Source organism: Chryseobacterium tagetis (assembly GCF_016735585.2).
Lineage (GTDB): Bacteria > Bacteroidota > Bacteroidia > Flavobacteriales > Weeksellaceae > Chryseobacterium > Chryseobacterium tagetis.
The window spans coordinates 461,372-576,714 of sequence record NZ_JAERSE020000004.1; the positions used below are offsets into that span (position 1 = coordinate 461,372).

At 33.8% G+C, this 115,343-nt stretch carries 104 protein-coding genes and 2 tRNA genes (2 of these 106 running past the window's edge); 63 read left to right on the plus strand and 43 right to left on the minus strand.

Going from position 1 to position 115,343, the window contains the following annotated elements; genetic code table 11:
• The 16 genes from JI747_RS16095 to JI747_RS16170 all read left to right on the plus strand — a co-directional run.
• Positions 1 to 1,786, plus strand: partial view of a SusC/RagA family TonB-linked outer membrane protein gene (locus JI747_RS16095; protein WP_225689894.1) — the 3' portion only. The gene continues 1,229 nt to the left of window position 1, outside the view; only the last 1,786 of its 3,015 coding nucleotides appear in the window; the start codon falls outside the window, past its left edge; the stop codon is at positions 1,784 to 1,786.
• Between the two features lie 10 nt (positions 1,787 to 1,796).
• A complete protein-coding gene (locus JI747_RS16100) occupies positions 1,797 to 3,620 on the plus strand; it encodes a RagB/SusD family nutrient uptake outer membrane protein (protein WP_225689895.1) in 1,824 nt (607 codons plus the stop codon).
• 80 nt (positions 3,621 to 3,700) lie between these two features.
• On the plus strand, positions 3,701 to 4,723 hold the full coding sequence (locus JI747_RS16105) for a pectinesterase family protein (protein ID WP_225689896.1): 1,023 nt from the start codon (positions 3,701 to 3,703) through the stop codon (positions 4,721 to 4,723).
• A 34-nt stretch (positions 4,724 to 4,757) separates the two neighbouring features.
• Complete coding sequence (locus tag JI747_RS16110; protein WP_225689897.1) at positions 4,758 to 6,170, plus strand: pectate lyase; 1,413 nt, start codon at positions 4,758 to 4,760, stop codon at positions 6,168 to 6,170.
• Between the two features lie 33 nt (positions 6,171 to 6,203).
• Positions 6,204 to 7,211 carry a DUF4861 family protein gene (locus JI747_RS16115; protein WP_225689898.1) on the plus strand — a complete coding sequence of 336 codons (1,008 nt, stop codon included), beginning with the start codon at positions 6,204 to 6,206 and terminating at the stop codon, positions 7,209 to 7,211.
• Positions 7,212 to 7,222: 11 nt separating this feature from the next.
• Positions 7,223 to 8,482, plus strand: coding sequence for a glycoside hydrolase family 88/105 protein (locus JI747_RS16120; protein WP_225689899.1), 1,260 nt, complete (start codon positions 7,223 to 7,225; stop codon positions 8,480 to 8,482).
• 264 nt (positions 8,483 to 8,746) lie between these two features.
• Positions 8,747 to 10,390: a glycoside hydrolase family 43 protein gene (locus JI747_RS16125; protein ID WP_225689900.1), complete on the plus strand. Its 1,644-nt coding sequence runs from the start codon at positions 8,747 to 8,749 to the stop codon at positions 10,388 to 10,390.
• Between the two features lie 127 nt (positions 10,391 to 10,517).
• The gene (locus JI747_RS16130) at positions 10,518 to 11,363 is read left to right on the plus strand and encodes a rhamnogalacturonan acetylesterase (RefSeq protein WP_225689901.1); all 846 of its coding nucleotides are present in this window, start codon (positions 10,518 to 10,520) and stop codon (positions 11,361 to 11,363) included.
• A 1-nt stretch (position 11,364) separates the two neighbouring features.
• The gene (locus JI747_RS16135) at positions 11,365 to 13,032 is read left to right on the plus strand and encodes a glycoside hydrolase family 28 protein (RefSeq protein WP_225689902.1); all 1,668 of its coding nucleotides are present in this window, start codon (positions 11,365 to 11,367) and stop codon (positions 13,030 to 13,032) included.
• Positions 13,033 to 13,047: 15 nt separating this feature from the next.
• Positions 13,048 to 13,959, plus strand: a complete 912-nt coding sequence (locus JI747_RS16140) for an alpha/beta hydrolase (protein ID WP_225689903.1) — start codon at positions 13,048 to 13,050, stop codon at positions 13,957 to 13,959.
• Between the two features lie 188 nt (positions 13,960 to 14,147).
• On the plus strand, positions 14,148 to 15,122 hold the full coding sequence (locus JI747_RS16145; RefSeq protein WP_225689904.1) for a pectinesterase family protein: 975 nt from the start codon (positions 14,148 to 14,150) through the stop codon (positions 15,120 to 15,122).
• A gap of 259 nt (positions 15,123 to 15,381) precedes the next feature.
• A complete protein-coding gene (locus tag JI747_RS16150) occupies positions 15,382 to 16,119 on the plus strand; it encodes a rhamnogalacturonan acetylesterase (RefSeq protein WP_039370728.1) in 738 nt (245 codons plus the stop codon).
• A 223-nt stretch (positions 16,120 to 16,342) separates the two neighbouring features.
• The gene (locus tag JI747_RS16155) at positions 16,343 to 16,684 is read left to right on the plus strand and encodes a cupin domain-containing protein (RefSeq protein WP_225689905.1); all 342 of its coding nucleotides are present in this window, start codon (positions 16,343 to 16,345) and stop codon (positions 16,682 to 16,684) included.
• 71 nt (positions 16,685 to 16,755) lie between these two features.
• Positions 16,756 to 17,658, plus strand: coding sequence for an alpha/beta hydrolase (locus tag JI747_RS16160; RefSeq protein ID WP_225689906.1), 903 nt, complete (start codon positions 16,756 to 16,758; stop codon positions 17,656 to 17,658).
• 33 nt (positions 17,659 to 17,691) lie between these two features.
• Entirely contained in the window at positions 17,692 to 20,166 is a 2,475-nt protein-coding gene (locus tag JI747_RS16165; protein WP_225689907.1) for a glycoside hydrolase family 95 protein, read from the plus strand.
• Positions 20,167 to 21,551: 1,385 nt separating this feature from the next.
• Positions 21,552 to 22,670, plus strand: coding sequence for a pectate lyase family protein (locus JI747_RS16170; protein ID WP_225689908.1), 1,119 nt, complete (start codon positions 21,552 to 21,554; stop codon positions 22,668 to 22,670).
• 108 nt (positions 22,671 to 22,778) lie between these two features.
• Here the strand turns inward: JI747_RS16170 and pelA are convergent, their stop codons facing one another.
• From pelA to JI747_RS16240, 14 genes are all read right to left on the minus strand, one after another.
• Positions 22,779 to 23,801, minus strand: a complete 1,023-nt coding sequence (gene pelA, locus JI747_RS16175; RefSeq protein WP_225689909.1) for a pectate lyase — start codon at positions 23,799 to 23,801, stop codon at positions 22,779 to 22,781.
• Between the two features lie 10 nt (positions 23,802 to 23,811).
• Complete coding sequence (locus JI747_RS16180; protein WP_225689910.1) at positions 23,812 to 24,990, minus strand: DUF4861 family protein; 1,179 nt, start codon at positions 24,988 to 24,990, stop codon at positions 23,812 to 23,814.
• Positions 24,991 to 25,420: 430 nt separating this feature from the next.
• On the minus strand, positions 25,421 to 25,750 hold the full coding sequence (locus JI747_RS16185) for a DUF4280 domain-containing protein (RefSeq protein WP_225689911.1): 330 nt from the start codon (positions 25,748 to 25,750) through the stop codon (positions 25,421 to 25,423).
• Between the two features lie 5 nt (positions 25,751 to 25,755).
• Complete coding sequence (locus tag JI747_RS16190) at positions 25,756 to 26,148, minus strand: hypothetical protein (RefSeq protein WP_225689912.1); 393 nt, start codon at positions 26,146 to 26,148, stop codon at positions 25,756 to 25,758.
• Entirely contained in the window at positions 26,133 to 26,894 is a 762-nt protein-coding gene (locus JI747_RS16195; RefSeq protein ID WP_225689913.1) for a T6SS effector amidase Tae4 family protein, read from the minus strand. The genes JI747_RS16190 and JI747_RS16195 overlap by 16 nt, the downstream gene beginning before the upstream one ends.
• Positions 26,895 to 26,904: 10 nt before the next feature.
• Positions 26,905 to 29,151 carry a type VI secretion system Vgr family protein gene (locus JI747_RS16200; protein WP_225689914.1) on the minus strand — a complete coding sequence of 749 codons (2,247 nt, stop codon included), beginning with the start codon at positions 29,149 to 29,151 and terminating at the stop codon, positions 26,905 to 26,907.
• 818 nt (positions 29,152 to 29,969) lie between these two features.
• The gene (locus JI747_RS16205; protein WP_225689915.1) at positions 29,970 to 30,221 is read right to left on the minus strand and encodes a hypothetical protein; all 252 of its coding nucleotides are present in this window, start codon (positions 30,219 to 30,221) and stop codon (positions 29,970 to 29,972) included.
• Positions 30,222 to 30,225: 4 nt separating this feature from the next.
• A complete protein-coding gene (locus JI747_RS16210) occupies positions 30,226 to 30,393 on the minus strand; it encodes a hypothetical protein (protein ID WP_225689916.1) in 168 nt (55 codons plus the stop codon).
• A 24-nt stretch (positions 30,394 to 30,417) separates the two neighbouring features.
• Positions 30,418 to 31,317 carry a hypothetical protein gene (locus tag JI747_RS16215; RefSeq protein ID WP_225689917.1) on the minus strand — a complete coding sequence of 300 codons (900 nt, stop codon included), beginning with the start codon at positions 31,315 to 31,317 and terminating at the stop codon, positions 30,418 to 30,420.
• Between the two features lie 110 nt (positions 31,318 to 31,427).
• Positions 31,428 to 32,327 carry a hypothetical protein gene (locus JI747_RS16220; RefSeq protein WP_225689918.1) on the minus strand — a complete coding sequence of 300 codons (900 nt, stop codon included), beginning with the start codon at positions 32,325 to 32,327 and terminating at the stop codon, positions 31,428 to 31,430.
• Positions 32,328 to 32,502: 175 nt separating this feature from the next.
• Complete coding sequence (locus JI747_RS16225) at positions 32,503 to 33,177, minus strand: hypothetical protein (RefSeq protein WP_225689919.1); 675 nt, start codon at positions 33,175 to 33,177, stop codon at positions 32,503 to 32,505.
• A 19-nt stretch (positions 33,178 to 33,196) separates the two neighbouring features.
• Positions 33,197 to 33,877 carry a hypothetical protein gene (locus JI747_RS16230; protein WP_225689920.1) on the minus strand — a complete coding sequence of 227 codons (681 nt, stop codon included), beginning with the start codon at positions 33,875 to 33,877 and terminating at the stop codon, positions 33,197 to 33,199.
• Between the two features lie 10 nt (positions 33,878 to 33,887).
• Positions 33,888 to 34,493, minus strand: coding sequence for a recombinase family protein (locus JI747_RS16235; RefSeq protein WP_225689921.1), 606 nt, complete (start codon positions 34,491 to 34,493; stop codon positions 33,888 to 33,890).
• An 896-nt stretch (positions 34,494 to 35,389) separates the two neighbouring features.
• Positions 35,390 to 35,458: transfer RNA gene (locus JI747_RS16240), tRNA-OTHER, on the minus strand.
• Positions 35,459 to 35,608: 150 nt separating this feature from the next.
• Between JI747_RS16240 and JI747_RS16245 the strand changes: the two genes are divergently transcribed.
• The gene (locus JI747_RS16245) at positions 35,609 to 36,658 is read left to right on the plus strand and encodes an AAA family ATPase (RefSeq protein ID WP_225689922.1); all 1,050 of its coding nucleotides are present in this window, start codon (positions 35,609 to 35,611) and stop codon (positions 36,656 to 36,658) included.
• A 91-nt stretch (positions 36,659 to 36,749) separates the two neighbouring features.
• Here JI747_RS16245 and JI747_RS16250 read toward each other — a convergent pair whose 3' ends face one another.
• Positions 36,750 to 37,121, minus strand: a complete 372-nt coding sequence (locus tag JI747_RS16250; RefSeq protein ID WP_225689923.1) for a hypothetical protein — start codon at positions 37,119 to 37,121, stop codon at positions 36,750 to 36,752.
• A 69-nt stretch (positions 37,122 to 37,190) separates the two neighbouring features.
• The gene (locus JI747_RS16255; RefSeq protein ID WP_225689924.1) at positions 37,191 to 37,934 is read right to left on the minus strand and encodes a hypothetical protein; all 744 of its coding nucleotides are present in this window, start codon (positions 37,932 to 37,934) and stop codon (positions 37,191 to 37,193) included.
• A gap of 95 nt (positions 37,935 to 38,029) precedes the next feature.
• On the opposite strand from JI747_RS16255, the gene JI747_RS16260 reads away from it, so the two are divergent.
• Positions 38,030 to 38,263 (plus strand): helix-turn-helix domain-containing protein, encoded by a 234-nt coding sequence (locus JI747_RS16260; protein ID WP_225689925.1) that lies wholly within the window; start codon positions 38,030 to 38,032, stop codon positions 38,261 to 38,263.
• A 295-nt stretch (positions 38,264 to 38,558) separates the two neighbouring features.
• Here the strand turns inward: JI747_RS16260 and JI747_RS16265 are convergent, their stop codons facing one another.
• Positions 38,559 to 38,918 carry a hypothetical protein gene (locus tag JI747_RS16265; RefSeq protein ID WP_225689926.1) on the minus strand — a complete coding sequence of 120 codons (360 nt, stop codon included), beginning with the start codon at positions 38,916 to 38,918 and terminating at the stop codon, positions 38,559 to 38,561.
• Between the two features lie 280 nt (positions 38,919 to 39,198).
• Here JI747_RS16265 and JI747_RS16270 point away from each other — a divergent pair, with 280 nt between their 5' ends.
• From JI747_RS16270 to JI747_RS16285, 4 genes are read left to right on the plus strand one after another with little or no spacing between them, the layout of a single operon-like run.
• Complete coding sequence (locus tag JI747_RS16270; RefSeq protein WP_225689927.1) at positions 39,199 to 40,719, plus strand: LA2681 family HEPN domain-containing protein; 1,521 nt, start codon at positions 39,199 to 39,201, stop codon at positions 40,717 to 40,719.
• Positions 40,716 to 42,446 (plus strand): DUF4209 domain-containing protein, encoded by a 1,731-nt coding sequence (locus tag JI747_RS16275; protein ID WP_225689928.1) that lies wholly within the window; start codon positions 40,716 to 40,718, stop codon positions 42,444 to 42,446. Before JI747_RS16270 ends, JI747_RS16275 begins: the two co-directional genes overlap by 4 nt.
• A gap of 46 nt (positions 42,447 to 42,492) precedes the next feature.
• Complete coding sequence (locus tag JI747_RS16280) at positions 42,493 to 44,250, plus strand: ATP-dependent nuclease (protein ID WP_225689929.1); 1,758 nt, start codon at positions 42,493 to 42,495, stop codon at positions 44,248 to 44,250.
• Positions 44,237 to 45,919: a UvrD-helicase domain-containing protein gene (locus JI747_RS16285; RefSeq protein WP_225689930.1), complete on the plus strand. Its 1,683-nt coding sequence runs from the start codon at positions 44,237 to 44,239 to the stop codon at positions 45,917 to 45,919. The genes JI747_RS16280 and JI747_RS16285 overlap by 14 nt, the downstream gene beginning before the upstream one ends.
• Positions 45,920 to 45,946: 27 nt before the next feature.
• Here JI747_RS16285 and JI747_RS16290 read toward each other — a convergent pair whose 3' ends face one another.
• The 4 genes from JI747_RS16290 to JI747_RS16305 all read right to left on the minus strand — a co-directional run bounded on the left by JI747_RS16290 (position 45,947) and on the right by JI747_RS16305 (position 49,775).
• Entirely contained in the window at positions 45,947 to 46,525 is a 579-nt protein-coding gene (locus JI747_RS16290; RefSeq protein WP_225689931.1) for a hypothetical protein, read from the minus strand.
• Positions 46,515 to 47,732, minus strand: a complete 1,218-nt coding sequence (locus JI747_RS16295) for an AAA family ATPase (protein WP_225689932.1) — start codon at positions 47,730 to 47,732, stop codon at positions 46,515 to 46,517. Before JI747_RS16295 ends, JI747_RS16290 begins: the two co-directional genes overlap by 11 nt.
• A 113-nt stretch (positions 47,733 to 47,845) precedes the next feature.
• Entirely contained in the window at positions 47,846 to 48,880 is a 1,035-nt protein-coding gene (locus JI747_RS16300) for a DUF3871 family protein (RefSeq protein ID WP_225689933.1), read from the minus strand.
• Entirely contained in the window at positions 48,864 to 49,775 is a 912-nt protein-coding gene (locus tag JI747_RS16305) for an AAA family ATPase (RefSeq protein WP_225689934.1), read from the minus strand. The genes JI747_RS16300 and JI747_RS16305 overlap by 17 nt, the downstream gene beginning before the upstream one ends.
• A 384-nt stretch (positions 49,776 to 50,159) precedes the next feature.
• On the opposite strand from JI747_RS16305, the gene JI747_RS16310 reads away from it, so the two are divergent.
• Positions 50,160 to 51,608, plus strand: a complete 1,449-nt coding sequence (locus JI747_RS16310; RefSeq protein ID WP_225689935.1) for a hypothetical protein — start codon at positions 50,160 to 50,162, stop codon at positions 51,606 to 51,608.
• Positions 51,609 to 51,611: 3 nt separating this feature from the next.
• Here JI747_RS16310 and JI747_RS16315 read toward each other — a convergent pair whose 3' ends face one another.
• The 3 genes from JI747_RS16315 to mce all read right to left on the minus strand — a co-directional run bounded on the left by JI747_RS16315 (position 51,612) and on the right by mce (position 53,558).
• Complete coding sequence (locus JI747_RS16315; RefSeq protein ID WP_225689936.1) at positions 51,612 to 52,826, minus strand: site-specific integrase; 1,215 nt, start codon at positions 52,824 to 52,826, stop codon at positions 51,612 to 51,614.
• Between the two features lie 197 nt (positions 52,827 to 53,023).
• Positions 53,024 to 53,097 (minus strand) — tRNA-Ile (locus JI747_RS16320).
• A gap of 62 nt (positions 53,098 to 53,159) precedes the next feature.
• Positions 53,160 to 53,558 carry a methylmalonyl-CoA epimerase gene (gene mce / locus JI747_RS16325; RefSeq protein ID WP_225689937.1) on the minus strand — a complete coding sequence of 133 codons (399 nt, stop codon included), beginning with the start codon at positions 53,556 to 53,558 and terminating at the stop codon, positions 53,160 to 53,162.
• A 92-nt stretch (positions 53,559 to 53,650) separates the two neighbouring features.
• Here mce and rbfA point away from each other — a divergent pair, with 92 nt between their 5' ends.
• From rbfA to JI747_RS16360, 7 genes are all read left to right on the plus strand, one after another.
• Positions 53,651 to 54,010, plus strand: a complete 360-nt coding sequence (gene rbfA, locus JI747_RS16330; RefSeq protein WP_225689938.1) for a 30S ribosome-binding factor RbfA — start codon at positions 53,651 to 53,653, stop codon at positions 54,008 to 54,010.
• Between the two features lie 6 nt (positions 54,011 to 54,016).
• Positions 54,017 to 55,222: an ABC transporter permease gene (locus JI747_RS16335; RefSeq protein WP_225689939.1), complete on the plus strand. Its 1,206-nt coding sequence runs from the start codon at positions 54,017 to 54,019 to the stop codon at positions 55,220 to 55,222.
• Positions 55,223 to 55,270: 48 nt separating this feature from the next.
• A complete protein-coding gene (locus JI747_RS16340; RefSeq protein ID WP_225689940.1) occupies positions 55,271 to 57,052 on the plus strand; it encodes an endonuclease in 1,782 nt (593 codons plus the stop codon).
• Positions 57,053 to 57,111: 59 nt separating this feature from the next.
• Positions 57,112 to 57,849: a shikimate dehydrogenase family protein gene (locus JI747_RS16345; protein ID WP_225689941.1), complete on the plus strand. Its 738-nt coding sequence runs from the start codon at positions 57,112 to 57,114 to the stop codon at positions 57,847 to 57,849.
• A gap of 73 nt (positions 57,850 to 57,922) precedes the next feature.
• Positions 57,923 to 59,731, plus strand: a complete 1,809-nt coding sequence (locus tag JI747_RS16350) for a DUF349 domain-containing protein (protein ID WP_225689942.1) — start codon at positions 57,923 to 57,925, stop codon at positions 59,729 to 59,731.
• Between the two features lie 59 nt (positions 59,732 to 59,790).
• Positions 59,791 to 60,816 (plus strand): bifunctional diaminohydroxyphosphoribosylaminopyrimidine deaminase/5-amino-6-(5-phosphoribosylamino)uracil reductase RibD, encoded by a 1,026-nt coding sequence (gene ribD, locus JI747_RS16355; protein ID WP_225689943.1) that lies wholly within the window; start codon positions 59,791 to 59,793, stop codon positions 60,814 to 60,816.
• 3 nt (positions 60,817 to 60,819) lie between these two features.
• A complete protein-coding gene (locus JI747_RS16360; protein WP_225689944.1) occupies positions 60,820 to 61,419 on the plus strand; it encodes an IMPACT family protein in 600 nt (199 codons plus the stop codon).
• 97 nt (positions 61,420 to 61,516) lie between these two features.
• On the opposite strand, the gene JI747_RS16365 is transcribed toward JI747_RS16360, so the two are convergent.
• Complete coding sequence (locus JI747_RS16365) at positions 61,517 to 62,227, minus strand: zinc metallopeptidase (protein ID WP_225689945.1); 711 nt, start codon at positions 62,225 to 62,227, stop codon at positions 61,517 to 61,519.
• Between the two features lie 105 nt (positions 62,228 to 62,332).
• Between JI747_RS16365 and JI747_RS16370 the strand changes: the two genes are divergently transcribed.
• The 20 genes from JI747_RS16370 (at position 62,333) to JI747_RS16465 (ending at position 83,255) form a co-directional block, all read left to right on the plus strand.
• Positions 62,333 to 63,466: a GNAT family N-acetyltransferase gene (locus JI747_RS16370; RefSeq protein ID WP_225689946.1), complete on the plus strand. Its 1,134-nt coding sequence runs from the start codon at positions 62,333 to 62,335 to the stop codon at positions 63,464 to 63,466.
• Between the two features lie 334 nt (positions 63,467 to 63,800).
• Positions 63,801 to 64,172, plus strand: coding sequence for an NADH-quinone oxidoreductase subunit A (locus JI747_RS16375; protein ID WP_225689947.1), 372 nt, complete (start codon positions 63,801 to 63,803; stop codon positions 64,170 to 64,172).
• 106 nt (positions 64,173 to 64,278) lie between these two features.
• Complete coding sequence (locus JI747_RS16380) at positions 64,279 to 64,839, plus strand: NADH-quinone oxidoreductase subunit B (RefSeq protein WP_039370412.1); 561 nt, start codon at positions 64,279 to 64,281, stop codon at positions 64,837 to 64,839.
• Positions 64,840 to 64,844: 5 nt separating this feature from the next.
• Entirely contained in the window at positions 64,845 to 65,339 is a 495-nt protein-coding gene (locus tag JI747_RS16385; protein WP_225689948.1) for an NADH-quinone oxidoreductase subunit C, read from the plus strand.
• 68 nt (positions 65,340 to 65,407) lie between these two features.
• Positions 65,408 to 66,631 carry an NADH-quinone oxidoreductase subunit D gene (locus JI747_RS16390; RefSeq protein WP_039370407.1) on the plus strand — a complete coding sequence of 408 codons (1,224 nt, stop codon included), beginning with the start codon at positions 65,408 to 65,410 and terminating at the stop codon, positions 66,629 to 66,631.
• Positions 66,632 to 66,751: 120 nt separating this feature from the next.
• Positions 66,752 to 67,261 (plus strand): NADH-quinone oxidoreductase subunit NuoE family protein, encoded by a 510-nt coding sequence (locus JI747_RS16395; RefSeq protein ID WP_225689949.1) that lies wholly within the window; start codon positions 66,752 to 66,754, stop codon positions 67,259 to 67,261.
• 90 nt (positions 67,262 to 67,351) lie between these two features.
• The gene (gene nuoF / locus JI747_RS16400; RefSeq protein WP_225689950.1) at positions 67,352 to 68,710 is read left to right on the plus strand and encodes an NADH-quinone oxidoreductase subunit NuoF; all 1,359 of its coding nucleotides are present in this window, start codon (positions 67,352 to 67,354) and stop codon (positions 68,708 to 68,710) included.
• 1 nt (position 68,711) lies between these two features.
• The gene (locus JI747_RS16405; protein WP_225689951.1) at positions 68,712 to 69,593 is read left to right on the plus strand and encodes a hypothetical protein; all 882 of its coding nucleotides are present in this window, start codon (positions 68,712 to 68,714) and stop codon (positions 69,591 to 69,593) included.
• A gap of 45 nt (positions 69,594 to 69,638) precedes the next feature.
• Positions 69,639 to 70,637, plus strand: coding sequence for a 2Fe-2S iron-sulfur cluster-binding protein (locus tag JI747_RS16410; RefSeq protein ID WP_225689952.1), 999 nt, complete (start codon positions 69,639 to 69,641; stop codon positions 70,635 to 70,637).
• Between the two features lie 90 nt (positions 70,638 to 70,727).
• Positions 70,728 to 71,792 carry an NADH-quinone oxidoreductase subunit NuoH gene (nuoH, locus tag JI747_RS16415; protein WP_225689953.1) on the plus strand — a complete coding sequence of 355 codons (1,065 nt, stop codon included), beginning with the start codon at positions 70,728 to 70,730 and terminating at the stop codon, positions 71,790 to 71,792.
• A gap of 129 nt (positions 71,793 to 71,921) precedes the next feature.
• The gene (locus JI747_RS16420; RefSeq protein ID WP_039370392.1) at positions 71,922 to 72,479 is read left to right on the plus strand and encodes a NuoI/complex I 23 kDa subunit family protein; all 558 of its coding nucleotides are present in this window, start codon (positions 71,922 to 71,924) and stop codon (positions 72,477 to 72,479) included.
• Entirely contained in the window at positions 72,479 to 72,976 is a 498-nt protein-coding gene (locus JI747_RS16425) for an NADH-quinone oxidoreductase subunit J family protein (RefSeq protein ID WP_225689954.1), read from the plus strand. The genes JI747_RS16420 and JI747_RS16425 overlap by 1 nt, the downstream gene beginning before the upstream one ends.
• A gap of 4 nt (positions 72,977 to 72,980) precedes the next feature.
• The gene (gene nuoK / locus JI747_RS16430; RefSeq protein ID WP_027380123.1) at positions 72,981 to 73,310 is read left to right on the plus strand and encodes an NADH-quinone oxidoreductase subunit NuoK; all 330 of its coding nucleotides are present in this window, start codon (positions 72,981 to 72,983) and stop codon (positions 73,308 to 73,310) included.
• A gap of 2 nt (positions 73,311 to 73,312) precedes the next feature.
• Complete coding sequence (gene nuoL, locus JI747_RS16435) at positions 73,313 to 75,226, plus strand: NADH-quinone oxidoreductase subunit L (RefSeq protein WP_225689955.1); 1,914 nt, start codon at positions 73,313 to 73,315, stop codon at positions 75,224 to 75,226.
• 2 nt (positions 75,227 to 75,228) lie between these two features.
• Positions 75,229 to 76,722, plus strand: a complete 1,494-nt coding sequence (locus tag JI747_RS16440) for a complex I subunit 4 family protein (protein WP_039370382.1) — start codon at positions 75,229 to 75,231, stop codon at positions 76,720 to 76,722.
• Between the two features lie 16 nt (positions 76,723 to 76,738).
• On the plus strand, positions 76,739 to 78,124 hold the full coding sequence (locus JI747_RS16445) for an NADH-quinone oxidoreductase subunit N (protein WP_225689956.1): 1,386 nt from the start codon (positions 76,739 to 76,741) through the stop codon (positions 78,122 to 78,124).
• 145 nt (positions 78,125 to 78,269) lie between these two features.
• On the plus strand, positions 78,270 to 79,334 hold the full coding sequence (locus tag JI747_RS16450; protein WP_225689957.1) for a hypothetical protein: 1,065 nt from the start codon (positions 78,270 to 78,272) through the stop codon (positions 79,332 to 79,334).
• A gap of 135 nt (positions 79,335 to 79,469) precedes the next feature.
• Positions 79,470 to 79,970 (plus strand): DUF4280 domain-containing protein, encoded by a 501-nt coding sequence (locus tag JI747_RS16455; protein ID WP_225689958.1) that lies wholly within the window; start codon positions 79,470 to 79,472, stop codon positions 79,968 to 79,970.
• Between the two features lie 17 nt (positions 79,971 to 79,987).
• Positions 79,988 to 82,213, plus strand: a complete 2,226-nt coding sequence (locus JI747_RS16460; RefSeq protein WP_225689959.1) for a L,D-transpeptidase — start codon at positions 79,988 to 79,990, stop codon at positions 82,211 to 82,213.
• A gap of 1 nt (position 82,214) precedes the next feature.
• Entirely contained in the window at positions 82,215 to 83,255 is a 1,041-nt protein-coding gene (locus JI747_RS16465; RefSeq protein ID WP_225689960.1) for an SH3 domain-containing protein, read from the plus strand.
• 66 nt (positions 83,256 to 83,321) lie between these two features.
• On the opposite strand, the gene JI747_RS16470 is transcribed toward JI747_RS16465, so the two are convergent.
• Positions 83,322 to 84,992: an LVIVD repeat-containing protein gene (locus JI747_RS16470; protein ID WP_225689961.1), complete on the minus strand. Its 1,671-nt coding sequence runs from the start codon at positions 84,990 to 84,992 to the stop codon at positions 83,322 to 83,324.
• 588 nt (positions 84,993 to 85,580) lie between these two features.
• Here JI747_RS16470 and JI747_RS16475 point away from each other — a divergent pair.
• Positions 85,581 to 87,821 (plus strand): GAF domain-containing protein, encoded by a 2,241-nt coding sequence (locus JI747_RS16475; RefSeq protein ID WP_225689962.1) that lies wholly within the window; start codon positions 85,581 to 85,583, stop codon positions 87,819 to 87,821.
• Between the two features lie 3 nt (positions 87,822 to 87,824).
• On the opposite strand, the gene JI747_RS16480 is transcribed toward JI747_RS16475, so the two are convergent.
• Positions 87,825 to 88,739: a bestrophin family protein gene (locus JI747_RS16480; protein WP_225689963.1), complete on the minus strand. Its 915-nt coding sequence runs from the start codon at positions 88,737 to 88,739 to the stop codon at positions 87,825 to 87,827.
• A 23-nt stretch (positions 88,740 to 88,762) separates the two neighbouring features.
• Positions 88,763 to 89,938 carry a Pycsar system effector family protein gene (locus JI747_RS16485; RefSeq protein ID WP_225689964.1) on the minus strand — a complete coding sequence of 392 codons (1,176 nt, stop codon included), beginning with the start codon at positions 89,936 to 89,938 and terminating at the stop codon, positions 88,763 to 88,765.
• A gap of 26 nt (positions 89,939 to 89,964) precedes the next feature.
• Here JI747_RS16485 and JI747_RS16490 point away from each other — a divergent pair, with 26 nt between their 5' ends.
• The gene (locus JI747_RS16490) at positions 89,965 to 93,678 is read left to right on the plus strand and encodes a BamA/TamA family outer membrane protein (RefSeq protein WP_225689965.1); all 3,714 of its coding nucleotides are present in this window, start codon (positions 89,965 to 89,967) and stop codon (positions 93,676 to 93,678) included.
• A gap of 41 nt (positions 93,679 to 93,719) precedes the next feature.
• Here the strand turns inward: JI747_RS16490 and JI747_RS16495 are convergent, their stop codons facing one another.
• The 6 genes from JI747_RS16495 to ruvX form a co-directional block, all read right to left on the minus strand.
• Positions 93,720 to 94,592, minus strand: coding sequence for a hypothetical protein (locus tag JI747_RS16495; protein WP_225689966.1), 873 nt, complete (start codon positions 94,590 to 94,592; stop codon positions 93,720 to 93,722).
• 2 nt (positions 94,593 to 94,594) lie between these two features.
• Entirely contained in the window at positions 94,595 to 95,674 is a 1,080-nt protein-coding gene (locus JI747_RS16500) for an FUSC family protein (protein WP_225689967.1), read from the minus strand.
• Positions 95,675 to 96,442 (minus strand): nucleoside triphosphate pyrophosphohydrolase, encoded by a 768-nt coding sequence (gene mazG / locus JI747_RS16505; RefSeq protein ID WP_225689968.1) that lies wholly within the window; start codon positions 96,440 to 96,442, stop codon positions 95,675 to 95,677.
• A 319-nt stretch (positions 96,443 to 96,761) separates the two neighbouring features.
• On the minus strand, positions 96,762 to 97,322 hold the full coding sequence (locus tag JI747_RS16510) for a DUF5606 family protein (protein ID WP_225689969.1): 561 nt from the start codon (positions 97,320 to 97,322) through the stop codon (positions 96,762 to 96,764).
• 76 nt (positions 97,323 to 97,398) lie between these two features.
• On the minus strand, positions 97,399 to 97,971 hold the full coding sequence (def, locus tag JI747_RS16515) for a peptide deformylase (protein ID WP_039372141.1): 573 nt from the start codon (positions 97,969 to 97,971) through the stop codon (positions 97,399 to 97,401).
• Positions 97,968 to 98,384, minus strand: coding sequence for a Holliday junction resolvase RuvX (gene ruvX / locus JI747_RS16520; RefSeq protein WP_225689970.1), 417 nt, complete (start codon positions 98,382 to 98,384; stop codon positions 97,968 to 97,970). Before ruvX ends, def begins: the two co-directional genes overlap by 4 nt.
• Before the next feature lie 116 nt (positions 98,385 to 98,500).
• Between ruvX and JI747_RS16525 the strand changes: the two genes are divergently transcribed.
• The gene (locus JI747_RS16525) at positions 98,501 to 98,977 is read left to right on the plus strand and encodes a SixA phosphatase family protein (RefSeq protein WP_225689971.1); all 477 of its coding nucleotides are present in this window, start codon (positions 98,501 to 98,503) and stop codon (positions 98,975 to 98,977) included.
• Between the two features lie 247 nt (positions 98,978 to 99,224).
• Here JI747_RS16525 and JI747_RS16530 read toward each other — a convergent pair whose 3' ends face one another.
• Positions 99,225 to 100,769, minus strand: a complete 1,545-nt coding sequence (locus JI747_RS16530) for a serine hydrolase (RefSeq protein ID WP_225689972.1) — start codon at positions 100,767 to 100,769, stop codon at positions 99,225 to 99,227.
• An 82-nt stretch (positions 100,770 to 100,851) separates the two neighbouring features.
• Between JI747_RS16530 and JI747_RS16535 the strand changes: the two genes are divergently transcribed.
• The 5 genes from JI747_RS16535 to JI747_RS16555 all read left to right on the plus strand — a co-directional run bounded on the left by JI747_RS16535 (position 100,852) and on the right by JI747_RS16555 (position 103,688).
• Positions 100,852 to 101,301 carry a hypothetical protein gene (locus tag JI747_RS16535; RefSeq protein ID WP_225689973.1) on the plus strand — a complete coding sequence of 150 codons (450 nt, stop codon included), beginning with the start codon at positions 100,852 to 100,854 and terminating at the stop codon, positions 101,299 to 101,301.
• Complete coding sequence (locus tag JI747_RS16540) at positions 101,301 to 101,795, plus strand: metallophosphoesterase family protein (RefSeq protein ID WP_225689974.1); 495 nt, start codon at positions 101,301 to 101,303, stop codon at positions 101,793 to 101,795. Before JI747_RS16535 ends, JI747_RS16540 begins: the two co-directional genes overlap by 1 nt.
• Before the next feature lie 11 nt (positions 101,796 to 101,806).
• Positions 101,807 to 102,301, plus strand: a complete 495-nt coding sequence (locus JI747_RS16545; protein WP_225689975.1) for a Smr/MutS family protein — start codon at positions 101,807 to 101,809, stop codon at positions 102,299 to 102,301.
• 18 nt (positions 102,302 to 102,319) lie between these two features.
• Complete coding sequence (locus JI747_RS16550) at positions 102,320 to 103,036, plus strand: DUF3822 family protein (RefSeq protein WP_225689976.1); 717 nt, start codon at positions 102,320 to 102,322, stop codon at positions 103,034 to 103,036.
• A 73-nt stretch (positions 103,037 to 103,109) separates the two neighbouring features.
• Positions 103,110 to 103,688 (plus strand): RsmD family RNA methyltransferase, encoded by a 579-nt coding sequence (locus JI747_RS16555; protein WP_225689977.1) that lies wholly within the window; start codon positions 103,110 to 103,112, stop codon positions 103,686 to 103,688.
• 17 nt (positions 103,689 to 103,705) lie between these two features.
• On the opposite strand, the gene JI747_RS16560 is transcribed toward JI747_RS16555, so the two are convergent.
• Positions 103,706 to 104,044, minus strand: a complete 339-nt coding sequence (locus JI747_RS16560) for a winged helix-turn-helix transcriptional regulator (RefSeq protein ID WP_225689978.1) — start codon at positions 104,042 to 104,044, stop codon at positions 103,706 to 103,708.
• An 83-nt stretch (positions 104,045 to 104,127) separates the two neighbouring features.
• Between JI747_RS16560 and JI747_RS16565 the strand changes: the two genes are divergently transcribed.
• A complete protein-coding gene (locus JI747_RS16565; RefSeq protein ID WP_225689979.1) occupies positions 104,128 to 104,730 on the plus strand; it encodes a nitroreductase family protein in 603 nt (200 codons plus the stop codon).
• A gap of 40 nt (positions 104,731 to 104,770) precedes the next feature.
• Here JI747_RS16565 and murI read toward each other — a convergent pair whose 3' ends face one another.
• From murI to JI747_RS16595, 6 genes are all read right to left on the minus strand, one after another.
• Positions 104,771 to 105,601 carry a glutamate racemase gene (gene murI, locus JI747_RS16570; protein ID WP_225689980.1) on the minus strand — a complete coding sequence of 277 codons (831 nt, stop codon included), beginning with the start codon at positions 105,599 to 105,601 and terminating at the stop codon, positions 104,771 to 104,773.
• A gap of 43 nt (positions 105,602 to 105,644) precedes the next feature.
• Positions 105,645 to 107,237 (minus strand): DUF4139 domain-containing protein, encoded by a 1,593-nt coding sequence (locus tag JI747_RS16575; protein WP_225689981.1) that lies wholly within the window; start codon positions 107,235 to 107,237, stop codon positions 105,645 to 105,647.
• 36 nt (positions 107,238 to 107,273) lie between these two features.
• The gene (gene hemW, locus JI747_RS16580) at positions 107,274 to 108,398 is read right to left on the minus strand and encodes a radical SAM family heme chaperone HemW (RefSeq protein ID WP_225689982.1); all 1,125 of its coding nucleotides are present in this window, start codon (positions 108,396 to 108,398) and stop codon (positions 107,274 to 107,276) included.
• A gap of 51 nt (positions 108,399 to 108,449) precedes the next feature.
• On the minus strand, positions 108,450 to 109,400 hold the full coding sequence (locus JI747_RS16585) for a PorP/SprF family type IX secretion system membrane protein (RefSeq protein ID WP_225689983.1): 951 nt from the start codon (positions 109,398 to 109,400) through the stop codon (positions 108,450 to 108,452).
• A 51-nt stretch (positions 109,401 to 109,451) separates the two neighbouring features.
• Positions 109,452 to 110,525 carry an RluA family pseudouridine synthase gene (locus JI747_RS16590; protein ID WP_225689984.1) on the minus strand — a complete coding sequence of 358 codons (1,074 nt, stop codon included), beginning with the start codon at positions 110,523 to 110,525 and terminating at the stop codon, positions 109,452 to 109,454.
• 73 nt (positions 110,526 to 110,598) lie between these two features.
• Positions 110,599 to 111,654 carry a PASTA domain-containing protein gene (locus JI747_RS16595; protein WP_225689985.1) on the minus strand — a complete coding sequence of 352 codons (1,056 nt, stop codon included), beginning with the start codon at positions 111,652 to 111,654 and terminating at the stop codon, positions 110,599 to 110,601.
• A gap of 153 nt (positions 111,655 to 111,807) precedes the next feature.
• On the opposite strand from JI747_RS16595, the gene JI747_RS16600 reads away from it, so the two are divergent.
• From JI747_RS16600 to JI747_RS16615, 4 genes are all read left to right on the plus strand, one after another.
• Complete coding sequence (locus tag JI747_RS16600) at positions 111,808 to 112,791, plus strand: D-alanine--D-alanine ligase (RefSeq protein ID WP_225689986.1); 984 nt, start codon at positions 111,808 to 111,810, stop codon at positions 112,789 to 112,791.
• Positions 112,792 to 112,796: 5 nt separating this feature from the next.
• A complete protein-coding gene (locus tag JI747_RS16605; RefSeq protein WP_225689987.1) occupies positions 112,797 to 113,249 on the plus strand; it encodes a hypothetical protein in 453 nt (150 codons plus the stop codon).
• A gap of 4 nt (positions 113,250 to 113,253) precedes the next feature.
• A complete protein-coding gene (gene coaD / locus JI747_RS16610; protein WP_225689988.1) occupies positions 113,254 to 113,724 on the plus strand; it encodes a pantetheine-phosphate adenylyltransferase in 471 nt (156 codons plus the stop codon).
• Positions 113,725 to 113,819: 95 nt separating this feature from the next.
• Positions 113,820 to 114,455: a trimeric intracellular cation channel family protein gene (locus tag JI747_RS16615; protein WP_225689989.1), complete on the plus strand. Its 636-nt coding sequence runs from the start codon at positions 113,820 to 113,822 to the stop codon at positions 114,453 to 114,455.
• Positions 114,456 to 114,991: 536 nt separating this feature from the next.
• Here the strand turns inward: JI747_RS16615 and JI747_RS16620 are convergent.
• Positions 114,992 to 115,343 carry the 3' portion of a DUF2892 domain-containing protein gene (locus JI747_RS16620; protein WP_225689990.1) on the minus strand. 215 nt of this gene lie beyond the right edge of the window, so the window shows 352 of its 567 coding nt (coding positions 216-567); its start codon lies off the right edge, out of view — the gene reads right to left on this strand; the stop codon is at positions 114,992 to 114,994.

Consider the following 115,343-nt stretch of genomic DNA (forward strand, 5'->3'; position numbering starts at 1 on the left):
AGGTCCTATTACCAGTCTTGCAAGACAAAACAATGACCAACCTGTTGTTTTCTTAAGCAAAACACAATCCCGAAGAATTACCAATACTAATACATTAAATTTCAGAAAAACACTGGGAAATCATAAATTAGATTTACTAGTGGGGCAAGAAATCGTTAAGACTGATGCTGAATCATTAACAATGAATGTCAAATGGCTTCCTAAATCGATAAGTGCTCAGGAAGCATTTGCTAATATCCAATCTGTTGCAGCTCCTTCAGGAATGGTACAAGATGCTCCAAAAACAAATGTTTTGCCTGATCGAATAGCTTCATTTTTTGGAAGAGCCAATTATATTTTTAAGAATAAATACATCTTAACAGCATCTATGAGAGCCGATGGTTCTAGTGTATTTGGCCCAGGAAATAGATGGGGATATTTCCCGGCAGCATCTTTAGCATGGAAAGTTGCTGAAGAAGAATTTTTAAAGGATAGCAAAGTAATTAGTGAATTAAAACTTCGTGCAGGCTACGGTTTATCGGGAAATAACAGAATCGCAGCTTTCTTATATGATACTTTCTTTATTACATCATCCGATTATGGATATGCATTCGGAACCAATGTAACTCCAGGAGCTACCACTGGAAACATCATGGCAAACCCTGGTGTTAAGTGGGAATCATCATCTTCTAAAAATATAGGTTTAGATTTTGGTTTATTTAAAGGAAAAGTATATGGTACTCTTGATTTCTATCAAACAGATACTAAGGATTTATTACTTATGGCAAGAATTCCTCAGACATCGGGTTATGAATACCAATATCAGAACTCAGGAAGCACGACTAATAAAGGTGTAGAATTCTCAGTAGGAAGTACTATCATCAACAACAAAAATTTCACCTGGAAAATTGATGCCAATATATCTTCAAACAAAAACACGATTAAAAGTTTAGGAAATAGTGCTTCGGCTACTGCTAATTCTTATTTATACCCTTCAGGATGGCAAAACAGTTTAAATGATTTCTTAGTACAAGTTGGTAAACCGGTAGGAACTTATTGGGGATATGTAACAGCCGGAAGGTATGAAATAAGTGACTTTAATTACGACCCAGCTACACAAGTATATACTTTGAAAGCAGGTATAGCAAGCTCCGCGGCAGTGGCTAACGGTGCAAAAGCAGTACAGCCAGGAGATTTAAAACTTCAGGATCTGAACGGAGATGGCGTTATTGATACCAAAGATATGACTGATTTAGGAAATGCTCAGCCTAAATTCTATGGTGGCTTCAACCAGACTTTCCGTTACAAGAACTGGGACATGAGCTTGATGTTCAACTTCTCAGTAGGTAATAAAGTATATAATGCCAACAAGATTGAATATTCTACGCAATATTTGTATAAAGATAACAATATGCTAGCAGAAGTTGCTAACAGATGGAGATGGTTTGATGATGCAGGAAATAAAGTAAATGATCCAACAGCATTAGCAGCTTTAAATGCTAATACAACAGGATGGACCCCACCAGCAGGAGCTTATTTCCTTCATTCATACGCTATCGAAGATGGGTCTTTCTTAAGATTAAACAACGTAACTATAGGGTATTCTCTTAGTAAAGAATTTACTAAACAGTTAGGTCTTTCAAATTTTAGATTGTATTTTACAATGAATAATGTATTCACACTCACAGGATATTCTGGATATGATCCAGAAGCCAACACAAGAAGAAACCCTTTAACACCTGGAGTAGATTATGCAGCTTATCCACGTAGCAGATTTATTTTATCAGGAGTTGATATTACTTTTTAAACCTAAAATTATGAAGAAAAATAAATTTTTAGCAATTATATTTTCCATTACAGGATTAATTTCATTAAATTCATGTGACCAATACTTGGATGTAGAAAGCTTATCGAATACAGCTGAAGCACAGCAATTTGATTCTGCTCCAGATACATTTTCTGCATTAGTAGGAGTTTACAATTCTACTATGGGTGACAATACCTATGGACAGAGAATGAATCTTATCCTGTCACAATCGGGAGACGATTTAAGAACGTCAGGTGACTATAATGCTAATGATAGAAGAGGAATTAGCTGCTTTGGAGCTATTCCTACCAATACAGAGCTTTTAAAACCTTTCCTTGATACTTATGCCGGGATTGAAAGAGCAAATCTTGTCATTAAAAACATTCCAATCTCTCCTGTATATCAGACTGGTTCTGCTGATGACAAAAAACTAATGGACAGATACCTGGGAGAAGCTTTAACATTGAGAGCTTTATTTTATTACGATCTTATCAAGAACTGGGGTGATGTTCCTTTTCAGGATGTTCCTTCAGCAGATCTTCCGAGTGTATATTTAGCGAAAACAGACAGAGACGTTATCTATGAAAAACTTCTGGATGATTTATTAAAAGCTGAAAACCTTGTTCCTTGGAGATCTGAAGGAAATACAACTGCACAGAGAATTTCAAAAGGAGCCGTTAAAGGATTAAGAGCAAGACTTGCTTTGGCAAGAGCGGGCTATTCATTAAGAAGAGCTCCTCAACAGATGTTACAGGGATCTAATCCTCAGAAGTACTATCAGATTGCTTACGATGAGTGTAAAGATATCATCAACTCCGGGCAGCACCAACTGAATCCTAGCTACGAAGGGATGTTCAGAGCATTACATACCAATTCTCAGGATGCGACCAATGAGGTGATCTATGCAATCGGAGCATTTGGAGGAAACTCAAAAACAGATAGTAAAATCGGATATTACAATGGATTGAGACATGATGATACAGACTGGAAATCTTCAGGAGGGATCAGTGCCATTCCGGTATATTTCTATGAATTTTCAAAATATGACCTAAGAAGAGATGTCAATGTTGCTATTTTCAGAGTAAATACTTCAAAACAGGAAGAGCTTCAGACTTCTATCAACTGGAATGACGGAAAATTCAGAAAATCTTGGACGTCTATCACAGGAACTTCTCAGAACCTTGGGATCGATTGGCCAATGCTTAGATATGCAGATATCCTTCTTATGTTTGCAGAAGCTGATAACGAACTTCACAGTGCGCCTTCTCAGGATGCCATCAATGCAGTTTTAGCAGTAAGACAAAGAGCTTATACAGGAAACTTAGGTCAGGTAGGAACTATTCCTACAGATAAAACAGGATTCTTTAATTATATCGTAAAAGAAAGACAATTGGAATTCGGAGGAGAAGGACTTAGAAAGTATGACCTGATCCGTTGGAATTTATTGGAAACTAAAATTAACGAAACAAGAACTAAGCTTACCCAGTTCATGAATGGTACAGGAGCTTACGCGAATGTTCCGGAATATATTTTCTATAAAAAAGTAACCTATACACCTACGAAAACAGCTCAGCAAAACATTACAGACATCGATTTCTATACTGCGACAGGAGTTGCAAAAGCAGACGTTTTCTACAGTTCGAACCAAAGTGTGGCAACACCTTCCGGCTACACAAAAGTAAACTGGAGATTAGCGATGACTCAGCCCTACATCAGTGGTGACCCAATCAAAAGTTATGCATACTATTTTGAGCCTAACAAAAAAGAATTGCTTCCAATAGCTCTAGATGTTATTAACTCTAACTACAATCTTACACAAGATTACGGATACTAGATAAAAATTTTACATTCATATCAAAAAATACAGGCTTCATCCCACAAAGAGAAGTCTGTATTTTAACTAAAAATTTTTCAATGAAAACTTCCACTTTTATTAAAAATTTAACGTCACTTTCAATTTTTTCGATCATCCTGCTAAGTCTTCTTTCTTTTAAAACTGCTGATAAAACAATCGTGGTTTCAAAAGACGGAAAAGGCAACTTTACCACAGTACAGCAAGCCATCGATGCCGTTGAAAATGGTTCTTCCACGAGAACAAAAATTTTAATTAAAGCAGGAACTTACAAAGAAAAAATCACCATTCCTGAAACAAAAGGAGCAATATTACTGGAAGGTGAAAATCCTCAAACTACCATCATCACCTACGATGATTTTGCTTCAAAAAAGAATTCGGAAGGAAAAGACATAGGAACTACAGGCTCTTCGACCATTTTCATCCATTCTAATAATTTCACAGCAAAAAATATTTCATTTGAAAACAGTGCGGGAAGAGTCGGACAAGCGGTTGCTGTATTAACTTCAGGAGACAAAATTGTATTTGAAAACTGCAGACTTCTGGGAAATCAGGACACTTTATACCTAAAAGGAGTTCAGGATTCACCAGACAAAACAAAACCGTCAAGAAATTATTTTAAAAACTGCTATATCGAAGGTACGACTGACTATATTTTCGGAGCGGGAACCGCTGTTTTTGAAAAATGTACAATTTACTCAAAAGAAACTGCAAGCTACGTTACAGCTGCTTCTACTCCACAGGAAAACGAGTTTGGATTTGTTTTTATCAATTCAAAAATCATTGGAAATGCAAAAGAAAATTCAGTGTATTTAGGAAGACCTTGGAGGCCATTTGCTAAAACGGTTTACATCAATTGCGAGATCAGTTCAACTATAAAACCTGAAGGATGGCACAACTGGAGCAAACCCGATGCGGAAAAAACCACTTTTTATGCAGAATTCAATTCTAAAGGAAGCGGATCAGACATTTCAAAAAGAGTACCTTGGTCACATCAGATAACCAAAGAAGAAAGTAAAAAATACACAACACAGAATATTCTGGAAGGAAAAGACAACTGGAACCCTTCAAAAAGTTTAAAATAAATTAAACCTAAAAAACACCAAAGAATTTTCAGTCATGAAAAAACACCTCACAAAGCTCTTCACGATAGGAATTGTATGTGGTATTTCCACATTCATTAACGCTCAGAATGTGTTAAGCTTTCCCGGTGCAGAAGGTTTTGGAAGATATACAACCGGAGGTCGTGGCGGAAAGGTGTATGCAGTGACCAAACTTTCAGATGACGGTTCAGAAGGAACTTTAAGATATGCCTTAGAACAGAAAGGTCCGAGATATATTATATTTAAAACAGGAGGAACCATTTACCTTGAATCTCCTTTAAAAATAAAAGAAGGCAACGTTACCATTGCCGGACAAACCGCTCCCGGAGACGGAATCACGGTTGCCAATTACGAAACTTTTGTCGGCGCAGACAATGTGATTATCCGCTATATGCGTTTCAGAATGGGCGATCAGAAAAATTATGAAGGCGATGCGTTAGGAGCAAGATTCATCAAAGGTTTGATTGTCGATCATTGTTCGATGAGCTGGTCTACAGACGAAACCGTTTCCATTTATGTGAATGAAAATACCACCCTTCAATGGTGTCTGATTGCAGAAAGTCTCAGAAATTCAGCCCATCAGAAAGGCGCTCATGGATATGGCGGAATTGCAGGCGGAAAATTCGCATCCTTTCATCATAATATGTATGCGCATCACGACAGCAGAAACCCCAGATTGGGAGAATACGCAGGAAGCAAATTTGCATTGACCGATCTTACCGATTTCAGAAATAATGTTATTTACAACTGGGGACACAACAACGTATACGGCGGAGAAGGAATGAATGTAAACATTGTGAACAATTACTACAAACCTGGCCCTGCAACAATGACCAGACAACGAATTGTTGCCATCGATAAAAATGAAAAACCTGAAACAGAAGTTTACAATATCTGGGGAAAATATTATATCAGCGGAAATGTAATTGAAGGAAATCCTGAAGTAACAAAAGACAACTGGACGGAAGCCGTTTTTTCACAGATGAAAGCTTCTTATCATTTGACAGACAAAGATAAAAACGAAATAAAGATTAATACCCCTCACGATATTCAGAATAATATAAAAACACACTCACCAAAAGAAGCTTATGATAAGATTTTACAGATTGGAGGAGCAAGTTTGGTAAGAGATGCTGTTGATCTTCATGTATTGAAAGATGTAAAAGACGGAAGCTTCACCTATAAAGGTTCAAAAGGGAGTTCCAACGGGATCATCGATTCTCAGAAAGATGTCGGTGGATTTCCCAACCTGAAGCAGGGAACACCACTTCCCGATTCGGACAACGACGGAATGCCCGATGAATGGGAAATTAAACACCAATTAAATCCCAAAGTTGCCAATGCCAACGGAAGAGATTTACATAAGGACTACGACAATATTGAAGTATATCTCAATGATGTCGTGAAGAAAATAACCGAAAAACAATAATCATGAAAACTCTTTTTTAAAATCGGTTACCCAATGAAAAATAGTATGAAATTGAACGGACTTAGAATATTAGCTGTAGGAGTATTAATATCTTCAAATTTTTCGGCACAGACCTCGGTGATTGAAAACATTAAAAAGAACCCGAAAATGCCTTTTTCTTACGCAGAACTTTCTGTAAAAGAAGGCAGAAAATGGGACGGTAACAAGTACGTTGGCGGAACTTTCAAAAACATTCAGGAACTTACACTTCCCGAATCTCATACCGACCATTCTACCTACATCAGATATGAAGGGATTGGTTTGGAAAATAACCAAATCGCGTACAGATTATATCTGGACTGGAGAAATGCAACAGATATTTTCGGTAAAAAAGTAAATACTCTGGTTCTGCCTGAGGTAGGACAAGACGGATTTGAATCTTATCATCACGATGCAGCTTGGGGACAAGACGTTTTGAAATCCGGTCGCACTATCGGTGTTGGCTCTTACGGAAGATATGACGAGCAAAATGATTTTGTTGAAACCTTCAAGATCGTAAAAAATACAACTGCAAAAGTCGTTAATGAAAAAGATCAATCTTATGCGACCATCAATTACAAAGGATGGAAAACCTGGGGCGATGCGATCGATTTGCAATCTAAACTCACAATCTTCAACAAAGACCGTTTTGTAAAAGTAGATTTAAGTTTAAGCAATACCATTTCTGGTTTATGCACCGGAATTGTTGCCATTAAAAATATTCCGTTAAAACAGGGAATCAGTCAAAATAAAAAATGGGCTTATATTGCTACATACGGTAACCAAACCGAAACCAAAAAAGACGACAATCTGGGAATGGCAGTCTTCTACCCTCTCGAAAACTTTGATAAATATGTGAAAACAAAATCTACCCATACCATCGTTTTCAAGAAAACAAAAAACGTTTCCTATTACTTTTTAGGAGCCTGGTCTTTAGAACCTAATGGATTAACAACCGAAGAATCTTTTTATCAGGATTTAGATAAAAAACTGGAATTTTTAGATAAAAACAACCAACTTTAAAATTAGAACGCATGAATTTCATTAATCATAAAATAAAAGCATACGCTGTTGCAATCTTAGGTTCAGGAATGTTCTTAGCTTGCGCTCAAACAAAATCTGTAGCTACGGCAAAACCAACCACAGAAAATGCAAAATCAGGAAAAGTAGTCCCTACCAATTTGAAATGGTCAGAAAGAATGATGCTTTCCGAAATGCACCGTTTTCCGGAAGCTTGGATGCTTGATTTCAGTAAAAGTCCGAAATGGACCTATCCATCAGCAATTGTTTTGGATGGTGCTGAAAAAATATATGCAAAAACCGGTAAAAAAGAATACTATGATTACATCAGTAATTTTGGGAAAGACCTGATCAAAGAAGACGGTACAATCCTTACCTACGATCTTGATAAGTATAATATCGATATGCTCAACAGTGGAAATGTTCTGCTTTACCTTTACGAAAAAGAGAAAAAAGATAAATACCTGAAAGCGCTTCAAACGCTTCGTTTACAAATTGACGGACAGCCAAGAACCCACGAAGGATCTTTCTGGCACAAAAAAATCTATCCGTATCAGGTTTGGTTAGATGGTCTGTATATGGGAATGCCTTTCTACACGCACTATACTCATGATTTTGTAAAAGGAGCAGACGCTACAAAAGCATACGATGATATTATGTTGCAGTTTGATTCTGTTCACAAAAATCTTTTAGACAAAAAAACAGGATTATTATATCACGCTTGGGACGAAAGTAAGCAGGAAGCTTGGGCCAATAAAGAAACTGGACTTTCGCCAAACTTTTGGGGAAGAGCAATGGGTTGGTACGGAATGGCAATGGTAGATGTATTAGATTATTTACCTAAAGACCATCCGGGAAGAGCAAGATTAATTTCTTACATAAAATCTTACGCAGATGCAGTGATCAAGGTTCAGGATCAAAAATCTGGCCTTTGGTATCAGGTATTGGACAAACCTTTAGAAAAAGGGAATTATGAAGAAGCAACAGCATCATCAATGTTCGTGTATACCATCATCAAATCGGTGAACGAAGGCTACCTTCCAAAATCATATAAAGCCGCAGCAAAAAAAGGCTACGCCGGGATTATCAAGAATTTAATTACTGTTGATGAAAACGGTGTGGTTAACTTAAACAAATGTTGTGCAGTAGCAGGTTTAGGAGGAAAACCTTACAGAGATGGTTCTTTCAAATATTATGTAAATGAAGAAATCCGTTCCAACGACGGAAAAGGAACAGGACCATTCATTTTGGCAAGTTTAGAATTTGAAAAGTAATACTTTAAACCATTAAGAATGGTAAGATTCATTAAGGTTAAAATCTAAGATTTTATTAAGTCAGTTGCTTAAAGCGAAGCTCAACTTAACTATACTAAACTCCTTCATAAAACCTTAATGGTAAAAAATTATTTGCATTTTTTAAACAATTAACCTTTGCTGAGTAGAACGCCTTTGCGAACTTAAAAATATATACATCAAGTTAAAAAAAGAAAATCTTTGCGCACTTAGCGTTAAAAACAAACCAGATTAAAAATCTGATTTATGAAAACGAAAAACATTTTAAATATATTTTCAGTAACCATTTTTTCTATCGCATCAAATTATTTGAACGCACAGGAAAAAAACTACGTTTCCGAAGTCTGGACTGCAGATCAGGGAAACAATTACAAAAACCCTATCCTTTATGCAGACTATTCCGATCCGGACGCTATTCGTGTGGGTGAAGATTATTATATGACCGCTTCCAGTTTTAATGAAACTCCGGGATTACCGATTCTTCATTCAAAAGATATGGTAAACTGGAAATTGGTGAATTATGCCATTCAGGATGTTTTACCTAAAGAACATTTTTCAGTTCCAAGACGTGGAGATGCAGTTTGGGCACCAAGTATCCGTTTTCATAAAGGAGAATTCTACATTTATTGGGGCGATCCTGATTATGGAATTTATATGGTAAAAACCAAAGATCCTTTAGGAAAATGGGAAGAACCCGTTTTGGTCATGGAAGGAAAAGGATTAATCGATTCTTGTCCGTTTTGGGACGAAGACGGAAATGCTTATTTAGTTCATGGTTGGGCAGGAAGCCGCGCCGGAGTGAAAAGTATTCTGACTCTTAATAAAATGAATCCTGAAGGAACAAAAGTTTTGGATAAAGGCATTCATGTTTTTGACGGTCACGAGTCTCATCCAACAGTTGAAGGTCCGAAAATGTATAAAAGAAACGGGTATTACTACATTTTTGCTCCTGCAGGTGGCGTTGCTACAGGTTGGCAATTGGTATTAAGATCAAAAAATATTTATGGTCCTTACGAAGAAAAAGTAGTGCTTGAACAAGGCACAACAAAGATCAACGGGCCTCATCAGGGAGCTTGGGTAGACACCCCTTCAGGGGAAGATTGGTTCTATCATTTTCAGGATGTAGATGCAGGAGGAAGAATTATCCACTTACAGCCGATGAAGTGGGAGAAAGACTGGCCTGTAATGGGAATTGACAATAATAAAAACGGAATCGGAGAACCGGTTTTAACTTATAAAAAACCAAACGTAGGACAAACTTATCCTGTTGTTACTCCGCCGGAAACAGATGAATTTGATGGTGAAAAATTAGGCCTGCAATGGCAGTGGAGCGCGAACGAAAATATCGTTTGGTCTTCCAAACTTCCCGGACAGAAATTTTTAAGGTTATTCTCGATAAAAGTTCCCGAAGGTGAAAAAAACCTGTGGAATGTACCGAATCTATTAACTCAAAAGTTCTCGGCTCCGAATTTTGCAGCTTCAACGAAGGTTAAATTAACTCCGGAAGAAGCTAAAGAAGGAAAAACTGCCGGACTGTTGGTAATGGGATTAGATCATGAATCGATTGTAATTACCAATAAATCCGATGGATTTTATCTTCAGCTAAGAAGAGCCGAAAAAGCAGATAAAGGAGGAGAAGAAAAGATTTTATTTGAAACTAAATTAAAAGGAAACGAAGCCTATCTAAAAGTTAATGTAAACGAACCAAATGGTTTATGCCAGTTCAGCTACAGCGAAAACGGAAAAAGCTTCACAAAAGTAGGTGATGTTTTTCAGGCAAAACCCGGAAAATGGATTGGCGCTAAAGTCGGTTTATACAGTATAAGCACTGCAAAAGTACCTCGTGGAGGATATGCTGATTTCGATTGGTTTAGAATCACTAAAAATTAAATTTTAAAGCTCTCGCAGATTTAGCAGATAACGCATATGATTATGCCTAAATTTTTCATCTGAATTAAAAAAATCTGCTAAATCTGCCAAATCTGCGAGAATATAAAAAGGATTTTGAAATAAACCAATGAACAAAAAAATTTACAATATAGTTTCATTTTTATTCGTCGTTTTGCTGCTGTCTGCATGCCAATCACAAACGAATGCCCAAAAGACGGCGGCAAAGCGCAATAAAAAAATTACCCATATATACCTCATCGGAGACTCAACGATGGCGGATTACACCGGAAATTACGAACCCGGAAAAGACTATATGAAAGTCCGTTATCCGATTACAGGATGGGGACAGGTTTTTCAGCCGTTTTTTGTAAAAGACAGTTTAGCATTTTTACGACCAGCCATTACAACTGATTCTGTTGAGATTATCGACAGAGCACATGGCGGAAGAAGCACAAGAACATTTTTTCAGGAAGGCAGATGGAGATATGTTTACGAACATTTACAGCCAAACGATTATGTCATTATGCAGTTCGGACATAATGACGGTTCAGAAAAAAATCCGGAGCGCTATGTAAATATTGAAGGGTATAAAGAATTTTTAAGATTGTTTGTAACCCAAACCAGACAAAAAGGAGGAAATCCGATTATTCTGACTCCGGTTGCCAGAAATTACCCTTGGAAAGACGGAAAACTGGAAAATGTACACGGAGAATATGGGCAGGCTCCGATAGATATTGCCAAAGAAATGAATGTTCCATATATCGATTTAAACAAACTTTCGATGGAATATTTTACAAAAAAAGGACAGGATTTCACGACCAACCACTACTTCATGAATCTTCCGGAGAATGTGTACGAAGCCTATCCGAAAGGACAAAAAGACAACACGCATTTTCAGCCGGATGGTGCAAAAGCAGTGGCATCAATAGTATATCAGGAATTTAAAAAAGTAATTAAAACTCAAAAAAAATAAAATGAAGAAGTCTCTTAAAGTGATCGGTTTAGTAGCAGCAATGACGTTTTCAGGGCAAATCTATGCTCAGAATCTGGATATTTATAAAAACATTGAGTTTAAAATGCCTCAGGTTACAGAAACGTCATTTGCAGCCAACACGGTTTCCATCACACAATATGGTGGTGTTGCAGGCGGAAATGTAAAAAATACCGAAGCTTTCAAAAAAGCAATTGAAGACCTTAGCAAAAAAGGTGGTGGAAAATTAGTTGTTCCGAGAGGAATGTGGTTAACAGGTCCTATCGAATTAAAAAGCAACATCAATCTTCATGTAGAAGAAGGAGCATTTATCGTTTTCAGTAAAGATAAAAACGATTATCCTTTGGTAGACGTAAGCTTTGAAGGATTAAATACCATCCGTTGCCAATCTCCTATTTCCGCAAAAAATGCAACCAATATTGCCATCACGGGAAAAGGTGTAATCGACGGAAGCGGTGATGCATGGAGAGCCATCAAAAAAAGTAAAGTTTCAGAATCTGAATGGAAAAATATCGTAAAATCTGGCGGAATTCTATCCGCAGACGGTAAAAACTGGTACCCTTCAGAAAGCTATAAAAAAGGATTTGAAAGCAGCTCCAGCTTCAATGTTCCAGATAAAATTTCTAAAGATGAATTAACAACGGTAAAAGATTTCCTTCGTCCGGTAATGGTAAGCTTGGTAGGTTGTGACAAAGTCTTGTTAGACGGACCTACTTTCCAGAACTCTCCCGCTTGGAACCTTCACCCATTGATGTGTTCAAATGTTATTTTAAGAAACCTTACCGTTAGAAACCCTTGGTTCTCTCAAAACGGTGATGGAGTTGATTTAGAATCTTGTAAAAATGTTTTGATCTACGACAATACGTTTGATGTTGGTGACGATGCGATCTGTATTAAATCAGGAAAAGATCAGGACGGAAGAAAAAGAGGAATGCCGACTGAAAATGTAATCATTAAAAACAATGTCGTATACCACGGTCACGGAGGTTTTGTGATCGGAAGCGAAATGTCGGGAGGAGCGAGAAATATTCACGTTTCCGACTGTACTTTTATTGGAACTGATATCGGGCTTCGTTTCAAAACGACTCGTGGAAGAGGGGGAATTGTTGAAAACATTTACATCAAGAATATTGATATGATTAATATTCCGACTCAGGTAATCGGATTTAATATGTTCTATGAAGGCGCTTCACCAGTGTTGGAAGACGGACAAAAACAGGAAGGAAACAAAGCTCCGGAAAAAGTGTATCCTGTAACGGAAGAAACTCCGATTTTCAGAAATATTTACTTTAAAAACATCAGTGCGGTGAATTCTGATGAAGCGATTACTCTATTTGGTTTGGCTGAAATGAACCTTAAAAATATTGTGATTGAAGACTCTCAGTTTGATACAAGAAAAGCTTTAACGATCGTAGATGCAGACGGAATTCAGTTAAAAAATGTAAAACTGCAATATGCTGAAGGAACAGGGGCAACCATTTACAACAGTAAGAATATTAACCTTTCTACTGTAAAATTTGAATCAGCCAATAAACCGGTTGTAAAAGTATTAGGAAACAAAACGGGAGCAGTATTGCTACCGAAAGAAGTAACATCCGATAAAAATTTACTTTCTATCGGAACAGATGTAGCGAAAAATGCAGTTAAATAAAAATTCCATAAGCGAATGATTTTTAACAGAAAACATACTTATATTTCTATTTTTTTTGTGGGGACAATGGCATTCGGACAGGTAAATCGACCGAATGCCACTCCTTACACCAACGAAGGTACGTTTGAAAAATTCAAGAAAAAATATCCTTTCATCACCCCTATTGACCGACCTGTTCCACAAAACATCGGAATCGATAAAGATGTAGAATATGCCAATATCAACGGACTTTCTTTAAAAGCAGATGTTTATTATCCTTCAGACAGATCAAAAAAATATCCCGGAATTGCAATGGTTCACGGTGGTGGCTGGGTTTCAGGAAGTAAGGATAATGAAAAATTCATGGCAATGGAACTCGCTTCAAAAGGGTATGTGGTGATTGCGATCGGTTATCGCTTGGCTGATGTTGCCAAATATCCTGCCGGAGTTGAAGATATTGAAACGGGAATTCAATGGTTAAAGAAAAATCACTCCAAATACTCTTTGAATAAAAAGAAAATGGTGGTTTTGGGAGAATCTGCGGGAGCGCAAATTGCCACCTTAGTCGGTGTTAAGAAAAAGAACAAACTTCAGGCTATTGTAAATGTTGACGGTGTTGTTTCTTTTGTTCATGAAGAATCAGGAAAAGAAGGAACTTACGATGCCTATTGGCTGGGTTATCAGCAAAAAGACAATCCGAAAATCTGGAAAGAAGCTTCTCCACTGGAATATGTGGATAAAAATACACCTCCTACCCTTTTCATCAACAGTTCGCAACCTCGTTTTCATGCAGGGCGTGATGATATGATGAAAAAACTGAAGAGCTATAATATTCCGACAGAGTTTCATGAGATCAAAGATACTCCGCATTCATTCTGGTCAGCAGAGCCTTGGTTTACGAAAACTTTGAATATAACGGTTGACTTTTTAAATAAAGTTTTGAAATAATATTAATTATGATTTTAAACGCAAAGTTTATTAGTAAATATGTTAAACTTTAAGGAGCAAAGATGAATCAACAAATTGATTTGATGAAGTTATCGTCATAGCTTCGCGAAGCAAATTTTATTTGCCTTTGCTTCCTAAAAATTATAAGGTTTTATAAAAATCTTTGCGTCAAAAAAATAATTCAGCCTATGAAAAAATTATTTTTAATTCTCCTCCTTTCAGCAGCAAATTTTCTCTTTGCAGGAAGTGAACCCTACATAAAAATTACCGTTGCCAAAGACGGAAGCGGAGATTTCACCTCGATTCAGAAAGCAATAAACTCCATCAGAGATTTAGGACCGGGAGAAGCACTGGTTTTTATTAAATCCGGAACATATAATGAAAAAGTGATTATTGGTTCTTCAAAACATAAAATCACATTAGAAGGCGAGAATAAAGACAATACCATCATTACCAACAATGATTTTTCAGGAAAAAAAGATTCGTTTAATGAAAAAATGACGACGTTCAATTCCTATACTTTACTGGTAATGGGTGATGATATTAAAATTAATAATTTAACGATTCAAAACTCTTCCTGCAATGAAGGACAGGCGGTTTCTCTCCATGTGGAAGGTGACCGTTTTGCGATTAAAGACTCTAATATTTTAGGTTGTCAGGACACGATTTATTCAGCAACCAATCACAGCAGACAATATTTTGAAAACTGTTATATTGAAGGAACGACAGACTTTATTTTCGGACAAGCCACCGTTGTTTTTAAAAACTGTACCATTAAAAGTTTAGCTGATTCTTATATCACCGCAGCAGCGACAGAAGCGGACAGACAATATGGTTTTGTCTTTTTTGACTGTACATTGATTGCTAAAGAAGGCATCACCAAAGTGTATTTGGGAAGACCGTGGCGACCTTACGCGAAAACAGTTTTCATCAACACCGAAATGGGAAAGCACATTCTTCCCGAAGGCTGGAACCCATGGAAAGGCGACAAAATGTTCCCGGATAAAGAAAAGACCGCTTATTACGCAGAATTTGGAAGTAAAGGAGAAGGTGGAAACGCTTCAAAACGTGTGAGCTGGTCGCATCAATTGACCAAAAAAGATTTGAAAAATTATACTGTTGAAAAAATATTCAACGGCTGGAACCCAAACATGAGTAATTAGTAATAGGCAATAAGTAATTATAACCTCAAGTAAATCGACATAGGAAAATGGAACGTTAAGAAAATTAATTCTGTGAACATTAAGAAAATTCTACTGTTTGAGCACGACCTGCATATTGAACCTGAAAACGGATTAGGAATTCGTGTGAGTTTTAGAATTTTTAGAGAACAGAACTAATTTTTAGTGGAAGTTTCCAAGTCTTGAACTTTTGATTCTTTTGTTTCAAGACAAAAGAATATTAATTAAAAATTTATTTAAAATGAAAAAAATACTTTTAACATTCTGCATTTGTTTAGCAACATTCTTATTCGCACAACAAAAACCAACCCTTTTCCTAATCGGTGATTCCACCATGGCCAACAAAGAAAATCCGGATAAAAATCCCGAACATGGATGGGGACAAGTGTTGCCCCAATTTTTCACTACAGGAATTGAAATTCAGAATCACGCGATGAACGGAAGAAGTTCAAAAAGCTTCAGAACGGAAGGAAGATGGGATAAAGTGGAAAAACAATTGAAGAAAGGAGATTTTGTAATCATTCAGTTTGGACATAACGACCAAAAATTAAAAGATTCAACAAAATTCACCAATCCTTATACACAATACAGAGCCAATCTGGAAAGATATGTAAACGAAGCCAGAGCAAAGGGAGCTATTCCAATTCTAATGACTTCTATTGTAAGAAGAAACTTCAATGAAAACGGGGTTTTAATCGATACGCACAAAGAATATCCTTTGGTGGTAAGAATGGTGGCCAATGATTTGAAAGTTCCGTTTGTCGATATGCAGTTATTAACTGAACAACTGGAAGTTTCTTACGGTCCTGAAAATTCAAAAAAACTGCACCTGCATTACAAAGAAGGAGAAGACCCTTATTATCCGAAAGGAAAAGATGATGATACCCATTTATCAACATTGGGAGCAGAATCTATTGCCAAATTGGCCGTGAAAAATCTGAAGACTTTAAAAATCGGACTGGAGAAGTATATTAAATAGTCGCCCACAAATTGCACAGATTTGCACAGATGACAACTTTAAGAATCAGCGTAATCTGCAAAATCAGCGAGAGAAAAATATTCAGTTTGTCATTCAGAGCGGAACAAAGTGAAGCGTAGAATCTAGGCTAATTAATTCAACAGAGAATTTTCAGAGTCTAGATTCCTACGGAATGACAAACTAAATAAATAATTTAGATTTAAAATTCAAAAACATACAAAAAATGAATTTCAAAAAAGAACCCTTCTTTGACGGCAATTCCGAATGGGAAGATTTAGGAGACGGAGTTTCGAGACAATTTGTCGGGTACAATTCTCAGGTGATGATGGTGATTGTAAAATTTGAAAAAGATGCTGTTGGTGCTTTACATCAGCATTTTCATTCTCAGATTACCTATGTTGCAGAAGGAAAATTTGAAGTAACTGTGGATGGTGAGACGAAAATATTACAAAAGGGTGACGGATTTTTTGCCCAACCTAATATTTTCCATGGTGTAAAATGTCTGGAAGAAGGACAATTGATTGATGCTTTTACGCCATTCAGAGAAGATTTTCTTAAAGACTAATCTAAAAATTAAACCTCATAGATTTTGAAAATCTATGAGGTTTATCTATACTTCACCAAAATTAAAAAGTTATGAAAAAAATTAATTTTCTACTATTAATTTTCCTTTTCATTCAATTATCCGCACAGGAAAAAATGATGGTTTGGCCAAAAGGTCAGATGCCAAATTCTAAAGGATTATCATTAAAGACGGAAGAAAAAGACAACAGAATCACTCAAATAAAAGAAACTGAACTTTTCGCTTTTTTTCCACCCAAAGAAGACAGAAAACCAATGGCAGTTATTATCATTCCCGGAGGCGGATATTATAAACTCACCTATGATCTGAATGGTTTTCAAATCGCAAAATGGTTTAATACATTAGGAATCTCTGCCTTTGTTCTGAATTACAGATTACCAACTTCTCCTGATCTTAAGCAAAGAGAAATTGCGCCATTACAGGATATTCAGGCAGCCATAAAATTGGTCAGAAAAAATGCCGCACAATATGGTATTTCACCAGATCAGGTAGGTGTTATTGGAACTTCCGCAGGTGGACATTTGGCAGCATCTGTAAGTAATATATCCAAAGATTATACAGAATTAAAAGGTGATTGGGAAACCATTTCTACCATTCCGAATTTTGCAATTTTAGTTTCTCCGGTGATTGATTTAGGTGAGTTTGCACACGTTGGAAGCCGCAACAGTTTGCTTGGTGAAAATGCTTCCCCTGAAAAAATCAAAGAATATTCTATGCAAAATCGCGTGACAGAAAAAACGCCACCGACGATTTTGATTCATGCTCAAAATGATAAGACCGTTCCAGTGATGAACAGTATTTTGTACTATCAGGAAATGGTAAAAAATAAAGTAAAAGGGGCTTTATTTATTTTCCCTGAAGGAGAACATAAGATCGGAATTGCCAACAAATCTGAACTGACAGATAACTGGAAAAAACTATGCTCAGACTGGCTTAAAACCATTGGTAATAAGTAATGAGTAATTTTTAAATTTTCATATTATCTAAAAATGCTGAAGATTATTCAACATAAAATATTCTTACTGGCTTGCGGAACCATCATTTCGGTTTCAGTTCACGCACAACAGAATTTAAAACTCACTTACAACAAATCCGCAGAAAACTGGAACGAAGCACTACCGATCGGAAACGGAAAGTTGGGAGCCATGATTTTCGGCGGTGCTTCACAGGAACATCTTCAGCTGAATGAAGAAACGATCTGGGCAGGAGAACCGGGGAATAATGTTCCGAAAAACACCTTCGACAGCATCCAGAAAATCAGAAAACTGTTGAATGAAAGCAAATTTCAGGAAGCTCAGAATGTTTCCAACAGAACGTACCCAAGACAGGCTCCGAAAGATTTAAATTACGGAATGCTTTATCAGACGATGGGTGATTTGTTTTTAGATTTTAAAGGACATGAAAATGTTAAGAATTACAGCAGGACTTTAGATATTGAAAAAGCACTCAGCGCCGTTTCTTATGAAGTAAATGGGGTAACTTTCAAGCGTGAGATCTTCTCCTCTTTTGTGGATAACGTGATTGTCATCAAGCTTTCTTCCAGCAAAAAAGGCAGTTTAAATTTCTCCATCAATGCTTCTACTCCACACTTACAGAAATCTATTTTCACAGAGAAAAACCAGTTAGTTATCAATGGAACCTGCGGTTCTGTGGATAATAAAACCGGAAAAGTTAATTTTAAAACGGTCGCTTTTCCTGTGTTGAAAGGTGGAAAACTAACCTCAACAAAAGATCAATTAGAAATTTCCGGAGCAGATGAAGTGGTCATTTATGTTTCTATTGCAACGAATTTCAAAAAGTATAATGATCTTTCCGGAAATCCTGATGCAAGAGTTTCAGAATATTTACAATCCGCTTTAAATAAAAAATACGATGCAGAGTTAAAAGCTCACATTGAAAAATACCAGAAATACTTCAAACGGGTAAGCTTAGATCTGGGAACTTCTGAACAGGCGAAAAAGACAACCGATATCAGGATCAAAGAATTCGGAACTTCGAGCGATCCGGATTTAGTGGCTTTATATTTCCAGTTCGGACGTTATCTTTTGATTTCTTCTTCACAACAGGGAACTCAGCCCGCCAATCTTCAGGGAATCTGGAATTACCAGTTGAATCCGGCTTGGGACAGTAAATACACCGTAAACATCAACACGGAAATGAATTACTGGCCTGCAGAAAATACAAACCTCAGTGAAATGCATGAACCTTTATTTGATATGATTCAGGATCTTTCGATAACAGGACAGGAATCTGCGAAAGAAATGTATCACGCAAGAGGCTGGAATATGCATCACAATACAGATTTGTGGAGAATTACAGGAATTGTTGACGGTGGTTTCTACGGAATGTGGCCAATGGGCGGAGCCTGGTTAACGCAGCATATCTGGAATCATTATTTATATTCCGGAGACAAAGAATTTTTAAAGAAAAACTACGCCGCTTTAAAGGGTTGCGCTTTGTTTTATCTGGATGTTCTTCAGCAGGATCCTTCCAAACAATACCTTGTTGTTTCCCCATCTATGTCTCCTGAAAACACGTATATGAAAAGCGTTGGAATTACAGCCGGAACAACCATGGATAATCAGTTGGTTTTTGATGTGTTTAACAATTTCATTAATGCTTCTAAAGTTTTAAATGTAGATAAAAATCTTTCGGAGGAAATGAAATCAGCTTTAAGCAAACTTCCGCCTATGCAGATCGGACAGCACGCTCAATTGCAGGAATGGCTGAAAGATATGGACAGAACCGACGATAAACACAGACATATTTCTCATTTGTACGGCCTCTTCCCTTCCGGCCAGATTTCCCCATTCAGAAATCCCGATCTTACGGAAGCTGCAAAAAATTCAATGACCTACAGAGGAGACAAATCTACAGGTTGGTCAATGGGATGGAAAGTGAATTGGTGGGCAAGATTACTGGATGGAAACCGTGCTTTTAAATTAATTTCGGATCAATTGACTCCTGCACCTATGGAAACCAAAGGTCAGTCCGGAGGAACGTATCCGAATCTTCTGGACGCACATCCACCTTTCCAGATCGATGGAAATTTTGGCTGTACTTCAGGTATTGCAGAGATGTTATTGCAAAGCTATGACGGTTATCTTTACATTTTACCGGCACTTCCGGATGCTTTACCCAATGGTTCTGTAAAAGGATTGAAAGCAAGAGGCGGTTTTGAAATTGATATCGACTGGAAAAATTCTAAATTAACAAAATTGGTTGTAAGATCTACTCTGGGAGGAAATGCAAGAATCAGAGTGGCGAAGAATTTAAACTTAAAATCTAAAACAAATTTAATCTCAGCAAAAGGGGAAAATTCAAACGAATACTATCAGGTAAATTCCATTAAAAAACCTTTAGTTTCTGAGAAAGCTCAGTTAAAAGGATATCCCGTTCCAAATACTCAGGTTTTTGATTTTAATACCGAGAAACGAGGAACGTATACTTTTGAAGGTAGATAAAGTTTGGTTTTCCCTAGATGTATATCAACGGAAATAACTTATTCATTTTTAACGCAAAGATTAATATTTAACTCACCTATTATTTTAGAAGGCAAAGGCAAATAAAATTTGCGTCGCGAAGCCTGAAAACAGAGCTTAATCAAATCAACTTGTTGATTATTCTTTGCTCACTTCAGTATATAGTATGAAAAATGAAACTTTGCGTTAAAAAATTAACTCCAATTTAATACAGAGAGAAGAAGAATGTATACTTTTGAGCGGAAATAAAGTTTTTTTCCTAGACGTATATCAACGGAAATAACTTATTTATTTTTAACGCAAAGATTAATATTTAACTCACCTATTATTTTAGAAGGCAAAGGCAAATAAAATTTGCGTCGCGAAGCCTGAAAACAGAGCTTCATCAAATCAACTTGTTGATTATTCTTTGCTCACTTCAGTATATAGTATGAAAAATAAAACTTTGCGTTAAAAAATTAACTCCAATTTTAATACAGAGAGAAGAAGAATGTATACTTTTGAGCGGAAATAAAGTTTTTTTCCTAGACGTATATCAACGGAAATAACTTATTTATTTTTAACGCAAAGATTAATATTTAACTCACCTATTATTTTAGAAGGCAAAGGCAAATAAAATCTGCGTCGCGAAGCCTGAAAACAGAGCTTCATCAAATCAACTTGTTGATTATTCTTTGCTCACTTCAGTATATAGTATGAAAAATAAAACTTTGCGTTAAAAAATTAACTCCAATTTTAATACAGAGAGAAGAGGAATGTATACTTTTGAGCGGAAATAAAGTTTTTTCTCTAGATGTATAGCAACGGAAATACCTTATTTATTTTTGACGTAAAGATTATATTGAATCTGCATTAATTAGAAGGCAAAGGCAAATAAAATCTGCGTCGCGAAGCTTGAAAATAAAGCTTCATCAAATCAACCTGTTGATTATTCTTGGCTCACTTCAATATTTAGTATTAAAAATAAAACTTTGCGTTAAAAAAATTATCCGAGCTTTTTAAAGTACTTAAATCTAAATTCAAAAGTTATTTAATTCCAGCTTATTACTCTACTAAAGTTCTAAATTGACTGAATAAAACATCAAGAGCGTCTTAAATAAATACTATTTAACAAATAATAAAACGTAAATCTCCCACAGATTTCAAAATTACACAAATTATTTTCTGTTAATTCTGAGATTTGTGGGAATTTTATTTACAAAACCTATATTAATTAAATGTTTTAAATAAATAATAAAATGCAACCGATTGAATTAATTAAATAGTTAATATTATAATTATATAAATATTAATATGCTAAAATATAAAACATTTACATATTAAATATATAATTTTACACCTGTATCAAATACAAAAAAATTATTACTATGAAAAAAACAATGAAAGCTGCCTTTCTGACGGTAGCTCTGAGCTCAGTTTTTGCCTTAACCGGATGCGGACAGGAAGACATCAAAAGCGATTTAACAGAAAATCCGAACAGCCTTACGATGAATGACATTCTTGAGGCCAATGCAGTCGTTCCTCTGGCTAATTGTGTCGCTCCGGGATGGGCTTCTCAGAACGGAGGAACAACAGGAGGCGGAACTGCTGCAGAAACAACAGTTACCACGTATGCTCAACTAAAAGCAGCTATTGAAAACACAGCGGTAAAAGTCATCAAAGTAACCGGAACCATTACCATCACGACACGTTTATCATTTCAGGATCAGAGTGGAAAAACAATCTACGGAACAAGTGGTGCAAAATTGGTTTCTACAGATCAGACAAAAGATGGTTCAGGAATTATCAATATTAAAAGATGTGACAACATCGTCATCAGAAATCTGATTTTTGAAGGACCGGGAGCCTATGATACAGATGGCTGGGATAACGCTATTCTGGATGACTGCCGAAATGTTTGGATTGATCACTGTGAATTCAGAGACGGTGTTGACGGAAACTTCGACATCAAAAACAAATCAGATTATATCACGGTTTCCTATACTAAATTCCATTATTTAAAAGCCCCCAAAGCAGGAGGTTCAGGCGGAACAGACGACCACAGATTCTCTAATCTTATCGGTTCCAGCGATTCATCTACAACAGATGCAGGAAAGCTAAATGTAACGTTCGTTCGTTGCTGGTGGGCTCCAGGTTGCAGAGAACGTATGCCAAGAGTAAGATTTGGAAAAATCCATATTGTGAACAGCTACTTCAACAGTTCTGTAAGTAACAAATGTATTGCAGCAGGTGTACAGGCAAACATTCGCGTAGACGGAAACGTTTTTGAAAATGTAAAAGAACCTATCAATTTAATGAGCGGATATACCGCAGTAACCGTGACTTCAAACAACACCTTTACAAATGTTACAGGAAATACAGCAGGAAGCGGAACAGCATTCACTCCGCCTTATTCTATCCCGACTTTATCTTTATCTTCTGTAAAGTCTGATGTAACAGCCAATGCAGGAGCTACTCTTACAGGAAACATCTGTAATTCATTATAATTAAAAATTATAAATAAAAAAGACTGAGAAAATTCTCAGTCTTTTTTTCTTTTAAATACGTTCTTTTTTAAGTAAATATTATCTGAACTTTCTGCGAACCTGAATGACCTAGTTATCAGAAATTTTATTTTTCTCCAGCCATTTCGGATACTCTTTGCCCAGAAGCTTCTCTGCAAAATCGCCATACCAGCTGTATCCGTTTCTTCGTTCTTCCGAAACCTCATTATAGTTATACTTTACACTTCCGTCGCGGTCACCGAAAAGAGGTCTGTTGTTCTCAATATCGTAAAATCTTGCCCAGATCACAGAGTTTTTATCTTCTGTCAACGTTCGCACAGCTTTCCCGTTTACCTTTGAAACATTGTAGCTATAACCTTCAATTTTATTTTGTGTAAACCATTTTACCGCAGATTTTATTGATTTTTCAATTTCAGGAGTAACCGGCTGCACCATCAAAAAACGAACAATCCCCACCGATTCTCCCGTTGCCAACGAAATCGGCTCAAAAGCTCTGGCCTTATCCGGCTGTAAAGTCACTTCATTGTACTGATCTCCCCAAATGGTCGGAATTCCTTTTTGTAAAACCTGAGTTTTTAAAATACAGTCAATTCCTCTTTTAACCGCATCTTTTGATTTTTCTTTTAATTTTGTATTGACAACATCAAAATCATTTTTCCCTTCCGCTACATTATACAACACTGTTAAAGCATTGATCATCGCATTGTCATTGTACGTCACCTGCTTTCTGTACAGTCCTGTATTCGGATAATATTGAGGGAAACCTCCGTTCTTATACTGCATCAGAAGCAGATAACTTATCCCTTTCTCTGCAGCTTTTAAGTATTCAGGATTTTTTGTCGTTGAATACGCCTTAATCAAAGCATTGATTTCCTTCGAAGTGGCATTATTGTCAATCGTTGCATGATCATCACCTGTAGATTTTATCTTTCTTAAAAGATCCTTATCCAGCGGTAAACTGTAATTGACTACAGATTTATCTTCCAGCTGTTTTCCCCAACCTCCGTTCGGAAGCTGATAGATCAACATTTTTTCTGCTAAAGTATCTTTTACCTGAGCGGAAAGGTTAACGGCAGTTAACCCAAAAGCGAATACGTATATTTTTAAATTCATCCTTAAAATATTATTTAACCTTTACCTGTAACGGGCTTGCTATACTCTGAGCCTGTTTTTGCAAGATATTTTCCCAATCTTTTTGCGTTTGAACCTGTCCGCTTTTCTGCCATGCAAATCCCGCATAATAAGTCAGTTTCTTCTGAGGTTTTGTAATGACCAGCAAATTACTCTGATCCGGAATTTCAGATTGAAAAGCCATTGATCTTTCTACGATGTTGGGATCAACAACTATTCCTTCCCCCACGAAAGCATCATCAATTTTTTCCCAATGCAGGTAATACCCGTTTTTATCATTCAGTTTTGCTTCTCCTTCGTTTTTATGAAGGGTAATTCCTATCGTATAATTCGGAACCTGTTTTTCTGACTCAAAAGTCGATTCAAACTTTGAAAAATTAGAACCCAGATCCAGAGAAATTCTCTTTGTTTCCTTCACTCCAAACTCACTCCACGGATTATAAGTTAATTCAAAAACTGTTCTCAACGGACCTTCTGCAATGGTTTTGGAGGTGACGAAGTTTTGCGAAACCTGAAGCTTTCCGTCTTTCCAGATTCCAATTCCCCCTGTTCCACGGCTGTCTCCTACCTGATAAGGGTCATAGCCTTCTCCCCTTGTATCTCTGTGATAGTACATCGGATCCGTCAGATATCCTTTATACCATTCGTTAATGATTGATTTATCAGTTCTTTTCAGCCAGATATCCACTCCACTTGAAAGAGTGCTTCCTTTCACACCTGCCAAAGCCTCCTGCTGTCCTTTCGGGCCATACACACGAAACGCGATCTTATCATTTTCCCAGGTATAATCATCCGCACGCTCAGGAACCAACCTTGAATATGTCGTCACATTACTTACCGGAACCGGAGTTTTCGCATCTGCAACGATAGTATAAAAAACAGTCTTTTTCCCTCCTACTTTTGCCTGAAAAAGCAGTTCATCATTCTTCCCGTCTCCATTATTATCGATCCACTGAATCGTAAGATAATTATTTTGAGCATCCTTAATTCTAAGATCCGACTCTTTATTCTTCCCTAAAAACGACTTCAACTGACTTACCGAAATCGCAACCACCTCATTTCGTGTAAAATCCCGAGTATTTTTCACCTGAATAGAAGTTTGTGCATCTATAAAATTCGCAGCAATGCAAACGATTGCACAGCTTAATCCAAGACTTGATTTTTTATTCATAACTCTAAAACGTTATTTTCTCAAAAATAGAAATAATTCGGATAATGGATCTATTATTTTTCTTAAAAATTTCTTAATTAAATCTGTCTGTTACCGGCATGCTTCCCATTGAGTAATAAGAAGCCTGTCATTTTTTTTTAGAAGCCTACCATTCTTTGATGGGATGCTTCTCATAAACAAAGCGAAACCAATAGAAATATCAGACGGATAACTATATAAATCATCACTTGAAAATAGTTTCGCTAACAGATCCAACAGATGACAAGAATACACTTTTAATGTGTTTGCTTTAAAAACCGGAAACAACTTCCTCCTTACCAGATATGCGTTGTAAACAGTGAAATATCATGCAAAAAATAAGAAGAAATGAAGAAAAACACTCTTCTTTCAAAAGTTTTATTTTTACAATATGGCTGTTTTGATTGGTGCTTTATTCTTCCACAAAATTCTGCGCTGGCTTTACAACTGATATTTTCCCTCCAATGAAGCATGGGCAAGCGGAACTATCTAACAGTTCTTTTTTACCATCAATTTCAAATGGAGAAGTATGCTGCCATTTTACTGGAGCAGGATTACAGGATGATCTTAGAATACGACAAGTACCAAAAGGTTTTATATTAGTGTTGGGCTGTTTATCATCCTCTGTAGCCTGTAGCTTTCCATCAATACACATGAAGGATTGACTGGTTACTGTGATTGGAGTTGGTGAAGTACCTTTATCACATTTTAGCTGGGTTGTATTAGTAATGTACTGAGGCATAAATATCATTTTTTTAAAGATTTTTTACCTGTAGCTCCAGCTATCTTTTTAATAAAGCTATCCAACTCTTTTGACTGATAGAAATCCATACAGTACCAAAAGATATAATTAGCATTGGCATCTTCAAGATTTTCCATAACTCCCCTTTTATAATAATCTCCTGTCGTTTTATCTACGAAAGTATCTATAGAGTTGAGATTATTATAATCAGCTTTTTTAAGCTGAAATATATAAGATGCCGAATAATCATGACTAACAAATGATGGGTCAGCTTTTTTATAATTGCTTGATAAGCATTTATGCAAACTATACTTTTTAAGATTACCTACTTCGGTTTGTGCAGATAGTATAGCGTTAAAAAAAAATAGTAACACTATATTAATTATTTTAGTTCCCATATCCTTATTCTATTTGTTTGTACTAATGTTAATTCTTTTTTTCGATCATTCCATCCATAAGAAAGCATACTAAAATAGTATTTGTCATTACCCAAAGTATCATGTTCAATGCCTCCTGGGTATATAAGATGATTTGTATCCCATAATGTAAAATGCCCTGTTGCATCTCCCCATCCAGAAACATCAAACACAACAATCCCTTTAACACTTTTTATTTTCTTCCATTGGTCTGCTGCCAGCTTTTGCTTTTTAGCTTTTACTTGTTTCCATTCTGTTGGTGTTAAAAATGTTTTCTTCCTATACTGGTCTGGCATTACCAAGTTGGTTAAATTATAATCTATCTCGGGTTTTCCTAAATGAGCAGCAAGATAGGGGCTTAATTCTTTAACTCTAAGCCAATAAGACAAATTTTTATCTCCACTCATTACTCCTCCTTTTGACCCATAGCCCCTATTGCTTTTAGGTAATTTAAAACCACTTAAATTTAATCCCCTACTCATTCTTATAGCACACGAATTTGCTAAATAGGAACTTAGCAACTCTTCATCTGTTTTAAACTTTGGGAATGCACCTCCAATATCACTATATAAATCTTTAGATTTTATAGATGTGTTTGGATAATTCTTAATCATATCTCTCCAACTAGGTCTTAAAATCTGCACAGGTTTTGTTTGTTGGTTTCCACTTGTTGCAATAATACCCCTTTGTTGCTCTAATAGAATTGGTATAAAATTATTAATATTCATGATAGTGTATTTATGTATTTTCTTCTTCTATTTCCTCTTCTTTCATAAGTTCAAGAGTATAGGATTTTAAAGATTCTTTAAAGACGACTATTCCATCCCTGTCTACTGTTCCCGATAAAGTTAACTCATTAAGTTCGTCAGTTAATGGTTCACCATCAACTGACTTTATAGTAACATCAATACTTTCTCCCTCTTCATAATTTCGTGTTTGTACCACTAAACTCATATCAACATAGAACTTTGAGTCATCTATTAATGATGTATTGTCTTCTCCATATGCCCAATACATATTTACAATCTGCTTTCCTTTGCTGTATTCAAACTCGCCATTCTGAGGAACTTTATTCATTTGCGGAGCTTTATACTCAATCTTGTCTTTCGCAGTCAATAAGGAATGGGCTCCATACACATGCATTCTCTCTTTTGCTCCGAACTCTGTCTGTCCATCGGTATAACCTATAAATTTTTCTTTACCATATAAGTCTAAATGAGCTTTTGCCGATATTTCAATATGGGATCCAGCATTGATAATGGTCTTCTTACCACTGTCCTGACTGATTTCTTGTCTTGCAATAATTTTAATATTCTCTCCAACATGGGTATCCATATTATTTCCTGCTTTGGTCTCAATATTTTCCTCAATATCAAACTTCAGATTCTTAGATTTTATAGTAATGGTTTCAGGAGCAGTAATGTTAATATTGCTACCTTTTGTATCAAACCTCAATTCATTACCACTTTTATCAGTCAGTACAATACTTTCATCTTCTGTAAACACCAATCTATGCCCACTTCTGGTGTGTAATGATTTCACTCGGTTGTCCATGCCACCTCCCAAGCCTACACCTCCATGAAACATTCCACCCATAGCAAACGGAAAATCTGGATTATGATATTCAAAACCAACCATGACCTGATCTCCAATCTCAGGAATTGCTACAAAACCTCTGTTTTGAGTAATTGCTCCTGTTCCCCCTGCATCAGGACTCATCATTCTGATAAAATGGGTGGTGTCATTTAACTGCCAGTCAAATTGTACCTGGATTCTTCCCTGATTCAGTGGATCTGCATTAGAAATTACAGTTGCAACCTGTGGCTCGGCTTTAGGTAAGATAAAATCAGGCTTCGGCATGAAGCCCGTTCCCTCAGCGATAGCTTCAAAGCTTCCTTTATAAAAACCTCTTGCATCAACTTCATGGCTTACTTCTGTCATCATCAAGGTCGTAAAGTGAGCGGTCTGGTTACTGTCCTGATTTCTCATATCTAAATCTGCAACACAACCAATGTAGAGGAACGGGACTGTTGTGTTTCCTGAAACAGTAAAAACCTCTACCGCCTTGCTTCCTCTTGCACTTTTCTGGGAATCATCCACATCCAGAAACATATTAGCATTCACAGGGCTTGGATTCAGTGAACGGGTTTTGAAAATATTGTCATTCAGTTCATAGGCTTTTGCGGATAGATTTCCCAAGTGTTTTATATTATCATTTGAACCCAGTATTTTTGTATGATTACTGCTGTTATAACCAAAGTATTCGGGTTTGGTGTGTACTGCTTTTAATTGTACCTGAATATCTGTAACATTGCTTCCGTAAATAAGCTGTATTGGTTTTTCTGACGAGGGGAGTTTTCCGAAGTGCAGTATTTCACCATCATAATAAAACTGCTCTCCGTAAGCTTCTGCAATTCTTGCAAGATAGTTGTAATGGGTTTCGCAGTATTGCGAACTGTAATTGATGTAGCTTTTGTTTTGGGTATCGATTCTAAAATCAAAATCATCTGCTTTTAGTGCTTCTTTGATAATATTGTATGCGATAATAGAAGTATTTACAGGTTGCTTGCCTCCAAAGCTTTGGGTATGGGGAGCTGAATCCATCAAGATAGTAGGACTATATCCTTTGAGGAGGATATTTCCCAGACTCATTTTTTCCTGACTGAATGTCACCTGGGTTACCACTCCTGCAAAAGTTCTTTCGGGACTTTCATTTTCAGCATCTTTATAGTTGAAAACAATGGTCATGCGTTTGCCTAAAAATTGCTGTGCCTGTTCTAAATGATGATTTTGTTCTTCACCCAGAGAATCATGAGCTAGAGTGAGCTCAAAAGAATGGTGTCTTCTGGCACTCTGTTGTAAGCGGAAGTGCTTAAAATGGCTGATCGATTTTCCTTTGACCGTAATGTCAAGCCTAACTAAGCGGTTAATGCCAACAATATGGTTCGCCGAAATCTTCTCAGAATTTGAGATATTTTTTTTCATACTGTTTTGTTTGTGTTTTTGTATTGTTCTATAAAATTAAATGAATTTTTATATAATCTTCATTAAATATTCATTTTTTTTGAAAATTGTAGTAGAACTACGATTGTATTTTTTTAGTCTGAAAAGATTTTGAAGGACTGAAAGTAGTAGGCAATAACCAAGTAAATTATTTGGTTTTGATTGGTTGTCAATTTTAAAAATATTATATAGAGCAGATGTTTATTTTGCATGAATACATTAATGAATTAATAATAAAGCAAAATAAAATACAGCATTTACTCTGTTTATATTTTTTACGGTTTACAGGTAAAAACTCTCATTTAAATCCTTTATAAAAGCAAGTGACCGGTTCTGACTAATTCTGACCGGTTTTGACCGTATTTTACCCCATTTCTTCGGAAGCTCTTCGGGTCTCGTTCGGAAATTCCCCGGAAAATAGGGATTTTTGGAAAGCCGACCCGAACGAGTCTCGAACGAGAGTCGAAGGAAACCCTACCGAAATTGCTAAACCTGCTTCTTATTTTCTACTTTTTCCGTTTACACTTGCTATCGTTTTTTGAGATAAATAATCTATAAGTATTTGCTTTTCTTGCATTTGATCATTTTTTGAGATTTATCATTTAGCTTTAGTATTAGAATAAAAAACAAAGCTACATTTGTAACCATAGTTGATAAGATAACCGCTGAGTAAATAATATCAATATATGTATTTCTCACTTCTATCTGTATTAAAATAAAAAACATAAGAAACACTATTAAGAATAGAAAAGATGTTATATAGAGTAGCTCTTTATTTTTCATCGAATCGTTTTTTGAGATTATTTTTTGTAGTCTATAACATCGACATATTTAAAATTATCAATATCATGTGTGGAATTAAATTTTTTAAATTCATCTACTGCCTTTTTCGCAGAATCTATATTGGGAAAAAGAGTACCTTTTACATTCAGTAGAATTTCAAATCTAAAAGTTTCGTTGTAGTAATCAACAATTTGAACCAATGCAAATTCTTTTCCTTGCTTTTCTGCATATACTCTAATAGGATTACTTTGTTCTAAATTATTACTCATTATATTATTTTTTGCTTTGCATTTTTTTAATTTCATCGTTCATATGATTGTCAAGAATTTTTGCGTAACGATAAAATGTTCCTCTTGTTAGCCCTAGTGGTTTATAAATTTCTTCCGGTGTTTTTGAACTATTGTTTTTTGAGACTGAATTTATGGAATTAGTTTCTTTCATATTTTCTAACCTTTTTAGTAAATCTCAATTTTCCGTTAGCACAAATTCCTTATCAATATAAAAATTATCATTCCAATATTTATTAGAAAACTTTAATCCTTGTTGGTGCTCATTTATTAGTGTTTTGTGACCGGTTTTATATTCACGCTGATATAAACGCGTTGCACAATAAAAATAATTATCAACCTTTTTAACAAAAAAATAATATATATATGCTTTGTTTGTTGTTCTAAATTGCATTTGATAGCGATGTAAATTTTCATCTACAATAAATTTTTGGCTATATACAGTCCATTGCTTTCCCGATAATGTTCCTATATTCCAAAATTTAAGTAAACCATCATAACAAACGGCGGACATAGTAATTTTTTTATCTATTTTAGGTTTACAAAGACTCAACATCTCATCAAAATCTAATAAAATTGCTTGAGCATCATAGATAGGATTATTAGACGGATTTTGAATATCAATTGTAAAAAAGGTTGGTCTAATAGAGCGCAATTTAATATGTGGGAGATCTGCACCTATATTATAATTGATAAATTTTTTTTGCTCATTACTATATTTTTCTGTTACAGATAATAAACTTTCGGTTTTACCGCTAACTTTTTCGTTTAAGTGAATAATAATGTAATTTAGAGAATCAGATTCTTTTTTATTTTGTTTTTGAGCAGAAATAAGCTCAGCATTAAGCTTCAAAATCTGATTTGTTTTATTATCTGCTTTGATCCTTTCTGCTTCCGCTTTTTCCTTTTCATCCTTAGAATCTATGTATTGAAATACTGCTACTATTATGGTAAGAAGAGAAAATATTACAACAGCCAATCTTCTTATTTTAAATTTCCAAGCATTGGACTCGATATCACTGAAAGCTAAAAATCCAGAGATAATTGTTAATACAATTATGGATATAAGTAAGCTCATATTTTCTTTGTTGTTATTAGTTTTTTATTATTTCTGAGTATTGGATTTTCATTATAGTTTTTCTTCCATTACATCGTTTTTTGAGATTTTCCTAAAATATTAATAATATTTTATTTGAAGGCTAGTTGGTAATTGAAGTTGATCTCAAATTTTACTTTTTCATCTAAATCATCATATCGCTTTTTTACTTCTGGAAATTTATTGATAATATTTTTTGTCATAACATTAGTCATTAAATAAGAATAGAAAAGCATTAAATATAAATTTTCTTTCATAAAAGGATGATCCATCAAATGCTTTGACTGTTTTAGCTGGATAGCCATAATTCCTTCAGAATGGGCATATACCGAAGCTATAAAATATATTTTTGAGAACATACCTTTAGAATTGAATTTTGATTCTGACATAATAGTATCCCATGTTTTAAATAGTTTTCCAGATCCATTTTCTAACAAACTTTTCTGCTGTTTCTCACTAAGTGTCTTAAAGGTGGGATTATTTGAAATACTCTTCCTAAAATTATCAATTGCTACTTTTTCATCAGTTAATCTCTCATGATCAGCTTTTTCTGGATCAGAGAAAACTTTGGATCTTAGCATCATTGAAGACATCATCCATGAATCAAAGCGTAATTGGTTCTCTTCCGAAATAGATGAATTTACATATAAATGTTGATACATCAACAACGATTCATATTGTGATCTTACGATAGTGATTACAGAGGAAATATCAAGAAATTTAATGTGCGGTGCCCTATTTTTATAATACTTTGATTTTATTGAATGTCCTTCAGATAAATCGAGCAAGCTTAAATTCTGTAGATGAAACTTTAAGATTAATTGCTCAGAATAAATATCATTTGATTCAAGTTGCACATTTTCTTCAGTTAAAATCTCATGTAAATAAACTAAAAGATCCGTGCTGTTAAATAATTTATTTTTAATATTATCAATATTTTTTGTTACATATAATTTATAAAGCTCTGTAGCCCATAATCTTTCATTGTCCATTAACTTTTTCCTTTTGTTTTTGAATTTATAAAATAAGCTGTTCCTTATTTTAAATAGTTCTATGAAATTAACTTTTATTCTAGTAATAATTTAATTATTTTATAAAATGTAGTTTTACTTCCAGTATTAAAAGTTTTCATAATTTCTTCTACGGAGTTCTTTTGCATCAATTATTCTAAGAGTTTTTTTTATCTTTCAAGTCTTTAATTTTCCACAAACTATAATTAAGCTTGTACATTATTTTAAAAGCTCCTGATAATTTTTGTATCGATGAAGGTATGGAATCAGAAAATTTTGTAGATATTTTGAATTCACCTACGCTACCAGGTAAATATTGTGAATGGCTTTCCGTATGATCAAAAATATATTTACGCAAAATCCTAAATATCATGCTTTTATTTGTTTTAAAAAGTTCAGGAAATTCTTTTCTCCTTTCGTCACGAGTAAATTCATATTCTTCATAAATAAAACCATCAAAATCAGATAGATGTAATAGATTTTTCCAAAATAGATCATCCATGTAACGTAAATTTTCAGAATTGCTTAAATGCATAGAAAGAAACAAGCCTTCGTTATTAATTCCTAAACCGTATGTACAATTAGTCTTTAAAGATTTTATAATTAGCTCTGGACCATTCAAGAAGTCATTAAAATAATTGTAATCCCACTCATCTTTAAATTTTCCAAATGATAAAAATTCTTCAAAAGTCTCTGACAAAGAATCAACACAATTCATCAATTTTCCATGATAAATTTCCGGCTCCAACAATCTCTCTTCGCTATTCAGAGATACTAAATATGTATTAAATGATTTAATCAGTAAATCGACATCAGTTTTTCGTTTTTTCATTAAATTAGTTTTTTCTATTTTATCTTAATTCATAATCATGAATATAAAACGTTGAAACACTATTTGATAAGCAAAATCCCTCAATTGGTTTTCCAATGAATTCATCTATAAGAAAGTTTTCTTTTACTTTTGTTACATCATCAAAACAGAAAAACGTTATATACTTATAAAAGGGAGCACCAGAATAATTCTGTATTGCAAAGCCTAAATCTCTAATAGTATGAACAGGAGTATATTTGTTGATATATTTAATTATTTCATTACAAATTTTAGCTTCACCCAAAGTTAAACTAGTATTCTCACAAGGATAATACATACCAGGAATTTCTAGCTTTTTTGTGTAACTAAAAACGGTGATTGAATGAATACTTTTGTTATCAACAGTAGTTATTTTTAAATTAGCATTTTTTAAAAAATATAAATCTGACATAAACTTTTCAGATTCACCTAACTCATCTTCAAATATCGAAAAATCTTCATAACTTTTATCCGGAGAACCTAGGATTTCCTTAACTTTTAGATAATTTCTTTCCGGATGGAATGTTTCAATAAGTTCATTTGTTAGTATAATATTTGAATTTAAATTCCTTGGAGAATTTCCATTTTTCAGTTCCTTAACTTTATAATACCAATTAATAAGTCGCTCAATTATAATTACAATTACTCCTCCGATTATTCCACTTACAATATTTTCAAACATGTTTTTAAATTTATTTTTTATTTGACATTTCTTTTATTTCTGCATCTGTATGGTTATCTAAAATTTTAGCATATCGATAAAATGTTGCCCTAGTTAATCCAAGTGGTTCATAAATTTCTTTCGGAGCTAAAGTCGGGTTTTTATATATAGATCTCATAACTAAAAGTTTAGATATTGTTTCTTTTGTATACCCTTTTGGTCTGCCTCCCAATCTACCTCTTGCTCTGGCAGATTGCAATCCTGCATTGGTTCTCTCTCTTATCAGTTCCCTCTCATATTCTGACAACGAAGCCATAAGATTTAAAAAAAGACGACCATTGATAGTGGAAGTATCTACACCATCTACAAGACCTTTTATTATTACACCCTTGTCACTAAAACTTAGCACAAGATCAATTATATTTTTCAAGCTTCTACCCAATCGATCTAATCTCCAAACGTAAAGTTCATCACCTTCTCTAAACTGTTCAATCATCTTATCAAGTTCAGGACGATTTTTTGTTGCACCTGAAATTTTCTCCTGAAAAATCTTCTCACAACCTGCTTTTTCTAAGGCTTCAATTTGCAGATCTAAATTTTGATCTTTGGTCGAAACCCGGGCATAACCTATTTTCATATTTTGTTACATTAAACTCATACCGGTTAAATTTATGAAACTTTGTTTAATGATATGAGATTATGAGAAAGTTAATTGAAAAAATAAGATTTTACAACTAAAAAATTCTAAAATCTCAAAATACTACGGAAATTTCCAAACATAAATTTTTAAAGAAGAATCAAATGTCAACTCTAGAAATTTATGAAATTCTTTCCTAATCTTTACACTAATGTTTCGATTTTTCTTTCTTTATGGGTTTAAGACAATATTAGCTAAACAATGACTTTCTAAGACAATGCTGATTTTATAAATTTTTTGGATCAAATTGCATTAGGTAAAAATTAAAAAAAATTATTTGACAAAAATGAACTTTGTAATTCCTGTTTAATTTGGTTCAAACGAATTAAATCATCTATAAAAGTGGTTGAAGATACACTCAGCTTGGTTCTATGACAGGATTATTTAATTCTATAAACCTTTCTAAATCTTCCATTAAATATTTCGAGAACTCTTCTGTTATGGCTAGGATGCCAAATGACACCAACTATCTTTAGTTAATACCATTTATTTTCAAAATCTTTCATAGCCAAATTGTTACACATATTTAAAGTCAAGAGAAGAAAACAATTAAATAAAAAACTGAATGTTAACACATTAAAAAATATATTTTAATAGCTTGACTTTACAAGTCTTGTCAACGTAACAGTAATTTAACCTCGCAAATTTTAATATGGTGAGGTTATATCTATTCTTTGAATATTGAGGCAAAAACTTAAAATTCTTCCTTATTACCAAAATATTAAGACTACCTGATTATTTCATATTTAAAAATTTAAAAACTTTCTGGGACAAAATGAAAGCAAATGAAAAACAAAAAAAACACTTACAAATATGTAAGTGCTTAATTTTAAAAGTGGTCCCACCTGGGCTCGAACCAGGGACATCTGGGTTATCACCCAGTCTCTCTAACCAACTGATTAAATTAATTTTATATATTAATTGCTTACTTATTAATAACTAAAGTAAGCCTATAAGTATGCCTTTTTCTTATATTTGTCCAACCTTATAATAAAATGGACATTGGACATATATTTCCTAATGTGATTATTGTTTACTAATTCTATATGCAAATCATGACTGATAATAATAGTTACTCTGCTTTAAATCTATTCAATTTTGAACATGAAGAACTACCTAAACTTATAGATCCTTTGTTTCCCAAAATAGGACTTGCTTCTTTAGTTGGTTCTTCTGATACTGGCAAAAGTACTTTATTAAGACAATTGGCAATATATGTTTCATTAGGTTTAGATGAATTCATTGGATATAAGCTCTTTCCTCAGCATCAAAATGTAATTTTCATCAGTACAGAAGATGACCCAACTTCTACCAGCATTTCAATTAAGAAACCTATTTCAAAGATTATTCAAGATACCAGTAAGGATATTAATCTATTAAATCATTTAAAGTTTATTTTTGAAGTAGATACCAACCTAACAAATCCTAACAATATTTTCAATATATTAGAAAGGGATTTGAAAAGCAATCCAACAGATTTAATCATAGTTGATGCTTTTACTGATATTTTTAGTGGTGATATAAATTCAAGTACAAAGGTAAGGGAGTTTTTAAACCAGTTTAGTAAAATAGCTAAAACTTACAATTGTCTGATTCTTTTTCTTCATCATACAGGAAAAAAAGCAAATAAATTTTCTGCTTCCAAAGACAATGTTTTGGGTTCACAAGCATTTGAAGCTAAGATGAGAGTAGTACTTGAGTTAAAACCATTTCCAAATGATGAAAACCTAAGAACTTTAACTATTACCAAAGGTAATTATATCTCTTCTAAGCTTAAAAAGTACTCTAAAATTCTTTCTTTTGATGAAAGTACTCTACTATTTTCTGATACAGGTAAAGAAGTTCTAAGTGACTCTCTATCTTCTTTGGCATACGTTAATCCTAAAAAGAATTCTATTCTGCCTATTATCCAAAAATTACATACAGAAGGTAAATCTATAAGGCAGATTGAAACAGAATTAAAAAGTCAAGGATATAGAATAAGTAAATCCTCTGTCTCCAATTATCTGAAAGAGCAAAAAAATGCTAACATAATAGAGAAAGATTTTGAGGATATTGATTATAGTCAAAATGTTGATAATATTGAGTCAGAAGTTTTGTTATAATTATTGTCATTTTCGCTTATTAATTTAGTTGTAGCTCTAACTACTAGCCATGTTTAGATTGGTTTGGTAATAGATTGTTATATCATATATTTTAATTATTTTGTTCATTTAGTATTTTATTTTGATACATTAGAATAGTGTATTTTTTATTCTTCTTTAACACCAACATCAAATAATCTGGTAATAATACATTGATACTGTCTAATTGCTGCTTTATATAGTTAATCAAATCTCCTTTAAACATGAGTTCCACCCTCACTAAAACATCAGCATTAAAGTATAATAATATGTGCTTTGTTTTTTGATGTAGAATCTCAGCTATAGAACCAAAATACTCATAAGGCTCTAATGATAATCCATGTTCAATAATTTCATAAGGTGGTATAGCTATTAGATCAAATTCATAATCTGAATGTTCACTGTTGAGTTTAAAAATTAAGTAGTCATATATGTCTTTTTTCATTTAGTTTATAGTTATAAAAAAGACCACACTAGGTGGTCAATAATCTTATTAAGTTATTTAATGTAATAGTTATTGCTTCTTTTGGTAAATTCTTGAAATAAGTAGATAGCATACACCACTAGTGATAGCAAAGCCACAAAAAAACAGCAAATAATTAAACTTGAAAATTTTTACTGAATCAATATCTGCGTTATTCAAATTGATTCTTCTACCTGTTGGAGTGTAATATTGATTTTCTCCCGTAATATATCCTAAAAGTAAGCCAGCTACTATACCTATTATAGTTATAAGTATTAATTGTTCTTGTTTTGTCATATTCTTTAAATTAAGCCTAAATTTACTTTTATGAGATAGAAACCTATCTATAGTACTTACATCTTGGAAATTAGATAGATTAGTTTGTTGAATAAGATTTCTATTTGCATGATGTAATAATAGAAACTGAGGTATCATAACAACTATTGATAAACCATAGGTTGGAATAATAGGCAAAAGGCAAATAATAATTGAACAAATCAAACACATCAACCATTTTGTTTTAAACTGTTGAAAATTTAACTTACCTTCTTTTCTTAGTTGTATATTTCTGTTCAGGTTATATATTGGTCTAAATAGTAGTCTTAAAACTATATACAAAACTCCAATACTAACTATTGCTCCAATTACTACTGCTATCTTCTCAGAAAAATCTTTATTCTGATATTTTGTTAACTGCATTGCAAAAGCAAGTACAATAAGTATAGCTACCAGTAAGCCAAATAATAACTTACCAATAACCTCTGTCATTTTTCCTAATTTGTTAATATCATTCATATTTATAGTTTTAAAGTTCAAATATAATCAATGTATCATTTATGATAACCATTTAATTATCATAAATGACCACTTTTGGTCACTAATCTAAAAGTGTGGATAAAAAGGAGTTTCAAATTGCTGTTGGTAAAAGAATCAAACAACTTCGTGAGAATAAGAAAATATCACAAGTTGAATTGGCTGCACTATGTAACTTTGAAAAATCCAATATGAGTAGACTTGAGGCTGGCAATACTAATCCTACAGCTTACACATTATATATTATTGCTCAAAAGTTAGAGGTTGAAGTCTATGAAATACTAAACTTTAATAGTAACAGCCTAACTTAGAATTTGGCTATTAATACTAATCTATTCTTATTTTAAAGCTCAGAAAAACTTTAAATATCTGTTAATTAAAGCATAGTTAAACTTACACACTTACTGGTGATTCTCAATTTTTTGCAAATATTCTTCTGACCACCAGTAATGAGCATTTCTATTGTTTGAAAAGCTTAACCAAAAATTCACGGATTTTCCTTTTTTGTATATAAGTAAAAGGGAAAATTCTGCAAAAAAAATCCAAATCATACTCTAATCAATATAAGACTTTACAGTAAAATTTGGATATTTTGCTTTAGTTTTATCAGTTACCAGTAACAAGATTATTCTTTACTGGTTGTTGTTGATGTACATTAGTTTCTTCTTGCTCTTGAGGTACATAAATAAACCCATGTTGAAGAATTACAATTTCTCCAGTATCTTTAATAGTATATTCATAAGGCTCACATTCCTGCTTAATGATACTACCTTGTATTTGAGTACCTATTAATGCTTGACAGGTTAGCTCATCAAATGTTGATGTGATTGAAGCCTTTTTAGATGTGGCATAGAACTGATTGGTGGTTTGGCTCATAACCATTTCAATTCCTCCTTGAACTTCCAAAACAAAGAAGTTTGTTCCATCTTCTTTTTCTCTTTTTTTGTAGTTGATAATTGTTACCATTGTTTTTGATTTTTAAGTTAGAAAAACACTACAAGAATTAAAACTATACAGCACAAATAAACCCAGCTTTCAACTTGAATTTATAATTGTTCCTGCTAGATTTTATTTTAATTCTTTGTGGTGGGGGGGATGTTTCCTTTCCCAAAGATGGGTGGGGGGTTTTATGAGGGGAAAGCACAAATAAACTAAAGTTTAATTTTTTTTAAAAAAAATTTTTTCATAAAAAAGAGCGTAAATACTTTGCGCAGATCTATAATAATTTTGACTAAATTTAATCATTATGCAAAATCAATTAAAGGCTTTTTTAGAGTTAGATAATATAGATGAAAAAACACCTAACGAAATTAATTTAATTCTGGGTACCATATATGAATACTCAAGAGAATTAAATACACTTAAAGATTTAGAAAAAGGGATTAAAATTTCATCAATGGTTAATCTAGATAACTTTACAGATGATGATAAAATGACATTTTATTATAATTTGTCTAATGCTTGGTCTTATAAAAAAATGATGATTCAAAATTTAAATAGTCCAGAGTTTTGGGAATTTGAAAATGAAGAATTAATTCAAGAAATTCTAAATTGCAGAAAAGCTCTACTCCATTCTAAAGATACAAAGAATATCTCTAGAAAATGTGAAGTATTGACAAATTTAGGTAATGATTTAAGTCATTTAGGAAGATTTTCAGAAGCAATAGATGCTTGGCAAAGAGTATTAAGTATTAAAAAAGATTTTCCAATGGCAATAGGAAATCTTGGGTTTGGATTATTTCATTATGCTCAAGTTCTTTATGATGATTCTCACAAAGCTTACTTCTTAAAAGAATCATATAATTACTTAAAGAAAGCAATAATCTCAAATGATATTTATCCTGAAGCTAAAATATCGTTTTCACAAATTGTTTCTTGGATAGAAGAAAAAGTAGATAATACATTTTTAAATTCTGAAAATATTTTTGACAATTATTCTTTAGGAGAAAGTTTAGAAGAAAAAAACTATAGGAAATGGTGTATCAATAATAGCTTATTCCTAAATCCACTAAATGATATTATAAAAGATAACATTGTTGCACAAGACATATTGTGTCTCCCAACAATTATTGTAAAAAAAGCAGATTTAGAGATTTACAATTATCATTCGTTTTTTAATCAAATTAAGCAAGAGTTTTGCTCTGCAAGATATTTATTTTATGATTCTATTACTAATCAAGAACCTCATTTCTCTGATAGAGAAAATACTATTATAGACATTCTTGATTATTCAACATATTCCTATAATCTTGAAAAAAGTAAAATAGCATTTAGAACATTTTATTCTATTTTGGACAAAATTGCCTATTTAATAAATACCTATTTAAAATTAGGTTTTGAATCTAGAGAAGTAAATTATAGAAAAATATGGTATGTGAAAGGAAAACCAAATCCAATAATCATGGAAAGCCAAAATTGGGCATTAAGAGGATTGTTTTGGCTTTACAAAGATTTTTTTGAAAAAGAAGATTTACATTCATTTTTAGAACCAGAAGCTAAAGAGCTATCTACAATTAGAAATTTTATAGAACATAAATCATTTAAGATTGTAGAATTTGAAAACTCAAGAACCCCAAAAGATAATTTTACATATGTTATAGACAGAAATGATTTCATAGATAAAACATTTAAACTAATGAAAACAATTAGAGCTGCAATAATATATACTTCTCTATTCATTAATATCGAAGAAGGTAAAAAGGAATATGACTCTAATGAACTTGGAAGCATGCAATTATTTACTTTAGATGATCAATTTAAAAAATGATGGAAAAAGCTAACCTAAAAGAACTGTACCAAAAACTTGAACTTACTAAGGATATTAATACAAAAGACACTGATTATGTTCTTGAAATTAAGTTTGATGAGATATTAAATGATGAAGAGATAGAACTTATTAAAATTGAAAGAAAAATTCTTTCACTAATGTTCAATAAAGGCAAACTTATAAGTAGATTTTTTAGTCCAGAAATTGTCTTTGATGAATTATTCTCTGATTACGAAACAGATTATATAAAAGAAAGGATTGAAAATACTCAAAACCCTTACATTACAATAAGATACCTTATTATCATTTGGAATAAAACTAAAAATCAAGAATATTCAAAATTGGCATTTGACAAAACTTTTGATATTCTAAAAAAAAGTATTGACTCTAAAAGCATCACATTTATTGATGCCAATGAATTATTGCTTATATGTAGAAACATTGTTGAAAAATCTAAATATAGAAAAGAAGATTTTTTAAATTTTCTTCAAGCTTTTAAACTGTACATTAAAACTCCTTATGATTTTTATTTCTATTTAGAGCAATTAGTTGATAATAAATTGATTTCGTCAGGATTACTAAATATAATAATTTCGGATTATATAGACTATGTAAAATTAGAAATACAATACTATTTTCACAACAAAAATGGATTTGAAACTTTACTTCCTTTAATTCAAAAGGCTAAGCTTTCGGTAAAAGAAGTCTATTCTTTAATGGCTGAGAATGAGAAAATTTTAATTAATCATAGAGAAGAAAATGATTTTATCAAGCTAAATTTATTAAGAAAAAAAGCTGAATATGAAAAGTTGGCTGGAAAAGTTGAAGATAGTGAAAGAACTTTAGAAGAATTAACTAAAATTAAATTTGATATAAATCTTAATAAAACTAACTTCTCCATGTCAAGTGAAGACAGTAAAGAATTGGAGATATTATGGAAAATCATTGACTCCAAAAGCTCGTTTCTTTCAACATTAAGTGCAGAATATATAATTGGATACTTTGCAACTGATTTTAAGAATCTACACACTGTAACAACTGAAAAAGGAAATAAACCATTATTAGATGGTGTTTTCAATACTATATTAATGGACATTAATAATAATACTACTGAAAAGAGAAGTAAGAATAATTTAAGTGAAAATATATCGGCTTACTACAGCTTATTCTTTATGCCAATATTTGAACAGACACTTTATAAATCAATTATTAATGGACATTTAAATTATCAAAACTTTAATGACTTCCTCAAAAATACATGGCTTGGACAACCTACTAAATTTTATAAAGGAAATATAGAAATTGAAGAAAGCTGGCTAACATTGCTTCAACCTGGAATATATAATTTTTTTAGTTTGTTTGAACATCAAGCTATCCATAACAAGCTCAAAACAGATCTTTATATTTTAAGTATTGATTCTTTAACTTTAAAGTTTGAAGGAATTCTTAGAGATTTTATAAGGCTTTTAGGAGGCTCAACAATAAAAATCAAAAATGGAGTTAGTGAAGAAATATTATTAGAAGAAATGCTTGAGCATAAAGTTATAAAAGAGAATTATGAAGAAGCGGAAATAGAATTATTTAAACTTGTTTTTACACGACAAGGCATTAATGTTAGAAATAATATTGCCCATAGTTTCTATAAAACAACTGATTATAATTTCAAAACAATAAGTTTGATAATACTATGTATTCTAAGAATAGGTAGATTTCAATTTGAAATTTGAAAAAAAAAGTTTAAACTTGAATAACAAACTATAACCACGCTAAAAAATGCACATTAAACACATAACTATACAAAACTTTAGAAACTTCAAAAATTTTGAAATTGACTTTTCTGAAGGATTTCAGACTATAATAGGTGAAAATAATATAGGCAAAAGCAATCTATATTGGGCAATAAGATTAGTTCTAGACAAAAACTTATCCTATAACTCAAGAAATTTGGAACTGAAAGACTTTCATGGATTTAGAAATAAATTAAATATCGATGATTATATTCTTGTTAGTATAGAAATGTTTAGTAAAAAGCTTTCTGAATTTCCAACTTTCCATGCATTAAAAACATCAGATGATACAGCAAGAGTCACATTTTTGTTTGCTCACAAATTAAAATTCAATTCAGAATTTGAGATTGGGGAAACTATTGAAATGTCTGATTTTAGATGGCAACTTTTCGGAGGTGGTAATAGCTTAAAAATAGATGATATTTTACAATTAACATCAATAAGAATGTCAGATTTAGAAGGAATTAATTTATACTATTTAAATGCTTTCAGAAATACTAGTACTGACTTACATGGCTCAACTAAATCCCTTTTAAGTAAATTTTGTATATCTAGAGAAAACTCAGATGGAGAACTTCAAGAAGTAAAAGACATATTGAGAAAATCATCTGACAGCCTAAATGAATTATCTTTTATTCCTAAAATTGCTTCTAATATTGAAGAAAAAGGAAAAAATATTGCAGGGGACTATTTTTCCTTTCCTATATCTTTAAGTTTTATTTCAAATTATGACATAGATGCATGGAGCCAACTTAATGTTTATTATAACCCTACAGATGGAGTAAATATTCCTATTCAAACTCTTGGATTAGGACAGAAGAATATACTTTACTTGAGCTTATTTATTGCGGAATTAGAAAACTCAAGTAGTGATTTTGAAATCAATATTTTACTAATAGAGGAACCGGAAGCACATTTGCATCCACAATTACAAAAAGTCTTATTTTCTAATCTTAATCAATTAAAAACTACACAAGTCTTTCTCTCATCACACTCAACTCACATAGCTAGTGATTGTGAATACAAAAATTTGAATATTTTGTATTTAAATTTATTAAAAGAAGTTAAATCTTTTTCTCCTTTCAAGGAAAACTTATTATTAGATAGAGAAAGATTATTATTAAAGAGATATTTGGATGCTACAAGAAGTGAAATTTTCTTCTCATCAGCTATTATATATGTGGAAGGAGTTTCAGAACAATTCATCATTCCTATTATTGCAAAGGAAAAATACAATATTGATCTTACTGAGCATAATATTTCTATTGTTCCAATTCATAGCAGATTTTTTGACCCATATTTAAAACTAGTAAATGATAATAATTTAGAGATACCAGCTGTCGCCATAATAGATGGAGATTTGCACTTAACTGATGAAGAATCAAGTTTTATAGCTACTGCAAAAAAATTAGAAGTTGAAAACAGAGTAATTGTTTGTGAAGGAACAAATACTCTAGAAATAGATATTTTCCCAAATCCTGATACTAATTCAAAATATTTAGAGCAGTGTTTTATCAACTTGGGGCATCCTATATCCTATCAGAATTTATTAGAAATTACAAAATCCAACAAAGATTTGTGGCAAACAGAATTACTTAAGAGGATTGATGGTACAATAAAAAAAGGAAGATTTGCCCAAGAGTTGAGCCTGTTAATTGATAAAGATTTTATAGTTCCTCCATATATTGAAAGAGCTATAAAACATATAATATCATGTAAAAAGCTACAATATGGATTATCTTAATGAGATTCAAAAGCAAGCAGTCAATGAGTATAATAATGGCTTAATTGTAAGTGCTTCACCAGGAACAGGCAAAACAAAAACATTAGTAGCAAGAGCAAATAAAAAACTTACAAATCTACCTAAACATAAAAAATTAGCATTAATAACATATACAAATGCAGCAGCTGATGAAATTGCATCAAGGTTAGACTATAAAGAAAATGATGTATTCGTTGGAACTATTCATAGATTTTGTCTAGAATATATTTTAAGACCTTTTTCATGGATATATAAATGGGACAAACCCAAGATTGCATCCTATAGTGATTTTAAAGAATTTTTAGAAATCAATAAATTATCTACAATTCAACTTGAAGACCTAAACAAAATAAAAAAAAACCTTGATGGCTCTTTAATAATCCCAACTGAATGGCTCCACAAGATTCCATTTGAAGAATTATCAAGAATATATTATGATTTTCTTAAAGAAAGAAAGCTTATTGATTTCAATGAAATACTATTTCGTTCCTATATTATTATTTCAAAGAACTTATTTACTGCTAAATCAGTATCTAATATTTTCATGGAAATATCTGTAGATGAATTTCAGGATACAAATATTTTCCAATATGAAATTTTAAAAAAAATAAAAAATAATGGGAAAACGTCGTTTTTTATTGTTGGAGATGAAAAACAAAAAATTTATAGTTTTGCAGGGGCTTTAAATGAAACCTTCACTATTGCTAAAAAAGATTTTGGTTATGAAATCCTTGATTTAAATTATACTTATAGATCAACTGAAAAGATTGTAACAGGGTATTCAAAATTGTTTTCAGATCATCCAATTTTGATAAACTCATCAAAATATAAAGATATTCCCTTCGATATTAGATTTCATCAAACTAAAAAGGATGACAATAATCTTTATATTAAACAAATTATTGATAGTCTGATAAAAGCCAAAGCACAAGTTGGTAATATTGCAATCTTAACAACATCTTGGTTTGATGCCTATAATATTGGAAGCTACTTGAGAGAGTATTTCAACATTATTGGATTAGGTGCATTACCACATTCTAATATATCTAACACTGTATTTGCTATCTTAAAAACTTTAAGTAGATATTCAGTAGATTCCTCGATTAGGAACTTAAAAATTATAAAAAGAAATATTGAACTTTTAATCTTAGAAAAGAACATTGATTTTAATGATGTAAAAGAAATTGTATTTGCAACAAATAAATTAATAAGTCAATTTCAAAAAATTAATATAAATACAGGCTTAAAAGAATCATTATTACAATATCAAAATATAATATCTCTGATTTTTAAGATTGATGTTCCTGAAGTAGATGAGATCTTGACAATAGTAAATGATGACGAAGCTTCAAATTGGAACTTTAAAAAGTATATAGAAACATTATCTGGCATTAATGGTATAACTATAAACACTATACACCAGGCTAAAGGGCTTGAATATGATTTTGTAATACTGAATGGCATAAATGAAAATAGAATACCATACCAAAGATGTGTAGATCATATAAAATATATTTATGAGGAACTAACAGATGATTCTATTCAAAATGGAAGAACTCTATTATACGTTGGTATGAGTAGAGCAAAAATTGGTTTATTTATTCTACACAATTGGAAGCCTTCAATGTTTATTAATCAGATTAAATTGTAATTAATTTCAGTCAATAAATTATTATATTTATACAATAAGCCTTTTTGTACTTTTTATAGTGATTGTATTTGTAGGTCTTATAATAATGTTATGATTTAGTAATATATCTTCAATTGATTCATCCCTAGGCTTAAAAGATTCACTAAAATCTTCTATCAATGTAGGAAATGAAACTACTCCTGTAACTCTTCTACCTTTCTCTATCAATCCTTTATTTCTAAAATAAGCAACAGTTTCTTTTATTTTTTCAACCATAATATATGGATAGTCATTTTCCTCTCTAAATGCATTTTCAAGACTATGAGAATACTTTGTTTCTACACAAAGAATCCAGTCATTATCATTACCCGCAGTTGGAAATACAATACATTCACATTGCTTACAGCATACACCTGTTGAAACTTCTAGACAGTTTTCACCAAATAAAATAAAATAGCTTTCTATTTTACTTGGGTTATGTAAATGTACAGATGCTACTTCTGGTCTAGTACAACTACATTCTATATCTCCTCCATTAATATTTTTGTAATCAACAATAAAAAAATTTTCACAATCTGATACTTCTAATGAATATTTTGATATTACTCTTGCAATCTTATCCTTCATAAGTAAAGAAACTTAACATATTATAATATTCATCCATAATATCTTTTGTTATTTCATTGAAATAGTGCTTAGTCACAGTATTTGTTCTCTTATCTTTAACAGACATCAACTTTCCTTCTTTTACTTCATATATTGAAACATCATCAGGATTAATCCAAGACTTTATACTTTTAAATGAATTTATTTCATCCTTTTCCAATTCGCCTTTTATATTATATCCCATTAAACAATTATTAATAGAATATAATATATATGGGCTATGAGTAGTGATAATCAAAGAATGTTTTTTACTATTATTAACAATTGTTTTAAGTAAATAATTGATCAAATCTCTTTGAGTTGTTGGAAAAAGATTTTGTTCTGGCTCTTCGATTATAAATTGCGTTTTATGATAATTTACAATATTGTTCACGCTATACTTGGTAAGAAATTTAATAAAATCTGGAGCTATGTTATAATCTTTTAAATCAATATTATCTACTTTATGCTTCTCTAAAAGTTTCACAATATTAGATTGAATTGAATCTAGTTCTCTTACAGAAACAGAATTGTTTGTTTTGTATATTTCTTTTGATAAGTGTTCTACAATGAGAATTAAAGGCAATATTGATTGTATTCCACTTGAACCTTCTTGTAATAAGATTTCTTTATTATTTGATAGTTTTAACAAATCTTGGTCTGCATCAATATTGTTATAATACTTAATCCCAAGATTTAAAATAGAAAGGCTATTTTTATTTGTAAATGATCTTTTTGCCGAATACCAATCATATACAAAACTCATTATATTGTCATTTGTTTCTTTATATTTGCTTAAATTAGGAATAGCAGAAACAAAATTTCTTTCAGAAGGTATATAAATATTTTTAGTTTTCTTATATGATTTTCTAGTCTTCTTTTTTGTGATTCTCTGTGTCAAGCTTTCTCCTGAATATGATATAATCAAAAAATCACTACTATATTCAAAATATGATTCTTTAGTAAAATAATTTTTTCCTAATCTGTGGAATTCCAAAAGCTGTTCTTTTACATCATAGTCATATTTTTCATCAATTAAAAATCTTTTCTCAACCCATTGACAATAACTAATAATTTTAGCAATTGTACTTTTCCCACTACTTTGGGGTCCCATAAATATATTAACTCTTGATAAATAAATATCAACATATTCAATGGGTCCAACATTCTTAATAACTAATTTTTCCATTAATTTAATTTAAAAAATTTTACAAGCCTATGAAGTAAAACCTTCTTAAGCAAAAATAATATTTTAAATCAAGAAATAATAAAACTACCCTATATTTCTATAGGATAGTATTTCTAACTCAAAAACCAATGATAATTTGAATTACCATTAAGTGTCTGTTGAATACCTTTAGTAAAATCAAAAGCATTCAAATTTCTATCTAAAAATGTATCAATATAACTACTCTTGTTAGCTTGTGTAAAAAGATTATAGAGATTCCAAAGGTTTATATCTCCTTCAGTATTCCTACAAAAACTTTCATCTTCATAATAGTCTTTCGTAATTGTATTGATATGACCATCTGTAAATTGTAATAATGGCAAAGTTTGTCTTTCTCTTTTAGGTAAGTGTTGATACAATCTTGTTCTTCCTAACAGTTGAGCAAACTGGTGTTCAGTTAAAAAATAATCTGCAAACTGCTTCATTTCAGACAAGTGCTTTTCTGCATTATAGTTACCTAATATGTTTAATAGTTTAGATTGCAGTTCCTCATAAGAACTTACTTTCAAATCATCAACAAAACCATCACTCCAAACACAGAGATTACAGCATACTTTATTTTGAAAACCTACAAAGAACTTAAACTTTTCAAAGGTTTTCTTATTGTAAAGATTTTCCTGATTATATGCTCTAACTCCACCAACTGTAAGGGCTAACTCATTACCAGTAACAGAGTCTGTAATACTAGGAATCTTAATTATAAAAGCCATCCTTTCAAAATATTGAGTTCTTTCATGGCTTAGTAAGTCTTTTGCATTTTTATAGATAGCATCTGGTGTTCTTCCCTTAATTTGATGTGATACTCTGATTTCAGGATCATTAAAAATCTGATTAGAAAATACTTTAGCAATACAATTTTGTGTAATTTCAATAAATTCCTGATGAGCAATAGTCTTCTCATTATCTTTAGAGAATACAGGAATTATACAATTATTTCTTAAACTGTAAATATCAATCTCTTGTGTATTTGCTTCAATAAAAGGCTTATCTTGATATTGACTTTGAGAATGAACAGACATATCAATTATCTTGGTTACTGGTGATAAATGCTTTACAGGAGAGAGTTGCAATTTTTCACTTTGTTCAATTAAATCAATAGTGTTTTCCATTTGTTGAAAAGTTTTGCGGGTTAGATAGTTTAATTAAGAATGACTTTCTTGTTTCATATTCATTCTTTAGCTCTTCTTGATATTCTGGGTGTTGTTTGTAAATAGCCAAAAGTTCTGCAATAGTATTACTGGTGCTAATTTTATTTAGAATATCCTCTTTAGAAAAGCGAGAGCCACCAGTAAAGGAGTTCTGATTATTTGTTTGTTTAGTTGTAACACCTGAATTACACCATTCCAAAATTAGCTGACCAGTAGCAGAAGTAATTACAAATTCAGGTTTATTCATAAATAATCCAGTTCTATCCTTTGATGCTTTGGCTAAATGGTTTTCATTGATTAATTCAAAATTGATAGTTAATTCATACTCAAAACCATCTCTGGTAATTTCTTTAGTTCCATGCTTTACTACTTGTGTTTTGCCATTGCTACCAATATCTAATGAGTAATCCATCTTCCTTCTTGTAGTGGTAATAATATGACAAGTTGATTGCAGTATCTTATTAATAAAGGATTGGTGTCTTGGTGTGACATTAGCCCAATCTTGAAATCTACCTCCCAGTTTTTCATGAATTTCAAGACACCCACCAGTACCATTCCACTCATGGCTTGCAGAATCAATTATAATTACTTCAATTCCTGATTTCTCACACAGCTCAATTGCCTGTATATATCTTTCAGGTGAGTAAGGAGCTTGTAAATCCAGAACATTGTAATTTCCTAAATCTGAATACAGAGAAGCAGAAGAATTTTCAGTATCTATAACTGCTATTTTGCTCCAGTCCTTTGTCATTCCATAAGCTAATAATAAGGCTGATTTGGTCTTTCCAAATCCAGATGCTCCAGACAATCCTAATCTGAGTTTTACTTGTTGTCTTTGTGATTGTTTTAATTGCATTATTTTAAAATTTAATTGTTAATATTTTTAGTTTATTATTTAATCTTGAAAATGAAAATATAGAATGTAGAGTTTCATAACTTCCTGTAAACAATATGGTACTCCACCATATTATCAATCAACACAAATACCCTTACAACAAACTAAAAATCAACATCATAAATACAAATCATCTAAGCATTTTTTTGTATTTTAAGAAATTATTTTGTATTTTTGTTTAGTGTAAAAGTCATTTTGACAAAACAAGAAGCTTTTGAACATTTTTAGGTCTGTTTGTTGTGATTCTACCTAAAAATTTATCATAGCCTGCCAATAGAAAAGGCAGTCCCTACTTTCAAGGTAGTGGGGCTCATGTTGATAAATAACTCAACACTTGTTACACCATTGAATCACAATGGAAGTGAAATACAACAAAATCCTGACAGTGTAACACAGGTAAAAGGAAATAGAGAATTACCAAAAAAATTATCTCTTTATATTCCGCAAAATTTTGACATTGATAAATTAGTTAAAGACAATCCTCCTACTTTTAAATATCATAGAGATTACTTTATCTATCTAATTCATCTTATTACCGATATTCCTATTAGAAATAAGGATGAGAACATGTTTTATGTTCCTTTTTATAGTTCACTTATACAAAGAAGAGTAAGAGAATATAGAAAGTACCTTGATTACCTGGTAAGTAATAACGTTTTAATAGAAAACAGGCAATACATTGTAGGTAGCAAATCAAGAGGTTTTAGATTTCATATTAACTACCAAACTGAAATCAAGCATATCTACATCACAAAAAGACCTCTAATAAAAAGTATCCTTAAGTTTATTCATCTTGATAAGTTTGATAATAATGAAATAATTATTGAAAATAATGAGGAATTAAGCTATTTATTAAAGTGGTTTAATGGTAAATTAGATATTGATTTTGCAAGTGCAAAAAATTATCTTCAACATCTATATGAAATTGAGAAAAGAAGTCATAATATTTTTACTTCTGATAAGCCCTGTAATGCTATGGGAAGATATAATAGTAGATATATGGTTCTTTTAAAACTTAAAAGACAGGAGTTTTTACATACCATTGATTCAACAGCAGGTAGATTGCATACTATTTTAACACAATTAAAAGGTGACTTAAGACAATTTGTAACTTATGATGGTAAACCATTAGTTGCTGTTGATATAACTAACTCCCAACCATATTTATCTACAGTATTATTTAATGAAGAAAAATTCAAAGAAAATAACATCTTATCTACTGTCAAATTATACAACAAGTCTTATCATTCTAATAACAATAAACAAAACTTTCTACCCTATTATGTTAGTAAAAATGTGAAAAATGCCTATAAATCAGAAAGCACAAATCATTATATAGATATTGTAAAATCTGGTCAGTTATATGAAGAATTTGGAAAAATACTTTTGAGCAAGGGCATAATCACAGATGAAGAGCCTGTAAGAACGCAAGCCAAAACAATTATTTTTAGTTCCATTTTTAGCCCTAACCAATCCATTGCTTATAATCAGTCTATGGTAATTTTCAAGGATTCATTTCCAGATGTCTATGAAATATACAGGCAAATAAAACAAGGTCAACACAGAACTTTAGCTTGTTTATTACAAAATGTTGAAGCTAAATTAGTACTTCATACTGCATGTAAAATTATAGCTGAAAATGAGCCAGAAATACCAATATTTACATTACATGATTCTATTATAACAACTTCTGGTAATGAGCAGTATGTATTCAAAGTATTGTATGATGTATTATTAAATGGTATAGGCATTCCGCCAACTTTAAAATTTGAAAGATGGGAAAAGGTAGCATAAAAACTACCTTTTCAATTTCTTTCCAAGCTTTATCATTTGTTCACTAACTTTCTTATTCACTACTTTAGCATAATGTTCTTGAGTAATGGTAATTTTAGAATGTCCTAAAAGCTCACTTACAATTTCTATAGGCACATCATTATATAATAAAACAGTTGTAGCAAAGGTTTTTCTTGCAATATGATGAGTAAGATTTTTTTGGATACCAATTATCTCTGCAATTTCCTTCAAATAAGAGTTGAATTTCTGATTACTTATTTTAGGTAATATTTTAACTTCATTTCCAATTTCCTGATATTTCTCTATTATGTTAGCACTTTTAGACAGAAGAGGTATAGAGATTTCTTTTTGTGTTTTCTCTCTTATCATCTTAATCCAATAATTTCCATCAAATCCCTTAACAATATGTTTTGCTTCAAGGTTTGACATTTCATTGTATGCCAAACCTGTGTAACAACAGAAAATAAACATATCAGCCACTTGCTGTAATCTAGATTGTGAAAATTGATATTTTTCAAGTGATTCAAGTTCCTCTGTAGTAAGATATACAACCTCTTTCTTTATCAATTTAACTCTATAAAGAATAAAGGGATCTTTATCAATTATTCCTTCTGAAATTGCTATTCTAATCATTCTTCTGAATCTTTGTATTGTTTTGTTAACAGTTGCAAGAGCTAAGTTCTTTTCAGATTTTAGGTAAAACTCATAATCTTGAATAAACTTCAAATTCATATCCTTGAACTGATAATCATTCTTCTGGTACTGGTACTTTAAATAGTCTTTCATCAATTGCATAGCCTGTTTAAATTTCCACAGAGTTCCTATTGTATAATCTTTACCAACCAACTTCTCTAACTTATCATTATGTTCTTTAAAAACTTGAAGCACTGTTTTATTCTTTTTAGGTGCTTCTCCTTTGTATTGTAAAAAAATATCTTCTACATCAAAAATCTTTTCATTAACCTGTAGAAATAAAAAAGCCTGATTAATTTCATTCTTAATCAGGCTTAATTGGGAATTGATAAAAGTATTTCCTTCATTAGGTGGCTTAGCTTTCTGCTGTTTGTTATTCCAATAATTAGGTCTTATGAATAATCCTAAAGAAAACTCTTTCCTATCTTGTTGGAATGTAATCCTACATCTTATAGGGCATTTTCCTTGTTGATTTATTTTTACTTTTTGCAAAAGAAAAAGTATTGATATTTTATTGTTATTCATTGATTTATAATTTAGAATATGGTACACCAAAATAGAAAAATGGTACACCTAATAGAATGCCTTTTAGACAATCAAATTAATTTGAAAATTGATAAAATGTTGAGTATTTAAAAATTCAACTTTATAGTAAACTATTGTAAAATAGCTTTACAATACAAAAAAGCACCTACATTTCTGTAAGTGCTTGATTCTAAAAGTGGTCCCACCTGGGCTCGAACCAGGGACCACCTGATTATGAGTCAGGTGCTCTAACCAACTGAGCTATAGGACCTCAAAACTTGGTTAAATTTTGTGTTTGCAAAAATAGCAAAAATTCCTTCACTACAAAATTTTTTATTGCTTTTCTTGACACAATTCTACCAGTACTCCGTTGGTAGATTTAGGATGAAGGAACACAACTAATTTGTTATCAGCACCTTCTTTCGGTTCTTCAGAGATAAACTGAAAGCCTTCATTTTTCAATCTTTTCACTTCATCGTAGATATTTTCTACTCCGAATGCCAAATGATGGATGCCTTCTCCTTTTTTATCTATGAATTTTGAGATTGGACTTTCCGGATTGCTGGCTTCCAAAAGCTCTATTTTACTTTCTCCGGTTTCATAGAAAGAAGTTACTACCCCTTCCCTTTCCACGGTTTCTTTTTTATAGGATTCTTTTCCCAATAATTTAGCAAAGAGCTCATCTGAAACTCCTAAAGACTTTACGGCTATACCGATATGTTCTAGCTTCATAAATACTAATCAATAATTAAAATTGTAAATTTGATACTGCTTCCGAATTTCAAAGTACCAATTCAAACAAAAGTACTAAATTTGCAGAACTTATGGAAAGTAACAGACAAAGAAAAGTAGCACAGATTATACAGGAAGACTTCGCAGAGCTTTTCCGCAAACAGGCTGCCAACAGCCAGCAAAACATTTTAGTAACCGTTTCTGACGTAAAAGTAACGTCAGATTTGAGTATTGCAAAAATCTATTTAAGTATTTTCCCTCAGGAGCATCGTAATGCCGTTATGAAGGAAATAGAACTGAATAAAGCTCAGTACAGAAATTTCATCGGCCAGAAAATGGCAAAACAAGTGCGTGTAATCCCTCAACTTAATTTTTACCTGGACACTACTCTTGATGATGTAGAAAAACTGGAAAGAGAACTAAGAGGTGAAGGCGACAATCCTGTTTTATAAATCATTTTGAAGAACATTGCATTTTATATCGCATCCCGATACCTTTTAGCTAAAAAAGGGAGTACTGCCGTTACCTTTATTACATGGCTTGCCGTGGGAGCGATGACGGTAGCCGTAACTGCAATGTTCGTCATTATATCCGTTTTTTCCGGACTGGAAGATTTCAACAAAGACCTTATTGCCAACCTGCATGCGGATCTTACGATAAAAAGCAGTTCAGGAAAGACCATTAAGAACTTACAACAGGCTGAAAGTGTTTTAAAAAAGAACAAGGACATTGCAGGTTTTTCTAAAGTTATAGAAGAGAAAGTTTACATTAACTATAATGGCAAAGGTGACATTGCCTATTTACGGGGAGTAGATTCTGCCTATACGAGGGTAAATCCTATTGATAAAAGTATTTTCTACGGCACTTATCCGAACTTTAAATATTCTAATGAGGTGCTTATGGAGCATTCTCTTAAAAACAGACTCTCCATTCCCGTAGATTCTACTTCGGATTTCGCTACGGTTTTTATGCCTAAGCCCGGTACAGGTATTATTAATAAGGAAGAGGACATCTACAATAAAAAGAATATTTTCGTTACAGGGGTTTTTCCGGGAAATGACCAGCTTAACAATTATATTATTGCTCCTATTGAGCTTACAGAAGAACTTTTGGATCTTCCCAAACAATCTGCCTATCAAATTGTGATTAAGCTTAAAAATCCTGAAAACGCAGATCAGGTAAAGCAAAGTCTGGTTTCACAGCTTGGCAAAACTGTTGAAGTAAAAACCAAAGAAGAGGAAAATGCTGCCTTCTGGAAAATGATAAATACTGAAAAACTATTTATCTATCTGATTTTTGCTTTGGTCATCTTTATTACCACTTTCAATCTTGCAGGAGCCATTATCATTCTTCAGCTTGATAAAAAAGAACAGGCCCGTTCATTAATTTCTCTTGGATTTCCTTTAGCTCATTTAAGAAAAACATATTTCTATACTGGAGTTCTTATTGTAGTGTTAGGAATTATTTCCGGATTAATTTTAGGGACTGTCTTATGCTATTTCCAGCAGTATACAGAATTCTTTAAAGCCATAGGAACATTGCCTTTCCCCATTAAGATCGTAGGGAACAATTATATCATTGTAGCGATCACTGCTGCAGTATTTGGTATTCTTATTTCATGGTTCTTCTCAAAAATAAGCAAAGACTATATTACTAAAAGTTAATATATAACACTTCATTTTTTTGTACCTTTACGCCCCCAATTTAAAAAAATGAAACGAATACTATTTTCTTTGTTGTTTTCATTTGCATTTATTAATGCATTTGCGCAAATTCCGACAGGATACTACAACGGAACAACAGGACTTACAGGTGCTGCTTTGAAAAGCAAACTTAATCTGATTATTACCAATGGACACATCGACCATGGGTATGGTGGACTTTGGAGCGGTTACCAAACAACCGATCGTGATTATTATTACGAAAATGACGGAACAATCTTAGACATTTACTCAGAAAATGCGAATGGTACAGATCCCTATACATTTACTTACGGAACGAACCAATGTGGTTCTTACAGTACGGAAGGAAACTGCTATAACAGGGAGCACGTAGTCCCTCAGAGCTTGTTCAACAGTAATTCTCCTATGGTTGCAGACATTCATTTCATCAGACCTACTGATGGAAAGGTAAACGGAATGAGATCTAACTATCCTTACGGAAAAGTAGGTTCTGCTTCTTTCACTTCTTTAAACGGATCTAAACTTGGAACTTCTATTTCTCCCGGATATTCAGGAATTGTTTTTGAACCTGTAGATGCTTTTAAAGGTGATGTTGCAAGAATGATTCTTTATTTTGTAACCCGATACGAAACACAGCTTTCCGGATTCAGTACCGGAAATATGTTGGGAGGTTCAGCTTTCCCGGGACTTCAGACTTGGGAACTTAACCAATTATTGGCATGGAATACATTAGACCCTGTTTCTCCTGCAGAAATCGGAAGAAATAACGCTTCTTATGTATATCAGGGAAACAGAAACCCATATATTGATCACCCGGAATATGTTGATCTGATCTGGGGAACTCCGGTTGTTGACACTCAGGCTCCGACAGCTGCGACAAATTTAGTAGCGAATAACCCTACAAGTAATTCAATTTCTTTAAGCTGGACTGCTGCTACAGACAACATCGGAGTAACAGGTTATGATATTTATTTCTCAAACGGAACATTATACTCTACTGTTACCGGAACAACTGCAACAGTACAAGGATTAACTCCTTTAACGACTTATACATTCTATATTATTGCTAAAGATGCTGCAGGAAATTCATCTGTACAGAGCAATACTGCAACAGAAACTACTTTGGCAGGGCAACCTGGAGGAGCAAGCTGCGGAACTGAAGATTTCAGCAACATTCCGGCTGCTGCTTCAAGTTATGCTACTCAAACGTGGACGAATAACGGAATTACATGGAATGCAACTGATGCAAGAACAGATCAAACGATCACAGGAAAAGCAATTACGATAAGAGACGGTTATTTATTAAGCTCTACTCTTTCAGGAGGTATTCAAAACTTAACGGTAAAAACTCAGCTGAAATTTACAGGTTCAGATAATGCTTTAAACCTTGAAGTAAATGGTGTTCAGGTAGGGACAATTCCTTATGGTGCAACAGCAGGAACATACACGATCAACAACATCAACGTAAGCGGAAATGTTACGATTAAACTTATCAATCCAATTTCAGGAAACAGAGTGGCAATTGATGATTTAAGCTGGACTTGCTATAACAGCAGCTTAGCGACATCAGAAACGTCAAAAGACAAAGCGTTCGGTATCTATCCTAACCCGGTTAAAAATAACGAACTGTTTGTAAAAGGTGAAAATATCAGCAAAATCTCCAAAGCAGAAATTATTGATCTTTCAGGAAAACTGATCCAGGTGATTCACAATCCTTTTAAAAACTCTAACAAAATAAACCTTAAAAACTTATCTAAAGGAGTTTATCTATTAAAAACAGATGTAAGTATCGCTAAATTCATTGTAGAATAAAAAAACAAAATTAATTTATAAAAGACCGAATTTCTCGGTCTTTTTTTTATTTTTGAAGTATGATTTCCAATAAAAAATTAGGCTTAATAGGACGCAATATCTCGTATTCTTTTTCAAAAAAATTCTTTGAAGATAAATTTCAGAAATTAATGCTCAAAGACTTCTCTTACAGCATTTTTGATTTAAACGAGATTCATGAGGTTGAACAGTTATTTTCCACTCCTGATCTTTTAGGATTTAATGTGACCATTCCGTACAAAGAAAAGATTATTGATTATCTGGATGAACTTAGTGATGAAGCACAAAAAATAGGTGCTGTCAACTGTGTTTTAATTCAGGATGGTAAAAAAACAGGCTATAATACTGACGCAGTCGGATTTGAAAAAACATTGCTTCTTCATAAAAAAACGCACCAGAATTCAGCTCTTATTTTAGGAAACGGAGGAGCCGCAAAAGCCGTAGAATATGTTCTTGGTAAACACGGAATTCCTTCTCTTACAGTATCCAGAAGTACGAAAATCAATTTCGATAATTTAGACAAAGAAACGGTTGAAAATCATCCGATCATCATTCAGTGTACACCAGTCGGAACTTTCCCTAATGTAGAAGACTGCCTGAAATTCCCTTTTGACGGGCTTTCTAAAAATCATCTGGTGATTGACTTAATTTACAATCCCAACTACACCCAATTCATCATCAATGCATCTGAAAAAGGAGCAAAAACAGTGAACGGCTATTATATGCTGGAACAACAGGCAGAAAAAGCTTGGGAAATTTGGAATTTTCAAAAAAAATAACATAAATTAGTGTTTTAATTGGCTTTTTGCTATATTTAAAGGATATTAATGCCACTCACATAAAAGACTTGCTATGACTACAGAAAACAATCTTTCTGAAAACGAAGAAAAGAAAAATGCTCAAGAAGTATCTGAACAGAACACATCGGAAGAAACCGTTTCTTCTCATGAGCCTCCTCATGAAGAAGATGCCGAGTCTGTAGAAGATCAGGAAGAAGAAGTTGAAATTTCTTTGGCAGACGCCTTAAAGGAAATGGAAAAAATCATCAACACACCTAATGCTGGTGAAAACTTCAAAAAATTCAACATTTTAAAAGAAAAAGCAAGCCACTACATTCATGATGAGATAGAAGATAAAAAACATGAATATGTAGAAACAGGAAATGCTCCTGAAAATTTCAGCTACGAGCATCCTTCCCAATCTAGACTTTCTGCTTTAGTCAATATCTTCAGAGAGAAGCATGATTCTTACCAAAAAGGTCAGGAAGAAGAGCAAAAGAAAAGTCTTGACCACCGTCAGAATATCATTGAAAGACTTAAAAATCTATATACCAATTCTGAACCGGGAACCAATCTGTTTAAATCAATCCGTGAAATAAAAGAAGAATGGTCTAAAGCCGGGCAGGTTGCTAAATCTGAATTCAAAATTCTTAACAATAATTATTTCCACCATCTGAATCAGTTTTATCAGATGCTGGATTTAAATAAAGAGTTTCTTGAACAGGAATACAGCCACAATCTTGAAAAAAGACAGCACATCATAGAACGTGCAAAAGAACTGGAAAACGAACCTGTAATCCAGAAAGCACTGAACGAGCTTCAGTATCTTCACAAACTTTGGAAAGAAGAAGCTGAACCTGTTGCAGAAGAATTCCGTGAAAAAACCTGGGAAGAATTTAAAGAAATTTCCAATAAAATACACGAAAGAAAATCAGAATTATCAGCTGCCATAGAATCTGAACAAACCATTAATCTGGAAAAGAAAAATCAGATCATTGCTGAAATAAAGAAACTTTCTGAAGCTGCAGAAGCTTCTAACCATAATTACTGGCAAAATGCCATCCGAAAAGTAGAAGATCTTCGTTCTGACTTCCTGAAAACCGGAAGTGTCCCAAGAAAACTATCCAATCAAAACTGGAATGATTTCAAAACGACATTAAGAAATTTCAACACAACGAAGAATAATTACTATAAATCATTAAAAGGTTCTCAGCAGAGTCATCTGGAAGAAAAGCTTAAACTGATTCAGACTGCTAAAGACAATATGAACAATGAAGAATGGGACATTGCTGTACCATTATTTAAGAAGCTTCAGGAAGACTGGAAGAAAATTGGCCACGTTCCAAAAAGTATGACCAATAAGATCTGGGATGAATTCCGTGATGCCTGTAATACATTCTTCAACAACTACAGAGAAAAAAGTAATACTTCTACCGATAACTGGAAAGAAAATTACAAACATAAAAAAGAACTTCTTGAAGAGCTGAAAACCGTTACAGATGAAGATGGCAGCATCGAAAAGATTGAAGCGATTAAAACCGCTTGGAATAATATAGGAAAAGTTCCAAGAGAGAAAATTTCAATCAATTCAGAGTTCAACAAAGCGTTGAGAGAAAAGTTAAAACTGAATAAGATCAACGAACTGGAACTTAAAGAAGAAGGTCTTTCCGAAAACCAGCTTACAGACAAAGCTAGAAAAATCAAGAGCCAGATCTCTGATCTTGAAGCTGAAATTGTAAAATTGGAGAACAACTTAGCATTTTTCAACAAGCCATCAAGAGAAAACCCTCTACTGAAAGATACTTTCGATACGATTGACCAGAAAAAAGCTCATTTAGAAACTTTAAGACAGAATCTTCACAGCATTATTGCCGGAGAATAAACTTATAAAAAAATCTAAAAAGCGGAGCCAAGCCATTTGTCTTCGCTTTTTTCTTTCCTATGCAAGACGAATTTTATATCAGAAGATGTATTGAACTGGCTCAAAAAGCGATCGGCAACACCTACCCCAATCCTTTGGTAGGTAGTATAATTGTTCATAACGGAAAAATTATCGGTGAAGGCTATCATCATAAAGCCGGAGAACCCCATGCCGAGATCAATGCCATCAATTCAGTAAAAGATAAAACCCTGATTCCTGAATCTACCATTTATGTTTCTTTAGAGCCTTGTGCTCATTATGGGAAAACTCCGCCATGTGCCTTAAAGATTAAAGAACTCGGATTCAAAAAAGTAGTTATCGGTGCAATGGATTCTCACGATAAAGTAAACGGAAAAGGTAAAAAGATCATTCAGGATGCAGGTATTGAAGCCGTTTCCGGAATTTTAGAAAAAGAATGTATTGAACTCAACAAACGTTTTTTTACCTATCACGAAAAGAAAAGACCTTATATTATTCTAAAATGGGCAGAATCCGGAGATGGATTTTTAGACAAAGATTTCAAACCCACTTCTATTTCTAATGCCTTAGTCAACCAATTCGTTCATCAGTTAAGAGCAAATGAACATGCTATTTTAGTAGGAACACAAACTGCATTGAATGACAACCCCAGTTTAACGGTAAGAAATGTGCAGGGAACAAATCCTGTAAGGATTTTAATTGATTTTGATTTGAAAGTTCCTCAAGATTTCAGCATTTACAATACTGAAGCTAAAACTTTAGTATTTAATACTACAAAAGAAGAAACCAAAGAGAATATTCATTTCATCAGAATTGAGAAAGAAAATTTCTTATCCGATTTAATGTATGCTTTATACAAGGAACAGATTCAATCCGTCATTATTGAAGGCGGAAGATTTACTTTACAACAATTCATCAATGCGAATCTTTGGGACGAAGCTGTAGTTATTAAAAATGGTCATCTGAAACTCGAAAACGGAACTCAGGCTCCTGATTTAAATTTTAAACCTTATAAAACCGAAAATTTCAGAGACAACTCAATTGAATTTTACAAAAGAGAAGGATAAAACATGCAGTTTGAATATAAAACCATAGCAAGCCCAATAGAAAACACTTTATTAAAAGAAAAAGGAAGCAAATTCATCGGATTCGCCTTCCCTGTTACTAATGAAGAAGAGCTGAAGAATGCTTTAGAAAAAATAAGAACAGAGCATCCAAAAGCAACGCATCATTGTTACGCTTTCAGAATGGGACTGAATGGTGAAAACTATCGTGCAAATGATGACGGAGAACCTTCCGGAAGTGCAGGTTTGCCAATATACAATCAATTACTCGCTCATGAGATCACCAATGTTTTGGTAATTTCTGTCCGCTACTATGGCGGTACAAAACTCGGAGTTTCCGGTTTGGTAAAGGCTTATAAAGAATCTGCAAAAATCACTTTAGAAGAAGCAGATATCATAACTAAAGAACTGGAAACTGATATTGAAATTCTATTTAATTTTAATCAGCAGAATATTATTTTCACTTTGCTGTCTAAATTTGACGCCAGAATCATCAATTTCGATTCACAAGAAAAAGCATCTATTGTAGCGAAAATAAAATTAAAGCATAAAGATGAAATTTCAGAAACTTTAAACAATTTACAGTTCGTAGAATATAAAGTTTAAATTTAACAAATTGCAATTCCGTATTTTTTCGATTTTCAGATAATAAAAACACCTCAGAAATTCTCTAAGGTGATATCTATGTAACTTAATATAAAATCTAGTCTCTTCTTCCGCCCATAAACAGAGATGCCCAGTAAAGAAGCTGCGCCAGTGAACCAATCGCCGCAACTACATAAGTTCTTGCCGCCCATTTTAAACTGTCCTGAACGCCCACATATTCTTCGGAAGTCACTGTTCCTGTATCTTTCAGCCATTTCATTGCTCTGTTGCTTGCGTCATATTCCACCGGAAGTGTTACAAAGGCAAACAATGTAGTAAAAGCAAACATCAGAACACCAATTCCTAATACCAGTCTGTTTCCCGAAGGATTATCAATTGTTCGCGTTGCTGCCATAATCATAATCCCTGCAATAAGAACAAACTGCATCAGATTAGAACTTATACTTACCACAGGAACCAATTTTGAACGTAACTGAAGCATTGAATACCCTTTAGCATGTTGAACGGCGTGACCACATTCATGAGCTGCAACCGCTGCTGCAGCCGCATTTCTCTGCATGTAAACACCTTCAGAAAGATTTACTGTTTTATTTTCAGGATTATAGTGATCTGTTAATTGTCCTGGAACTGAAATTACCTGAACATCCGTAATCCCGTTATCTCTTAACATCTTCTCTGCGACTTCCTTTCCGGAAAGTCCGTTTTGAAGATGCACATTGGAATAATATGCAAATTTTGATTTCAATCTCGATGAAACCCAACAACTTACCAGCATTGAGATACCGATAATAATGTAATAACCAATCATTTTATTAGATTTTAAATGTGTTTTTTTACTATTTTGCTGTAAAAACTATGCCAAAGTATTATATTTAAATATTTATATTTGCTCATTAAATTACCTTCCAAAGCTATGTCTAAAGTTTCAGTCATTGAAGTAAAAAACCAAAAGGAATTAAAACAATTTGTCAAATTTCCTATGGATCTTTATAAAAACAATCCTTATTATGTTCCTTCTTTCATTAAAGACGAATATAAAACCTGGGATGTTAAAGAAAATCCGGCCCTAAATTACTCTGAATCGAAACAATACCTTGCTATAAAAGACAATAAAGTAGTTGGAAGAATTGCTGTAATTATCAATCATAAAGAAGAGAAGGAATTAGGAATCAAAAAAGTACGTTTTGGATGGATTGATTTTATCGATGATAAAGAAGTTTCTAAAGCCTTAATTCAAAAGGCAATAGACTATGCCAAAGAAAACAACATAGACAAAATAGAGGGACCAATGGGTTTCACAAACCTTGACAAAGCAGGAATGCTTACCATGGGGTTTGAAAAACTAGCAACAATGATCGGAATTTACAATCATGAATATTACCCTAAACATCTTGAAGAGCTTGGCTTAACCAAAGAAAAAGAATGGGTAGAGTTTGAAATGAATTTCCCGAAAGTTTTACCGGAAAAAGTTGAAAAATTCAGTGGTTTGATTGCTCAAAAATACAAACTCAAAGTATTGCATTTCAATTCCAAAGAAGAGATCTTACCTTTCGTTGAGCCAATGTTCAAACTATTGGATGAAACTTATAAGCATCTTTCCACCTACACTCCTATTTCTGAAGAACAAATACAGACTTACAAAGAGAAATATTTTCCTTTTATTGACAAAAACTATGTAATCTGTGTAGTTGATGAAAACAATGAGCTTGTTTCTTTCGCCATCACAATGCCTTCTTATTCAAAAGCATTACAGAAGTCAAAAGGGAAATTATTTCCTTTCGGATGGTGGCATTTTTTACAGGCAAGCAAGAAGAACGACCGTGCTAATTTTTATCTTATCGGAATTCACCCTGAATATCAAAGACGTGGCGTAACTGCTATTATCTTTAAAGAAATTTTCGTAAGATTTACAAGCATGGGAATTGATTTTGCCGAGACCAACCCCGAATTAGAAGAAAATAAGAGTGTTCAGGTTCTTTGGCAAGATTACAACCCCGTGAATCATAAAAGAAGAAGAACCTATTCTTTACATATTGGTGATAATTAATAGACAAAACAATCTTTTAATCTCTAGTATCTCTACATGAAACCACATCTTATTATTTTCGCCATTTTAATCGCCGGATTTATTGTTTATAATTTATTTTTCAGGATAGAAGACGACAGAACAAATACTGTAGTTAACATAATGTATGCAAGTGTTTTATTTGGTTATATCTCTTTTATGGCCTTTTCTCTCCTTAAAAAAATGAAAAAATAAACGCTATTTTTATTGATTCTAAATTATCAGTTTTTCCTATTTTCATCCTATTTTAAAGCTGATAAATTTCATGCTTTCTTGTTTATTCGCTAAATTTGCAAATTGAGATAATAATGTAAAAATGAATTTACCTGAAAGTTATATTCCGATCCTTATACAGGCAGGTGTTGCGATAGGATTCGTAGCCGTTTCTTTGCTTGGAGCACATTTTTTAGGTCCAAAACAGAAAAAAGGAAATTCTGTTAAAAACCAAAGCTGGGAATGTGGTGCCCCGGTAGAAGGAAATGCAAGAACACCGTTTTCGATCAAATATTTTTTGACAGCGGTACTATTCGTATTATTCGATATTGAAATCGTATTTTTTTATCCTTATGCAGTCAACTTCAGAGAATTCGGAATGGAAGGATTCTTGGCAGTATTGATGTTCGTAGCAATTTTCTTCATGGCATTTTTCTATGTATGGAAACGCGGCGCACTCGATTGGGATAAATAAGAGAAATTATAAATTTTAAATTACAAATTTTAGATGGTGGTTTTTAATTAAAGTTAAGATTAACAATAATTTAGAATCTAAAATTTAAAATCTAAAATCTACTAAAATGTCAGATAACAAACCAGTAATAAAAACAGATGCACCGGCTCCGGAAGGATTTGAAGGAGAAGGGTTTTTCGCAACGAAACTGAGCAGTGTAATCGGGATGGCCAGAAAGTTTTCACTTTGGCCGTTGCCTTTTGCAACCTCTTGTTGTGGTATCGAGTTTATGGCTACCCTGAACCCGACGTATGATGCTTCAAGATTTGGTATGGAAAGAAACTCTTTCTCACCAAGACAAGCAGATATGCTGATGGTTTGTGGAACTATATCTAAGAAATTAGGACCAGTCCTAAAAGAAGTTTACACTCAGATGGCAGAGCCGAAATGGGTGGTTGCAGTTGGAGCTTGTGCTTCCAGCGGTGGTATTTTTGATACTTATTCTGTATTACAGGGTATCGATAAAATTATCCCTGTAGACGTTTACGTTCCGGGATGTCCTCCAAGACCGGAGCAGATTATCGAAGGTGTAATGCAGGTTCAGGCTTTGGCAGAAAGCGAAAGCATCAGAAGAAGAGACATGCCTGAATATCAAAAATTATTAGATTCTTACAACATTAGCAACTAACGGAAATGACAAACGAATTTGTATTAGAAGCAATCACAAGAGAATTTCCGGAGTCTGTAATCGCGAGTTCAGAGCCTTATGGAATGTTGACTATCGAAGTGAAGAAAGAAGATATCAAGAAGATTATTCATTATCTTAGAGATTCATCACTGGAATTTAATTTCCTTACAGATATTTGTGGAATCCATTACCCGGAATACCCTGAGAAGGAAATCGGTGTGGTTTATCACCTGCATAATATGATGGCTAACTTCAGATTGCGTCTGAAAATCTTTATGTCCAGAGAAAATATCGAGGTAGATTCTTTAGTGGAATTATATGCCGGAGCTAACTGGATGGAAAGAGAAACGTATGATTTCTACGGAATTAAATTTAAAGGACATCCTGATCTTAGACCTATTCTAAATATGGAAGATCTTGGATACCACCCAATGTTGAAAGAATATCGTTTGGAAGACGGAACAAGAACCGACAAGAACGATAGTATGTTCGGAAGATAAAAAATATAAATGATTAATGATAATTGGTTTATTATCAATTATCGCCTATCAATTATCAATTATATATTATGAAAGATAACTCATTATCTAATATACTAAACCAGTACGAAAGTAAGGAACAGATTGACGGTCAGTTATACACCCTCAATTTAGGACCCACTCACCCTGCAACGCACGGGATTTTCCAGAATATCTTAACGATGGACGGAGAAAGAATCCTTCACGCTGAACAGACTGTTGGATACATCCATAGAGCATTTGAGAAAATTTCTGAAAGAAGAAACTACTCTCAGATCACTACCCTTACTGACCGTATGAATTACTGTTCTGCACCTATCAACAACCTAGGTTGGCACATGACAGTTGAGAAGCTAATCGGAGTTAAAGTTCCAAAGCGTGTAGATTATATGCGTGTTATTTTAATGGAATTAGCAAGAATTGGTGATCACCTTATCTGTAACGGTGTAACCGGGATGGACTCGGGAGCAATTACTGGTCTTACTTATATGTTCATCGAAAGAGAACGTATTTATGATATGTATGAACAGATCTGCGGAGCGAGAATGACTACCAATATGGGAAGAATCGGAGGTTTTGAAAGAGATTTCACTCCAAAATTCCATGAGTTATTAAAGGATTTCCTTAAAACTTTCCCAGCAAGATTCAAAGAATTCTGTACTTTACTAGAAAGAAACAGAATTTTCATGGACAGAACCATCGGAGCAGGAGCAATTTCTGCAGAAAGAGCATTAAGCTATGGTTTCACAGGTCCAAACTTACGTGCAGCAGGTGTAGATTATGATGTACGAGTTGCACAGCCTTATTCATCTTACGAAGATTTCGACTTTATCATCCCTGTGGGAACATCAGGAGATACTTACGACCGTTTCATGGTTCGTCAACAGGAAATCTGGGAATCACTTAAAATTATCAACCAAGCATACGACAACCTTCCTGAAGGGCCATTCCATGCGGATGTTCCTGATTTCTATCTTCCTGAAAAGGCAGATGTATATCAGAAAATGGAAGCATTGATTTACCATTTCAAAATCGTAATGGGAGAAACTGATGTGCCGAAAGGTGAAGTTTACCACGCTGTAGAAGGTGGAAACGGAGAATTAGGATTCTATCTAGTGAGTGATGGTGGAAGAAGCCCTTACAGATTACACTTCAGAAGACCATGTTTTATCTACTACCAAGCCTATCCGGAGATGATTACAGGTTCTGTAATTTCTGATGCGATTGTAACCATGTGTAGTATGAATATCATTGCGGGAGAATTAGACGCATAATAGAATAGACAAAAAGAGGAAAGAATAAAGACTTTCTTCAAAATAAATAAAATTGAATTTAGATCACGAATCAAAAAGTCTTTTTCTCTTGATTCTTTGTTCTTTAATCTATAAAATAAAATGAGCGAAACAATAGCTTTTAAACCGGAAAGTTTAGCACAGGTACACAAAATTATCGCAAGATATCCTGAAGGAAGACAAAAATCTGCTCTTCTTCCTGTTCTACACATAGCACAGAAAGAATTCGGAGGATGGTTAGACGTTCCTGTGATGGATTATGTTGCGGGATTATTAAGTATTAAGCCAATTGAAGTATATGAAGTAGCAACTTTCTATACGATGTTCAACATGAAGCCGGTTGGTAAATATGTTTTGGAAGTTTGCAGAACGGGACCTTGTATGGTTTGCGGGAGCGAAAAAATTCTGGATCATATCAGAACCAAACTGAACATTAAGGACGGACAGACTACAGAAGACGGAATGTTTACCTTAAAGCCTGCTGAATGTCTTGGTGCTTGTGGATATGCTCCAATGATGCAGTTAGGAAAATTCTTTCATGAAAATTTAACAATAGAAAAAGTAGACGAAATCCTTGATCTTTGCAGAGAAGGACAGGTTGATTTGGGCTAACAACAATTTAAAATCTCGGATTTTAAGTTAATTTAAATTTTAACAAATAAATGCAAGAAGCCAAAAGCCAATTGCAATAAGCATATTAAAATGAGTAAAAAACTTTTACTTAAAGACGCACATATAGAAGGTATCCGCTACTTTGAAACCTACCGTAAGCAGGGGGGTTATACTGCAGCAGAAAAAGCCTTGAAAATGACACCCGAAGAAATTCTTGAAGAAGTAAAAGTTTCAGGACTTCGTGGACGTGGTGGAGCAGGATTCCCAACGGGAATGAAATGGAGCTTTTTGGCAAAACCGGAAGGCGTTCCAAGACACTTAGTCGTAAATGCCGATGAATCTGAACCGGGAACTTTCAAAGACAGATATCTGATGGAATTTCTTCCTCATTTATTAATTGAAGGAATGTTAATTTCGTCCTATACTTTAGGTTCAAATGTTTCTTATATCTATATCCGTGGAGAATATTCTTGGATTCCGGATATTTTGGAAGAAGCCATTGAAGAAGCTAAGGCAGCAGGATTTTTAGGTAAAAATATTTTAGGAACAGGTTTCGATTGTGAAATTTACGTTCAAAGAGGTGGTGGAGCATATATTTGCGGTGAAGAAACTGCATTGCTTGAATCTCTTGAAGGTAAAAGAGGAAACCCAAGATTAAAACCGCCATTCCCAGCTGTAAAAGGACTTTGGGAAAGACCAACGGTTGTAAATAACGTTGAATCTATCGCGGCAATCGTTCCAATCATTGATATTACAGGAGCAGAATATGCTAAAATCGGAGTGGGAAGATCTACAGGTACGAAATTAATTTCTGCTTGTGGAAACATCAACAAACCGGGAGTCTACGAGATCGACATGACCATTACGGTAGAAGAATTTATTTATTCTGATGAATATTGCGGAGGAATTCCAAACGGTAAAAAGCTGAAAGCTTGTATTCCGGGAGGTAGCTCTGTGCCGATTGTTCCTGCGAATTTATTATTAAGAACCGTAAACGGAGAACCAAGATATATGAACTATGAATCATTAGCAGACGGTGGTTTCGCTACCGGAACAATGATGGGTTCAGGAGGTTTCATCGTTTTGGATGAAGATCAGTGTGTTGTAGAACATACCATGACTTTGGCGAGATTTTACAATCACGAAAGTTGCGGACAATGTACTCCTTGCCGTGAAGGAACGGGATGGATGTACAAGATTTTAAAGAAAATCGAGAAAGGAGAAGGAAAAATGGAAGATATCGATCTGCTTTGGGATATCCAGAGAAAGATTGAAGGAAACACAATTTGTCCATTGGGTGATGCAGCAGCTTGGCCGGTTGCAGCAGCGATTCGTCATTTCAGAGATGAGTTCGAATGGCATATTAAAAACCCTGAATTGTCTCAGACACAAAATTACGGATTGGCACATTATGCAGATCCAATTCCGGCTGTTGAAAATAATGCTTAGAATGAAAAATTTATTGGTAGCCGGTATATTGATGTCGGGGATTGCCTTTGGACAAGTCAAAAAAGATACAGTAGAAAAAGAATATAAATTGGAGGTTACTCCATATAAAGCTGAAAAGAAAGAAAAGCCTCTTCCTTTAAGCAAAAAAGGACAGATGTTCGTTTTCTTTGGTTGGAACAGAGGAGCTTTTAGCAACTCGGATATTCATTTCAGTGGAAACGGTTATGATTTTCAGCTGAATAATGTATCTGCAAGAGATAAGCCTACAAAATTTGGAATTGTTTATTTTGATCCAAGTTGGTTTACCGTAACGCAGTATAATTTCAGAGTCGGATATTTTATTAAAGATGATTTGGCTATTGTGTTAGGAATCGATCACATGAAATATGTAATGAAACAAAACCAGACGGTTGATTTTTCAGGAACAATTTCAGATCCGAAATATGCAGCGATGGTACAGAATGGGCAGGTAAATTTAGCTGATGAACAGTTTCTTACTTTTGAGCATACAGACGGACTTAATTATGAGAACTTAGGTCTTGAAAAATATAAAAATCTGGTTCATAAAAAGAATGTAGATTTGGTATGGTCTTATGGAGCCGGACTTGGGGTAATGTTTCCGAAAAGTAATATCAAGCTTTTTGGAAATGAAAGAAGCGACCGTTTTCATGTTGCCGGGATGGGAGCCGATCTTAGATCAAGTTTAAACTTGGTTTTCTGGAAAAACTGGATGTTGAGAGCAGAAGTAAAAGCAGGATATATCAATATGTGGGATATAAAAACTACATTGAATAATAAGCCGGACAAAGCTCGTCAGGATTTTGTTTTCGGACAAGTTCTTGCAGGAATCGGATATACATTTAATACAAAGAAGTATAATTAAAATATAGCGAAAAGCTTTAACACAGCTTAAGCGAAAGCATAGAATATGAGCGAAGAGGTTAAAAAATTCAAAATAACTATAGACGGACAGACTACCGAAGTTATGCCTGGAACTTCTATTTTGGAAGCTGCCAGACAAATCGGTGGAAAATCTGTACCTCCTGCAATGTGCTACTACAGCAAATTGGAAACCAGTGGAGGAAGATGTAGAACTTGTCTTGTAGAAGTTTCTAAAGGATCAGAAGCAGATCCTCGTCCTATGCCAAAATTGGTTGCAAGCTGCAGAACCAACGTAATGGATGGTATGGAAGTAAAAAATCTTACTTCTGAAAAAGCTCAGGAAGGGAGAAAAGCGGTGACTGAGTTTTTATTGGTCAATCACCCGTTAGACTGCCCTGTTTGTGATCAGGCCGGAGAATGTCATCTTCAGGATTTAGGTTACGAACACGGAAATCTTCAGACAAGAACAGAATTTGAAAGAAATACTTACGAAGCAGATGATCTTGGTCCGCACATCAAACTGAATATGAACCGTTGTATTCTTTGCGCAAGATGTGTATTGGCTGCAAACCAGTTAACTGGTGAAAGAGAGCACGGAATTTTGTTCAGAGGAGATCACGCTGAAATTTCTACTTATTTAAATAAAGCTTTAGACAATGACTTCATTGGAAACGTAATTGACGTTTGTCCGGTTGGAGCATTAACAGACAGAACTTCTCGTTTTGCAAGCAGAGTTTGGTTTACAAAACCAATGAATGCTACTTGTAAATGTGATAAGTGTTCTGGAAAAGCTACGGTTTGGATGAAAGGTGATGAAATTTCAAGAGTTACAGCCAGAAAAGATCAGTGGGGAGAAGTTGAAGAGTTTATCTGTGATACTTGCCGTTTCGAAAGAAAATCATTATCAGACTGGAATATCGAAGGTCCTAGACACATCGACAGACATTCAGTTATTTCATTGAATCACTACGAAAAACCAAAGGATGAGCTAAGAGTTTTAGACAATCCAACGGCTAAAGAAATCAGTGAAAAAGACGAAAAATAATTTGAAAATTTGATAATGAGCTAATTTGAAAATGAAAAGCTTGACTTCCATCTTCAAAATCTCTAATATCTAACATCTATAAAAATAAAAATGGATTTACTTACATTTAAACTTATACTTGTACTAGCGCTTTTCTTGCTTTCGTTAACGATTGCAGCCTACTCTACTTGGGCAGAAAGAAAAGTTGCCTCTATCATGCAGGATAGAATTGGTCCGAACAGAGCAGGGCCTTTCGGATTGCTGCAGCCTCTTGCTGACGGTGGAAAGTTCTTCTTCAAAGAAGATTTCACACCTGCCAATGCAGAAAAGTTCCTTTTCGTATTAGGTCCGGCTTTGGTAATGTTTATTTCATTAATTACAGGAGCGGTTATTCCTTGGGGTAAAACCTTGAATTTTGGTGGAGTTTCTTACGATTTACAAGTAGCAAATATTGATGTTGGGGTACTTTTCATCATCGGAATGGCTTCAATTGGTGTATATGGAATTATGATCGGAGGTTGGGCTTCGAATAACAAATATTCATTATTAGGTGCAATCCGTGCTTCTTCTCAGATGATTTCTTATGAGTTGGCAATGGGATTAGCATTACTTTCTATCATTATGATGACAGGAAGTTTAGATTTAAAAGAAATCACGGAAAGCCAGACCACCGGAAAACTTTGGGGATTCATTCCTTGGGTTTCTGGTCTTAACTGGAACATTTTCTACCAGCCGATTGCTTTCTTAGTTTTCTTTGTAGCGGCTTTAGCAGAAACAAACAGACACCCGTTCGATTTACCGGAATGTGAATCTGAATTGGTAACAGGATATTCTACAGAATATTCATCAATGAAGTTAGGGTTGTATATGTTCGGTGAATATGTAAATATGTTTATTTCTAACGCGTTCATGGTAGTTCTTTTCTTCGGAGGATACAATTACCCTGGAATTGAATGGGTAACTCAGCACTGGGGTGAAAACACTGCAGGTATCTTGAGTATCGTAGCATTCTTAACTAAAACGGTAATCGGAATTTTGATCTTCATGTGGATCAGATGGACGCTTCCAAGATTTAGATATGACCAATTAATGCACTTGGGTTGGAAAACTTTAATTCCAATGGCATTGGTAAACTTATTAATTACTGGTGCTGTAATTTTAGCATTTGGAAATTAATTAGTCCGTATCTAAACCTTACAGGTTTTAAAAATCTATAAGGTTTGTGTGTAAATTGAATATTAAAAATTAAGATAACAGACAAGATTAGTCTAAATCTAATGTCTAACATCTAACATCTATAATTAAATGAAACTTACGAACAGATCAAAAGTTGTTTCTAATAAGGAAATGACCCTTGCTGAAAAAATCTACTTACCTGCAATTTTTACAGGAATGGGGATTACATTTAAGCATGCTGTAAGAACCGTGATAAAAGGTGCTCCCGCAGTATATTCGTATCCGGAAGTATTAAAGCCAAGAGCAGATATCTGGAGAGGTCAGCACGTTTTGAAAAGAGACGAAGAAGGCCGAGAAAGATGTACCGCTTGCGGACTTTGTGCGGTGGCATGTCCTGCAGAAGCAATTACAATGACTGCTGCTGAAAGAACTAAAGAGGAAAAAGATCTTTACAGAGAAGAAAAATACGCCTCAGTATATGAAATCAATATGCTAAGATGTATTTTCTGCGGTATGTGTGAAGAAGCTTGCCCGAAATCTGCCATCTATCTTACAGACAGATTGGTAGACGTAGAAACCAACAGAGGTTCTTTCATTTACGGAAAAGATAAATTGGTTGAAAAAATAAATCAAAGGATTGACATCACTGAAAGACAATCCGAGAAACAAAAAAATGCGGTAAAATAATGGATCAGTTTTTATTTTTCTTGGTGGCGTTTTTAGCAGTGGCGAGTGCCGTGTACTTCGTATTTGCCAGAAATCCTTTATATGCTATTTTGTCATTAATTGTTACGATGTTTTCTATTGCAGGTATGTACATTCTTCTGAATGCACAGTTCCTTGCGATTATTCAGATTATTGTTTACGCCGGAGCAATCATGGTATTATTCCTTTATATCCTGATGATGCTTAACCTTAATAAGCAAGACGAAAGTAAGAAGAACAATACTTTAAAGTTTGTTGGAGTTTTTACAGCCGGTCTTTTATTAATTGGTGTTTTAGGCGTATTCAGAGGAGTTCAGGACAATCATGTTGTTGTTGAAAATGTAGACAGAAGTATTGGTCTTACGAAAAATCTGGGTAGACTTTTGTTTAATGAATATGTTTTACCGTTTGAGCTTGCATCCATCCTTATTTTGGCAGGTATTGTAGGTGCGGTATTAATCGGTAAAAAAGATTTATAAAATTATGGGAGAAGTAAATACATTTATACAAAGCATCCCTCTGAATTATTTCATCATTCTTTCTTCAGTATTGTTCTGTTTGGGAGTGTTGGGAGTATTGCTGAGAAAAAATGCGATTGTTATTTTGGGTTGTGTAGAGCTTATGCTAAATTCTGTAAACCTTTTATTGGCTGCTTTTTCAGCGTACAAAGGGAACGGAGACGGACAACTTTTAGTTTTCTTCATTATGGTGGTTGCAGCTGCGGAAGTGGCGGTAGGTTTGGCAATTATTGCTATGCTTTATAGAAATACCCGTTCTGTTGATGTAAGTATATTTAATAAATTAAGAGGATAAGAATGGAGAATTTAGTATATGCAATAGTACTTTTACCACTTTTAGGGTTTCTTATTAACGGTTTATTCGGGAAAAAACTTCCAAAAATTGTTGTGGGTAGCTTGGCTACGGCAATGGTTTTTGCATCTTTCTGCATCGCAGTAAATATTTTCATGGGTTTCAATTCTGAAAGTCAGCCCGTAATCGTAAAAGCTTTTGAATGGTTTAGAGTAAACGGAGTTCAGATCAATTTCGGATTCCAGATCGATCAGTTATCATTAATGATGGTAATGATCATCACAGGGATCGGTTCTTTAATTCACCTGTACTCTATCGGATATATGAGTCATGATAAAGGTTTCTATAAGTTTTTCACTTATCTGAACTTATTTATCTTCTCAATGTTATTATTAGTAATGGGAAGTAACTACCTGATCTTATTCATCGGATGGGAAGGTGTAGGATTGTGTTCTTATCTACTTATCGGATTCTGGTATACCAACGAAGAATATGGTAAAGCAGCAAGAAAAGCTTTCATCATGAACAGAATTGGTGACCTTGCGTTACTGATCGGTATCTTTATGATTGCTTCTCAGACCAATGCTGTGGACTATCTTACTGTATCACAGAATGCAGGAAAATTTGAATTAGACGGAAGCGTAATTATCTTTATTACAGCGAGTTTATTTATCGGTGCAACTGGTAAATCTGCTCAGGTTCCATTATATACTTGGCTACCGGACGCAATGGCCGGTCCAACTCCGGTTTCTGCGTTGATTCACGCGGCAACAATGGTAACGGCGGGTATTTATTTAGTAGTAAGATCAAACTTCTTATTTACTTTAGCACCAACCGTTCAGGGAGGAATTCTATTCATTGGATTCTTAACGGCTGCTTTGGCAGGGTTCTATGCACTACGTCAGAACGATATCAAAAAAGTATTGGCCTACTCTACTGTTTCACAGCTTGGGTTTATGTTCATTGCTTTAGGACTTGGAGCTTATACAACGGCGATGTTCCATGTAATGACGCACGCTTTCTTCAAAGCATTATTATTCTTAGGTGCTGGTTCTGTAATCCATGCAATGAGCAACGAGCAGGATATGCGTTTCATGGGAGGTTTGAAAAAATACATTCCAATCACTCACGCAACTTTCTTAGTTGGAACATTGGCTATTTCAGGATTCCCTTTATTATCAGGGATGATTTCAAAAGACGAAATTTTAGTAGCAGCTTTCGCTAAAAATCCAATTTATTGGGTAATGTTATTCATTTTAGCGGCTATTACTGCAACGTATATGTTCAGATTGTACTATCTTACTTTCCATGGAGAGTTCAGAGGTACTGAAGATCAAAAACACCACTTACACGAAAGCCCATCTAATATGACATTACCATTGATCGTATTGGCTATTCTTTCTGTTTTGGGTGGTTTAATTAACCTTCCTCACTTCATTGGTCACGGTCATTACGCAAAACTAATGGAATGGCTGAAACCGGTTCTTACTGAGGAAAGCTTTAAACAAATGGAAGCAACTCTTTCCGGAGTTCCATTTGGTACTGAAATGATACTTTTAGGAGCAACAGTTTTAATGTTCTTCTGTGTTTGGTTCATCGTTAAAAATACTTACGTGAACAAGAAAAAACAAGCACTTCCAGAAGAGCAGTACACTGGATGGGAAAAACTGTCTGCTAAAAAATTATATGTTGACGAACTTTACAATGCATTAATTGTAAAAACTGTTGAAGGATTAGGACGCGGAGGAAAGATGTTTGATAAAGGTATTCTTGATCGTTTTGTAGACTTTGTGGGTGAAGGTGCAGAAGATAGCGGAAAAGCTATGAAGCGCATCCAAAACGGAAATGTTGAGACGTACATTTTGATCATGTCTTTAGCTGTGGGAATTATACTGATTGTTAACTTTATATTACAATAATAATGTCTTGTTTATTATTAACATTATTACTATTACCTCTAGTAGGTTCGGGATTAGTTTTTGCCTGGAAGAATAATTCCAGCAAATATTTGGCACTGGGAATTGCATTGGTTCAAATGCTGGTTACGTTCTACATTGCGGCGGATTTTGATTTTAATCCAACGGTAGACAGCGTACTGCAGCACGAGATCAATTACCCTTGGTCACAATTTATGAAGAGTTCTCTTCACTTCGGTATCGATGGGATGAGTTTGCTTCTTTTATTGCTGACGAATATTTTAGCGCCAATCATTATTTTATCTTCTTTTAATGAAAATGTAAGCTACAGAAATACTTTCTACGGTTTGATCCTGCTGATGCAGTTCGGTCTTGTAGGTGTTTTCACTTCGCTTGACGGATTATTGTTCTACATTTTCTGGGAAGTAACTTTGATTCCGATCTGGTTCATTGCCGGACTTTGGGGTCAGGAAAATAAAAGATTTGAATTCACTACGAAATTCTTCGTATATACATTCGTTGGGTCATTATTCATGTTAGCCGGGTTGATTTATGTTTACAACAACTCTGCATCTTTCGCACTGACAGATTTATATAATGCTCAACTTAACGAAACACAACAGACAGTGGTATTCTGGTTCATTTTCTTTGCTTTTGCAGTGAAATTACCGGTATTCCCTTTCCATACCTGGCAACCGGATACGTACACGTATTCACCAACTCAGGGATCGATGCTTTTATCAGGGATCATGCTGAAAATGGCGGTTTATGGAGTTCTTCGTTATTTATTACCAATCACTCCCCTTCCGATTGCAGGAATTTCAGGACAGATTGTAATTATCCTTGCGATTGTAGGAATTGTACATGGTGCATTGATCGCAATCATCCAGACCGATATGAAGAGAATCATTGCGTATTCTTCTTTCTCTCACGTTGGATTGATGGTAGCGGGTATCTTCGCTTCAGCAGTCATTACTTTAAGAGGAACTTTCAACATCGAAGGTGCTGAAGGAGCTTTGGTACAGACTTTCGCTCACGGTATCAACGTGGTGGGTCTATTCTACTGTTGTGATATTTTATACAAGAGATTTAAATCAAGAGACATCAGACAAATGGGAGGTTTGGCGAAAGTTGCACCTAAGTTTGCTGTGTTGTTCCTGATCATTATATTAGGTTCAATGGGAGTTCCATTGACTAATGGGTTCATCGGAGAATTTATCCTGTTGAAATCTGTATATGATTTTAACGGATTGGCAGCGGTAATCGCTGGTCTTACGGTAATTCTTGCTGCGGTCTATTTATTGAGATTCTACGGAAAAGCAATGTTCGGGCAGGGTGATGATGCAGTTTTGAGTACAGTAAAAGATTTATCTGCAGTTGAATTTTCGGTATTGGCAAGTATCGCGGTTTTCGTGATCGTATTTGGTATTTTTCCACAACCGATAATCGAAATGGTGAATAGTTCGTTGAAGTTTATCTACCAATCAATGGTAAGCTAATTTGATATTTTAAAAAATGAGTGTTTTAATTATTGTTTTCCTAACGGCAGTTGTTGCGTTATTTTCAGGAGTTTTTGAACAAGGAAAATTCGCAAGATACATTGGGATTTTGGGATTAATCATCGCATTATGGGTAAGTTTTATGCCTGAATGTGCTTTCTTTGCACAGTACAGACACATGTATGACTATACCGGAAATACTGCATTATTCACAAAAATATCAATTGTAACGACATTATTATTATTCTTTTTGGGAGGTTTTGCATTCAGCAACCACAGAAGCCACCAGTCAGAATTATACGCATTAATGCTTTTTGCATTGTGTGGTGGGATTATCCTTTTCGGATACCAGAATTTAGTAACGCTATTCTTAGGAGTTGAAATCCTTTCTATTCCTTTATATGTAATGGCAGGAGCTAACAAAACAGATCTAAGATCAAATGAAGCTTCAATCAAATATTTCCTGATGGGTGCTTTTGCAACAGGATTCCTGTTGTTCGGTATCGCGTTTATCTACGGAAGTGTCGGAAGTTTTGATTTATATAAAATCCAGAATTTCGGAGTTTCAAATCCTCATGATGCAATGTTCACCTTAGGAGTATTATTGATTCTTTGTGCATTGGCATTCAAAGTAGCATTAGCGCCTTTCCACATGTGGAGTCCTGATGTTTATTATGGAGCGCCTTCATTGATCACCGCTTTCATGGCGAGTGTGGTAAAGATCTCAGGATTCTTTGCTCTATTCAGATTAATGACGATCGGATTTGGTGGTGTTACCGCAGAATGGATCAATGTTTTCGGAGTATTCTTAATTATCACATTGCTTTTGGCAAACGTTATGGGTCTTGCTCAGACGAATGCAAAAAGAATGTTGGCCTACTCTTCAGTTTCTCATGCTGGTTACATCGGGTTGGTGTTCTTCGGAATGACAAGCCTTTCTACTTACAATTTAGCATTCTATTTATTTGCTTATGCTTTGTCTACGGTAGGAGTTTTCATGTGTCTGATCTATGTTGAAAAACTGAAAAGAGAAACGTCCTTCGGAGCTTTCAAAGGACTGGCAAAAACAGAACCTTTATTGGCAACGGTAGCTGCAATTTCTATGCTTTCAATGGCGGGAGTTCCGTTAACAGCCGGTTTCATGGGGAAATTTGCTTTATTCTCTCAGGCAATGAATTCTAACCACGGGGTTTTCCTGGTATTGGTAGCGGTTTTAGGATCTGCAATTTCTATTGCTTACTATTTAAGATTGATCATTTCAATGTTCTTCTTCAAAGAAAGTTCATTCAAATCTTCAGAGAAAGTTACCCTTACTTACAATATCGTTGGAGTATTTGTTATCGCTTCAATAATCATTCTAGGGGTTTTCCCAGATTTATTTGCAAGACTGGTAGAGTTCTAAAAAACTTGAACATCATAAAATTTAAAAACCTTTCAAATTGTTTGAAAGGTTTTTTTGTGATTTTTTTTATAAATTTCATTTCTGAAAATTAAATTTTATAATAATTGATTAGAAAGATTATTATAAAGTAAAAAACACAAACCGTATGATTACCTATATAACACTCCAGGATGATACCTTAGAGAAAATTTCATCTGATCTTAAAATTGAAAACCCAGTATATCTCCGGGAATTCCATAATGCTCATTGTGCGCAACATAAACGATTTCATACGGATTTGAGGCCGGGACAATATCTCCTGCTTCCATTCGGGAACGAAATCACAGAGCTCAACAAAAAGATCATTGAAAACGGAGACGGTTTATATTATCATCCTCCCCACGGGAAAATCCCTTTTCAAATTCCCTTATTAAAAGGAAAATATAAAATCAATCATCAAAAGTTTCTGGATGATGAGCGATTAGCGGATTATCAGTATCAGATAGAACTTGATTATATAAAGTTTGAAAACCTTCATCATATTTTCAGTTTTCAAATGTCAGATTTCAAAAAAGAAGGATCGGAATCTGATACCAAAATTTCCGGATTGGCAAAAGCCTGTATTGAAATTCTGTATCCGCTAGAGATCCGTTTCAATGAAGAAGGGGAACTTAAAGAAGTTCATTTAACAAGTCCGGAGAATTTGCTTAAAGATCATCTGGAAACTTTAAAAAGTTATTTTACAGATCCCTATTCGGCGGATTATATAAATCAAATGAAATCGGTAATTGATGATAAAAAAATACTTTTGGAAAATCTCAAAAATACATTACCCCTTCATCTTCTGACAAGCTCTTTTTATAGAGCATCCTATGGAAACTGGACAGATTCGCAGACTTATCAAGACTTTTTACCCTGGCTTACCAATGCCTCTCCTATCCGGTTTGAACTTCAGAACAGAATTCTGCCTAAAGAAGATGAAGCTCTTTTAAAAATTATCCAGAATGGGAGTTCTTCAGACAGCAGAAGCCTTGATCAGCTGTACGCTAAATCTTTTGTTTCTGAAGATCAATCAACTTCAAAAGAAAAAACTGTTGACTGTGATCATGTTGCAGAATACAGCTTCAACAGAATAGATCTGTCTTTTCTGAAAATAGAAGCCGTTTTCAATGTGTATATTGACGATAGGATTGAAAAGGAAATCTTCAGTATGGAAAAACAACAGGAATAATCAGCTCTATTCTTCTAAGCAAGTAACTGCATTTTACTCAGGAAATCTCTAAAGTTTGAAAATGTAGTAGTTCTACTACTTTATTACGCCTATTTTTTTTATAGTTTTATAACACCAAATCAATACACACAAAATATGTCCGGTTCATCTCCACACGACGGGAAGCATTTCGTCGTACAAAAAGGGAAAGCCCAGTGCAATCAGGGCAATCAGTTTCCTCAGCATAAGGTAACTTCTCACCAAAAACATTATTGGAACAATGAGGAGGGAGACGCTAATTATTTAGCCGTCACAGAAGACGATGTACAATTTACACCTCCCGGTCCTAGTTTTGGGCAATGCAAGCTCAAACCGTCATCAGGTGGATATCTGCCTTGTGCATTTGCACCTTCCGGAAAATGGCAAAAAACCTATGAGCAGGTAAAGATCATGGGAAAATGCTGTGTAACCGAAGTCTCTGAACTGATGTGTACCACCGGCGGAAAAATCACCATAAAAGAACACGGGCAAACAGCCGCCATGAGCAGCAAGAATGTTAAAAATGCAGATCCGCAGGAACAGCATACCATTAATCCTTTTGTCAATTTCAAAGAGTTTCAGGAGGAGCACAACGATAATGAAGCAGATGCCATTTAATCCCAAATTGTAAAGCTATGTCAAAACAAGGCGTTTATAAAATATCCGGAAACACTAAGCCCAAAGTGGGTGAAACTGTCACCTATACCATTGATGAATGGTATCCTGCTACACCCAGAGAAAAAAGAAATCCGGCACTGGTAACCTGGCATCTTTTTAAAAAGGTAAATGGAAGCTTTGTTCCGACAACGATTAAAAAGAAAGGGATCAGCAGCTTTACATTTCAAAATACTGCCTATAAAAATACATACAGAATTGAAGCCTACCTTCATGAACCGGAAGGGAAAGCGCCTATGGCTCTTGAAGTACAGCCACAGCAAGGCGATGTTCCGAGAATAAACGGGATTCAGCTGAAATATGCAGACAATACTCCCGGAAACGTTTTCAGTTTTACTGAAAAACTTATTGCTGAATCACAGTGTACAGGTTTGGAAGGAAAGTATCTCACCTTTACGCTTTGGGAAGATGACATTCAAGGTAATGGACATGATGCAAGAAATATGCAGATAGACCGTAAAAAAGGAAAGGTAATAAGCGGTGTTGCCAAAGCAGAATTTACACTGACCTCAGCCTTGATGAAAAAAGCTATGCAAGGTGAAACCGATGTAAAGCAACTGGAATTTTATGTCACCGTAGAATATTATGAACATAAAAAGCATGCCTCCGGAAATGTACATATAAATACTCCGCAAGAAATCTATATTCCTTCTAATAAACCTAAGCCCAAACCTGCACCTCCCAATTCTCAACCCAAAGTTGAAGGCTCTCCAGCTGAACAAAAAGGACCCAGCCAAAAAGAAAAAAAAGGAATAATAGAAACGACCACAGAAACCATTTCAGGAGTTGTTTCAAAGATTGAAAAAAAAATTTATGATTGGGGTGAAGCGAAAGGAACAGTAAAAAAAGATCAAAAACCTGCACCACCGCCGCCATCTGGTAAAAGCCCGACTGTAGTAAATGCCAATAGTAAGGCTCCGAGTACATGCATTTGTAAAGAGCAGTATAAAGATTTGATATGGGGAGGAAAAGTAAGTTGTGAGTTTAGAAAAAAAGTAGTTGAAGTTGCCAAAAGATTAGAAAAAGATCCAAATTTACTTATGGCTGGAATGGCTTTGGAAACAGGAAAAACATTTTCGCCTACTGCTGGTAAAGGAACAAGTTACGTCGGTTTAATACAATTTGGAGATGCAGCTGCAGAATCTGTCGGTACAACACGAACAGAATTACTAAAAATGACTGCTGTTCAACAATTAGACTATGTGGAAAAGTATTTAGCAAAGAAAAAAGATAAAATAAATACACTTACAGATTTTTATTTATCTATACTAATGCCTGTTGATGTTGGTAAAGGTAACCAGCCAAATCATATCGTTTTTGATAATAAATACCCTCTTGCTTACACTAAAAGTGGAAAATTAACTGATTTAAGTAAGTCTAGACACTATGGCTATCGTCAAAATCCCGCATTCTTTTTTGAAGGAGAGCTACATAAAAATATTAAAGTAAAAAGAAGTAATGGGAAAACTCAAACTTTTCAAGAGTTATACAATGAAAAGAAAGTATGGTTTGAGAATGGAGAAAAACAATATGATGGAGAGGGCAAAACCTATATTTGGGAGATCGAAAAAAGTATTTCTAAATTTTATGAAGAAGGAAAGCTGAATAAAGTAAAATTATTTGAATGCAATAAAAGTGAAACTTCTACTGCAAAACCCACACTAGATAAAGGTACATGGAACGTCATAATAACCGAAAATTATACTGGAAGTAAATGTACACACATAGAAAGAACAGAAGTTAGAAAAAATTGTAGAAGAGGTAAAATTGAAGTGTATGACCATAATCAAAAAATTGTATTAACTTTCAAAGACTGTTTATTAGAAGGAATTGCTGGTGAAGATCACATGAAAACTAATTCAGATGTTCCTTTTGGAGAATTTCAAATAAATCAAAGCACTCCCTTTTATCAGTCTAATAAAGATAATATAAAGTCTTACGGACCAAATCCTAGACTCGTTTTTGAACCCATTGCAGGTAATAAAGATGAAGCAGCAAAAAGTGGAAGATCAGCCATAAGGATTCATGGAGGGCGCCAAGAAGGCTATGAAATTAAAACATTAAAAAGAACTCAGGGTTGTATAAGAGTTTGGGATGATGATGCCAAAGCTCTATATGATTGGTGGGTAGAGTTTAAAAAAAATAACCCCAATGTAAAGCCAGGTAAAGTAACTATAAAAAAATAATATGAAAAGTTTTATTAAATTTTTTCTTATGCTTTTTTTGCCTTTAATAATAAGTTGTAAAGACAAAAATGACAAAATTTCCGAACTCTCAAAAAACAATACAACTCCCATGAATATAAATGACAAATTAAAAGATGGAATAAATATTTCCAATTCATTTATTGAAGATTTAGAATTTAATAAATACAAATATAACGGAGAATATATTGAGCAAATAGAAGTAAATTCTCTAGAAGATCAATCTTTCAGAAACAATTTTTTTCAATTTTTAACCAGTAGAAATTTTGATCAGGGTCAATATGAACAGGTTTTCTTTATAAAACTATTACTTGTTAGAATACAACAATTAGATGATATAAAATCCTATTATTTTTTATCGCTGATCTTTAATGATCAAAACTTAGGATATTATCTGGAAGACTACGAGCTAGATTTATTTCAATTATTTTTATATAAACCCTCTTATTTTATTAAAGGTGAATATAAATATAAACAAAATAAACTTGTTGATTATATCAATCAAAATCTCCCTGCTGCTTATCTGACCAATAAAGAATATTTTGATAAGAATATAGTGGATATCAATTTTCAACAAGATGCAATATTGATCAATGAAGATGTCGTAAATAAATTTTCAATTCCAGACCTAAAAAAACGACTTGAACATTATGAGAAAATTGAAGGGATTTTTTCTCCATCTTATGATACCGGCTGGAAAAATAAAACAATAATTTATTATAATCTATACAAATATATTGATGATAATATTGTGAATAAACTTGATAAAAATGAATTATCACTTTATATGAAGTATAAACCATTTTTTAAATCTTATCTTATTAAGGGAGAAAACACAGAGTATTTTATCCATGACAGTGATGGTTATACCAATCTCAGAAAAGAAAAAAATACATCATCTGAAATTGTAGAAAAAATAAACTCGGGAGAACAAGTCGAAGTTGTAGATACTTCTGGAGATTGGTGGCTTGTAAAAACAAAGACCGGAAAACAAGGCTATGTTCATAAAAGCAGAATAAAATAATATTTTAAGTTTTATCCCAATAAAAAAGCCACCTTTCAGGTGGCTTTCTATAATGAAAAATGATGATTATAATTTATGGTTGACATCATTATATGTTCCCGTAATTGTAGAAGTTCCGTTTTTAGTAACCGTTCCGTTGATGGTGATTGAAGAATTGGTTCCTACAAATTCAATCTTCGAACCTTGATTGATGGTTAGATTTCCTAAGATCGTTACATTTCCTTGTATCTTCCAGTTTGCATTACTATTTAAAATCATGTGTCCGTAAACCGTAAGATCTCCTTTAAGATTTAAAAGCGCTCCGCTGTTGATGTTCAGAGAATTCCATGGGTTGCTTTGCATTCCCTGGTATAATTTTCCATACATATTAAATGTTGCATTGCTGTTGATATTTACCGCTTGAGAAGCTGTAAGTGCACCACACCACGTTAAAGTCTGGTTTACATTGATTCCCTGTAAACTTTTCGTTCCAGAATATTCAAGAGTCTGCCCGGAGTTTACATTTAACCAGTCACTGCCGTTATATACAGGATATGCTGTACAATCTATCGTTCCATTGGTAGGCGCTACTGTTTTAATGATTTTTAATCCACCTGCTCCTGTTGCAACAAAAATATATTCACCTCGGCTTACCACAAAATTTGAAGATCCACTTAAATCAATAGATCCCATTAGTTTAAGATCTGAACTATCCGGCTGATAAACATAAATACCGGCACCGCCGTTTGCTACAAAAACACGATTTTCATTTACAGAAACTGCATTGCTTACAATATCCGATGGATCTACCCCTATAAGGTTGGTAGGAAGAGCCAGCTTCTGAAGTTTTGCTCCAGAAGTCAGATTATAAACCCCTACTCCATTATATCCTTCCGAAACCAATAGTTTACCATCTATAAAATCAATGGTTCTCTTAGCATCAACTACATCTGTAGAGGTTGCAAAAGAAGTGATCAGGTTAAGACCGTTAGCATCATATACCTTTACTCCCTGTGTGCCGCTCAGAACAACGATTTTATTATTATTGTATCCTAAAGCTCTTAAATCATCAATAGAAATAGAAAACTCTATCTGCTGATTACTTTTATTCAATTGTGCCAATACTCCGGTTGCTCCGGTTACTGCATAATATTTAGTTCCGTTGGAAGTTACATCAGTTCCTACTTTACCTGTTAAAAAAGTCTCCTGAAAAGTATTTCCAAGCATTCCGCCATTTAGGGTCATGCTTCCTACGAAAGCAGGGGTAGAAGCTCCGGAAGCATAAATATCTTTTGCACCGGCAATATATAATTTACCATCGTCATAACGTACTGAACTTACATCCGTATTCGGCAGAATAGCCTGCATAACCAACTGAGGTGCATTCGGATTGCTGATATTGATTACCTCAACAGCACCTAAATAAGTTTCACCTTCTGTGTTATAGGAAACATAGGCATAGTTCCCTTCCAACGCTACGTGGGTTGCGCGAAGAGTTTTGCCGTTATAAGTAGGAGGCGCCACCTCAGCAACTAAAACCAAAGGGAAATTACCTGCTACAGTTGTTTTACCTCCCGTACTAGGTTTCATATCAATTACCCCCGAATTTGCAAAACTGATTCTTTTACTTAATGATTGGGCATCAGAATTCAGAATAAGACCTTTTTCCTGGTCATTCTGCTGCTCTGCATCGTCATTTCTACATGCAACTGCAAGAAGCAAAGACGCAGCAGTTAAATAAGATAGTACTTTCCTCATAATAATATAATATGCTTTAAAATCGTAATATTTGATATTATTTTTTGTTAAAAAAGCTTAAAATAAAGACTTTTTCTCAAAAATTTGCACAAAGATACAATTACATTCAGGATAAAAAAGTTTTTTAGCATTTACTTTTATTTAATTTCACTGATTTACTCACTTTAATTTCAAATTCAACAATACCCAATAAATCATATAAAAATAAATAACATCTAGAAAACAAGCCTAATAAAAGAATTTAAAAGTAAACTAATTAGTAAATTCGTGAAAATAATCTATTACACAATTAACAATTAAATACTAAAAAACTATTAAAACAATAAAAAATAAATATTAAAAATAAATTAATTTTTTCCTATCATCTCTTTATTACACTTCTTATTATAATAATAGTATTGTTTTCTTATTATTTTTATAAAATCTGCTTTCCTTTAATTTTCAATATATCTCCAATGTCATATTTCTCTGCCTCTTCCTTCCTCAAAAAATCTATTTTTTTCATAACTTTACTCTAAATTTCAGTTGTTGGCTAACCTTTATAAAAAAGACGCTCCCTTTCAGGTTTATATATCATTCAAAAAATATTTGGATGTACTAGAACATATCCGTTATAATGACAGATTAGAATACCGGGCAAACTATGCAGAATCCCTTATCGAAAAGACCAATAATTTTCAGGAACTGAAAAACGGTTTTCAGGATGTATCTTTATTAGACAAATACGAAGATATCATTCAGCTTCTGCTTGCCGATCTTTTTCCGACAGGTTTAACGAATAATGAAATAAAGGCGGCGAGTATTCCGCTTTCCAATATTACCTTCAACTATACCGAACGTTTCAAAAACATCCTGAAAGAAGCCGGAAAAGACTTTGAAATAGAGCTCAGAAATATTGATGACGAGGAGTTTTATGTATTCTGCTGCTGCCTGATCTTACAGACCTATTTCAAAAGAGATATCAAAACCACGCTTCCGTTTTATTATGATATTCCCAATAAACAGGGAATCATGAAGCATTATAAAATCACGGTGAATTCGGATTTTTCGGAAGTTTATCCGACTCCGGATGCACCAATTCCTGCGGATACAATTATAGATATGCTGCTTGAAAATCTGGATGACACGGCACTCTGGAAGAAATATTTCCCTTCAAAATCCTGGATACTAAGTGGATTTACGATTATTTCCTTGGTAGACTGTACTTCAGAAGTTGCTTTATCGGATCTGAAATCTACCATGATTAAAATTGATCCTGAAAATCTGGTTCCGGATGAGAATTTAAAAGAGATTTTCAAATCGTATTTTGATGTTCCTGAACTCAACTTCGGGTTGATGCTTTTTAATAAGAAGGAAAAAAGACTGGAAAAAGTTCCGATCTACGAAAATGTCTTTACCAATCATATTCTCGATTTCTGGATCAATACTTTTGATCAGGAAGTTAGGGAAAGTACTTTCAATAATTTAAATCACAATTCCAAACCCGTTGTGGTTTCGAATGTAGATCATTTGGATCATGACATCCAAAAACTTCCTTCATTCAGTATTTTAAAAGATAATAATATCAACAGCTTCATGGTGATCCCAATCATGAAAGACAATGAACTCCTTGCTATTATGGAGTTTACCTCTCCTATTGCCTACAGCTTTAATGGATTAAAACTTAAAAAGCTTGAGTTTTTTGCCGATATGATTCTTTTCTCTTTAAGCAGATTCAGTTTTGAAAGAAATAACCAGATTGAAGCGATTATTCAGAGAGAATATACTACGATACACGACAGTGTGGTCTGGAAATTCAGGAATGAAGCTGAAAAGTATTATAATGCATTTTTAGGTAGGAAAATGTATACTTTAAAGCAGATTTCATTTAAAAATCTTACGCCGCTTTTCAGTTTTTCTGATATCCGTTCTTCATCTGAAAAACGGTATAATTTAATGCTTGAAGATCTGAATGAGCAGATAGAAAATCTTCATGATCTTTTTTCTATTATCAATTCAGATTCAGAAAAATATTTACTCGCTTTAGATATTTTTGAAAACGAACTGAATAATGATATAAAAGCTGATACAGAACAGCGTTTCCAAAGGTTGTTAAGAGACGAAATTCATCCTTTCCTTCAGGGAAAACTTGAAATAAAAAGTACAAAAGAAGTAAAATCGAAGATCAAAGATTACTTCTCAAAAGTATTTATTCAGAATCATCTTTTTTACGGTCACAGGAAAAGTCTGGACGAATCTATCACGCTGGTCAACAGAAAACTGGCAGATATTCTGGATGAAAGCCAGGTTAAAGCGCAGCAGATCTTTCCGCATTATTATGAAAGATTCAAATCTGATGGTGTAGAGCACAATCTCTACATTGGCAGCACGATTGCTCCAGAATTGCATTACACGTCAAAAGTGGTTCACAGACTGAGATACTGGCAACTGAAAACAGTCTGTACAATGGAGCAGGAATTCAAAAACTTCAAACCAAACTTACCTGTTCCTTTAGATATTGCCTCTTTGATATTTGTATATAATGAAAAATTAGACATCCGTTTCAGAATGGATGAAAAACGTTTTGATATAGACGGGGCTTACAATTCTTATTACGAAATCATCAAAAAGCGTCTGGATAAAGCTCATATAAAAGATTCTTCCGAAAGAATTACCTGCCCGGGAAAAATTACCATCGTATATTTCGGAATGGAAAATCAGAAAGAATACCTGGAATATATTACCAAATTACAGAATAAAAATATACTTCATCATGATATAGAATTCTTAAAAGTAGAAGATCTTCAAGGAATTACAGGACTTTTAGCTTTAAGGGTTTCTCTTATATAAAATTTAATCTACAAAATACGAATCAGGCTTTTGAAGTTCACCTTGCGGAATTTCAGCCTGCTCAAAAATAGAAAATTCGATAGTTTTGCAAATAGTATTCAAAGCGAGATCATTTTCCTCTTCTCCAAAAGGTTCTCCGATTTCCTGAATAATAGCATCTAAAGCGATGAAGGTATAACTGATCAGACCAACGATCAGAGGCATCATCCAGCCCAATGTATCAACCAATCCGAAAGGCAGCCAGAAGCAATAAAAATACACGGTACGGTGCAGCAATACACTATATGCAAAAGGTAATGGTGTATTCAAAATCCTTTCGCAGCCTCCTGAAATATTCGAAAACTGATTCAGCTGATGATCGAGCTGCGTCAAAACAATCGTATCTATATTTCCTTTTCTGTGCTGCTCTTGGATCCAGTCGGCAATAAAGCCTAAAATAATACTGGGAATAAATTTTTTACCATTCAGCTTTTCAACCTGCTCCGGAGAAAGCAGTCTTGAAAGATGTTCTGTTCCCTGTTTATTTCTCAACTGATAGTTTAAAGACCAGCAAAAAGCAGAAATCATTTTCACAATTTTTTGTTTTTCCTCTTCTTGAGGTCCATCTATTAATGAGAAGATTTGACGGGTCAGAGATCGGGTTTCAATCACCAATAGTCCCCAAAGCTTTCTTCCTTCCCAATATCGGTCATAGCTCGCTGTATTGCAGAATCCCATAAAGATCGCGAGAGCAAGCCCGATTAAAGTGAAAATCGTAGGATTGAGATGAACTTTATAATCGAAAATTTTTCCTTTGAAATAATAAATCGCCAAAGAAAACAACGTAATGGTAAGAAGCTGAACTATAATTTTCTTTAGTACGGATCCTCTCCATATAAAAAGCATTTTCAGCCAGTTGGTACGCTGTCTTATAATCATTTCTTTATTTTAAATTTAAAAATTTACAGCGTAAGGAAAGCATAAGCAAAAGACAGGACAGAAATGATAATTCCTGCCATGAAAATCTTGTAGGTTATCGATAAAAGCCTGTATTTTCTGTCGAGTACTTTTCCCAAATAATAAAGATCTTTCACCATCGAATCATAAATATAGTCACGGTCTTTGATCAGAATATTCATCGCACTATGATAATCATCGAAAATCATCCTGTTAAAATTCCCGAAGAATAAAAGATTTACTTTTCGGTCCGCAACATCCTGTAAGGTAAATCTTGCTTTTGTAACATTAGGTTTTGTAGATAAAATAGCAAATATGATAGTTAAAACAGCTGATAACAAAAGGATAAAACTCGGAATAATCAAATGTGAATTTTTCGGAGCATCCAGTTTGGGAACCAGCACAGAAAGACAAACTGAAATGATGATCGCATTTACCGATAACAGGATATTCGCTTTACTGTCGGCTATATCGCTAAGTCTTGTATGGTTACTTAGCGTGACTCTGAACAAAGTATCTACACTTCTGTCAGACTTAGGCTCTTTTTCTTTTTTATTTTCAGAGTTTTCTTTCTTACTTTCTTTTCCTTCCTCTTTATCGAGTTTTTTCTCAATTTTCTTGATATTCTTCTCTTTTAAAGGCTGCCAGGCGGTTTTTGCGTAATCTGTATAGAATTTATGCTTGTTCTTCAGCATTTCTAGATTTCCGGCATTCCATTCATCATTGGAAAAGCATCGCACATTGGTAAGCTCCCATTCTTTTCTTAGCGCATCAGAAATATCACTGTAATCGTAGCTTGCAAAGTGGCTGCAATCTGAATCTTTCACTATTTTTTCAAGCAGATTCTGAGGTTCATAAGTAATTTTGGTCGCCAGAATAAGCTTAGCAATATCTTCAATATACGCTTCAGAATAATTTTCTTTTTTCAAAAAGTCTTTCATGATCTCGACTCCTTTTTCTTCATGATTCTGCGCACATTCTATGTACCCTGTATCATGAAACCAAAGAGCAAGCAGCACTTTCTCCTGATCTTCTTCAGAAACCGGAGTATGCTTTAGGATTTCCTCTGCTTTGTTGACCGTATAGGTAGTATGAATAAAATTATGATAAAAATATACCGAAGATAACTTATCTTTGAATAAGATTTCAACATAATCTTTGGCTTTTTGTAAAATGCTCATCACTGAAATTTTGTTATTGTAAATTTATGAATTTATCCTTGAAAACGCATCTAAAAAATACGTCCGTTGTCGTAAGAACGGTATTATCTGCAGGAGTACTCTATTCCTGCGCAACATACAACGTAAAAAAGGGTAAAAACTTATCTGAAATACAACATTCTGAAAGTAAAGCGGAAAACGATTTCAAACTTTTCCTGATAGGTGATGCAGGAAATGCTGATGAACCTCAGGCTCAACAAACCTTACATTTATTGAAATCAAAGCTGGATTCTGCTGATAAAAACTCAATGCTGATTTTTTTAGGGGATAATATTTATCCTAGCGGAATGCCAAAGAAATCTGATAAAGAGTACGCCTTGGCAAAGCAGAAGCTGGAAAACCAATTGAATATTACCAAAAATTTCAAAGGAAAAACACTGGTTATTCCCGGAAATCATGATTGGTATAGCGGTCTGGATGGTTTAAAAGCGCAGGAAGAGCTGGTAAAAGATTACTTTGATGATAAAAAAGCCTTTCTTCCTAAAAACTCCTGCCCTATTGATGATATCAGCTTAACAAAAGATATCAAATTAATCGTGATTGATACAGAATGGGCATTGGCAAACTGGGACAATTATCCGGGAATCAATAAAAACTGTGATATCAAAACGCGTGAAGATCTTTTTGTTGAGTTCAAAGATCTGGTCAATAAAAATCAGGATAAAAGGATTATTGTTGCTTTGCATCACCCAATTATCAGTACAGGAACTCATGCAGGGTACAACTCTGCAGCCTCTCATCTTTTTCCTTTAAACACGAAGGTTCCCCTTCCCGGAATTGGAAGCGTCATCAATATTTTAAGAAGTTCTTCGGGAGCCAATCCTGAAGATATAAATAATAAACACTATGCCGATTTAGCTAATCGTTTAAAAAGTATCGTTCAGGAGAAGGAAAACATCATTTTTGTTTCTGGGCATGATCATAATCTTCAGTATCACGAAGAAAGAAATATCAGACAGATCATCAGCGGAGCCGGTTCAAAAGTAGATCCTGCAACCATCGGCTCAAGAACAGATTTTTCCTACGGAGGAAGTGGTTTTGCCGTATTGAACATCAGAAAAGACCAGAGCTCGGATATCGAATATTTTTCAACAAAAGATAATACGCTTCAAAAGCTCACTCATGTTCAGGTGATTGAGAAACCTAAAGAATTCATCAATAACTATCCAAACTCCTTTCCTTCTACCATTACTTCTACCATTTATCCTAAGAAGTTAACAGAAAAAGGGTCCGTTTACAGATGGCTTTGGGGCGAACATTACAGAAAATATTACGGGATGCCGATTGAAGCGCCCACTGCCAACATTTCAACGCTTGACGGAGGATATACGCCTTTCAGAGAAGGAGGCGGAAACCAATCTAACAGTTTACGTCTGAAAGCTCAGGACGGGCAGGAATTCGTTATGAGAGGTGTTAAAAAAAGTGCTGTCCGTTTTCTGAATAATATGGCTTTCAAGAAAAGCACTTTCGGAAATGAACTGAACAACACATTCCCAGATAAATTCTTACTGGATTTTTATACGACCAATCATCCTTTCACGCCTTTTTCTGTCGGAAATATGGCTGAGAAACTTAATATTCCTCATTCCAACCCAAGGTTATATTATATTCCTAAACAACAGGCTTTAGGTGAATATAACCAATCGTATGGAGATGAAATGTATATGATTGAAGAGCGTTTTTCTTCAGATCCGAAAACATTGGCGTCACTTGACAATGCAAAAGACATCCTTTCTACGGATGATGTGCTGAAAAATTTAAATAAAAATTATAAATATTCCATCGATAAAGAATCTTACATCCGTGCAAGAATCTTCGATATGCTTATCGGCGACTGGGACAGACATTCCGACCAATGGAAATGGGCGGAATATAAAGATGGCGATAAGGTCATTTACAAACCGATCCCGAAAGACAGAGATCAGGCTTTCAGTAAATATGACGGAGCAGCATTCAAGATTATCATGAATATTCCGGCGATCCGTCACATGAAAACCTTTAAAGATGATATTAAAAATGTAAAATGGATGAATATGGAACCTTATCCGTTAGATTTAATATTCTTAAAAGGCGCAACTCAGGAAGACTGGATTTCTCAGGCCAAATACATTCAGGAACATCTTACAGATAAAAATATTGACGAGGCCTTTACCAATCTTCCAAAAGAGGTACAGGATGAAACACTTGCCGATATCCAGCGAAAATTAAAATCCAGAAAAACAAAACTGCAGGATTACGCCACTCAATATTATAATGTTTTACAGGAAAAAGTATCGTTGGCAGGAACCGTAAATCCTGATAAATTCGTTATTACGAAAAACGGACATTCGGTCCTTGTACAGCAGTATAAGCTTGATAAAAACAAAGAAAATCCGGAGCTTGTATTCGAAAAAACCTACGAGGATTCAAAAACAAAAGAACTCTGGATCTATGGACTGGAAGATGATGACATCTATGAAGTTTCCGGAGAAGGGCGTCCTAAAATGAACATCAGATTAATCGGAGGGTATAATCATGACACGTATACTGTTACCAACGGAAGTAAAGTAAAAATCTACGATTTCAAGTCACAGAAAAATACGTATAACGGAGGAGGAACAAAGAAAATCACGGATGATTATGATATCAATACCTACAATTACAAGCATCCGAAATATAATTTTGTAGCGGGATATCCTAATGCAGATTACAACCCTGATGACGGAGTGATCATTGGTGCATTGGTGAATTACACCGTCAATAATTTCATTCGTGATCCTTACACACAGAAACACAGCTTAAAAGCGAACTTTTATACCGCTACAGGCGGTTTTAATCTTGCTTATAAAGGAATTTTCAAAAAAGCGATTGCCGGTTGGGATTTTAATATCGATGCGTTATATACGACTCCACGCTTCTCTGAAAACTTTTTCGGATTATCGAATGAAAGTCCGTATGACAAAGAGAATACAGAACGAAAATACAACAGAGCGAGAATCTCAAAACTTAATTTTGCGCCTTCTATTTCTAAAAAAAGCTGGATGAATCTTCAACATCAGTTTCAGCTTACTTTTGAAAACAATAAAGTACAGAGAAAGGGAAATCGTTTCGTAGATGTTTCGCCGGATGTGAATCAAGAAGTTTTCAACAGCCAGCAATTTGCGGGCGCTAATTATACATTCAGCTACAAAAATTTAGACAACGAAGCCTTTCCAACATTAGGAATGGAGTTTGTTCTGAATGCAGACTGGAAAGCCAACCTTACGAATACCGATAAAAATTTCCTGACGTTAAACGGAACTCTTTCCATTGATCACCGATTGGATAAAAGAGGAAACTTTGTATTGGCCAATTCTACCAACGCAATGTGGATCAACAATAACAATTTTGAATTCTACCAGGCTGCAAGCATTGGAGGCAACAACGGAATGAGAGCATTCAGAAACGACAGGTTTTCAGGAAAGTCTTATTTTACCAACAACTCTGAAATCCGTTGGGATTTCGGAAGAGTAAGAAATCCTATTGTTCCTGCCAATATGGGAATTCTGATCGGGTATGACATCGGTAGAGTCTGGAATGACCATGAGGATTCAAGAAAATGGCACCAATCTGTAGGGGGCGGATTCTGGATGAGCATTGTGGAAACATTCTCAGCAAGACTTAATTATTTTACAGGTTCCGATGGCGGAAGAATTTCCGGAGGAGTAGGAATGACTTTTTAAAACATAAAAAATCCGCAGAGAATTTCTGCGGATTTTGTTTTTTATTTCAGATCAAATCTATACACATTTCCTCCTGTGTCTTTATCTTTCTCATCAGCAATCAACAGTGTTTTGTCATCAAGAAAAACAACTGATTCTTTTTGAGAATTATGATTCAGTGAAACTTTCTTACTTTTTGCGGTATTAAAGTCATTGGCTGTAAATCCGGAAAGGATACGAATATTTTTGTGGTTCAATAAGACAATTTTATCTTTTGTACTGTTGATCGCAGCAGAAGTTATCGCCGCATCACTGTATTTACCATCAAGCTTTAATCTTCCTATTAATTTCGCTTCAAAATCTCCTTCTTTATTAGGAACCTTAAAAACTAAAAAAGTACCGTCAAAACCTTTACTTCTGTTCTTTGTGAAAAGGTAAAAATTCCCGTTCATTTCTACAAAAGCTTCACAGTCATACAATAATTTCGATTTTTTTGGGGGAAATTCAGTTTGGCCTTCGTAATGAAACTTTGTCGTCTGTACAACTCTTGTTGTTGTCTGAGATGGTGTTTTTAAATCTAATTTTAAAATGGAAAGATTCTGCCGGTCATTGTCATTATTTCCGAAATCGCCTACATAAATATTCCCATGAACATCTTTTGTAATATCTTCCCAGTCATTGTTTTCAGCATTTTCTACCAGAACATCCTTCACAAGATTCCCCTGCATATCCAATCCGTATACTACATTTTTATTTCCCTGATCCTCGATAGCCCAAATTGTTTTTTTATCCTGAGACAAAGCAATCCCGGAAACTTCTTTCAGCTTTTTAGGCAGAGAAAATTCAACTTTGAGTTCGTTCGTTTGAGTTGAATCCTGTGCTTTCGGATTACAGCTCCACAATAAAAATGCTGATAAAGCAATAACGCGTAACATATTTATTTTTTTAATTTTTTAAACTGAAAATAAGAAAACCTTATATTTTTCTCTAAGTTATTAATAATCTGCTGATGGTGAAGAAAAAATCCGGCAGCTAAACCTATTAAGCTTCCTATAATGGTATCTATCAGTCTTGCATGCATCAGCTTTTCAAGATCATGGTGAATCTCACTTCCTGTTTCCGCCAGAAGAATCGTTAGTGGCGTAATAAAAATCACAGCAAAACCATAATTTCTTACGATCAATAATTCAATCAGAAACTGTAAAACCGTGATAATAATGATCATGACAATTTTTTCAGGTTCAAATAAAAGAATCAGCCAAGCAAAACCAATTCCGATAAAAGTTCCTAAAATCCTGTGCATATTTCTTTGTCGTACGTGTTCAAAATTCCGTCCTTGAATCACCGCAACAGCAGCAATAGAAATCCAATAGGTATTTTCAAACTTCAAAAGATGCCCAATAATTAAAGTCAAAGCCATGAAAAATCCAATAATCGCACTCTCTACAAACTTCGTATATCTTCTTTTATTGAACGCTCTTCTGGGAACAGTCACTACTTTGCTTTTTTCAATAAAAACCGAATAGAGAAAAGCTAATGAACATGATAAAATCTCTCCCATCGCAACAAGTCCCACTCTGGTCGGAATGAAATCCAAATCGAATTTATAGGTACTTGCCATTGCCGCAACCATGATAAAGAAAAAATTTCCCGGGGGCGGAATTTTAAAATAAGAAGAAATAAAATGTGCTAAAAATGAAACAGTTCCCAATGATATTGCAGCAAAATAAGCATTAAAGCTGAAAAATGAACTGACCGTAAATGAGAATACAATTCCGAAAGCACAAACTATCAAATGAATCATTCTCTGCATAATGGGAGCTGATGTAAAATATAAAATCGTTAATGCTCCCAAACTGGAAAGAGCTCCATAATTAGGTTTTCCCAGAAAATATCCGATAAGAAGACAGCTTCCGATACACAACGCCGCAAGAAAAGGAAAATGCCATTTCCTTTCCGTTTGTTTGAATTCCAATAAATATTGAAATCGATGTTGTGTAGGATTTTCTACCTTCATTTATTGTAAAAGTTTAGCTTTTTCCCATAAAACATCCATTTCTTCCAGCGACATATCGGCAAGATTTAAGTTTTGTTCTGAAGCTATATTTTCCATGGTCTGGAATCTTGAAATAAATTTCAAATTGGTTCTTTCTAATGCTGAATCCGGATTGATCCCGGAAATCCTTGCATAATTGATTAATGAGAAAAATACATCTCCCAATTCCTGCTCTTTTTTATCCAGATCCGTTTCTGCATGAAACTCCTGAATTTCTTCATCTACCTTTTTCCAGGCATCTTCCGCATCGTGAAATTCAAAACCGATTCCTTTTACTTTATCCTGAATTCTGTAAGCTTTCACCAAGCTTGGTAAACTTTTAGGAACTCCTCCCAAAATAGATTTGTTACCTTCTTTCAGTTTCAGTTTCTCCCAGTTCTGCTTTACTTCTTCTTCATCTTTTACTTCTACATCTCCGTAAATATGAGGATGGCGGAAAATCAGTTTTTCATTCAGTGAATTAATCACATCTGCAATATCAAAACTTTCTTTTTCTGAACCAATTTTAGCATAAAAAACCAAATGCAGCAGAACATCTCCAAGCTCTTTTTTGATTTCCTGCAGATCTTCCTGCAAGATCGCATCCGAAAGTTCATAGGTTTCTTCCAACGTTAAATGACGGAGTGATTGCAACGTCTGTTTCTGATCCCACGGACATTTTTCGCGCAAATCATCCATAATATCTAATAATCTTCCGAAAGCTTCCAGTTTTTCCTGTTTGGTATTCATAGTTTGAAAATTCAAAGTGATACAAATTTAAGGTAAATCTTTTTGAATGTTCTTTTGTCTTGAAACAAAAGAACGAAAAATTCAAGACTGGGAAACTTCCGCTAAGAATTAAAATTTACTCCTAAAATCCCCAAAACTTGCGCGAATTCAAAATTCGTTCTTATCTCAATATCTTTCTCGCGCTTCGAACAGTGGGAATTTTTTAACGGACTAAATTTTAATTTTCTTAACGCTCCATTTTCCTATGTCAATTAATCATCAAAAAACAAAAAACCTCGCCGTTTCGGGCGAGGTCTGTATTTTAAATTCAAAGATTGAATTATCCTTGTTTTCTGTGTGTACTTTTTGGAGCCGCTTTCGCTGCAGCAGTCGCTTTTACTTTTGGAGTTGCTGGCTTTTCTGCTTTGGGAGCTGCTTTTTTAGGAGCTTCTTTTTCTATGCTTACTTCTTCTGCTGCTTCACCTTCTAACGTTTCAGGCTCTGCTTTCACAAAGCTGTCAGGAGTGATATATCCTGCTTTCTGAAGAATGTTATACCACTGAGCCAATTTCTTGATATCAGAAGCGTATACTCTTTCCGTATCGTAGTTTGGAAGAGAAGCCGTCATGAATTCTTTTAATTCTGCATCAGAAGATTTGTGAGCAATAGCTTCTTTATAATCATAGTTTTTAGCAATATTTTCAAAAACTTCGAACAAAGGAACTTCTTTATCAAAAGTAAACATGGCGATATTGTCTAGCAAACTTACCTGGCTAGAGTTACCGATACTTACTTTTTTCTTAGAGGTAACATCTTCAATAATGAATCCGTTTCTTAATTGAGAAACTAATTTGAAAAGTCCTGGTTTTCCAGAGATTGAAATTATTTTTTCTAACAGCATAACTTTATTTTTTGTGAATATAGCAGTCTGCTCAAGGCTTTCTGCTGTTTAATATTTCTTTTTGTTTTTATTTAAATTATTTAGGGAATCTCATTTTATAATTGATACTTACATCTCCCTGAGTGATTTTTGTAAGCTTCCCTTTTACCAATTTCTTTTTCAAAGCACTCAAATGATCTGTAAACAATGTACCTTCTATATGATCATATTCATGCTGAATTACGCGGGCTCTAATATCGGAAAAAGTTTCTGTATGCTTAACGAAATTTTCGTCATAATATTCGATAAGAATTGTACTTTTTCTTTTTACATCTTCTCTCACATCAGGAATTGAAAGACATCCTTCGTTGAATTTCCATTCTTCACCGGATTCTTCAAGAATTTTAGCATTGATAAAAACTTTTTTGAATTCTGCCAGTTCATCCTTAATATCTTCATAATCTTCATCTTCCGCCAAAGGAGTAACGTCAATGACAAACAAACGAATATCCAGCCCGATTTGCTCTGCAGCCAAACCGATTCCGTTTGCACTGTACATAGTTTCGAACATATTATCTATCAACTCTTGTAACTCGGGATAATCTTTATCTATCTCCTTACCTACTTTTCTCAAAACAGGATCCCCAAAGGCTCTTATCGGTAAAATCATCTTGTTCTTTGTTCTAAAAAATTCTGCAATATGATGGTTGCACTTACTTTATCTATTAATCCTTTTTCCTGTCTTTGCTTTTTGCTTTTTCCGCTTTGGGAAATAAAAAACGAAGCCATCTTGGATGTAAATCTTTCATCGAAGCGGTTTACTTTTATCATTGGAAATTCTTTTTCAAAAACTTCTATGAATTTCAAAATATCGGTTTCCACTTCGGAAATATTTCCTTTCAAATCTACAGGAAGTCCTACTACCACTTCATCCACTCTGTTCTCATTAAAATATTTTTTCAAAAATTCAATCAAAACAGAAGTCTGAACAGTATTCAAACCACTCGCAATAATTTGCATATCATCCGTTGCAGCAATACCACAACGAGCCTTTCCATAGTCTATTGCAAGGATTTGTCCCATAAGTTTGCAAATTTAGTAAATTTTAATGATTTTATTCCACACACAGTTTTTTTTATAAATCATGTTTTAATTCCATTATTTTTTTTATAATTTTATTCTTCCAAACTACTTAAATTATGAAAAAAATCATACTCGTAAGACATGCGAAGAGCGACTGGCCGGAGGAAACAGAGGATTTTGACAGACCTTTGGCAGATAAAGGATTGGAAGATGCTATGAATATGTCCCGGTTTTTAAAAACCAATAATATCTCTATAGACTATCTGGTTTCCAGCCCCGCTGTAAGAGCATTGAATACATGTAAGATTTTTAATCAGACTTATCAAATTAATTTTAATACCGATGAGAAATTATACAATCCTTCGGAAAGCAATTTTGAGTCTGTGATCTATGATTTGGACAACAGTCACAATTCGGTAGCTTTTTTTTCTCATAATAACGGAATTTCAAATTTTGCTAATTCTATTTCCGAAGATATTTTCCATTTTCCAACCTGTGGTGTAGCTGGCTTTGAAATTGATTGTGATTCCTGGACTGATTTTGACGGAGCCAATAAAAAGCTTTTATTTTTTTATGAGCCTGGAAAGATTTAATAAAATATTTTAATTAAACTAACTTTAAATTCAATCACAAAAGTCACAAAAGCTATTTATAAGAATTCTATTCAATAATAAAGTTCTCAAAAGATTAAAATCAAAGATTTTTAAAAATGTACACACTCTTTTTAGTTTAATAATAAACTTTAAATGCATTATTTAAATCTTTTGTGACTTTTGTGGTTAAAGAAAATCTTAAGTAAGTTTCATATAAAAAGCTCCAACAATGTTGGAGCTTTTCTTTTTATTTTCTTTTCAAATCTAAATCATCAAAATCAAAACTGAAATCAGTAACATCTGAAATCGGTTTTAATCTTGCAGATTCAGCTTTTCCTGTTTCATCATAATTAAAAATAATATAGGAATCCGCATCGTAGCTTCTGTCGTCCCATTTAATGATGAAAGAATTATTTGAATAAGGCAGTAATTCGCCTTTCAGCCTTGGAGAGTTTTTACACAAAATTCTATAGGTATTTCCCTGTTGAGAAACTTCCACATCTCCAAACCATCTGTCATTATAAGTTCCAACAAATTGTTCTGATTTCGGCTGCAGATTTTTATCTTTTTTGAAAGCTTCTGATTTTGCAAAAGCCTCTTTCTTTTGTTTATCGAAAACTTCTTCCATTTTTTTCATTCGGTCACCATAAGTTTTCAGCCAGTTTCTGTCTGCAATTCCCAAATAAGAATCTTTAACGGTGTTCGTAATCGTATTGAAAGCCGCTCCGGATTGTTGATTGGTCAAAACCACAATTCCCAGTTTCATATCCGGAATTAAAGTAAACTGAGTTACTGTTCCGATCAGTCCTCCCGTATGCTGAATCTGTTTGTGACCTTTCACATCACTTAAAAACCATCCCATTCCATATCCGTAAAAACTTGTATCGTAAGGATTTTTTGCCGCTACTCCACTTGGAATCTGGAGACTCCAAAGCTGCTGAACATTTTTATCTGAAACTAATTTCTTCCCGTCTTTTGTCGTGAAATTATTTAAAAGACATTCTGCCCAAAGCGTCATATCTTTAATATTACTCATAATTCCTCCTGCTGCATTGGCTGTTTCATTCCAGTCATGAGGAACAGCAACCGCTTTTCCGTCTACAGGAGCATGCGCATCAATTTTATTGGCCACCGCTTTTGCTCTGTTGTAGCTTCCGAAACTTGAGGTCATTCCTACAGGCTTCATAATTCTCTGTTCAATAAATTCTGCCCAGCTCAATCCGGAAACTCTGTGAATCACCTCTCCTGCAATGATGAACATGATATTATTGTAATCTAAAGTCGTTCTGAAAGGATTTTCAGGCTTTAAATATCTTACATTATGAACAATATCATTTACCGTTAAATTTCCGCCTTCCGGAAAAAACATCAGATCTCCCTGTCCTAAACCTAATCCCGCTCTGTGCGTCACCAAATCTTTAATGGTAATATTTTGGGAAACATAAGGATCATACATTTGGAATTCAGGAATATATTTTGAAACGCTGTCATCCCAGTTCAGTTTTCCTTCATCCGCTAAAATGGCCAGTGCTGTACACGTAAAACCTTTTGAATTGGATGCAATCCCCACCAAAGTAGTATCATCCATCGGTTGTTTTGTTGTTAATGAACGTACTCCAAAACCTTTTGAATAAATTAATTTTCCGTCTTTGATAATTCCTACGGACATTCCCGGAACATCAAATGTTTTTAACGTATTTTGGACCAATTCATCCAATTTTTTCTCTTCAACCTGTGCATTTGCGATTCCAACACTCAAAAGAAAAAGGAAAAAAGAAAGTTTTTGTTTCATTTTTTTAATTTTTCCAAATTTACTAAATATTAAGATTTTTATTTAACTGTTATATTTGCAAAAAGTTTTAATCATAAAAAAAATGACACTAAAAAAATTACTGGCCGCATTTTTATTCATTATAAGCTTCAACATCTGTTTTTCTCAGGAAGTTGTTATTAAAAATGACAAAGTTTTACTTGACGGTAAACAGATTCTGAAAGCAGAAAAAATAAATGTTGCCCAGTATTCTTTCTTTACGATGAAGAATGATGATGAAATCCTGATGTATAGATATATGGATAATGAAACGCCAGTATATCAGGATGATGATTATTTCATTTTAAATTTTTTATCTGAAAAAACAAAAGTAGAGTCTAAGGATTTTACGAAAATTGCTAATTTCATGAATTCCAGAAAAGGAATGGAAAAGCTGATCAAATGGTTGTTAAAAGAAAGGGTAATCACTGCTGAAGGCGATCTGAATCCTGACAGAGTACAGGTTTTTAAGGATAAATACGACGAAAACATCACAGAAAGAACACTTAGATAATGACAAAAATCCTTCTTCTCTCCGATTCCCATTCCTACATCGATGACCGAATTCTGGAATACGCTCAGCAAGCTGATGAAATTTGGCATGGCGGAGATTTCGGAAGTATGGAAGTCATCGAACAGCTTGAAAAAATCAAGCCTTTAAAAGGAGTTTATGGAAATATCGACAATCCAAAAATCAGTTCTGAATTTCCTGAAGTGAATCGTTTTTTTTGCGAAAATGTAGAAGTTTTAATGATTCATATTGGTGGATATCCCGGAAAGTATACTCCTTTGGCAAAAAAGGAAATTTCTGAAAAGGCACCCAATTTATTTATTTCCGGACATTCTCACATTTTGAAGGCGATGTTTGACAAAAAAAATAATCTGCTCCACCTGAATCCCGGAGCCTGCGGAAAACAAGGTTGGCATAAAATGAGAACCATGATGCGTTTTGTAATCGATGATACGGAAATAAAGGATCTGGAAGTGATTGAATTGGGACCTAAATAAAATGTAATAAAATGAAGATTGGAGACAAAGTTTCTGTGGTAGACGAAGACTTAAACGGAGTAATCACTTCCGTTCATGGAAATATTGTTGTGTTTAAGGATGAATACGGCTTTACCCATCAATATCCAAAGGAAAAATTAGTTCCAAAAATTTCTGATTTTTACGAAAATATTAAAGTCGTAAAAAAGGCAGAACCCCAAAAAACAATCTCAAAAAAACATCACAAAAATCTGTTGGTTTTAGATCTTCATTTTGAAAATTTAGTCAAAAACCCACATGATTATGATAGTTTTGAAAGACTTTTCATTCAGAAAGAAAAATTATTGAACGTGATTGCCTTTTGCAGGAAAAACCATCTCAAAAGGCTGGAAATTGTACACGGAATTGGTGATGGCACGTTACAAAAAATGGTTTGGGACACTTTGGAAAGTCAGACCAATCTCGATTTTTACAATAAGGAAATACTTCATCATCAATCGGGTGCAGTAATGGTAGAATTTCACTAAATTTGCAGGAATTGAAATATGAACGTACTTAATTTACTTTTTACCAAAGACGGATTGATCTCACAAATTGCTAAGAATAAAAGCATTGTGGAGGAGAAATCTTATTTCGTAGACGAAGAAACTCCGGAAAATTTCATCTCACAAAAGCTGGATGAAGTGTTGGGTAAACAAAAATTTGATGAAATTCAGGTAATTTCAGCATTGAATCATTTTACCTTAATGCCGGAAGGATTTCCCGAGCATGATGCCGGCTTTGACTTAATTTCTTTTAATGCTCCCGTTGATAAGGAAAATGAAGAATTGATGCTTTCTGTCAACAAAAAGTTTAAAGTTCAGTTTTATTATACTTTTCCTAAGAATTTTTATCAAAAAATAAAGAGCTTAGACATTCCTGTTCATTTCAATTTTTCAGGAGAACGGTTTTTAAACTCTATCAATAATAAGAACAATAAAGAAATTCACATCAATTTGTACCACCACCAATGTGAGTTTTTTGCGATTGACGATAAAAAAATTATCTTATATAATAATCTGGATGTCAATTCAGAAGTTGACTTTCTTTATTTTGTGATGTTCACATTAAGCAAAATAGGTTTCGGAATCAATGAAACCAGCTTTTTTGCCTACGGAGAAACAACAGAAAACGAAACCTTCATTTCAGAGCTACAGAAATTTGTTAAGAATCTGAAAATTGTATTTGATAATATTCCTAATAAAAATTTTATACTTAATTAGGTTGCAGAGCGCAGATTACAGGCTTTAGTTCTTAGCTGCAATCTATTACCTTCAATCTAAAACCTAAATAAATATGTACAGAATAATCTCAGGCAAATGGAAAGCCAAGAAAATAGCCGCTCCAAAGAATTTTGATGTAAGACCTACGACGGATTTTGCGAAGGAAGCATTGTTCAGTATTTTGGAAAACAAATACGATATGCAGTCAATTTCTGTGTTGGATCTTTTTGCGGGAATTGGTTCTATCACCTTTGAATTTGCTTCCAGAGGCTGTCAGGATATCACTTCTGTAGAAATGAATCCGAAACATACCAGTTTTCTAAATTCCACCGCTTCGGAATTAGGATTTAATTTGCAAGTAAATGTTCAGAGGGGAGATGTTTTTGACTGGTTGAAAAAATTCAGAAACAAAAAATCTTTTGAACTGGTCTTTTCTGATGCTCCTTTTGAGATGGAAGAAAAAAAATATTATGAACTAATTTCTTTAGTTTTAAATAATAAATATTTAAAAGAAAACGGAACGCTGATCGTAGAGCACCAAAGCCGAATGAAATTTGATCATCCTAACCTGATCGATACCAGAAAATACGGAAACGTAAGTTTCAGCTTTTTTGAGCCCAATAAAGAAGTCAATACAGAAATAACAGAATAATCAGGATTTTTTCCTGATTATTTTTTTTTGAATTTTTCAGAAGCTTCAATCCCCCATTTTGTAATTTCTTCCAGAACAGGAAGCAATGTTTTCCCAAAATCCGTCAATGTATATTCTACCATTAGCGGAGGTTTTTCTGTAAAAACTTTTCGGTCAATAATATGGTCTTCTTCCAATTGTTTCAGCTGTAAACTTAACGTTCTTTCTGTAATCGTAGGAATCAGTTTTCTCACTTCGTTGTATCTTTTGGGGCCATCCTTAAGATGAACTAAAATTACTGCTTTCCATTTCCCTCCTATGAATTTCATCGTCACGCTTGTACAGCACGGATAAGATTTGTTGTTTATTGTATACATTTTATACTATCCTTTTTTACCGTTATTGCAAATGTATTAAACTTAAATTAGTTTTGCAACTATAAAAAATATAGTTTAAAATTATGAGCTTTTTAGAAAAAATGAAATCGAGATATACTGTGAAAAAGTATAATCCTCAAGGAACGATAAGTGAAGAAAAAATTCAACAGTTAAAAGATATTTTACAACTGAGCCCTTCTTCCATCAACAGCCAACCATGGAATTTTGTTTTTGTCAATAATTCTTCTGCATTAAAACAACCTTTGGCCGAAGCTTCTTATTGGAATAAGGAAAAAGTTTTGGACAGCAACTATTTAATTGTATTTCAGGTCATGAAAAATCCTGATGATTTTGAAAGTAAGATTGAGGGGTATCTTCCGGAAGGCAGTCTGAATTATTATAAAAATTTTGTAAAACCAAAAGGTAATGATGTTATAAAATCCTGGTTGGGTCATCAGGTTTATCTTTCATTAGGAGTTTTCCTTTCAGCATGTGCAGAGCTCAGAATTGATTCTACACCAATGGAAGGAATTGAGCCTGAAAAATATGATGCAATTTTGAATAACACAAAATATGAAACCCTATTTGCCGTTACAATTGGCGTAAGAGCAGAGGAAGACAGCAATCAGCCTACTATTACTCCTAAAACAAGGCACGAAAAGCAAGAAGTCATTCTGGAAGTATAAAATAAAAAGACTCATTACTGAGTCTTTTTTGTTATTTATTTTACAATACTTTCAATTCCAGATCGATTGTTTTCCCGAAGAATTTTTTTGAAATTTTCTCGAAGTTCTTAGTCAAATCTGAAAGGTAGAAATGGTAATTCGGTTTCGGGTTGTTATCATTCAGAAGGTTATATTTATCTAAAATGATTTTTAAATGATTAGCTACAATATTAGGCGAATCAATCACACGCACACGGTTTCCGTAATATTGTTTGATCTCATCTATTAATAAAGGATAATGCGTACATCCTAAAATCAGTGTCTCAATATTTTTCAACTTACTATTGCTTAAATAATTATAAATAATAGCATGGGTAATCGGATGGTTTTTAAATCCTTCTTCAATAGCAGGAACTAACAACGGAGTTGCTAATTCGTCTACTTTAATCCACTTATTATGTTTACGAATACTTTTTTTGTATAGTCCTGAATTCACCGTCGCTTTTGTTGCGATAACTCCAACGTTATTGTGAATTTCATAGGAAACTTTTTCCGCTACAGGATTAATAACATCAATAACAGGAACTCTTCCTGCCACAGATTGCATCACTTCATTCAACGCATTTGCTGTTGCGGTATTACACGCAATTACAATCGCTTTACAATTCTGCGCCAATAAAAAATTGGTAATCTTAGTAGAATATTCAATGATGGCTTCTTTAGATTTTTCACCATATGGAAGATGCTTTGTATCTCCAAAGTAAATTAAATCTTCGTGGGGAAGAAGCCTTTTTATCTCTTTAGCAACCGTCAAACCTCCTACGCCACTATCGAAAATACCAATAGGCTGGCTGGATGAAAGATGCGAATAGTCTGGTTTTTTATTCTTCAAAACGAGCTGAAATTTTATACAAAAATAAGGAATAGAATTGTAATTAATTAAGATTACTGATCGAATAATCTTTTGGATATCTTACTTTGTAGCTTACCCTTATTTTTTTAGTTTCGTTTGAAGGAATTTTCAAATTCCAGGTCAAAAATCCTTTCTCTTTATCTATTTCTGCTTTATCAGCTTGTAACAATTCAATTTTTACCGCTTCATCTTTACTTAAAGGAAACTGATCTTTAATTTCAATATCAATTGCTTCTTTTTTATTATTTCTGACAATGAGATCATAGGTAAAAGTTTTTTCCTGATAGGAAGAAAAGAATTTCACACTGGCTTTATCATCAACAATTTCCTTACGAACACTTATTTTTTTGTCGTCTCCAAGGGTAATATTCAATTCATCTGCCACCTGATTCGGGTTAATTCTCGTCTCTCCGATAAACATATTTTCAAAAATGATACTGGCAGAACCTGAAATCAAATTATACTTATTGAAATCCTTAACGGTAGCAATTAAATACGCATCCTTTCCGGCTTTAGGTGCAGTATAATATTTATAGTCAGCAGGTATTTTGATTTGCTTAAGATTAATAAAATGATCTTGGTTATTGGAAAGAATATCATAAGGAACATCTGTATCAAAGCTCATGTTCAGTTGATTTTCGTTTATTGTTGCACTGTATCCCATTACTACAACTTCATCAATTCTTTGCTCTCTAGAAATTGTATCATAAACTCTTCTTCCCGAATTCATAACATCTTCATACTTTTGAGATTGTAAAAACCATGGATTAAGAACCGGAGCCGTATTATTTCTTGAAGACCTGGAATTAATTAATGATAATTTCACGCCTTTCCAGTCTAATCCTGTACCTTGTCTCAACTTCGCTTTAAAAGTTAAATCTAATGGTTCAGAAATTTTATTCCCTCTTACTTCATAAAACGGTTCCCAGGAAACATTTGCTGCAAGATAACCAATATCAAGTTTGGCATTTGAAGCGGCACTGCTTATTACTTTTAAAATCAAAACTCCATCAGAAAGATTTTCTTCCATTTCGGAATTGATTTTAAGACTGCTTCTTAATCTGTTCAGTTTCTTCTGCAGATCCGTAGTTTTTTTATTAATTGATGAAATCACTTCGCTTATTTCAACTCTTTTATTTTTATAATAATCTGTGAGTTGCATAAGTTGAGCTACATTGGAAGTATTGCTCCCTACCAAAACAGTCTGGTTTTTATCTAAAAGTTCAAGCGTTTTATTGTTTGCATCCAGTTCAATAGTTGTTTTTGCCAAAAGATTTTCTACAATAGCAATACTATCTGTCGCTTTTTTGATTCTAGGATTTGTTTTATCCATATCATATTCAGAGACATAATTATCTGTATATTGAGCGGAAAGAATTGCAATATTTTTGTTATTAAAATTGATTTGAAGTGATCTCTCATTTATCTCATTAGAAATATTGGTCACCACAATTTCTGATGTTCCTGCCGGTAAAGATACGTTCACAGAGCTTTGTAGTTCTGCTGAATTTCGATAAACATTTACAACATTCACTTTCGCCTTTACAAAAATAGGTTTCTGGGCATACGCAAAAATCCCAACAAAAAACAGGAAGAAAAATAATTTTAGTTTCATAGTTCTATTTGTAGTCTTTATTTTCTGATATTCAATTTAAACAAAAAAAAGATCCGAAGCAATTCCATCGGCCATAAACCAATGTTTTTCGGGAATTTTTAAATGGTTATTATCAATGATTATAATTCCTTCTTCAAGTTTTGATTTAATTTCATTTTGAAAATGTTCAAGAATCTTATCGCTGAATTTTTCTTTCAAACTTGAAAGATCAACTCCCCAAATTGTCCTTAATCCAATCATGATCATTTCATTAAACTGATCTTCCTGCGAAAGAATTTCTTCTTCTTTAGCCAAAAGATTTGAATTTATTTTTTTAATATACTGCTGATTATTGGCAACATTCCAACTTCTGATATCAAAACCATTGTAAGAATGTGAAGAGGGCCCAATTCCTAAATATTCTTTATATTTCCAATATGCAGAATTGTGTCTCGAATAAAATTCAGGTTTCGCAAAATTGGAAACTTCATAATGTTCAAAACCATTATCTTTTAAAAAGTCTGACAAATAATAGAATTCTCTGTTTTGTTCTTCTTCTTTTGGACTGAGTACTTTTCCTTTCGAAATCCAGTTTTCCAAAGCCGTTTTGGGCTCCACAGTCAAAGCATAGGAAGAAATATGAGGTACTTCAAGCGCAATTGTTTTATTGAGATTTTCTTTCCAGATTTCCAGATTGGAAGTCGGCGAACCGTAAATTAAATCGATGCTCAGGTTTTCAAAACCAAAATCCTGTGCTCTTTTGATAGAACCTTCTGCTTCCGATGCTGTATGCGCACGATTCATTAATTTTAAATCTTCTTCAAAGAAACTCTGAGTTCCTATTGACAGTCTATTTACAGGAGAATTCGACAAACCTTTCAAAAAATCTTTATCTAAATCATCCGGATTAGCTTCTAACGTAATTTCAATATCTTTTTCAAAACTAAAATGTTTTAACACTTCATCTATTAAAGTCTTGATTTCATCGGGAGAAAGAATTGAAGGGGTTCCGCCACCAAAATAAAGGGATTGCAAATTTTTGTTTTGTAATTCATCTTTTCGCAAGAAGATTTCTTTCTTCATAGCAGCCAACATTTCATCTTTAAAATTTAAAGAGGTAGAAAAGTGAAAATTACAGTAACTGCATTTTTGCTTACAAAACGGAATATGTATATAAATCATAAAAAAAGCTCTGAAAAAATCCAGAGCTCAAATTTATTTAAATTAAATTGATTAATATCTATATCCTCTACGGTTAATGAAGTTATCAAAGTTATAACCTACACTTAGCATAAAGCTGTTTCCTCCATAATCCTGAATATCAGACAATCCTAAGTTATAAGTTGCACCCACCATAAATTTATTAAATTTAACTTTAACAACCGGAGCGATCTGTAACTGTTGGTTATCAAATCTATTCTGAGCAGCTCTGTAGCTTACCCCGAAAGAGAAAGAGTTGATGTCATTAAAGAAAGTAGCCATCAAGTTATAATCGATAAGTCTTGTAGAGTTGGTATTCAAGTTTACCAATACTGACGGAGTGAAAAATATATTATCTCCTACATGCCAGTCATATCCTAAGTTTAAGAAAAACTTGATCGGAGACGGCTCATAGTTATTAACGATAGATTGGTCATTACTCAAAGCAATATCGTTTACTGATACTCCCCCGAATAAGTTTCTATAAGTAGCTGCTAAACCGAAGTTAGCATACACCATGAAAATGTTGCTTTCGTTTCCTTGCAACAAAGGATCATAACCTTCTTCTGTATTAATTTTTGAATAATCAAAATTCATATTGTAAAAATTAACACTAGTACCGAAAGAGAACTGGTCTTTTCTGTCTCCCTCACTACTTAAAGGAATAAAATAAGAAGCCCCCGCCGTGATCCCACCTGCAGAAATAGGGCCATTGCTATCTCTAAACACAGAAATACCTGCACCTACTCTATCAAAGATATTCGCGTTGATCCCCACTGATTGTACATTGGGAGACTCGCTGAACTTTGAAAATTGTTGTTGGTAGTTGAGATTAAGTTGAACTTCATCCGTTTTTCCATACTGAGCAGGGTTGAACAGGAAATCACCATCCAAAAGGTATTGTTGATAATATGGAAGTGATTCTTGTGCTTTGTATGCATTCGACAAAAGAGCTAAACATACGATAGCATATAGTTTTCTCATAACAAATCTTGATTTCAATTCAACAAATATAAAAAAATTCTCAATATATTTTTAGTTTTCTAAATAATTTCTCCATTTTTTTACAGCATCCGCCATATCTTTCGGCATTGGGCTCTCAAAATATAATTCTTTCTTCGTCGTCGGATGTATAAATCCTAATGTATGGGCATGAAGCGCATGTCTAGGCAAAATTTCAAATACATTTTTTATAAACTGCTTATACTTAGGAAGATTCACTCCACGAAGAGGGGTATGACCTTCATATCTTTCATCATTAAACAGGGTATGACCGATATGTTTGAAGTGTGCTCTGATCTGGTGAGTCCTTCCGGTTTCCAGTTTACACTCTACCCAGGTCATATATTTAAATCTTTCCAATACTTTATAGTGCGTTACTGCATGTTTCCCCTGGCTTCCGTCTTCATAGGTATGCATCTGCATTCTGTTTTTAGGATGTCGGCCGATATGACCTCGTATGGTCCCTTCATCATCCTGCACATTCCCCCATACAAAAGCCCAATACAGTCTCTTTGTTTTTCTGTCAAAAAACTGTTTTGCCAAAAAGCTTAACGCGTATTCATTTTTGGCTATCACCAATAACCCTGAAGTATCTTTATCTATTCTATGTACCAATCCTACTCTGTCAAGATCAGATTTAGCGCCGTTCTTTTCAAAATGAAAAGCCAGTGCATTCACTAATGTTCCGTCCCAGTTTCCAAATCCGGGATGAACTACCATTCCTGGATCCTTATCTACTACCACAAGGTCATCATCTTCATAAACGATATTAATCGGAATATCTTGTGGAATAATTACATTTTGTCTCGGAGGATGCGCCAACAATACTGAAATCTGATCTCCCGGTTTTACACGGTAGTTCTGTTTTACAGCAACTCCGTTTACAATAACGTTTCCGGCTCTACAGGTCTGGGAAATTTTATTTCTTGAAGAATTCTGACGAAAAATTAATAAAAACTTATCAATCCTTAATGGTTCCTGACTTTTATCAACAGTGAGATTAAGATGCTCATATAATCCTTTATTTTCTTCATCAATATCGATATTATCAATACTGTCGGTATTCAATAATTCTTCATCTAAAAAATCTTCGTTATCTTCTGTCATTGTTTTATATTTTTTACGCAAAAGGCCTCAACATGGTAAAGTTGAAGCCTATAATTTTATAATAATAGTACTATTATTGAATAATTACATTTTTAGCCTTTGGTTTTTCAGCAGGTTTCTGTGTCGTTCCTTTGGTATTACTTCCTGCTGCTTTTGTTTTATCTTCAGTAGAAGTTGTCGAAGGCTTTACATTCGTAGTCTTTTGAGGCTCAGTTTTAGCAGGCTCCGGTTTAGGAGTTTCTTTTTTAGGAGCCGGAGGAGCCTGTTCTTCTAAATGAGGAGGATCTACAGTTACTTCTTCATATCTTACAGGAGGAAGAGCCGTATCTACCTTCATACGATACATAGAATTAAGCTGGTCTATTTTACTTCTCAATTCAGCAGGTGTTCTTTTACTTGCCCAAAGATCGATCTGCATTCCCTGATCCCGTACATCGCCTGCACCCGGATCCTGATAATAAACAATATCGGATTCGTCTTTCCCTCCGTCTTCATATTCTACTACACCTACTTCAAATTTGCTTCTTATGATAAGTGCTTTTGCTTCTTTTACCGTTAAACCAACAACACTAGGAATTCCAATGTTTCTCATCGGTCCGGAACCAATCACTACATCTACGATAGAAAATCTTGGAAGTTTCGTTTTAGGCTTTACTTCTACTCCTTTAAATAAAACTCTAAGAACCGCATCTTTCTGGATACTTGGTTCATATATCGTATCTCCTACTTTTAATCCTACCTGTTCCAATCTTTGGAAAGCCAGTCCGGAGTATTTATTGATTACATCAGGAAGAGCAATTGCCGCCCAGGTTTTAGGATTAACTTTCAATCTTACCGTTCTTCCGTCTTTTACGCGGGAACCTGGTGAAGGAAATACCTGAAGTACCTGAAAAGGTCTGAACTTAGGATCATACTTAGAACTGTCTACTTCATATTCCAATCCTGTATCATCCAATATTTTGATTGCTTCGTGCACTGTTTTATTAACCACGTTTGGAACAGGAATTTCCTGCCCATGATTAGTATGATATTCTAACCAACGGAAGGTAAGCCACACCAACCCCACAAAAACGCCGATGGCTACTAATAAATTCACTAAAACTTTCCAATTGAAAAGTGATTTAAACATACTTAAAATGACTTTAATTATAACGGCAAATATAGCTAATAATTTTAGAATGTACTTTTATTTAACACAATTCATTCAGATTTTAAAATTTCTTATTTTCCCGAATTAGATTCCATAAAATCATTAAATTTGCTTCATTGATACTATATAGATATGAGCAAAAAAAACGTTGCCGTAGTCATGGGTGGCTATTCTGATGAATATGTTGTGTCCCTGAAAAGCGGTCAATTGATCTATGATTCTTTAGACAGAAACTTATACAATGTATATAAAGTAGTCATTCTTAAAAATGAATGGTATTTTTTGGATGAAAATGATAAAAAATACAGCATTAACAAAGGTGATTTTTCAGTCTCATTAGATAATAATGAAACATTACAATTTGATGTCTGCTTTAATATCATTCACGGAACTCCGGGCGAAAACGGAATTCTTCAGGCGTACTGGGACGCTATCGGACAAAGATATACCGGTTGTGATTTTTACCAAAGTGCCTTAACATTCAATAAAAAAGACACCTTAGCGGTACTTTCAAAATACGGAATTCCTTCCGCAAAAAGTGTTTATTTAAGAAAAGGAGAAGAAATCAACGTTGACGAAATCGTGGAAAACCTTGGGCTTCCAGTTTTTGTTAAGCCCAACCAATCCGGATCTTCTTTAGGAATTTCAAAAGTTAAAGAAAAGTCTGAGCTGATTGCAGCAACCGAAATTGCTTTTAAAGAAGATGATGAAATCTTAATTGAAAGTTTCCTAGACGGAATGGAAGTGTCTGTGGGAGTTATTGATTACAAAGGAGAAACCATCGTTTTAGGAATTACAGAAATCGTTCCTCAAAATGAATTTTTCGATTATGAAGCAAAATACGAAGGCGCTTCCGAAGAAATTACTCCGGCAAGAATTGATGACGAAACAAGACTCAGAGTAGAAGAAATTTCAAAAAGAGCTTACAATTCACTGGGAATGAGCGGCTTCTCAAGAAGTGAATATATCTTAATGAACGGTATTCCTTATATGCTGGAAATGAATACAAACCCAGGATTCTCTCCTGCAAGTATTCTTCCTCAACAGGCAAAAATCTACGGGATCTCTATTACCGATCTTTGTGGAAATGAAGTTGAAAAGGCACTTAGCAAATAGAAATAATGAAGAATTTTTCAATAATTTTATTTTTAATACCTTTTTGGGGAATTTCTCAAAATGTAGAAACCCTTAAATTAAATATTCCTAAAACGAATCTTGAACCTAAAGATATTAGCTTTAAAGAAGATGCTATTTATTTAGATAAAAAAAAGTGTTTTGGATATGTTATGAAACACGACATTACAATTGACAATGAAATAGCACCAAATTACTTTGAGATTACCTCTCAGGATAATGCTGTTTTATTTTCAGGAATTATTAAAAAAGATGAATCTGGAAATTTTGAAAACATTATTAATTTCAGACCAATTGAAAAATTGTATAAAAATTCAAAAATTATAGGAAGAAATAAATTAATTTTAAACTTATCTTCCAATCAAGTTTTAAATAATGATTGTACCTTAAATATTGATAATTTGAGGTTATTTTACGAAAAATCAAACGAAAACAACTAAGAATATGAAAGTTGCTGTTTTCCCGGGATCTTTTGATCCTATTACTCTAGGACATTACGACATTATAGAAAGAGCGGCTCCGCTTTTCGATAAATTAATCATTGCAATCGGGCAGAATTCTCAGAAAAAATATATGTTTCCTCTGGAAAAAAGGATAGAATTCATTCAAAATTCCGTGGCAGAATTCCCCAACGTGGAAGTCGATTTTTTTGAAGGCTTAACCGTTGATTATTGTTTTGAAAAAAATGCGCAATACATCATCAGAGGTTTAAGAAATCCCGCAGATTTCGAATTTGAAAAAGCCATTGCCCATACCAACAGAACACTGGCTCATAAAAAACTGGAAACTGTATTTTTATTAACTTCATCAGGAAAATCCTTTATCAGCAGTAGTATTGTAAGAGAAATCATCAACCATGGCGGAGAATATGAACTCTTGGTTCCCGATTCTGTAAGAGTTGAAAAAGAAAAATAAAAAATTTCAATAAGCTTTAAATGATAGTTGAAGAATGGTAGAAAATTTGCTTAAGAAGAAATCATTCATCAACTATCATTTATTTTTTATAAAACATGCACGAACAGTTCAATTTTGCCATAGAAGTACTGGGAACCATTTCCTTTTCAATGTCGGGAAGCTTTGCCGCCATGCAGAAACGTCTTGATCCTTTCGGTGTGCTTATTATTGCCTTTGTCACATCTGTTGGTGGCGGAACTGTGAGAGACCTTTTATTGGATATTCCGGTTTTCTGGATGCACGATCTTCTTACCTGTGCGTTAATTATCCTGACCAGTATTTTCACCATGATTTTTAAATCTTTGGAAAAAAACTTTCAGGTCACTTTATTTATTTTTGACAGTTTCGGACTAGGGTTGTTTACAATAATTGGGATTCAAAAAGGATTGAATGCAGATATCCATCCATTAATTTGTGTTGGTTTAGGAACCATTACAGGCTGTTTCGGAGGTATTATACGGGATATTTTACTCAATCGAATTCCATTGATCTTTAGAAAAGAAATTTATGCCACGGCTTGTATTGTAGGCGGTTCTATATTCTTGCTCTTAACAAAATTCACTCCTCTTTCTTTTACCGTAATCCAGATTTTTACGATTTTATTAATTGTAGCCATCAGAACATTAGCTGTAAAATACCATTGGCAAATTCCTAAATTTTATGGGTATGATCATAATAATTCTGAAATGTAATTTAAAATCAAACCTAATATATCAATAAAGCTTCATCAGATCAACAAATTGATTCTTATTTGCTCAGTTTTCCAATATATTTTAAATTAATCTTTGCGTCAAAAATTCTCCCGCAGATTTTGCAGATCGCACAGATGTTTGTGTTTAAAATTTATATGATATTTTTAAATCTGCTCAATTAGCGATATCTGCGAGACAAAAGATTTTGTCTTATCATTTGTGAGAAACAAGTTCCGATTTTTTATATTCTCCCGCAGATTTTGCAGATCGCACAGATGTTTGTGTTTAAAATTTATATGATGTTTTTAAATCTACTCAATTAGCGAGATCTGCGAGACAAAAGATTTTGTCTTATCATTTGTGAGAAACAAGTTTCGATTTTTTTATTCTCTCGCAGATTTTTCAGATCATGCAGATGTCTGTGTTTTATTGTTCGTATTTATTTTTAAAACAATATTGCTATCAAAAGTACAAACAACAAAAGCACCTAAATTAGATGCTTTTATTTTATAAATCGATTCCGAAATTTCTCTCAATTAAAAGAATTTCCCTCTGTTTCTCATATTAGGATTATGCATATGTTTCTGCATTGTTGGCATTTTCAGCTGGTCTTTCATCATTTTGATCTGATCCGTCATCATTCCTGCACTGTCCAATCTCTTTGCTTCGTCCAGTAGTTTTTGACCTTCCTGTTTTCTTCCTTTAGAGATTGCAGCCGCTGCCAAATTCAATGTTGCCATTGCTCTGTCATGTTTCATATTCAAACCATAATCCAACGCTTTTCTCATTAAAGGCTCCACTTTTGTCGGGTGATCCTGAGCTTGTGTCAATCCCAATAAATAATGGAAATATCCATATTGAGATTTATGAAGCTGAGTTTTGTAGTTA

Excerpts from the sequence above, each read along its gene's own strand:
- nuoF (WP_225689950.1), top strand. The coding sequence starts at position 67,352 with ATGAGTAAAAAACTTTTACTTAAAGACGCACATATAGAAGGTATCCGC.
- JI747_RS16350 (WP_225689942.1), top strand. The coding sequence starts at position 57,923 with ATGACTACAGAAAACAATCTTTCTGAAAACGAAGAAAAGAAAAATGCT.
- JI747_RS16585 (WP_225689983.1), bottom strand. The coding sequence starts at position 109,400 with ATGAGAAAACTATATGCTATCGTATGTTTAGCTCTTTTGTCGAATGCA.
- JI747_RS16170 (WP_225689908.1), top strand. The coding sequence starts at position 21,552 with ATGAAAAAAACAATGAAAGCTGCCTTTCTGACGGTAGCTCTGAGCTCA.
- JI747_RS16595 (WP_225689985.1), bottom strand. The coding sequence starts at position 111,654 with ATGTTTAAATCACTTTTCAATTGGAAAGTTTTAGTGAATTTATTAGTA.
- JI747_RS16550 (WP_225689976.1), top strand. The coding sequence starts at position 102,320 with ATGAACGTACTTAATTTACTTTTTACCAAAGACGGATTGATCTCACAA.
- JI747_RS16150 (WP_039370728.1), top strand. The coding sequence starts at position 15,382 with ATGAAAAAAATACTTTTAACATTCTGCATTTGTTTAGCAACATTCTTA.
- JI747_RS16165 (WP_225689907.1), top strand. The coding sequence starts at position 17,692 with ATGCTGAAGATTATTCAACATAAAATATTCTTACTGGCTTGCGGAACC.
- JI747_RS16600 (WP_225689986.1), top strand. The coding sequence starts at position 111,808 with ATGAGCAAAAAAAACGTTGCCGTAGTCATGGGTGGCTATTCTGATGAA.
- JI747_RS16365 (WP_225689945.1), bottom strand. The coding sequence starts at position 62,227 with ATGATTGGTTATTACATTATTATCGGTATCTCAATGCTGGTAAGTTGT.
- mce (WP_225689937.1), bottom strand. The coding sequence starts at position 53,558 with ATGAAGCTAGAACATATCGGTATAGCCGTAAAGTCTTTAGGAGTTTCA.
- mazG (WP_225689968.1), bottom strand. The coding sequence starts at position 96,442 with ATGAATACCAAACAGGAAAAACTGGAAGCTTTCGGAAGATTATTAGAT.
- JI747_RS16540 (WP_225689974.1), top strand. The coding sequence starts at position 101,301 with ATGACAAAAATCCTTCTTCTCTCCGATTCCCATTCCTACATCGATGAC.
- JI747_RS16395 (WP_225689949.1), top strand. The coding sequence starts at position 66,752 with ATGAGCGAAACAATAGCTTTTAAACCGGAAAGTTTAGCACAGGTACAC.
- nuoL (WP_225689955.1), top strand. The coding sequence starts at position 73,313 with ATGGAGAATTTAGTATATGCAATAGTACTTTTACCACTTTTAGGGTTT.
- pelA (WP_225689909.1), bottom strand. The coding sequence starts at position 23,801 with ATGAATTTAAAAATATACGTATTCGCTTTTGGGTTAACTGCCGTTAAC.
- JI747_RS16130 (WP_225689901.1), top strand. The coding sequence starts at position 10,518 with ATGAACAAAAAAATTTACAATATAGTTTCATTTTTATTCGTCGTTTTG.
- JI747_RS16420 (WP_039370392.1), top strand. The coding sequence starts at position 71,922 with ATGAAACTTACGAACAGATCAAAAGTTGTTTCTAATAAGGAAATGACC.
- JI747_RS16315 (WP_225689936.1), bottom strand. The coding sequence starts at position 52,826 with ATGAATAACAATAAAATATCAATACTTTTTCTTTTGCAAAAAGTAAAA.
- JI747_RS16545 (WP_225689975.1), top strand. The coding sequence starts at position 101,807 with ATGAAGATTGGAGACAAAGTTTCTGTGGTAGACGAAGACTTAAACGGA.
- rbfA (WP_225689938.1), top strand. The coding sequence starts at position 53,651 with ATGGAAAGTAACAGACAAAGAAAAGTAGCACAGATTATACAGGAAGAC.
- JI747_RS16535 (WP_225689973.1), top strand. The coding sequence starts at position 100,852 with ATGACACTAAAAAAATTACTGGCCGCATTTTTATTCATTATAAGCTTC.
- JI747_RS16470 (WP_225689961.1), bottom strand. The coding sequence starts at position 84,992 with ATGAGGAAAGTACTATCTTATTTAACTGCTGCGTCTTTGCTTCTTGCA.
- hemW (WP_225689982.1), bottom strand. The coding sequence starts at position 108,398 with ATGATTTATATACATATTCCGTTTTGTAAGCAAAAATGCAGTTACTGT.
- JI747_RS16245 (WP_225689922.1), top strand. The coding sequence starts at position 35,609 with ATGACTGATAATAATAGTTACTCTGCTTTAAATCTATTCAATTTTGAA.
- JI747_RS16300 (WP_225689933.1), bottom strand. The coding sequence starts at position 48,880 with ATGGAAAACACTATTGATTTAATTGAACAAAGTGAAAAATTGCAACTC.
- JI747_RS16195 (WP_225689913.1), bottom strand. The coding sequence starts at position 26,894 with ATGAATATTAATAATTTTATACCAATTCTATTAGAGCAACAAAGGGGT.
- JI747_RS16525 (WP_225689971.1), top strand. The coding sequence starts at position 98,501 with ATGAAAAAAATCATACTCGTAAGACATGCGAAGAGCGACTGGCCGGAG.
- JI747_RS16235 (WP_225689921.1), bottom strand. The coding sequence starts at position 34,493 with ATGAAAATAGGTTATGCCCGGGTTTCGACCAAAGATCAAAATTTAGAT.
- JI747_RS16390 (WP_039370407.1), top strand. The coding sequence starts at position 65,408 with ATGAAAGATAACTCATTATCTAATATACTAAACCAGTACGAAAGTAAG.
- coaD (WP_225689988.1), top strand. The coding sequence starts at position 113,254 with ATGAAAGTTGCTGTTTTCCCGGGATCTTTTGATCCTATTACTCTAGGA.
- JI747_RS16230 (WP_225689920.1), bottom strand. The coding sequence starts at position 33,877 with ATGTTTGAAAATATTGTAAGTGGAATAATCGGAGGAGTAATTGTAATT.
- JI747_RS16345 (WP_225689941.1), top strand. The coding sequence starts at position 57,112 with ATGATTTCCAATAAAAAATTAGGCTTAATAGGACGCAATATCTCGTAT.
- JI747_RS16575 (WP_225689981.1), bottom strand. The coding sequence starts at position 107,237 with ATGAAACTAAAATTATTTTTCTTCCTGTTTTTTGTTGGGATTTTTGCG.
- JI747_RS16615 (WP_225689989.1), top strand. The coding sequence starts at position 113,820 with ATGCACGAACAGTTCAATTTTGCCATAGAAGTACTGGGAACCATTTCC.
- JI747_RS16565 (WP_225689979.1), top strand. The coding sequence starts at position 104,128 with ATGAGCTTTTTAGAAAAAATGAAATCGAGATATACTGTGAAAAAGTAT.
- JI747_RS16280 (WP_225689929.1), top strand. The coding sequence starts at position 42,493 with ATGCACATTAAACACATAACTATACAAAACTTTAGAAACTTCAAAAAT.
- JI747_RS16140 (WP_225689903.1), top strand. The coding sequence starts at position 13,048 with ATGATTTTTAACAGAAAACATACTTATATTTCTATTTTTTTTGTGGGG.
- JI747_RS16385 (WP_225689948.1), top strand. The coding sequence starts at position 64,845 with ATGACAAACGAATTTGTATTAGAAGCAATCACAAGAGAATTTCCGGAG.
- JI747_RS16215 (WP_225689917.1), bottom strand. The coding sequence starts at position 31,317 with ATGAGCTTACTTATATCCATAATTGTATTAACAATTATCTCTGGATTT.
- JI747_RS16360 (WP_225689944.1), top strand. The coding sequence starts at position 60,820 with ATGCAGTTTGAATATAAAACCATAGCAAGCCCAATAGAAAACACTTTA.
- JI747_RS16495 (WP_225689966.1), bottom strand. The coding sequence starts at position 94,592 with ATGTTACGCGTTATTGCTTTATCAGCATTTTTATTGTGGAGCTGTAAT.
- JI747_RS16125 (WP_225689900.1), top strand. The coding sequence starts at position 8,747 with ATGAAAACGAAAAACATTTTAAATATATTTTCAGTAACCATTTTTTCT.
- JI747_RS16370 (WP_225689946.1), top strand. The coding sequence starts at position 62,333 with ATGTCTAAAGTTTCAGTCATTGAAGTAAAAAACCAAAAGGAATTAAAA.
- JI747_RS16480 (WP_225689963.1), bottom strand. The coding sequence starts at position 88,739 with ATGATTATAAGACAGCGTACCAACTGGCTGAAAATGCTTTTTATATGG.
- JI747_RS16605 (WP_225689987.1), top strand. The coding sequence starts at position 112,797 with ATGAAGAATTTTTCAATAATTTTATTTTTAATACCTTTTTGGGGAATT.
- JI747_RS16380 (WP_039370412.1), top strand. The coding sequence starts at position 64,279 with ATGTCAGATAACAAACCAGTAATAAAAACAGATGCACCGGCTCCGGAA.
- ruvX (WP_225689970.1), bottom strand. The coding sequence starts at position 98,384 with ATGGGACAAATCCTTGCAATAGACTATGGAAAGGCTCGTTGTGGTATT.
- JI747_RS16270 (WP_225689927.1), top strand. The coding sequence starts at position 39,199 with ATGCAAAATCAATTAAAGGCTTTTTTAGAGTTAGATAATATAGATGAA.
- JI747_RS16375 (WP_225689947.1), top strand. The coding sequence starts at position 63,801 with ATGAATTTACCTGAAAGTTATATTCCGATCCTTATACAGGCAGGTGTT.
- JI747_RS16305 (WP_225689934.1), bottom strand. The coding sequence starts at position 49,775 with ATGCAATTAAAACAATCACAAAGACAACAAGTAAAACTCAGATTAGGA.
- JI747_RS16485 (WP_225689964.1), bottom strand. The coding sequence starts at position 89,938 with ATGAGCATTTTACAAAAAGCCAAAGATTATGTTGAAATCTTATTCAAA.
- JI747_RS16340 (WP_225689940.1), top strand. The coding sequence starts at position 55,271 with ATGAAACGAATACTATTTTCTTTGTTGTTTTCATTTGCATTTATTAAT.
- JI747_RS16200 (WP_225689914.1), bottom strand. The coding sequence starts at position 29,151 with ATGAAAAAAAATATCTCAAATTCTGAGAAGATTTCGGCGAACCATATT.
- JI747_RS16510 (WP_225689969.1), bottom strand. The coding sequence starts at position 97,322 with ATGCTGTTAGAAAAAATAATTTCAATCTCTGGAAAACCAGGACTTTTC.
- JI747_RS16555 (WP_225689977.1), top strand. The coding sequence starts at position 103,110 with ATGTACAGAATAATCTCAGGCAAATGGAAAGCCAAGAAAATAGCCGCT.
- JI747_RS16590 (WP_225689984.1), bottom strand. The coding sequence starts at position 110,525 with ATGACAGAAGATAACGAAGATTTTTTAGATGAAGAATTATTGAATACC.
- JI747_RS16285 (WP_225689930.1), top strand. The coding sequence starts at position 44,237 with ATGGATTATCTTAATGAGATTCAAAAGCAAGCAGTCAATGAGTATAAT.
- JI747_RS16225 (WP_225689919.1), bottom strand. The coding sequence starts at position 33,177 with ATGAAAAAACGAAAAACTGATGTCGATTTACTGATTAAATCATTTAAT.
- JI747_RS16255 (WP_225689924.1), bottom strand. The coding sequence starts at position 37,934 with ATGAATGATATTAACAAATTAGGAAAAATGACAGAGGTTATTGGTAAG.
- JI747_RS16500 (WP_225689967.1), bottom strand. The coding sequence starts at position 95,674 with ATGAAGGTAGAAAATCCTACACAACATCGATTTCAATATTTATTGGAA.
- JI747_RS16220 (WP_225689918.1), bottom strand. The coding sequence starts at position 32,327 with ATGGACAATGAAAGATTATGGGCTACAGAGCTTTATAAATTATATGTA.
- JI747_RS16490 (WP_225689965.1), top strand. The coding sequence starts at position 89,965 with ATGAATTTATCCTTGAAAACGCATCTAAAAAATACGTCCGTTGTCGTA.
- JI747_RS16160 (WP_225689906.1), top strand. The coding sequence starts at position 16,756 with ATGAAAAAAATTAATTTTCTACTATTAATTTTCCTTTTCATTCAATTA.
- JI747_RS16465 (WP_225689960.1), top strand. The coding sequence starts at position 82,215 with ATGAAAAGTTTTATTAAATTTTTTCTTATGCTTTTTTTGCCTTTAATA.
- JI747_RS16265 (WP_225689926.1), bottom strand. The coding sequence starts at position 38,918 with ATGGTAACAATTATCAACTACAAAAAAAGAGAAAAAGAAGATGGAACA.
- JI747_RS16100 (WP_225689895.1), top strand. The coding sequence starts at position 1,797 with ATGAAGAAAAATAAATTTTTAGCAATTATATTTTCCATTACAGGATTA.
- JI747_RS16530 (WP_225689972.1), bottom strand. The coding sequence starts at position 100,769 with ATGAAACAAAAACTTTCTTTTTTCCTTTTTCTTTTGAGTGTTGGAATC.
- JI747_RS16155 (WP_225689905.1), top strand. The coding sequence starts at position 16,343 with ATGAATTTCAAAAAAGAACCCTTCTTTGACGGCAATTCCGAATGGGAA.
- JI747_RS16250 (WP_225689923.1), bottom strand. The coding sequence starts at position 37,121 with ATGAAAAAAGACATATATGACTACTTAATTTTTAAACTCAACAGTGAA.
- JI747_RS16460 (WP_225689959.1), top strand. The coding sequence starts at position 79,988 with ATGTCAAAACAAGGCGTTTATAAAATATCCGGAAACACTAAGCCCAAA.
- JI747_RS16145 (WP_225689904.1), top strand. The coding sequence starts at position 14,148 with ATGAAAAAATTATTTTTAATTCTCCTCCTTTCAGCAGCAAATTTTCTC.
- JI747_RS16455 (WP_225689958.1), top strand. The coding sequence starts at position 79,470 with ATGTCCGGTTCATCTCCACACGACGGGAAGCATTTCGTCGTACAAAAA.
- JI747_RS16560 (WP_225689978.1), bottom strand. The coding sequence starts at position 104,044 with ATGTATACAATAAACAACAAATCTTATCCGTGCTGTACAAGCGTGACG.
- JI747_RS16135 (WP_225689902.1), top strand. The coding sequence starts at position 11,365 with ATGAAGAAGTCTCTTAAAGTGATCGGTTTAGTAGCAGCAATGACGTTT.
- JI747_RS16180 (WP_225689910.1), bottom strand. The coding sequence starts at position 24,990 with ATGAATAAAAAATCAAGTCTTGGATTAAGCTGTGCAATCGTTTGCATT.
- JI747_RS16210 (WP_225689916.1), bottom strand. The coding sequence starts at position 30,393 with ATGAAAGAAACTAATTCCATAAATTCAGTCTCAAAAAACAATAGTTCA.
- JI747_RS16440 (WP_039370382.1), top strand. The coding sequence starts at position 75,229 with ATGTCTTGTTTATTATTAACATTATTACTATTACCTCTAGTAGGTTCG.
- JI747_RS16120 (WP_225689899.1), top strand. The coding sequence starts at position 7,223 with ATGAATTTCATTAATCATAAAATAAAAGCATACGCTGTTGCAATCTTA.
- def (WP_039372141.1), bottom strand. The coding sequence starts at position 97,971 with ATGATTTTACCGATAAGAGCCTTTGGGGATCCTGTTTTGAGAAAAGTA.
- JI747_RS16185 (WP_225689911.1), bottom strand. The coding sequence starts at position 25,750 with ATGCCTCAGTACATTACTAATACAACCCAGCTAAAATGTGATAAAGGT.
- JI747_RS16405 (WP_225689951.1), top strand. The coding sequence starts at position 68,712 with ATGAAAAATTTATTGGTAGCCGGTATATTGATGTCGGGGATTGCCTTT.
- nuoH (WP_225689953.1), top strand. The coding sequence starts at position 70,728 with ATGGATTTACTTACATTTAAACTTATACTTGTACTAGCGCTTTTCTTG.
- ribD (WP_225689943.1), top strand. The coding sequence starts at position 59,791 with ATGCAAGACGAATTTTATATCAGAAGATGTATTGAACTGGCTCAAAAA.
- JI747_RS16425 (WP_225689954.1), top strand. The coding sequence starts at position 72,479 with ATGGATCAGTTTTTATTTTTCTTGGTGGCGTTTTTAGCAGTGGCGAGT.
- JI747_RS16105 (WP_225689896.1), top strand. The coding sequence starts at position 3,701 with ATGAAAACTTCCACTTTTATTAAAAATTTAACGTCACTTTCAATTTTT.
- JI747_RS16110 (WP_225689897.1), top strand. The coding sequence starts at position 4,758 with ATGAAAAAACACCTCACAAAGCTCTTCACGATAGGAATTGTATGTGGT.
- JI747_RS16205 (WP_225689915.1), bottom strand. The coding sequence starts at position 30,221 with ATGAGTAATAATTTAGAACAAAGTAATCCTATTAGAGTATATGCAGAA.
- nuoK (WP_027380123.1), top strand. The coding sequence starts at position 72,981 with ATGGGAGAAGTAAATACATTTATACAAAGCATCCCTCTGAATTATTTC.
- JI747_RS16115 (WP_225689898.1), top strand. The coding sequence starts at position 6,204 with ATGAAAAATAGTATGAAATTGAACGGACTTAGAATATTAGCTGTAGGA.
- JI747_RS16410 (WP_225689952.1), top strand. The coding sequence starts at position 69,639 with ATGAGCGAAGAGGTTAAAAAATTCAAAATAACTATAGACGGACAGACT.
- JI747_RS16445 (WP_225689956.1), top strand. The coding sequence starts at position 76,739 with ATGAGTGTTTTAATTATTGTTTTCCTAACGGCAGTTGTTGCGTTATTT.
- JI747_RS16190 (WP_225689912.1), bottom strand. The coding sequence starts at position 26,148 with ATGGGAACTAAAATAATTAATATAGTGTTACTATTTTTTTTTAACGCT.
- JI747_RS16290 (WP_225689931.1), bottom strand. The coding sequence starts at position 46,525 with ATGAAGGATAAGATTGCAAGAGTAATATCAAAATATTCATTAGAAGTA.
- JI747_RS16295 (WP_225689932.1), bottom strand. The coding sequence starts at position 47,732 with ATGGAAAAATTAGTTATTAAGAATGTTGGACCCATTGAATATGTTGAT.
- JI747_RS16275 (WP_225689928.1), top strand. The coding sequence starts at position 40,716 with ATGATGGAAAAAGCTAACCTAAAAGAACTGTACCAAAAACTTGAACTT.
- JI747_RS16450 (WP_225689957.1), top strand. The coding sequence starts at position 78,270 with ATGATTACCTATATAACACTCCAGGATGATACCTTAGAGAAAATTTCA.